This window comes from Kitasatospora sp. NA04385, assembly GCF_013364235.1.
Classification (GTDB): Bacteria; Actinomycetota; Actinomycetes; order Streptomycetales; family Streptomycetaceae; genus Kitasatospora.
Genome location: NZ_CP054919.1, coordinates 1494534 through 1609876, shown reverse-complemented (window position 1 = coordinate 1609876; position 115343 = coordinate 1494534). Strand labels below are relative to the sequence as shown.

Annotated in this window: 97 protein-coding genes, 2 rRNA genes and 1 pseudogene (2 of these 100 cut by a window edge); 50 read left to right on the top strand and 50 right to left on the bottom strand. The window is 75.0% G+C overall.

The window, feature by feature from the left end; translation table 11 throughout:
* On the bottom strand, window positions 1-2732 hold the 5' portion of the coding sequence (locus HUT16_RS39130; RefSeq protein ID WP_176186486.1) for a glycosyltransferase. It extends 235 nt beyond the left edge of the window; 2732 of the gene's 2967 nt are visible here — the first part of the coding sequence; it begins with the start codon at window positions 2730-2732; its stop codon lies off the left edge, out of view.
* Between the two features lie 306 nt (window positions 2733-3038).
* A complete protein-coding gene (locus HUT16_RS06920; RefSeq protein ID WP_254897673.1) occupies window positions 3039-4157 on the bottom strand; it encodes a glycosyltransferase family 4 protein in 1119 nt (372 codons plus the stop codon).
* 355 nt (window positions 4158-4512) lie between these two features.
* Between HUT16_RS06920 and HUT16_RS06915 the strand changes: the two genes are divergently transcribed.
* Window positions 4513-5574, top strand: coding sequence for a glycosyltransferase (locus HUT16_RS06915; protein WP_176186482.1), 1062 nt, complete (start codon window positions 4513-4515; stop codon window positions 5572-5574).
* Here HUT16_RS06915 and cutA read toward each other — a convergent pair.
* Window positions 5571-5900, bottom strand: coding sequence for a divalent-cation tolerance protein CutA (gene cutA / locus HUT16_RS06910; protein WP_176186480.1), 330 nt, complete (start codon window positions 5898-5900; stop codon window positions 5571-5573). The two genes, HUT16_RS06915 and cutA, sit on opposite strands and share 4 nt — an antisense overlap.
* A 226-nt stretch (window positions 5901-6126) precedes the next feature.
* On the opposite strand from cutA, the gene HUT16_RS06905 reads away from it, so the two are divergent.
* The 5 genes from HUT16_RS06905 (at window position 6127) to HUT16_RS06885 (ending at window position 11516) form a co-directional block, all read left to right on the top strand.
* Complete coding sequence (locus HUT16_RS06905; protein WP_176186478.1) at window positions 6127-6837, top strand: hypothetical protein; 711 nt, start codon at window positions 6127-6129, stop codon at window positions 6835-6837.
* 230 nt (window positions 6838-7067) lie between these two features.
* On the top strand, window positions 7068-7835 hold the full coding sequence (locus tag HUT16_RS06900; RefSeq protein ID WP_176186476.1) for a thiol:disulfide interchange protein DsbA/DsbL: 768 nt from the start codon (window positions 7068-7070) through the stop codon (window positions 7833-7835).
* Window positions 7836-8225: 390 nt separating this feature from the next.
* Window positions 8226-9125: an ABC transporter permease gene (locus HUT16_RS06895; RefSeq protein WP_176186474.1), complete on the top strand. Its 900-nt coding sequence runs from the start codon at window positions 8226-8228 to the stop codon at window positions 9123-9125.
* Window positions 9115-10314, top strand: a complete 1200-nt coding sequence (locus HUT16_RS06890; RefSeq protein WP_176186472.1) for a polysaccharide ABC transporter ATP-binding protein — start codon at window positions 9115-9117, stop codon at window positions 10312-10314. Before HUT16_RS06895 ends, HUT16_RS06890 begins: the two co-directional genes overlap by 11 nt.
* 2 nt (window positions 10315-10316) lie before the next feature.
* The gene (locus HUT16_RS06885) at window positions 10317-11516 is read left to right on the top strand and encodes a glycosyltransferase (RefSeq protein WP_176186470.1); all 1200 of its coding nucleotides are present in this window, start codon (window positions 10317-10319) and stop codon (window positions 11514-11516) included.
* Between the two features lie 7 nt (window positions 11517-11523).
* On the opposite strand, the gene HUT16_RS06880 is transcribed toward HUT16_RS06885, so the two are convergent.
* Together HUT16_RS06880 and HUT16_RS06875 are read right to left on the bottom strand one after the other, a co-directional pair.
* On the bottom strand, window positions 11524-12279 hold the full coding sequence (locus HUT16_RS06880; protein ID WP_176186468.1) for a cyclopropane-fatty-acyl-phospholipid synthase family protein: 756 nt from the start codon (window positions 12277-12279) through the stop codon (window positions 11524-11526).
* Between the two features lie 29 nt (window positions 12280-12308).
* A complete protein-coding gene (locus HUT16_RS06875; protein ID WP_176192526.1) occupies window positions 12309-13493 on the bottom strand; it encodes a glycosyltransferase in 1185 nt (394 codons plus the stop codon).
* Between the two features lie 204 nt (window positions 13494-13697).
* Here HUT16_RS06875 and HUT16_RS06870 point away from each other — a divergent pair, with 204 nt between their 5' ends.
* Window positions 13698-15083 (top strand): ParB/Srx family N-terminal domain-containing protein, encoded by a 1386-nt coding sequence (locus HUT16_RS06870; RefSeq protein WP_254897672.1) that lies wholly within the window; start codon window positions 13698-13700, stop codon window positions 15081-15083.
* Window positions 15084-15149: 66 nt separating this feature from the next.
* Here HUT16_RS06870 and HUT16_RS06865 read toward each other — a convergent pair whose 3' ends face one another.
* Complete coding sequence (locus HUT16_RS06865) at window positions 15150-15911, bottom strand: glutamate racemase (protein ID WP_176186464.1); 762 nt, start codon at window positions 15909-15911, stop codon at window positions 15150-15152.
* Window positions 15912-16308: 397 nt separating this feature from the next.
* Between HUT16_RS06865 and HUT16_RS06860 the strand changes: the two genes are divergently transcribed.
* On the top strand, window positions 16309-17532 hold the full coding sequence (locus HUT16_RS06860; protein ID WP_176186462.1) for an MFS transporter: 1224 nt from the start codon (window positions 16309-16311) through the stop codon (window positions 17530-17532).
* A 63-nt stretch (window positions 17533-17595) separates the two neighbouring features.
* Here the strand turns inward: HUT16_RS06860 and HUT16_RS06855 are convergent, their stop codons facing one another.
* Complete coding sequence (locus tag HUT16_RS06855; protein ID WP_176186460.1) at window positions 17596-18600, bottom strand: polysaccharide deacetylase family protein; 1005 nt, start codon at window positions 18598-18600, stop codon at window positions 17596-17598.
* 353 nt (window positions 18601-18953) lie between these two features.
* Here HUT16_RS06855 and HUT16_RS06850 point away from each other — a divergent pair, with 353 nt between their 5' ends.
* From HUT16_RS06850 to HUT16_RS06825, 6 genes are all read left to right on the top strand, one after another.
* Complete coding sequence (locus HUT16_RS06850) at window positions 18954-19214, top strand: hypothetical protein (protein ID WP_176186458.1); 261 nt, start codon at window positions 18954-18956, stop codon at window positions 19212-19214.
* A 242-nt stretch (window positions 19215-19456) separates the two neighbouring features.
* Entirely contained in the window at window positions 19457-20284 is an 828-nt protein-coding gene (locus HUT16_RS06845) for a polysaccharide deacetylase family protein (RefSeq protein WP_176186456.1), read from the top strand.
* Window positions 20277-21464 carry a glycosyltransferase gene (locus HUT16_RS06840; protein ID WP_176186454.1) on the top strand — a complete coding sequence of 396 codons (1188 nt, stop codon included), beginning with the start codon at window positions 20277-20279 and terminating at the stop codon, window positions 21462-21464. Before HUT16_RS06845 ends, HUT16_RS06840 begins: the two co-directional genes overlap by 8 nt.
* A 92-nt stretch (window positions 21465-21556) precedes the next feature.
* The gene (locus HUT16_RS06835; protein ID WP_176186452.1) at window positions 21557-22231 is read left to right on the top strand and encodes a sugar transferase; all 675 of its coding nucleotides are present in this window, start codon (window positions 21557-21559) and stop codon (window positions 22229-22231) included.
* A 127-nt stretch (window positions 22232-22358) separates the two neighbouring features.
* Complete coding sequence (locus HUT16_RS06830) at window positions 22359-22958, top strand: NeuD/PglB/VioB family sugar acetyltransferase (RefSeq protein WP_176186450.1); 600 nt, start codon at window positions 22359-22361, stop codon at window positions 22956-22958.
* 54 nt (window positions 22959-23012) lie between these two features.
* On the top strand, window positions 23013-23492 hold the full coding sequence (locus tag HUT16_RS06825; protein WP_176186442.1) for an NUDIX domain-containing protein: 480 nt from the start codon (window positions 23013-23015) through the stop codon (window positions 23490-23492).
* 40 nt (window positions 23493-23532) lie between these two features.
* Here the strand turns inward: HUT16_RS06825 and HUT16_RS06820 are convergent, their stop codons facing one another.
* Together HUT16_RS06820 and HUT16_RS06815 are read right to left on the bottom strand one after the other, a co-directional pair.
* The gene (locus HUT16_RS06820; RefSeq protein ID WP_176186440.1) at window positions 23533-24462 is read right to left on the bottom strand and encodes an NAD-dependent epimerase/dehydratase family protein; all 930 of its coding nucleotides are present in this window, start codon (window positions 24460-24462) and stop codon (window positions 23533-23535) included.
* 161 nt (window positions 24463-24623) lie between these two features.
* Window positions 24624-25166 carry a PTS-dependent dihydroxyacetone kinase phosphotransferase subunit DhaM gene (locus HUT16_RS06815; RefSeq protein ID WP_176186438.1) on the bottom strand — a complete coding sequence of 181 codons (543 nt, stop codon included), beginning with the start codon at window positions 25164-25166 and terminating at the stop codon, window positions 24624-24626.
* Window positions 25167-25421: 255 nt separating this feature from the next.
* Between HUT16_RS06815 and HUT16_RS06810 the strand changes: the two genes are divergently transcribed.
* The 4 genes from HUT16_RS06810 (at window position 25422) to HUT16_RS06800 (ending at window position 28275) form a co-directional block, all read left to right on the top strand.
* Window positions 25422-25679: a DUF397 domain-containing protein gene (locus HUT16_RS06810; protein ID WP_176186436.1), complete on the top strand. Its 258-nt coding sequence runs from the start codon at window positions 25422-25424 to the stop codon at window positions 25677-25679.
* A gap of 823 nt (window positions 25680-26502) precedes the next feature.
* Entirely contained in the window at window positions 26503-26997 is a 495-nt protein-coding gene (locus HUT16_RS06805) for a hypothetical protein (RefSeq protein ID WP_033220617.1), read from the top strand.
* A 5-nt stretch (window positions 26998-27002) separates the two neighbouring features.
* Window positions 27003-27083 (top strand): putative leader peptide, encoded by an 81-nt coding sequence (locus tag HUT16_RS39680; RefSeq protein WP_341869173.1) that lies wholly within the window; start codon window positions 27003-27005, stop codon window positions 27081-27083.
* A gap of 55 nt (window positions 27084-27138) precedes the next feature.
* Complete coding sequence (locus HUT16_RS06800) at window positions 27139-28275, top strand: acyl-CoA dehydrogenase family protein (RefSeq protein ID WP_176186434.1); 1137 nt, start codon at window positions 27139-27141, stop codon at window positions 28273-28275.
* 32 nt (window positions 28276-28307) lie between these two features.
* Here the strand turns inward: HUT16_RS06800 and HUT16_RS06795 are convergent, their stop codons facing one another.
* Window positions 28308-29468 carry an aminoglycoside phosphotransferase family protein gene (locus tag HUT16_RS06795; RefSeq protein WP_254897671.1) on the bottom strand — a complete coding sequence of 387 codons (1161 nt, stop codon included), beginning with the start codon at window positions 29466-29468 and terminating at the stop codon, window positions 28308-28310.
* Between the two features lie 442 nt (window positions 29469-29910).
* On the opposite strand from HUT16_RS06795, the gene HUT16_RS06790 reads away from it, so the two are divergent.
* From HUT16_RS06790 to HUT16_RS06775, 4 genes and pseudogenes are all read left to right on the top strand, one after another.
* The gene (locus HUT16_RS06790) at window positions 29911-31395 is read left to right on the top strand and encodes a hypothetical protein (protein ID WP_176186432.1); all 1485 of its coding nucleotides are present in this window, start codon (window positions 29911-29913) and stop codon (window positions 31393-31395) included.
* A gap of 267 nt (window positions 31396-31662) precedes the next feature.
* Window positions 31663-33089 (top strand): annotated as a pseudogene (locus HUT16_RS06785) (HEAT repeat domain-containing protein).
* 10 nt (window positions 33090-33099) lie between these two features.
* The gene (locus tag HUT16_RS06780) at window positions 33100-33858 is read left to right on the top strand and encodes a DUF1775 domain-containing protein (RefSeq protein WP_176186430.1); all 759 of its coding nucleotides are present in this window, start codon (window positions 33100-33102) and stop codon (window positions 33856-33858) included.
* Between the two features lie 32 nt (window positions 33859-33890).
* Window positions 33891-34391 (top strand): YfbM family protein, encoded by a 501-nt coding sequence (locus HUT16_RS06775; RefSeq protein ID WP_176186428.1) that lies wholly within the window; start codon window positions 33891-33893, stop codon window positions 34389-34391.
* Here HUT16_RS06775 and HUT16_RS06770 read toward each other — a convergent pair.
* Entirely contained in the window at window positions 34342-35769 is a 1428-nt protein-coding gene (locus tag HUT16_RS06770) for an MFS transporter (RefSeq protein WP_176186426.1), read from the bottom strand. The genes HUT16_RS06775 and HUT16_RS06770 overlap by 50 nt on opposite strands.
* 81 nt (window positions 35770-35850) lie before the next feature.
* Between HUT16_RS06770 and HUT16_RS06765 the strand changes: the two genes are divergently transcribed.
* Window positions 35851-36882: a helix-turn-helix transcriptional regulator gene (locus HUT16_RS06765; RefSeq protein WP_176186424.1), complete on the top strand. Its 1032-nt coding sequence runs from the start codon at window positions 35851-35853 to the stop codon at window positions 36880-36882.
* A gap of 15 nt (window positions 36883-36897) precedes the next feature.
* On the opposite strand, the gene HUT16_RS06760 is transcribed toward HUT16_RS06765, so the two are convergent.
* From HUT16_RS06760 to HUT16_RS06750, 3 genes are all read right to left on the bottom strand, one after another.
* A complete protein-coding gene (locus HUT16_RS06760) occupies window positions 36898-37347 on the bottom strand; it encodes a VOC family protein (protein ID WP_176186422.1) in 450 nt (149 codons plus the stop codon).
* 139 nt (window positions 37348-37486) lie between these two features.
* On the bottom strand, window positions 37487-38329 hold the full coding sequence (locus HUT16_RS06755) for an undecaprenyl-diphosphate phosphatase (protein ID WP_217712162.1): 843 nt from the start codon (window positions 38327-38329) through the stop codon (window positions 37487-37489).
* Between the two features lie 232 nt (window positions 38330-38561).
* Complete coding sequence (locus HUT16_RS06750) at window positions 38562-39134, bottom strand: GNAT family N-acetyltransferase (protein ID WP_176186418.1); 573 nt, start codon at window positions 39132-39134, stop codon at window positions 38562-38564.
* A gap of 224 nt (window positions 39135-39358) precedes the next feature.
* On the opposite strand from HUT16_RS06750, the gene HUT16_RS06745 reads away from it, so the two are divergent.
* Entirely contained in the window at window positions 39359-40195 is an 837-nt protein-coding gene (locus HUT16_RS06745; protein WP_176186416.1) for an EamA family transporter, read from the top strand.
* 18 nt (window positions 40196-40213) lie between these two features.
* Window positions 40214-40885 carry a B3/4 domain-containing protein gene (locus tag HUT16_RS06740; RefSeq protein ID WP_176186414.1) on the top strand — a complete coding sequence of 224 codons (672 nt, stop codon included), beginning with the start codon at window positions 40214-40216 and terminating at the stop codon, window positions 40883-40885.
* Between the two features lie 4 nt (window positions 40886-40889).
* Here HUT16_RS06740 and HUT16_RS06735 read toward each other — a convergent pair whose 3' ends face one another.
* From HUT16_RS06735 to HUT16_RS06725, 3 genes are all read right to left on the bottom strand, one after another.
* Window positions 40890-41930, bottom strand: a complete 1041-nt coding sequence (locus tag HUT16_RS06735; protein WP_176186412.1) for a DNA gyrase subunit B — start codon at window positions 41928-41930, stop codon at window positions 40890-40892.
* 280 nt (window positions 41931-42210) lie between these two features.
* Entirely contained in the window at window positions 42211-42975 is a 765-nt protein-coding gene (locus HUT16_RS06730; protein WP_176186410.1) for a LamB/YcsF family protein, read from the bottom strand.
* A gap of 306 nt (window positions 42976-43281) precedes the next feature.
* Complete coding sequence (locus tag HUT16_RS06725; RefSeq protein WP_176186408.1) at window positions 43282-43743, bottom strand: MarR family winged helix-turn-helix transcriptional regulator; 462 nt, start codon at window positions 43741-43743, stop codon at window positions 43282-43284.
* 111 nt (window positions 43744-43854) lie between these two features.
* Between HUT16_RS06725 and HUT16_RS06720 the strand changes: the two genes are divergently transcribed.
* The 5 genes from HUT16_RS06720 (at window position 43855) to HUT16_RS06700 (ending at window position 48313) form a co-directional block, all read left to right on the top strand.
* Window positions 43855-45315 (top strand): MFS transporter, encoded by a 1461-nt coding sequence (locus HUT16_RS06720; protein WP_176186406.1) that lies wholly within the window; start codon window positions 43855-43857, stop codon window positions 45313-45315.
* A 284-nt stretch (window positions 45316-45599) separates the two neighbouring features.
* Complete coding sequence (locus tag HUT16_RS06715) at window positions 45600-46664, top strand: DUF2804 domain-containing protein (RefSeq protein ID WP_176186404.1); 1065 nt, start codon at window positions 45600-45602, stop codon at window positions 46662-46664.
* Window positions 46661-47125 (top strand): hypothetical protein, encoded by a 465-nt coding sequence (locus tag HUT16_RS06710; RefSeq protein ID WP_254897670.1) that lies wholly within the window; start codon window positions 46661-46663, stop codon window positions 47123-47125. The genes HUT16_RS06715 and HUT16_RS06710 overlap by 4 nt, the downstream gene beginning before the upstream one ends.
* The gene (locus tag HUT16_RS06705) at window positions 47122-47856 is read left to right on the top strand and encodes a hypothetical protein (RefSeq protein WP_176186402.1); all 735 of its coding nucleotides are present in this window, start codon (window positions 47122-47124) and stop codon (window positions 47854-47856) included. The genes HUT16_RS06710 and HUT16_RS06705 overlap by 4 nt, the downstream gene beginning before the upstream one ends.
* 10 nt (window positions 47857-47866) lie before the next feature.
* Window positions 47867-48313 (top strand): SUKH-4 family immunity protein, encoded by a 447-nt coding sequence (locus HUT16_RS06700; protein ID WP_176186400.1) that lies wholly within the window; start codon window positions 47867-47869, stop codon window positions 48311-48313.
* Window positions 48314-48331: 18 nt separating this feature from the next.
* On the opposite strand, the gene HUT16_RS06695 is transcribed toward HUT16_RS06700, so the two are convergent.
* The 4 genes from HUT16_RS06695 to HUT16_RS06685 form a co-directional block, all read right to left on the bottom strand.
* On the bottom strand, window positions 48332-48931 hold the full coding sequence (locus tag HUT16_RS06695) for a hypothetical protein (protein ID WP_176186398.1): 600 nt from the start codon (window positions 48929-48931) through the stop codon (window positions 48332-48334).
* A 243-nt stretch (window positions 48932-49174) separates the two neighbouring features.
* Window positions 49175-49300, bottom strand: a complete 126-nt coding sequence (locus HUT16_RS39125) for a hypothetical protein (RefSeq protein ID WP_303392065.1) — start codon at window positions 49298-49300, stop codon at window positions 49175-49177.
* 188 nt (window positions 49301-49488) lie between these two features.
* A complete protein-coding gene (locus HUT16_RS06690; RefSeq protein WP_176186396.1) occupies window positions 49489-50043 on the bottom strand; it encodes a GNAT family N-acetyltransferase in 555 nt (184 codons plus the stop codon).
* An 11-nt stretch (window positions 50044-50054) separates the two neighbouring features.
* Window positions 50055-51299: a hypothetical protein gene (locus HUT16_RS06685; protein ID WP_254897669.1), complete on the bottom strand. Its 1245-nt coding sequence runs from the start codon at window positions 51297-51299 to the stop codon at window positions 50055-50057.
* Window positions 51300-51658: 359 nt separating this feature from the next.
* Between HUT16_RS06685 and HUT16_RS06680 the strand changes: the two genes are divergently transcribed.
* The 9 genes from HUT16_RS06680 (at window position 51659) to HUT16_RS06640 (ending at window position 65878) form a co-directional block, all read left to right on the top strand.
* Window positions 51659-52963: an aspartate aminotransferase family protein gene (locus HUT16_RS06680; protein ID WP_176186392.1), complete on the top strand. Its 1305-nt coding sequence runs from the start codon at window positions 51659-51661 to the stop codon at window positions 52961-52963.
* Between the two features lie 46 nt (window positions 52964-53009).
* Complete coding sequence (locus HUT16_RS06675; RefSeq protein WP_176186390.1) at window positions 53010-54251, top strand: hypothetical protein; 1242 nt, start codon at window positions 53010-53012, stop codon at window positions 54249-54251.
* A complete protein-coding gene (locus HUT16_RS06670; RefSeq protein ID WP_176186388.1) occupies window positions 54245-54712 on the top strand; it encodes a GNAT family N-acetyltransferase in 468 nt (155 codons plus the stop codon). The genes HUT16_RS06675 and HUT16_RS06670 overlap by 7 nt, the downstream gene beginning before the upstream one ends.
* Before the next feature lie 103 nt (window positions 54713-54815).
* Window positions 54816-56135 (top strand): UDP-glucose/GDP-mannose dehydrogenase family protein, encoded by a 1320-nt coding sequence (locus HUT16_RS06665; protein ID WP_176186386.1) that lies wholly within the window; start codon window positions 54816-54818, stop codon window positions 56133-56135.
* A 198-nt stretch (window positions 56136-56333) separates the two neighbouring features.
* The gene (locus tag HUT16_RS06660) at window positions 56334-56861 is read left to right on the top strand and encodes an NUDIX domain-containing protein (RefSeq protein ID WP_176186384.1); all 528 of its coding nucleotides are present in this window, start codon (window positions 56334-56336) and stop codon (window positions 56859-56861) included.
* 404 nt (window positions 56862-57265) lie between these two features.
* Window positions 57266-58192 carry a CPBP family glutamic-type intramembrane protease gene (locus HUT16_RS06655; RefSeq protein ID WP_176186382.1) on the top strand — a complete coding sequence of 309 codons (927 nt, stop codon included), beginning with the start codon at window positions 57266-57268 and terminating at the stop codon, window positions 58190-58192.
* Window positions 58193-58728: 536 nt separating this feature from the next.
* Window positions 58729-60288, top strand: a complete 1560-nt coding sequence (locus tag HUT16_RS06650) for a hypothetical protein (RefSeq protein ID WP_176186380.1) — start codon at window positions 58729-58731, stop codon at window positions 60286-60288.
* Window positions 60289-60391: 103 nt separating this feature from the next.
* On the top strand, window positions 60392-61273 hold the full coding sequence (locus tag HUT16_RS06645; protein ID WP_176186378.1) for a hypothetical protein: 882 nt from the start codon (window positions 60392-60394) through the stop codon (window positions 61271-61273).
* Window positions 61274-61330: 57 nt separating this feature from the next.
* On the top strand, window positions 61331-65878 hold the full coding sequence (locus HUT16_RS06640) for a hypothetical protein (RefSeq protein WP_176186376.1): 4548 nt from the start codon (window positions 61331-61333) through the stop codon (window positions 65876-65878).
* A 91-nt stretch (window positions 65879-65969) separates the two neighbouring features.
* Here HUT16_RS06640 and HUT16_RS06635 read toward each other — a convergent pair whose 3' ends face one another.
* The 3 genes from HUT16_RS06635 to HUT16_RS06625 form a co-directional block, all read right to left on the bottom strand.
* A complete protein-coding gene (locus HUT16_RS06635; protein WP_254898256.1) occupies window positions 65970-68774 on the bottom strand; it encodes an SGNH hydrolase domain-containing protein in 2805 nt (934 codons plus the stop codon).
* A 57-nt stretch (window positions 68775-68831) separates the two neighbouring features.
* Window positions 68832-70505, bottom strand: coding sequence for a glycosyltransferase family 2 protein (locus HUT16_RS06630; protein WP_176186372.1), 1674 nt, complete (start codon window positions 70503-70505; stop codon window positions 68832-68834).
* Window positions 70506-70826: 321 nt separating this feature from the next.
* Window positions 70827-71207, bottom strand: a complete 381-nt coding sequence (locus HUT16_RS06625; RefSeq protein WP_254897668.1) for a helix-turn-helix transcriptional regulator — start codon at window positions 71205-71207, stop codon at window positions 70827-70829.
* A gap of 106 nt (window positions 71208-71313) precedes the next feature.
* On the opposite strand from HUT16_RS06625, the gene HUT16_RS06620 reads away from it, so the two are divergent.
* Window positions 71314-72408, top strand: coding sequence for an NADH:flavin oxidoreductase/NADH oxidase (locus HUT16_RS06620; protein ID WP_176186368.1), 1095 nt, complete (start codon window positions 71314-71316; stop codon window positions 72406-72408).
* A 92-nt stretch (window positions 72409-72500) separates the two neighbouring features.
* Here HUT16_RS06620 and HUT16_RS06615 read toward each other — a convergent pair whose 3' ends face one another.
* Window positions 72501-72968, bottom strand: coding sequence for a PPOX class F420-dependent oxidoreductase (locus HUT16_RS06615; RefSeq protein ID WP_176186366.1), 468 nt, complete (start codon window positions 72966-72968; stop codon window positions 72501-72503).
* A 10-nt stretch (window positions 72969-72978) separates the two neighbouring features.
* Complete coding sequence (locus HUT16_RS06610; RefSeq protein ID WP_176186364.1) at window positions 72979-74184, bottom strand: MFS transporter; 1206 nt, start codon at window positions 74182-74184, stop codon at window positions 72979-72981.
* 55 nt (window positions 74185-74239) lie between these two features.
* On the opposite strand from HUT16_RS06610, the gene HUT16_RS06605 reads away from it, so the two are divergent.
* Entirely contained in the window at window positions 74240-75019 is a 780-nt protein-coding gene (locus HUT16_RS06605; protein WP_254897667.1) for a helix-turn-helix transcriptional regulator, read from the top strand.
* A 7-nt stretch (window positions 75020-75026) separates the two neighbouring features.
* Here the strand turns inward: HUT16_RS06605 and HUT16_RS06600 are convergent, their stop codons facing one another.
* Both HUT16_RS06600 and HUT16_RS06595 read right to left on the bottom strand, forming a co-directional pair.
* Complete coding sequence (locus HUT16_RS06600) at window positions 75027-75323, bottom strand: hypothetical protein (RefSeq protein ID WP_176186362.1); 297 nt, start codon at window positions 75321-75323, stop codon at window positions 75027-75029.
* 256 nt (window positions 75324-75579) lie between these two features.
* Window positions 75580-76278, bottom strand: a complete 699-nt coding sequence (locus HUT16_RS06595; protein WP_176186360.1) for a FadR/GntR family transcriptional regulator — start codon at window positions 76276-76278, stop codon at window positions 75580-75582.
* Window positions 76279-76466: 188 nt separating this feature from the next.
* Here HUT16_RS06595 and HUT16_RS06590 point away from each other — a divergent pair, with 188 nt between their 5' ends.
* Window positions 76467-76991 carry a gluconokinase gene (locus HUT16_RS06590; protein WP_176186358.1) on the top strand — a complete coding sequence of 175 codons (525 nt, stop codon included), beginning with the start codon at window positions 76467-76469 and terminating at the stop codon, window positions 76989-76991.
* A gap of 103 nt (window positions 76992-77094) precedes the next feature.
* Window positions 77095-78519, top strand: a complete 1425-nt coding sequence (locus tag HUT16_RS06585) for a gluconate:H+ symporter (RefSeq protein ID WP_176186345.1) — start codon at window positions 77095-77097, stop codon at window positions 78517-78519.
* A 71-nt stretch (window positions 78520-78590) separates the two neighbouring features.
* On the opposite strand, the gene HUT16_RS06580 is transcribed toward HUT16_RS06585, so the two are convergent.
* From HUT16_RS06580 to HUT16_RS06555, 6 genes are all read right to left on the bottom strand, one after another.
* Window positions 78591-80195 (bottom strand): glycerol-3-phosphate dehydrogenase/oxidase, encoded by a 1605-nt coding sequence (locus tag HUT16_RS06580; RefSeq protein WP_176186343.1) that lies wholly within the window; start codon window positions 80193-80195, stop codon window positions 78591-78593.
* Between the two features lie 73 nt (window positions 80196-80268).
* Window positions 80269-81789, bottom strand: coding sequence for a glycerol kinase GlpK (gene glpK / locus HUT16_RS06575; RefSeq protein ID WP_176186341.1), 1521 nt, complete (start codon window positions 81787-81789; stop codon window positions 80269-80271).
* A 200-nt stretch (window positions 81790-81989) separates the two neighbouring features.
* On the bottom strand, window positions 81990-82757 hold the full coding sequence (locus HUT16_RS06570; protein WP_176186339.1) for an IclR family transcriptional regulator: 768 nt from the start codon (window positions 82755-82757) through the stop codon (window positions 81990-81992).
* 157 nt (window positions 82758-82914) lie between these two features.
* Window positions 82915-84096, bottom strand: a complete 1182-nt coding sequence (locus tag HUT16_RS06565) for a serpin family protein (RefSeq protein ID WP_176186337.1) — start codon at window positions 84094-84096, stop codon at window positions 82915-82917.
* Between the two features lie 430 nt (window positions 84097-84526).
* Window positions 84527-85483, bottom strand: a complete 957-nt coding sequence (mmuM, locus tag HUT16_RS06560; RefSeq protein WP_176186335.1) for a homocysteine S-methyltransferase — start codon at window positions 85481-85483, stop codon at window positions 84527-84529.
* Between the two features lie 137 nt (window positions 85484-85620).
* The gene (locus tag HUT16_RS06555) at window positions 85621-86115 is read right to left on the bottom strand and encodes a carboxymuconolactone decarboxylase family protein (protein ID WP_217712032.1); all 495 of its coding nucleotides are present in this window, start codon (window positions 86113-86115) and stop codon (window positions 85621-85623) included.
* Window positions 86116-86456: 341 nt separating this feature from the next.
* Between HUT16_RS06555 and HUT16_RS06550 the strand changes: the two genes are divergently transcribed.
* Window positions 86457-86996: an EF-hand domain-containing protein gene (locus tag HUT16_RS06550; RefSeq protein WP_176186333.1), complete on the top strand. Its 540-nt coding sequence runs from the start codon at window positions 86457-86459 to the stop codon at window positions 86994-86996.
* 115 nt (window positions 86997-87111) lie between these two features.
* Here the strand turns inward: HUT16_RS06550 and HUT16_RS06545 are convergent, their stop codons facing one another.
* The 6 genes from HUT16_RS06545 to HUT16_RS06520 all read right to left on the bottom strand — a co-directional run bounded on the left by HUT16_RS06545 (window position 87112) and on the right by HUT16_RS06520 (window position 93096).
* Complete coding sequence (locus HUT16_RS06545) at window positions 87112-87543, bottom strand: hypothetical protein (protein WP_176186331.1); 432 nt, start codon at window positions 87541-87543, stop codon at window positions 87112-87114.
* Window positions 87540-88505: a Gfo/Idh/MocA family protein gene (locus HUT16_RS06540; protein ID WP_176186329.1), complete on the bottom strand. Its 966-nt coding sequence runs from the start codon at window positions 88503-88505 to the stop codon at window positions 87540-87542. The genes HUT16_RS06545 and HUT16_RS06540 overlap by 4 nt, the downstream gene beginning before the upstream one ends.
* Window positions 88502-89653, bottom strand: coding sequence for an Ldh family oxidoreductase (locus HUT16_RS06535; RefSeq protein WP_176186327.1), 1152 nt, complete (start codon window positions 89651-89653; stop codon window positions 88502-88504). The genes HUT16_RS06540 and HUT16_RS06535 overlap by 4 nt, the downstream gene beginning before the upstream one ends.
* A 104-nt stretch (window positions 89654-89757) precedes the next feature.
* Window positions 89758-91062: a M20/M25/M40 family metallo-hydrolase gene (locus tag HUT16_RS06530; protein ID WP_217712031.1), complete on the bottom strand. Its 1305-nt coding sequence runs from the start codon at window positions 91060-91062 to the stop codon at window positions 89758-89760.
* A complete protein-coding gene (locus HUT16_RS06525) occupies window positions 91052-92062 on the bottom strand; it encodes a sugar phosphate isomerase/epimerase (protein ID WP_217712030.1) in 1011 nt (336 codons plus the stop codon). The genes HUT16_RS06530 and HUT16_RS06525 overlap by 11 nt, the downstream gene beginning before the upstream one ends.
* A complete protein-coding gene (locus HUT16_RS06520; RefSeq protein ID WP_176186325.1) occupies window positions 92059-93096 on the bottom strand; it encodes a Gfo/Idh/MocA family oxidoreductase in 1038 nt (345 codons plus the stop codon). Before HUT16_RS06520 ends, HUT16_RS06525 begins: the two co-directional genes overlap by 4 nt.
* 216 nt (window positions 93097-93312) lie before the next feature.
* Here HUT16_RS06520 and HUT16_RS06515 point away from each other — a divergent pair, with 216 nt between their 5' ends.
* On the top strand, window positions 93313-94482 hold the full coding sequence (locus HUT16_RS06515; RefSeq protein ID WP_176186323.1) for a DegT/DnrJ/EryC1/StrS aminotransferase family protein: 1170 nt from the start codon (window positions 93313-93315) through the stop codon (window positions 94480-94482).
* A 7-nt stretch (window positions 94483-94489) separates the two neighbouring features.
* The gene (locus HUT16_RS06510) at window positions 94490-95626 is read left to right on the top strand and encodes a DegT/DnrJ/EryC1/StrS aminotransferase family protein (RefSeq protein ID WP_176186321.1); all 1137 of its coding nucleotides are present in this window, start codon (window positions 94490-94492) and stop codon (window positions 95624-95626) included.
* Between the two features lie 58 nt (window positions 95627-95684).
* Here HUT16_RS06510 and HUT16_RS06505 read toward each other — a convergent pair whose 3' ends face one another.
* From HUT16_RS06505 to HUT16_RS06475, 7 genes are all read right to left on the bottom strand, one after another.
* A complete protein-coding gene (locus HUT16_RS06505; RefSeq protein ID WP_303392064.1) occupies window positions 95685-97334 on the bottom strand; it encodes a class I adenylate-forming enzyme family protein in 1650 nt (549 codons plus the stop codon).
* A gap of 55 nt (window positions 97335-97389) precedes the next feature.
* Window positions 97390-99147 carry a CoA transferase gene (locus HUT16_RS39120; protein WP_176186318.1) on the bottom strand — a complete coding sequence of 586 codons (1758 nt, stop codon included), beginning with the start codon at window positions 99145-99147 and terminating at the stop codon, window positions 97390-97392.
* A complete protein-coding gene (locus tag HUT16_RS06495) occupies window positions 99144-99944 on the bottom strand; it encodes a class I SAM-dependent methyltransferase (RefSeq protein WP_176186316.1) in 801 nt (266 codons plus the stop codon). Before HUT16_RS06495 ends, HUT16_RS39120 begins: the two co-directional genes overlap by 4 nt.
* Window positions 99944-101440: an NAD(P)/FAD-dependent oxidoreductase gene (locus HUT16_RS06490; RefSeq protein WP_217712028.1), complete on the bottom strand. Its 1497-nt coding sequence runs from the start codon at window positions 101438-101440 to the stop codon at window positions 99944-99946. The genes HUT16_RS06495 and HUT16_RS06490 overlap by 1 nt, the downstream gene beginning before the upstream one ends.
* A gap of 27 nt (window positions 101441-101467) precedes the next feature.
* Window positions 101468-103102: a class I adenylate-forming enzyme family protein gene (locus HUT16_RS06485; protein ID WP_176186312.1), complete on the bottom strand. Its 1635-nt coding sequence runs from the start codon at window positions 103100-103102 to the stop codon at window positions 101468-101470.
* Window positions 103099-104070: a UbiA family prenyltransferase gene (locus HUT16_RS06480; RefSeq protein ID WP_176186310.1), complete on the bottom strand. Its 972-nt coding sequence runs from the start codon at window positions 104068-104070 to the stop codon at window positions 103099-103101. The genes HUT16_RS06485 and HUT16_RS06480 overlap by 4 nt, the downstream gene beginning before the upstream one ends.
* A gap of 243 nt (window positions 104071-104313) precedes the next feature.
* Complete coding sequence (locus tag HUT16_RS06475) at window positions 104314-104625, bottom strand: hypothetical protein (protein WP_176186308.1); 312 nt, start codon at window positions 104623-104625, stop codon at window positions 104314-104316.
* A gap of 235 nt (window positions 104626-104860) precedes the next feature.
* Here HUT16_RS06475 and HUT16_RS06470 point away from each other — a divergent pair, with 235 nt between their 5' ends.
* On the top strand, window positions 104861-105412 hold the full coding sequence (locus tag HUT16_RS06470) for an NUDIX domain-containing protein (protein ID WP_176186306.1): 552 nt from the start codon (window positions 104861-104863) through the stop codon (window positions 105410-105412).
* Window positions 105413-105439: 27 nt separating this feature from the next.
* On the opposite strand, the gene HUT16_RS06465 is transcribed toward HUT16_RS06470, so the two are convergent.
* Window positions 105440-107017 carry an NAD(P)/FAD-dependent oxidoreductase gene (locus HUT16_RS06465; protein WP_176186304.1) on the bottom strand — a complete coding sequence of 526 codons (1578 nt, stop codon included), beginning with the start codon at window positions 107015-107017 and terminating at the stop codon, window positions 105440-105442.
* Window positions 107018-107173: 156 nt separating this feature from the next.
* Here HUT16_RS06465 and HUT16_RS06460 point away from each other — a divergent pair, with 156 nt between their 5' ends.
* Complete coding sequence (locus HUT16_RS06460; RefSeq protein WP_176186302.1) at window positions 107174-109222, top strand: acetoacetate--CoA ligase; 2049 nt, start codon at window positions 107174-107176, stop codon at window positions 109220-109222.
* A 96-nt stretch (window positions 109223-109318) separates the two neighbouring features.
* On the opposite strand, the gene ptsP is transcribed toward HUT16_RS06460, so the two are convergent.
* Both ptsP and HUT16_RS06450 read right to left on the bottom strand, forming a co-directional pair.
* Complete coding sequence (gene ptsP, locus HUT16_RS06455; protein WP_176186300.1) at window positions 109319-110989, bottom strand: phosphoenolpyruvate--protein phosphotransferase; 1671 nt, start codon at window positions 110987-110989, stop codon at window positions 109319-109321.
* Between the two features lie 39 nt (window positions 110990-111028).
* Window positions 111029-111478 (bottom strand): PTS glucose transporter subunit IIA, encoded by a 450-nt coding sequence (locus HUT16_RS06450; RefSeq protein ID WP_176186298.1) that lies wholly within the window; start codon window positions 111476-111478, stop codon window positions 111029-111031.
* Between the two features lie 669 nt (window positions 111479-112147).
* On the opposite strand from HUT16_RS06450, the gene HUT16_RS06445 reads away from it, so the two are divergent.
* Window positions 112148-113664, top strand: a 16S ribosomal RNA gene (locus HUT16_RS06445).
* Window positions 113665-113949: 285 nt separating this feature from the next.
* Window positions 113950-115343 (top strand): 23S ribosomal RNA (locus HUT16_RS06440) (it continues 1712 nt past the right edge of the window).
* The 16S and 23S rRNA genes sit together here, the layout of an rRNA operon.

Here is a 115343-nt window from a genome sequence, read left to right as displayed (position 1 = left end):
GGCAGGCCGGTGGTCATCGCCTCCATCAGCGCCACCGGCAGGCCCTCCTGCCGCGAGCTCAGACAGAACACGTCCCAGCCCGGCAGCAGCGCCGGCACGTCCGCGCGCATGCCCGCGAACAGCACGCCCCCGCCCGCCCGCGCCTTCAACTCGGCCTCCAGCGGCCCCGATCCGACCAGCACCAGCCGGGCGTCCGGCTGCCGCTCGCGCAGCAGCGCGAACGCCGCCAGCAGCGTCGCCTGGTCCTTCTTCGCCGTCAGGTTGCCGACCGTGCCGACCACCAGCGCGTCCGGCGGCAGCCCGAGCTCCGCCCGCGCCGCGCGCCGCGCCAGCCTGCGGGCGCCGCCCAGGTCGGGCCCGTGGTGCACCACGGTCAGCCACTCGCCCGCCCGGCGCCGCCCGACGCCCGCCGCCACCGCGTGCGACACCGCGATCACCGCGTCGTTGCGCCGGTACGTCAGCGCGTTCGCCCAGCGGGTCGGCAGCCGGTAGCGCTCCCACAGGTTGTGCTCGGTGTGCACCAGCCGGGTCCGCCGCCCGCCGGGCCGCAGCAGCCGCGCCGCCACCGCCGGCACCGGCATGTGGGTGTGCACCAGGTCGTAGCGGCGCTCCGCCAGCAGCGCCCGCAGCCGCAGCGGCCAGCGCCGCCCCGGCGCACCGCCCAGGCAGTGCACCGGCACGCCCGCCGCCGCCAGGTCCGGCACCAGCGCGTCCTTGTGCGGCAGCACGTACGCCACCTCGATGTCGTAGCGCGAACGGTCGGCGTGCCGCACGCAGTTGAGCAGCAGCTGCTCCGCCCCGCCCCGGCCCAGGCCCTTCGCCAGCCAGAGCACCCGGGCCCGCGACCCGCTCACCTGTCCTCGCCCAGCCGCAGCTGCATGGTGGTCTCCACCGGCTCCTCCGGCGGCAGCTCCACCGGACGCCGCCCCCAACTCGTCGTCCCGTCGTACCGGTCGCCGCCCTCGCCGCCCCCGTACGCCGGCTCGCCGCGCCGGCCGCCGTCCGCCCGCTGGTGCTCCACCCGGCGCGGCTCGGGCCGCCGGTGCTCGGGCCGCCGCGGCTCCGGACGGGCTGCTGCGCCGCACCGGCTCCGCGGCCGCCGGCCGCGGCAGCTCCGTCCGCTCCGGCGCCGGGCCCAGCGGCTGGCGCCCGCCCAGCCGCCCGGGCAGCCGCAGCGAGCGGTTGCGCCGCCCGGTGGCGACCTCCGCCCCCAGCAGCGCCACCCCCGCCACCGGCACCCCGGTGCGGGCCAGCAGCTCCGAGACCCGGTCCGCCTCCTCCGGGCGCACGTTGCCCGCCATCAGCGTCACCAGCACCGCGTCCGCGTGCTGCACCAGGTCGTACGCGTCGTTCGCGTTCAGCAGCGGCGAGGAGTCGATCAGCACCACGTCCGCGTGCCGCCGGGCCAGCGCCAGCACCTCCTCGGCGCGCAGCACCAGCGCCGCCGGGTACGCGGTGGTGTGGCCGCCGGTGATCATCGCCACGTTCGGCACCCGGGTCGGCCGGATCAGGTCCACCAGGTCGGTCAGCTGCTCGCCGGACAGCAGCTCCGCCATACCCGGGCCCTCGTCCATCCCGAAGTGCGAGGTCAGCTCCGGCTGCCGGAAGTCGCAGTCCAGCACCAGCACCTGACGGCCGGTCTCGCCCAGCGCCGCCGCCAGGTTCGCCACCGTGGTGGTCCGCCCGTCGCCCGAGCGCCCCGACATCACCAGCACCACCGGCGCCGGCTCCACCGCCCGCCGCACCCGCCGGTCGTCCGGGTCCAGCCCGCCCTGCCCGAACTGCGCGGACAGCGAGTCCGGGCCGGTCAGCAGCAGCGTCGAGCGCAGCGAACGGAACGCCTCGGTCGCCGGGTCCTCCGGACGGGCCGTCACCAGCGGCTCGCGCAGCCGGCGCAGGCGCCGCGACAGGCGCGGGATCTCGCCGATCACCGGCAGGTTGAACGCCTCCTCGGTGCCGTCCCGGGTCCGCAGCCGGGTGTCCATCCGGGACAGCATCAGCGCCGCCACCACGCCCAGCGCCAGGCCCAGCACCACCGCCAGCGCCAGCCGCACCCCGCGCGAGGGCGAGGAGAGCAGGCTGCCGCCCAGCTCCTTCGCGTCGATCGAACCCCACTGCTGGATCGCGTCGGTCTGGCTGTAGTTCTGCAGGTCCGCGATGGCGCCCAGGGTCTTGGTCAGCGCCGCCGTCGCCGTGGTCAGCTGCGGCTGCATCTTCGCCTGGTCGTTGGCGTTGGACCGGCTGAACGCCTTCTGCAGGTCGTCCAGCTGCGACTGCTGGGCGTCCGCCTGGGTGCGCAGCCGCTTGATCGACTCGTCGGCGCTCTTCTTCGACTCCTGCGCGTAACCGGTGATGGTCGCCTCGGCCAGCGCCTGCGCCAGCTCCGCGCAGGACGCCTGGGTCGGGCCGGTCGTGGTGAACAGCAGCATCTGGGTGGACTCCGCCGCCACCGTCCGGCGCGCGGTCAGCCCCGCCACGTCCGTCACGTGCAGCTTCTGGGCCGCCGCCGTGGTCACCGCGGAGCCCTGCGCGTACGACAGCACCTGGTCGGCCCGCACGGTGTCCGCCGCACCCGCCACCGGCGTGATCGCCACCTTGCACTGCCACTTGCCGTTGTCCACGGCGTTCCCGGCCGGCGTCAGCAGGAGGCCCACGACCAGCGCGGCCGCCGTACACGCGGCCAGCAGCCGCCAGTACCGCCGCAGAACGGTGAACAGATTTGCCGGTTCCACCGGTTGGTTCCCCTCGCCTCGTCACGGTGCACACGCGCCCCACGGCCGCACCCACCCCGGCGGGCGGCGCGCATCGGTCACGGCCGGGCCGCATGCGCCCCCCGGCTGCGGCAAGCAAACGAACGTCCAGAGGCCGCCCCTACGGCCCTCCCCTGCGCCCGATGCTTCCCGCCCCGGACCTGCGGCGCAAGCGCTTTGGCCATACTGACACCTGGGCCCGGTCGGATTCCGGACGCACGCAGGCGAACTGACGTGGAGTCATCAAGGGGCCGCCGGTCGGTTCGGCCACCGCCCGTCCCCGCGCCGTCAGGCCAGTGCGCGCCCGTAGAACCCGACCATCCGCGCCGAGACCTGCTCCAGCGTGTACCCGGCCAGGAAACGCGTCCGCGCCGCCTTCGCCCGCACCAGCGCCTCCCCGCGCTCCTCCAGCGCCCGCACCAGCGCCGCCGCCAGCTCCTCCGGCCGCTGCGGCGGCACCAGCAGCGCGCACTCCGCCGATCCCACCGTCTCGCGCAGCGCCGGCACGTCCGCGCACACCAGCGGCACCCCCACGCCCATCGCCTCCATCGCCGCGCTCCCCAACCCCTCCCAGCGCGAGGGCACCGCGAACACCTCGGCCGCCGCCATCAGGTCGAACACGTCGTCCCGCGGCCCCAGGAACCGCACGCCCCCCGTCGCCGCCGCCAACTCCTCCAGCCGCGCCGTCTCCGACCCCCGGCTCCCCGCCAGCAGCAGCACCGCGTCCGGCCGCGCCGCCCGCACCCGCGGCCACGCCGACACCAGCACGTCCAGCCCCTTCTGGTACTGCTGCCGGGCCGCCGCCAGCACCACCGGCACCTCCTCCGCCAACCCCAGCTCCGCCCGCACCCGGGCCCGCCGCTGCGGCGTCACCCCGCCCAGCAGCTGCGGGTCCCGGCCGCGCGGCACCACGTCGATCCGCCGCCGCGAGACCCGCAGCCGCGCCGCCATCACGTCCGCCACGTGCTCCGTCAGCGCGTGGAACCGGCGCACCCCCTGCGCCGTCACCGCGTCCACCGCCTGCGCCGCCCGCACCTTCCACGGGCTCAGCCCCCGCGCGTGCAGGTGCTCCGGCCCGTACGCCGAGTTCACCAGGCTCGACACCACCGGCACCCGCGCCCCCAGCGCGGCCGTCCGCCCCAGCACGTCCGACTCGTACAGCGTCGTGTGCACCAGGTCCGGCCGCAGCCGGCGGAACTCCGCCCGCAACGCCGCCACCCGCGCCCGCCGCGACCCGCGCAGCACCGGGTGCACCCCGGCGCCCGCCGCCCGCAACTCCTCCTGGAACCCGCCCGGCGACTCCTTCAGGAACGCCACGTGCAGGTCCACCCCCGAGCGGACCAGCAGCGGAGCCATCGCCACCAGCCCCTGCTCCGCCCCGCCGACCCGACTCACACTGTCGATCACGTAGACCACGCGCACCGTGCCAACCCCCCTCGCCCGGGCCACCCCCTGACCGCGCATCAGCATCCCAGCCCGACCCGCCCCGCGTCCCCTGAACCGGAGGAAACCCCCGCCTGGGGCTAGACGGGAACGGCGAAAGGCCCCGACAGGGGCTCGGGGAACGGCGAGCCCGGGTCTGCTGCCGGTGCACTGCCGTGGCGCGCATCGGCTTCGGGTTCCCTTAAAGACACGCAGCAGCACGAACCTCCGATGGGCTCCGACCACCAGCAGCACGGACCCGCCGTTCCCCGGGCCCCTGTATGTGCGCCTCCCGCCGTTCCCCCCGATCTCGCGTCCCGTCCCGGCTACTCTCTGGGCCATGGCCGACCCGCGGGTACTTCACGTCATCACCGACCCCAGGGCCCGCGGCGCGCAGCGCCTCGCCCGTGACCTGCACCGGGAGTTGCTGCGCCGCGGCCAGTCCTCCGAACTCGCCGCGCTGCACCCGCACCCCGACGCCGACCCCGGGGCGCCCGTCCCCGTGCTCGGCCCGTCCCGGCACCACCCCGCCACCCTGCGCGCCCTGCGCGCCGCCGCGGCCCGCGCCGACGTGGTGGTCGCGCACGGCTCCTCGACGCTCCAGGCCTGCGCACTGGGCCTGTTCGCCGCCCGCACCCCCTTCGTGTACGTCAACATCGGCGACCCCCGGCACTGGACGGCCGACCCGCTGCGCCGACTGCGGGTGGGCGCGTTCCTGCACCGCGCGGCCGCCGTCGCCGCGATCTCCCCGCACGCCGCGGACGTCCTGCGCACCCGCTTCCGGCTCCCCGCCCGCCGGCTGCGCACCCTCCCCAACGCCCGCCCCGCCGACCGCTTCCCGCCCGCCGCCGACCCCGCCGAGCGGGCCGCCGCCCGCGCCGGACTCGGCCTGCCCACCGCGGGCCCGCTGATCGCCTGGGTCGGCGCGCTCAGCCCGGAGAAGCGCCCCGACCTCGCGCTCGCCGCACACGCCCTGCTCCCCGCGGACACCCACCTCGCCCTGGCCGGCGAGGGCCCGCTGCGCGCCGCGCTCGCCCCGGGCCCGCGCACCCACCTGCTCGGCCCGCTGGCCGACCCCGCGCCGCTCTACCGGGCCGCCGACGTGCTGCTGCTGACCAGCGACTCCGAGGGCGTCCCGGGCGTGCTGATCGAGGCCGCCCTGGCCGGGCTCCCGGCGGTGGCCACCGACGTCGGCTGGGTCTCCGACGTGGTCCGCCCCGGCGAGGGCGGCCTGCTCGTCCCGCCCGGCGACCCCGCCGCCCTCGCCGACGCGCTGCGCACCCTGCTCGCCGCCGACCGCGCCCCGTACGCCGCCGCCGCCCGGGCCCACGCACTCGCCCACTTCGACCTCGACACCGTCACCACCGCCTGGCAGCACCTGCTGCGCGAGGTCGCCCGCTAGGGCCGGTCCGCCGTCTCGGCCTCGATCCAGTCCAGGTACGCGGCCGAGCCGGCGGCCACCGGCACGGCGACGACCTCCGGCGTGCCGTACGAGTGCCGCTCGACCAGGAACGCGGTCAGCCGTTCGGCCAGCGCGGCCCGGGTCTTGAGGTCGACCCGCCACTCCGCGCCGTCCCGCACCTCGCCGTCCCACCAGTACACCGACCGGACCGGGTACACCTGGGCGCAGGCCGCCAGCCGCTCGCGCACCGCCGCGGCGGCCAGCTCGCGGGCCCGGGCCTCGTCGTCGTGGGTGGTGGTCAGCACCAGGAACTCACGGTTCGTCATGGACCTCAGGCTAGGGCGCGACCGGCCGTGTCACGGCCGGATTCCGGCGGGTGTGCGAACCGTCCGGGTGCGGACCGGGGCCGACCCGCCGTCCGGGGCTCCCGTGTAACGGCGTCTGTCACAGCGCTGTACCGGACGTTCGGCGCCGCAACCGCCCGATAGCCGGACGCCGTGGTGATGCTTGCCGCCGACCGGCGGCCCACCGCACCGGACCACGGAGTACGAGATGAACGTCCGCAAGCCCGCAGCCCTCGTCGCCCTCGCCGCCTGCGCCGTCCTGGCCCTGACCGCCTGCGACCCCGAGGACGCCGGCTCCGCCGCGCCCGCCGCCACCACCGCCTCCGTCGCCGCCCCGCCCGCCACCGGCACCCCCGCCACCGGCGCGAGCACCCCCGCCGGCAAGGCCGCGACCGGCGGCGGCACCGGCGGCACGGTCGGCGCCGACGTGCCGATCTGCGGCAACTCCGAGAAGGAGAGCGACGTCAAGGCCGAGCTGACGCTCGACAGGAGCGCCAACCCGCGGATCAACGGCGTGATCAAGCTGACCAACACCAGCGGCCACGACTGCGTCGTCTACGGCGCCCCCGACCTGCGCATCAACCACGTGCCCACCGAGTTCATGAAGCTCAAGAGCGGCGTCCTGGGCGCGGGCAGCTTCGCCACCGACAAGGCCCACGGCACCGTGCTGCGCCCGGGCGTCCCGGTCTACCAGGCCGTCAGCTGGCTGGCCTCGCCGCCGGTCGCCCCCAACGCCACCTGCGCCACCGGCGACCTGCTGGAACTGGTGCGCAACGAGGGGGTGCTCGCGCTGACCATGGACGTCAAGGACGGCCGCTACTGCCCGGTCGCCGAGGAGGGCTCCGACCAGATCCAGATCAGTGTCCCGAAGGCCGGCGAGGCCGACGCCCGCGCCCAGTGGAAGCACGACGGCAAGTAGTCCGCCCCTTCCCCGACGCAGGTGGGCGCAGGAGCGGGGGCGCGCCCGTCCACCGGACCGACGGGAACCCCGTACGACCCCGAACCACCCGGCAGCGGAGCAGACGGGGCCTCGAACGCCCGACGAACGTTCGACCCGCACCGCCGCCGCACTGCTCCGATCCGGCGAATTCCGCCGACCGGAGCCCGATCACCTGGAACGCCGCACGCCCCGACTGCCAGTCTGCCGGGGTGAATCCGCTGCTCAGAACCACTGTCCTGCTCGCCGTCGCCGGGGGTCTGCTGACCGCCCCGGCCGCCGCCGAGGCCGCGTCCGGGTCCGTCCTGCCCCGACTGCCGCTCGGCCCGAACGGCCAGCAACTGCCCTCCCTCGGACACCAGTTCGGCGCCACCCGGCCGTCCGCGCCGACCCAGCAGCACGCGCCGACACCCGTCGCCGCCCCGCTGCAGCAGGCCGTGCCGCTCACGCCCGCGCCCGAGGCCCGGCGCGCCCACGAGGCCGTCGAGTTCTTCTGGTACGACTGCTCGCACTCCGCCCTGCTGGAGCAGCCGCTGACCCGCTGGGCCGCCAAGCACCAGGCGGACGTCACGCTGCGCCGCGTCCCCGCGGTCTGGCCCGGCAGCCCCGACGAGGCCGAACAGCGGGCCCACGCCCGGCTGTTCTACGCGCTGGACCGGATCGGCGAGGTCGACCGGCTGCAGGCCGCGGTGTTCCGCGCCGTCCGCGAGCAGCACACCGACCTGACCACCGAGCAGTCCGCCGCCGACTGGCTGGCCGGACAGGGCGTCGACGCGGCGAAGTTCCGGGCCGCCTACCGCTCCGCGGAGGTCGACCGGGCGGTGGAGGACGCGCCGAAGCTGTTCGCCCGGAACGAGATCACCGAGCTGCCCACCGTGGTCGTGGACGGCACCGGCCGGACGTCCCCCACCCGGGCCGGCGGCGTCGACGGCATGCCGTCCGCGCTCGACCAGCTGGTCGCCGAGCAGCCCGCCGGCTGACCGTCCCGCCGGCCGCCCGTCCCGTCGGCTGCCTGTCCCGCCGGCCGCCCGTCCCGCCGTCAACTCCCCGCCCGGACGGGTCGGTTCGGTCCGGAACCGTCCCGTACCGGGCTGAGCTGCCGCAATCTTCACCGAACCCGCCCCCGGCCCGCACACTCTGTGTCATTGTGGTCCGCGGGTCGGCCGGACAGCACCGGCGGCCCGGCCCCGACGGCAGCGGTGCGCCCGGTCCTCCGACGCGCCCCCGCGCCCGGGGCGGGCACCGGTCCGGCCGTGGGGAACGGCCGGGGCGCCGGCCGGGCCACCGGTCGGACGGAGACCGGTCGACGGCAGCAGGCAGACGGCACAGGTACCAGGGGCGACCACCGCCTCCGGGGAGGGCGGGAGTCCGTGGGGGGACAGCGCGCGCAGGTCATCGACGAGCCGCGGGGCCAGGCCGCCCCGCCGGGCGCCCCGGTCCCGGCCGGGCCGCCGCCCGAACTCGTCTTCAAACGCCGGCTGCGCCCGCTCCAGGTGGCCCGCGAACTGTGGGCCGCCCGGGAGTTGGTGCGCGCCCTGGCCGAGCGCGACCTGCGCGCCCGGTACAAGCAGGCGGTGCTCGGCTTCGCCTGGGCGGTGCTCACCCCGCTGGCGCTGTGCGCGATCTTCACCCTGGTGTTCCACCGGGCGGTCAAGATCGAGACGGGCGCCGTCCCGTACACGCTGTTCGCCTACCTCGGCCTGATCGTCTGGCAGTTCTTCTCCAACACGATGAACCAGGGCGCGCTCAGCCTGGCCAACAACCTGAGCCTGCTGAACAAGGTGTACTGCCCGCGCGAGGTGTTCCCGCTCGCCACCATGCTGGTCGCCACCGTCGACATGGTGATCGGCGTGGGCGTCCTCGGCCTGATGTTCCTGGTCTTCTGGACGGCCCCCGCCGCCACCTTCCTCTGGGTGCTGCCGCTGCTGGCGATCCAGTTCGCCTTCACCTACGGCATCGCGCTGATCCTCTCGGTCGCCGTGGTCTACCTGCGCGACGTCCGCCACCTGCTGCCGATCATCACCCAGATGGGCGTCTTCGCCACCCCCGTCGCCTACCCGCTGGCCAAGATCCCGCAGCGGCTCCAGGAGATCTACGTGGGCGTCAACCCGCTCGGCGCGGTCATCGAGGGCTACCGCAAGGCCCTGCTGTACGGCGAGGCGCCCGACGCCCGGATGACGCTGATCGCCGCGGCCAGCTCGCTGGTCTTCCTGGTCGGCGGGTACCTGGTCTTCAAGAAGCTGGAAACGGGGATCGCCGATGTCGCGTGACTACCCTCTGGGCACCATCCGCACCGAGCAGGTCTGGAAGCGCTTCCGCGCCGACCAGCAGCGGATGCTGCTGCGCGACCGGGTCGACCAGGTCGCCCGCCGCCTGCGCGGCGACCGCGGCGAGGACTGGCGCTGGGCGCTGCGCGACATCAACCTGCACATCGAACCCGGCGAGTCGGTCGGCCTGATCGGCTCCAACGGCTCCGGCAAGTCGACGCTGCTGAAGATGCTCACCCGGGTCATGTACCCGTACGCGGGCGTCATCGACGTGCGCGGCCGGATCGGCGCCCTGATCGAGATCCGGGCCGGCATCCACCCCGACCTGACCGGCCGGGAGAACATCTACCTGTTCGGCGCGCTGCTCGGCCTCAAGCGCCGCGAGGTCGCCGGACGCTTCGACGACATCGTCGAGTTCGCCCGCCTCGGCGGCGCGATCGACCGGCAGGTCAAGTTCTACTCCTCCGGCATGCAGATGCGCCTGGGCTTCGCGGTCGCCGCCTACCTGGAACCGCACGTCCTGCTGGTCGACGAGGTGCTCGCGGTCGGCGACGCCGTCTTCCAGCAGCGCTGCCTGGACCGGATGCGCGAGGTCGCCGAACAGGGCACCACCATCGTCTTCGTCTCGCACGACCTGCCCGCCGTGCAGTCCATCTGCCGCCGCGGCGTCTGGCTCGAACAGGGCACCGTCCGGGTCGACGCCGGGATCACGGACGCGCTGGCCGGCTACCGGGACTCCATCGAGGCGCAGTCCGAGGCGAGCGCCCGGGTCGGTGAGCCGCTGCAACTGCTCAAGTACGAGGTGCGCGGCGAGGACGGCGACGCCACCACCCTGCACACCGACGAGCCGGTCACCGTCGAGCTCACCCTCGGCGGCGACTACCGCGGCGACGCCACCCTGCACCTGGGCGTCAGCGAGGGCACCTCCAGCCCGATCTTCCAGATCAGCCACGAGATCCGGATGACCGGCGGCGACCACCGCGTCGCCTGCGTCATCCCCCGGCTGCCCCTGCCGCGCGGCCGCTACACCCTGTGGACGGGCGTCTACTCGATCGGCAAGACCGACGGCGGCACCCTGATGAGCTGGCACTCGGCCGGCCAGTTCGACGTCTTCGGCCCGATGCTCGACACCCCGCCGCGCGCCGTCGTGATGGCCGCGCCCGTCTTCGTCCCGCACCAGTGGGAGGACTGAGCATGCGTTCCGTCCGGGTCCTGGTCCACCTCAACAACCTCGCGCTCGGCGGTGCCCAGCTCAACGCCGTCGACATCGCCCGCACCCTGCGCGACCGCGGCCACGAACCGGTGCTGTTCGCCCAGGGCGTCGACGGCCCCGCCCCGCTGGTCGAACTCGCCGCCGAGCACGGCCTCGACCTCGTCGTCGCCGGTGACCCGGCCACGCCGCACGCCGTCATCCGGGCCCGGCTCGGCAAGCTCGCCGACGAGCACGGCTCCCAGGTCGTCCACGCCTGGGAGGTCCGGGCCGCCCGCAACGCCTACTTCGGCCCCGGCCGCCAGGGCCGCCTGCCGATCGTCACCACCTTCTACGGCATCCGGATGCTCCGCGGCATGCCCCGCTACCAGCCCCTGGTCCTCGGCCTGGGCGCCCTGATGCCGGACGGCCGGGCCTTCGGCCACCGCGACCTGCGGCTGATCGAACCCCCCGTCGACACCGACTCCGACGCGCCGGGCGCCGTCTCCGGCGCCGCCTTCCGCGCCGAGGTCGGCGCCGCCCCCGACCAGCTCCTGCTCTGCATCGTCACCCGCCTGGTCTCCGGCCTGGAGAAGGACGCCGGGGTCTCCCGCACCATCGCCGCCCTCCGCCTGCTCGACGACCCGAACCTGGTCCTCGCCGTGGTCGGCGGCGGCCCCAGCGAACGGCACCTGCGCGCCGAGGCCGCCGCCGTCAACGAGGAGCTCGGCCGCGAGGCGATCGTCCTCACCGGCCAGCGCCCCGACCCCCGCCCCGCCTACCAGGCCGCCGACCTCGTCCTCGGCATGGGCGGCTCCGCCCTGCGCGGCCTCGCCTTCGCCAAACCCGTCATCGTGCACGGCGCGAGCGGCTACACCGCGATCCACGAACCCGGCCCCCTGGTCGAACCGCACGCCTCCCGCTGCATGTACGGCCACGGCGACCACCCCGCCGACGCCAAGGCCCTCGCCGCCCAGATCCGCGCCCTCGCCGACGCCCCCGCCCGCCGCACCGAACTCGGCGCCTGGGGCCGCGACTGGGTCGTCGCCCGCTTCTCCCTCGACCACGTCTCCACCGCCTTCGAGGAGATCTACCGCGAACTCCTCCGCCGGCCCCCCGGCCGCACCGCCTGGCTCCGCGACCTGGAGCAGATGTCCCGCTACGAGTTCGTCAAGCCCACGGCCCGCCGCCTGCTCGGCCGCTGACCCGCCGTCACCCCGCCCCCGCTCGGCTCCCCGGCCGCAGGAGCAGCGTGACGAAGCCGAAGCAGTCGCGGTACGCGTCCAGCCACTCCCGGCGGTGTTCGGCCGCCGCGTGCAGCGCGGCCTCCCGGTCGGGGCCCGGGGGTTGGTCGAGCGCCCAGTCGGTGAGGGAGCCGGTCCAGGACCATTCGTAGGCGTCGAGTTCGGCGCGGGTGGAGGTGTGCCCGGCGACGGGGAGCCAGCCGGCGGCCTCGACGGCGGCGAGCGTGCCGGCCAGGCCGGTCAGGCCCTCGCCGAGCAACTCCCGTGCTCGGGCGGGTGGTTCGCGTTCCCAGTAGGACTCGCCGAGCAGCACCGCACCGCCCGGCGCGAGCAGCGGGCCGATCGCGGCCAGGGCCGGGCCGAGCCCGCCGAAGGCGTGCGTGGCGCCCACGCACAGGACGGCGTCGAAGGGCTCGGCGGTGCTGAACTCCCGCACGTCGCGGTGGTGCAGGCCGATCCGGCGGGCGACGCCGAGCCGCTGCGCGGTGTGCAGGGCGGTGCGCAGCGCGGCCGGGTCGGTGTCCACGCCGACCGCGCGCAGGGCGGGGTGCGCGGCCAGCGCCCTTACCAGCCAAGGGGCTTCGCCGCAGCCGAGGTCGAGCAGCCGGCCGTCCGACCGGCCGCGCAGCAGCCGCTCCAGCAGCTCCCGCACCGACTCGTCGGACAGCGGGGCCGCGACCGGGTGGTCGCGGTGCGCGATCCGTGAGATCTCGTGACGCTCCATCGTGGCATCCTGCCCGCCGCGCCGGCCGGCTATTCGGCGCGCTGCGGCTGCGGGTAGGTGCGGCCCTTCCAGGCGGCGCCGCGCCCGCGCCAGTGCTGGACGGCGGAGTCGACCGTCATCAGCAGGTAGAGCAGCGCGGTGAACGGCAGCAGCGGGGCGGCGGCGACGGGCTGCCCGTAGTAGCGGAGCATCGGCGCGTACGTCCCGGCCATCACCGCCCACCCGGCCAGGCCCGCCCCGGCGGTCCACCACGCCCCGGCGGCGGCCCCGGCGACGGCGGCCACCGGCGGCACCAGGTAGACCAGCGCCAGGCCCGCCACCGTCCCGGCCAGCAGCGGCGGCGAGTAGCGGAGCTGGGCGTAGGCGCTGCGCGAGACCATCCGCCACAGCGGGCCCAGGCCGGGGTAGGGGCGGACGGAGTCGACCAGGTCGGCGAGGCCGAGCCAGGTGCGGCCGCCGGTGCGCTTGACCGCACGGGCCAGTGACACGTCATCGATGACGGCGCCGCGGATCGCCGCCACCCCGCCCGCCCGCTCCAGCGCGCCGCGCCGCACCAGCGAGCAGCCGCCGGCCGCCGCGGCCGTCCGGGCCCGCGGGCGGTTGGACCGGCGGAAGGGGTACAGCTGCGCGAAGAAGTACACGAACGCCGGGACGACCAGCCGCTCCCAGCCGCTCGCCACCCGCAGCCGGGCCATCTGCGAGACCAGGTCGAGGCCGCCGCCCTCGCCCGCCGCGACCAGCGCCCGCAGCGAGCCCGGCCGGTGCGCGATGTCGGCGTCCGTCAGCAGCAGCCACTCGGCGTCGTCCCCGGCCTGCTCGACGCCGTGCCGCAGCGCCCACAGCTTGCCCGTCCAGCCCTCCGGCAGCGGCGGGGGAGTGGTCACCGCCAGCTCCAGCCCCCCGGTGCGCCGCGCGAGCTCCCGGGCCAGCGCACCGGTGCCGTCGGTGCTGTGGTCGTCGACCAGCACCACCCGGGCCCGGCCCGGGTACTCCTGGGCGAGCAGGCTCGGCAGCGACACCGGCAGCACCCCGGCCTCGTCCCGGGCCGGCACCAGCACCGCCACCGAGGGCCAGGACGCGGGCTCGCCGCCGCCCCGGGGCAGCCGCTGGTCGGTGCGCCAGAACCCGCCGTGGCACACCGCCAGCCACAGCCACGCCAGCAGCGACACCACCGAAACCCACCACAGGACCGTCACCCGGGCAGTCTGCCCGATCCCGGCCCGGCCGGCCCCGAGGCGCGACGGCGCCCCCGCCCGTGCCCGCCCCCGCCCGCGCCCGCCCGCCCCGCCCGCGCCCGGGCCCCGACAGTTCACCCGGCCGTCACCGGGGCGACGCCCGGCGGACGCGCGGGCAGCGGCCGGGGATGGCTGGATGGGCGCGGCGGAAATCCGCCGATCCGATCAGCAGGAGAACAGATGATGACCGGCACCGCGCCCGCCACCCCGTCGCGCCACCGCAGCCCGAGCCGCCGGGCCGCGCTCGCCGCCTCCTCCGCGCTCGCCCTCGCCCTCGGCACCCTGACCGTGCTCGCCGCCCCCGCCGGCGCCGCCCCCGCCGACCGGGCCGCGCTCGCCGCCCGGCCCGGCGACCTGCTGGACGTGACGCTCGACCAGCTGCACCCCACCCAGAACGCGGTGGGCTACGACGAGGTCTACTACAAGCTCGGCCGGTACGCCTCGGACAAGGACCAGCTGAACGGCTCCGCCAACAAGCGCTTCGACGACTGGTGCTCCACCAACGGCCAGGGCGCGGTCGCCGCCGCCCCCGCCGGTGCCACCCTCGCCGACCCGGCCAGCTTCACCTGCACCATCCCGGTCGGGCAGGAGACCGCGGCCAGCCGCGCCGAGATGAAGACCGTCGTGGTCGGCCCCGGCGGCGAGCTCTACCTGACGGACGGCCACCACACCCTCACCTCCTTCCTGGAGACCGCCGAGGGCGGGCCGAAGCTGCACATCCGGCTGATCGTCCAGGCGAACTGGAGCACGCTGTCGAAGGCGGCCTTCTGGCAGGCCATGCAGGAGCACAAGTGGGTGCGCCTGGTCGACGAGAACGCCAACGCCATCACCGTCGACCAGCTGCCGACCCGCCTCGGCCTGGCGGACTTCCACGACGACCCGTACCGCAGCCTGGTCTACTTCACCCGCGACATCGGCTACTCGGTGCCCGACGACGCCGCCGAGTTCCTGGAGTTCCAGTGGGGCGACTGGCTGCGTCGCCAGGGCGTCGGCCTGCCCGGCTCCTACGACCGCACCGACTTCGCCTCCTACCTCGGCGCGGTGCGCACCGCCTCGCAGGCGATGTCCGCCGCCCCCGGCGACACCGTGGTCTCCGAGGGCGCCACCGCCGACCAGCTCGGCCGGCTCAGCCCCTGGAACGCCGGGAAGAAGCCGACCGGCGGCGAGTTCGGCAAGCTGAGCGCCCCGATCACCGACGCCAAGCCGGGCAAGCTCGCCTACGCCCTCGACTTCCGCGCGAAGCTGCCCGCCGTCCCGGCCTGCACCACCACCGTGACCGGCGTCCACAACGGCCCGCTCACCGTCGCCACCGGTACCACCTGCCTGGTCAACGCCCGGCAGAACGGCCCGGTCGTGGTCCGGGCCGGGGCCGACCTGGTGGTGGCGGGCTCCGACGTGAACGGCCCGCTGCAGGCCGTCGGCGCCGGAACGGTGCGGATCTGCGGCGCCGACTGGACCGGCCCGCTCAGCATCGTCAACACCCGTGACCGCCTCACCCTCGCGGGCCCCGGCTGCACCCCGAACCGGTTCACCGGCCCGCAGCAGCTGGTCGGCAACCCGGTCGGCTGAGCCGACACCGACACCCCCGGGCCGCCCGCCGCGACCGAGCGCGGCGGCGGGCGGCCCGGCCCGGGGTCAGACCCGGGCGGCGGCCGCCAGCAGCGCGCCCTGCGGGTAGGCGAGCGCCTCGGCCGGCAGGACGGACGGGCGCCCCGAGTGCAGCACGGTCAGCGTGCCGCCGCCGGGGGGCGTGCCGGGGCCGAGGCGGCGCAGGGTCTGCGCGGCGATCGCGTCGGCCGAGCCGTGCAGCCGGACCGGGCCCGCCAGCGCGGCGGAGATCCGGTCGTCGATCAGCTCGTAGTGGGTGCAGCCCAGCACCACGTCGGTGGTCCCGGCGGGGGTGCGGGCGGCGGCCGAGGCGACGGCCGCGGCGATCGCGGCCTCGTCGGCCCGCTCCACGGCCTCGGCCAGCTCCGGACAGGCCACCTCGTGCACCCGCGCGGCCCCGCCGAACTCGGCGATCAGCCCGCGCTGGTAGGCGCTGCCGGTGGTCCGCGAGGTCGCCCAGATCGCCACCGTCCCGCCGGACGCGGCGGCCGGCTTGATCGCCGGCACCGTTCCGATCACCGGCAGGCCGGGCTCGAACTCCGCCCGCAGGTGCGCCAGCGCGTGCACCGTCGCGGTGTTGCAGGCCACGACCAGGGCCTCCGGCCCGTGCACCGCCGCGGCCCGGGCGCACGCCAGCGCGTGCGCGGTGATGTCCTCGGGCGTGCGGGGCCCCCACGGCATGCCGTCCGGGTCACAGGAGACGACCAGGTCCGCGTCGGGCCGGGCCCGACGGATCGCGGCGGCGGCGGCGAGCAGTCCGATTCCGGAGTCCACGAGGGCGATCTTCACGAGCACCGACTCTACCTCGAAGCCCCCGACAGCCGACGGGACAGCACCCCCCCAGGGGCTCGGTAAGGACGGCGGGAGGCGAAACCAGGGGCTCGGGGAACGGCGAGGCCCGGTCTGCTGCCGGTGCACTGCCGGAGCGCGCATCTGCTTCTGGTTCCGTCAAGGACACGCAGCAGCACGGACACACCGATGGGCTCCGGCCGTCAGCAGCACGGACCCGCCGTTCCCCGGGCCCCTGATGGTGCCTCCCGCCGTTCTTACCAGGCCCCTGGTTTCGCCTCCCGCCGTTCTTACCGGGCCCCCGGCGGCGCCCTCCTGCTCCGTTTGAATGACGGTATGACCGCGCCCCGCGCGTGTCCCGGGCCGGGAGCGGCCTGCCCGCAGAGGCTTGGGTCTCATGGGACAGCTGACAGCATCGAACGAGCGGGCGCCGGGCGACGACCGGGTGTCGGGCACGGCCTACACCAACCTGGTGGTCGCCACCATCGGCTTCGCGCTGACCTTCTGGGCGTGGAACCTGATCGCCCCGTTGGCCGGCGAGTTCAACAAGACCCTGCACATGACGTCGTTCGCCCAGTCCTTCCTGGTCGCCGTCCCGGTGATCGTCGGCTCGCTGGGCCGCGTCCCGGTCGGCGCGCTGACCGACCGCTTCGGGGCCCGGCTGATGTTCCCGCTGATGTCGGCGCTGACCATCGTCCCGGTGCTGCTGCTGATCCCGGCCCGCGACTCGTACGGGGCGCTGCTGGCGGTCGGGTTCTTCCTCGGGCTCGGCGGCACCACCTTCGCGATCGGCGTGCCGCTGGTGAACTCCTGGTTCCCGGCGAGCAAGCGCGGCCTGGGCGTCGGCGTGTTCGGCATGGGCATGGGCGGCGTCGCGCTGTCCGGCTACTTCACCCCCCGGCTGTGGAAGCACGGCCACGATCTGCCGTTCCTGGTGATGGCCGTCGCGCTGGCCGCCTACACCGTGGTCTCCTTCCTGCTGCTGCGCGACCGCCCCGACCGGGTGGTCCCGACCGCCTCGCTGGCCTCCCGGCTCGGCGAGGCCGGGCGGCTGCGGGTGACCTGGGAGCTGTCCGCGCTCTACGCGATCGGCTTCGGCGGCATCGTCGCGTTCGGCGTCTACCTGCCCACGTACCTGAAGACCTGGTACGAGCTGTCCGCGACCGACGCCGGGACCAAGGCCGCCGGGTTCGCCCTGGTCACGGTGATCTTCCGGCCGTTCGGCGGCTGGCTCTCGGACCGCGTCCACCCCGCCGTGGTGACCTGCTGGGCCCTGGCGGTCACCGCGCTGTTCGCCATCGTGCAGGCCTTCGACCCGGACCTCAGCCCGGTCGGCACCATCGCCTTCATGGTGATGGCGGCCGGCCTCGGCACCACCAGCGGCGCCGTGTTCGCCCTGGTCGCCCAAGTCACCCCGGTCGCCCAGGTCGGCTCGGTGACCGGCATCGTCGGCGCGATCGGCGGCCTCGGCGGGTTCGTCCCGCCGCTGGTGATGGGCGCCATCTACAGCGCCAAGGGCAGCTACTCGATCGGCTTCATGCTGCTCTCCGACCTCGCCCTGGCGGGCGCCGTCTACGCCATCGGCCGGATGCGCGGCATCCGCCCCACCGCCACCACCTGACCGCCCCCCCGCACGGACGAGGCCCGCACCCCCGGAGCAGCAGGGGTGCGGGCCTCGGGCACGTCAGGACTGCGCGCCCAGCAGCCGCTGCACCGCCGGCTCCAGGCCGGACAGGATGGTGTCGAAGCGGCGCGTCGAGGTGGTCGAGTCGACCTGCAGGCGGCTGATCCGCAGCGGGTGCGCGGGCAGCCGGGGCCCCAGCCGGTGGTCGGACAGGAAGCCCAGCCGGTAGCCGAGCCGGCGCAGCACCGCGTCCGCCCGCTCGTCGAAACCGCCGTCCGGGTAGGCGAACGCCGTCGGGGCCTCGCCCAGCCAGCCGGTCAGCGCCCGGTGCGCACCGGCGATCTCCGCGTGCACCGTCGCCTCGTCGCAGCGCCGCAGGGAGGGGTGCCCCAGGGTGTGGTTGCCCACCGCGACGTCGGCCTCCCGCAGCACGTGCAGGTCCTCCGGGCGCAGCTGCTCCTGGGCCGGCGGACGGCGGTGCGCGGAGACCCGCAGCTCGGCGAGGCTGCGCCGGCGGTCCGGGTCCGGCATCGCCTTGAGCAGCGCCAGCACCCGGTCCGGCCGGGCGCCGCCGGGCAGCATCCGGGCCCGGCCGCCGTGCCGGGCCAGGAACGCCGCCTCGTGCCACCAGAACGGCTTCTCGGTGCCGACCAGCTCCGCGATCACGAACGCGGCCGCCGGGATCCGCCGGGCCACCAGCTCCGGCAGGGCGTGCCGCAGCACCGTGCGGTCCGGGTCGTCGAAGGTCACCAGCACCGAGCGCGGCGGCAGCGGCCGCCCCTCGGCGAGCGAGCGCTCGACGTCCTGCACCGACACCGGGGTGGCCAGCCGCCGCAGCCGGTCCAGCTGGGCGCCGAACGAGGCCGGATCGGTGATCCCGTGGTACGCCAGCACGGCCAGGCGCTGGGCGGCGCGGGCCCGGAACAGCGGCTGGGCGGGGCTGAAGCGCAGCCAGCTGCTCCGGTCCCGCCCGCGCTCCCCGGACCGGACCGGGGCGGCGGCGGAGGACGGCACGGCGGGCTGGGGCGGAGCGCAGACGGCAGCGGCGGTGGTGGCGTACGACACGGTTCCCCCCTCGGTCGCCGGCAAGCGGCGTGGCGGTACCGTCGGCAGGCGGAGCCCGGCCTCCGACCCCGGGCGCGGCGGCTCCGCACCCGAGTGATCTAGCCCGCGGCGGACACTCCCTGGCCCGCACGTCGGACGGCTCCTGGATCGCTCAATGTAGTGGAGACCCACGACGTCCCGGGATGGTTGTACGCCGGACGGCGAGATTTCGCGGGAGGTCCGGAAACGGCCCGGAAGGGCCCGCGAGCGCGTGCGGACGGGGCGGCCCGGGCGGGCCGGGGGCACCGGGCGGGCCCGGTGCGAGGGCCGGAGGACCGTGGCCCGCCCGCCCGCACCGGGTTACCGTGGAAGGCATGGCAGACACCCGAAGTGACCGCGCCGCTACCCGCTGGTCTGCGCTGTTCGGCGGCTGTGCGCTGCGCCGCCACCAGCCGCTGCTGGCCCTGCTCGCCGTGGCGTGCGTGGGCATGGGCATCGCGGTGGCGCTCCTGGTCCCGCAGAGCGACGGCCCGGCCTGGGTGATGGCGGTGGCCGGCTGCCTGGCCGCCGGGGTGCTGCTGCTGGTCCGGATCGGCGTCGCCCTGCTCCGCCCCGGCGGCGGTGCCACCCCCTGAGCCGCCGCCGTCCCCTTCGAGCCGTCGGCTCCCGCGAGGGGCGGCCCCGAGCCGCCGACCGGAAACGCCCTCCAATGGGACAGGACCGGTCGGACCGGCTTATTTTCGGCCTACCTACGCACTTCTTTCACGTTTCGGGGGCACCAGCCCCACACTTCCCCCTACTGTGATGCGCATCGCCCGCGGCAGCCGCGGGCCGGGGGAGTCACAGGTCCGGTGCGGGGGCACCGCGAGGGGGATCGATGGCGAGCAGCGCCGCCCAGGCCGGGGGCATCCGGTCGAAGGTCAAACAGCAGCTGGCCCGCGCGGCCGGACGGACGCCCGGCGAAGGCGCCACCGTGCTCATCTACCACCGGGTCGGCGGCGGAACCGCCGACGAGCTCGACCTCGCCACCGCCGACTTCACCGCCCAGGTGGACCTGCTCGCCGAACTGCCGCCCGGCCGGGTGGTCCCGCTGGACACCGCCACCGACCGCCTGGAAGCCGGCCTGCGCACCCCCAGCACCGTCCTCACCTTCGACGACGGCTTCGCCGACACCTACGAGACGGCCTGGCCGCTGCTCAAGGAGCGCGCCCTGCCGTTCACCGTCTACCTGGCCAGCGGCCTGGTCGGCCGCCCGATGCGCTGGGAGGGCTCCACCGCCAAGGGCGCCCCCGCCACCGGCCTCAGCTGGGAGCAACTGCGCGAGATGACCGCCTCCGGGCTGTGCACCGTCGCCAACCACACCCGCAGCCACGCCCGCCCCGAACTGCTCACCACCACCGAACTCGACGCCTGCGGCGACGACGTCGAGGAGCACCTCGGCACCCGCCCCGCGCACTTCGCCTACACCTGGGGCCGTCCCGTCCCGCACATGGACGCCGCGCTGCGCGCCAGGTTCCGCACCTCCGCCACCGGCCAGGTCGGCCGGAACCTGCCCGGCTACGACCCGGTCCGCCTCCACCGCGTCCCGGTCCGCCGGACCGACCCGATCGACTTCTTCCGGGCCAAGCTGTACGGCCGGCTCGTCCCGGAACGCGCCTACGCCCGGATCGTCGCCACCGCCAAGGCGGTGGGCGCCGGTGCCTGAGCAGCTCCCCCTCCGCCTGCGCGGCGAGGGCGGCCGCCCGCTGAAGGTCGCCCACCTCACCACCGTCGACATGTCGCTGCACCTGCTGCTCGCCACCGAACTCACCGTCGACGTCGAGCACGGCCTGCGCACCTACGGCCTCAGCGCACCCGGCCCCCACCTGGAACGGATCGAGCAACTCGGCGTCCGGCACCGGCCGCTGCCCTCGCTCACCCGCGCCTGGCAGCCGCGCGCCGACCTCGCCGCCGCCCGCGAACTGCTCGCCGCGCTGCGCGAGATCCGCCCCGACGTGCTGCACACCCACAACCCGAAGACCGGCGTCCTGGGCCGCGTCCTGGGCCGGCTCGCCCGCGTCCCCGTGGTCGTCAACACCTGCCACGGCCTGTGGGCACAGGCCCACGACCCGCTCGCCAAACGGCTCGCCGTGCTCGGCGCCGAGGCACTGGCCGCCCGCTTCTCGCACGCCGAGCTCTACCAGAACGCCGAGGACCGCGCCACGCTCGCCCGCTGGGGCGTCCCGGCGAAACGTTCCCGCGTGGTCGGCAACGGCGTCGACCTCGACCGCTTCCCCGCCCCCGGCCCGCAGCGGGACGCCCTGCGCGCCCGGCTGCGCACCGAACTCGGCCTCGCCGAGGACGAACTGCTGGTCGGCGGGGTCGGCCGCCGGGTCGCCGAGAAGGGCATCCGCGAGTACGCCGAAGCCGCCCGCGCCCTGGCCGGCAAGGCCCGCTTCGTGTGGATCGGCCCCGACGACCCCGACAAGCCCGACGCCCTGCGCGCCGCCGAAGCCGGCCTGGAGTTCCTCGGCGCCCGCGACGACATGCCCGCCGTGTACGCCGCGCTCGACGTCTTCGTCCTCCCCTCCTACCGGGAGGGCTTCTCCCGCTCCGGCATGGAGGCCGCCGCCAGCGGCCTGCCCCTGCTGCTCAGCGACATCCGCGGCTGCCGCGAGATCGGCACCCACGACCAGCACCTGCTGCTCGCCCCGGCGGCCGACGCCGCCGCCCTGACCACCGCGCTCGACCGGCTCCTCACCGAGCCCGAGCTGCGGATACGCCTGGGCGCGGCGGCCCGCCGCCGCGCCCTCGACCAGTTCGACCAGCGCGCGGTCGCCCGGGTCTCGCTGGAGACCTACGCCGCCGTCGCCCGCAGCCGCGGGCTGCGCTGGAACACCGACTGACCGCGTCCGCGACCCGGACCGCACCACCCGCGCGCCGAGCAGCCCGAAGCGCGCCCACAACACCACAACGCACCAACCCAGTTGGGGGAGAAATGAAGCGAGGGGGGGACCTCGCGGTCACCGCGCTGGCCGGGATCATCGCCGTCCCGCTCGGCCTGCTGATCGCCCTCCTGATCCGTGCCACCATGGGCGGACCGGTGATCTTCCGACAGACCCGCTCCGGCCGGCACGGCCAGGAGTTCCGCATCCTCAAGTTCCGCACCATGCGCGACAAGCACTACGAGGACGAGCCCGACGCCCCGCGCATCACCCGCCTCGGCGCGCTGCTGCGCAAGACCAGCCTGGACGAACTCCCGCAGCTGTGGAACGTCGTCCGCGGCGACATGGGCGTCATCGGCCCGCGCCCCACCCTGCCCGAGCAGGTCGCCCACTACTCCGACCGCCAGCGCGGCCGCCTCGCCCTGCGCCCCGGCCTCACCGGCTGGGCCCAGGTTCGCGGCCGCAACTCCATCACCTGGCCCGAACGCATCGAACTCGACCTCTGGTACATCGAGCACCACAGCCTGGCACTCGACCTGCGCATCCTCGCCCTCACCGCGAAGACGCTGCTGCGCCCCACCGGCATCACCGCCGCCGGCGGCGTCAACCCCGGCTTCCCGATCCCCGCCGAGGCACCCGCCCCGGCCGCACCCCGGATCGTGCTGCCCCGACAGGCCACCGCGGCCGCGCCCCGGCTGGCCCGGGAGGAACTGCGCGGCCAGGCCTGACCCGACCCGGCCGGGCGACCGCGGACGACCGCGGCCGCCCGGCCGACTACTTTTTCCCTGACGGACCTGACGGACCTGACGGACCTGACGGACCACCGGAACCAGCACGCAGGACGGAGAACGGCGCATGGTGTGGATCGCGGGCGCGGGCGGCGTCGGCCGGGAGGCGCTGGACGTGGCGCTCGCCGCCGGCACCGAGGTCGCCGGGTTCCTGGACGACCGGCTCGCCGGGGGAGAGGTGCGCGGCCTGCCCGTCCGCAAGCCCGCCGAACTGCCGCCCGGCGCACCGTACCTGATCGGCATCGCCGACCCGGCCGTGCGGGCCCGGCTGGCGGCGCTGCTGGACGCGGCGGGCGGGCACCCCGTCACCCTGGTCCACCCCCGGGCGATCATCGCCCCCAAGACCGAACTCGCCCCCGGCTGCCTGGTGATGGGCGGCGCGCACGTCTCCAGCAGCGTCCGGCTCGGCCCGCACAGCCAGGTGCACTACAACGCCACCGTCGGCCACGACAGCCGGCTCGGCGCCCGCGTCACCGTCTACCCCGGCGCGAACGTCTCCGGCGCCGTCCACCTGGACGACGACAGCACGGTCGGCTCCGGCGCCGTGGTCCTCCAGGGCCGCACCGTCGGCCGCGCCGCGTTCGTCGGCGCCGCCGCCACCGTCACCCGCGACGTCCCGCCCGCCACCACCGTCATCGGCACCCCCGCCCGCCCGATGCCGCACTGACCCGCCCGGCCCCGGCAGCCCGCCCCGCCGCGCGCAGCGCATAGGCTCCGGGGCATGGGAATTCCTGCGTTTCTGGCGGAACTGCGCGCAGTGGTCGGCCACCGGCCGCTGTGGCTGTCCGGGGTGTCGGCGGTGGTGGTGGACGACGACGGGCGGGTGCTGCTCGGGCGGCGGGCCGACAACGGGAGGTGGGCGCTGATCAGCGGCATCATCGATCCGGGGGAGCAGCCCGCCGACACCGTGGTGCGCGAGTGCCTGGAGGAGACCGGCGTGCGGGTGCGGCCCGAGCAGCTGGTCGCGGTCGACGTCTCGCCGGTGATCGAGTACCCGAACGGCGACCGCAGCCAGTACTTGGACCTGGTCTTCCGCTGCCGCCCGCTGTCCGGCGAGGCCCGGGTCAACGACGACGAGTCCCTGGAGGTCGGCTGGTTCCACCCGGACGCGCTGCCCGAGCTGGACGCCCGCGCGCGGGACGGCATCGCCCGCGCCCTGGCCGGGAAGGACACGGCGCACTTCGAACTGACGGAGCGCTAGCCGACCGGGGGCGCGCGCCCGGCGCGCGCCCGACCGGAGGTCAGAGCGTCCGGAACCAGTCCGCGGTGCGCCGCAGGCCCTCCTCCAGCGGGACGGGCACCACGTCCGGGAACAGCTCGCGCAGCCGCGCGTTGTCGGCCTGCGAGTCCCGCACGTCCCCCGGCCGCGGGTCGACGTGCTCGGCGGCGACCGGGCCGCCCAGCACCCCGCCCATCAGGTCGACCAGCTCCAGCAGCGAGGTGCGCGTCCCGAAGGCCAGGTTCACCGGGTCCGCCGAGACCACCCGGCGCAGCACCGCCTCGGCCAGCACCTGGGTGACCGTGCCGACGTAGGTGAAGTCGCGGCTCTGCAGCCCGTCCCCGTGCACCGTCACCGGCCGGCCCGCCAGCGCCGCGTCCAGGAACGCCGGGACCACCGCCGCGTACGCGTGCCCGGCGGCCTGCAGCGGCCCGAAGACGTTGAAGAAGCGCAGCGGCAGCACGCCCAGGCCGTAGCAGTGGTGGTACGCGCCGAGGTAGGACTCGGCGGCCAGCTTGGAGACCGCGTACGGGCTCATCGGCATCGGGCGCATCGACTCGCGCTTGGGCAGCTCCCGGTTGGCGCCGTACACCGAGGACGAGGACGCCGCCGCGACGTACAGGCCGCCCGCCCGGCGGGCCGCCTCCAGCACCTCCAGGGTGCCGGTGGCGTTGACCCGGTGGCTGGCCAGCGGGGCGGCGATCGAGCGCGGCACGGACGGCAGCGCCGCCAGGTGCACCACCGCGTCGGCGCCGGTGAACGCCGCGTCCAGCAGGGCCGGGTCGAGGATGCTGCCCTCGAAGAAGGCGACGTCGACGTCGGCCAGGTTGGCCTTGCTGCCGGTGGACAGGTCGTCCACCACCCGGACCTCCGTCACCTCCCGGCGGGAGGTCAACTCCCTGGCCAGATTGGCCCCGATGAACCCCGCCCCGCCGGTGACCACCACACGCATCGACGCGCACCACCCCTCGCTCGGGCCCGGGGACTCCCCCCACCGGGCCGGTGCGGCCGACTCTAGCGGCGCACCGGGGCCCGGCGTGCCGGAAACCCGCACGGTCGCGCCCGAACCGATCCGTTCGGACACCCCCGGCCGGTGGACGGCGCGGCGGCCGGTCAGCGCTTCGGCCGGCGCGCGGTCTCCTCCGCCGCGTCCAGCACCGCCGCCAGGTCGCCGCCCGCGGTCGCGGTCGCCACCGCGGCCACCGCGCCCTCCACGAACGGGGCGTCGGCGAACCGGGTCGGGAACGGCAGGCCGTGCTCCTCGGCCGCGGCCAGCACGGTCAGCACCGTGCGCACCGGGCCGTCCAGGTCGCACAGCACCGCCACCCCATGGCCCTGGTCGACCCGGCGGGCCGCCGCCGCGACCAGCACCGCGCTGCTGCCCGGCCCGTCCGCGAGCGAGCCGCCGGTCGCCACCACCGGAGCCGGATCGTCCGCCTCCGCCAGGGCCAGCGCCACCGTCCGCACCGCGTCCGCCAGTTCCTGGCTCTGCGACACCAGCACCAGGCCCACCCGCCCGTGCCCGGCCGGACGGGAGGGGCGCGGCACGGACGGCACGGGCGCGGTCACGGTGCCCGTCGCGGCGCCCACCGGCGGCGCCGAGGGCGCGGTGGTGATCGGGATGACGTCGGCGCGGCTGCCGTCCCGCTGGTCCATCGGCTGCTCCCGGGTGCGTGGCTGACTGCTCGTCGCCCCATCCTCGCCCGTCCGCGGCCCGGAACGGCCCTCCTTAGCACAGGTGTCGCCGCCGGACGGCCGGATCGGACCAGTCCCGCCCCGTCCGCGGGCCTCCGGGGCGGAACGGCCGGACCGGGCGGCTCCGGCTGGCTAGGCTGGGCACCGGCCGACCACCGAGGACGGCATCGACCATCGAGGACGGCTCCGGCAGGAGTCGAGCGGGAGGACGTGCGGATGACGCCGGCAGAGGCAGCCCAGGCGGCGAACGAGCGGCGCAAGATCGAGCTGGACGTGAGCGGCGCCGAGTGGCAGCACGCCCCCGGCGACGAGCAGGGCGTGCAGATCGCCTTCGTCGACGGGTACATCGCGATGCGCAACGGCGCGGAGCCCGACGGCCCGTCGCTGATCTTCACCCCCGCCGAGTGGCGGGCCTTCGTCCTGGGCGCCCGGGACGGCGAGTTCGACCTGCAGAACCAGCCGCCGCAGCAGTAGCCGGGCGGCTCGGAAGCGGCGGAACCGGCCAACCTCTGGCCGGTTCGGGCCGCGCCGGCCCGAACCGCGGTCACTGTGCCGGCCCGGCCCGGACCAGGAGTTCCCCGACCGGGCGGCCGGGGCCGGAGCCCGCGCGCAGGTGACGAGTGGGCATACGCCGAGGTTACAAAAGAGTTCTGATGGGCCGAATCTTGTTGACTGGTCGACAAGCCTGCCAGCACAGTAAGAGCAGGCAGACGCCGTGCCTACCGCCCCCACGCGGTATAGGCACGGCGCCCGCTTCTGCTGCCCGTCAACGGCGCCGATGACGGGCTCTCCCCATCCCCGTGCCGCACAGGGGTGCGGCAGCCGTCGCAGCGGGAGTGACCCGTCCGGGAAGAGCGACTCCCCGGGTGGGCCGGAGCCCGGATTCCGCACGCCCCCACGCGGCGGTGATCCGGGCAAGGTTCGCGAACGCGACGGCAAAGGGCCCCGCGAACCTGGCTCTGGGTGTTATGTGGATGTAGGTGCTGCCGATCCTCACGGCGCCTCGACAGCCCGGAGCCGGCCGGAATCACCCGCAGGCTCCAGGAACAGTCTAAGGACCATTGAATCAGCAAATGGTGCTCGGAGTTCACACGACCGCGTGCGCAGTGAGGGAATGCGCGCAAGGCACGCTGCGACAAGCCGCCCCCTGTGGATCTCGCCCCGGAGCGGCCGTCGTGCTGAACCGAACGTAGCCCGGACGGTTGCTCAGAGTCAACATTGGTCCCTGAGCGTAGATCTCGGCCTGATCGCGGACCCGCTCACCGGGCGCCGCCCACCGGGCACGTACGATGGGCCCATGTCATTTCTCCGCCGTCGCTCCGGACAGCCCGCCGGCCCGGACTTCGACGTACTGGCCATGGATCCGGGCGACTGGCCCGGCGACTTCGGTGCCATGATCCTGGCTGGTCAGGACGGTTCCTGCCAAGGCATTTTCCTGCAGTACGACCTGCTCGGCGGCCGCGGCCCGGCCATGCTGATCGGGAACGTCCCGCAGGAGTCGCCCGCCCGCGAGAGCGAGGACGGCGTGCCCCTGGAGGCCCGCCAGCTGCTCGCCTCGCTGGAGAACGAGGAACAGGTCGACTTCGTCTCGGCCGAGGACTTCCCGGTCATGCTCGGCGACGACCTGCTGATCGTCCGCAAGGTCAAGGTCACCGAGGAGCGGCTCTACTGCTCGCAGTTCGGCCGCAGCGACGGCGTCCAGGTCACCATCGCCTCCTGGGACCGGCCGATTTCGGACGATCTCTACCAGCTCCTGAAGCCGCTTCCGGCGGAGATGTTCCAGCAGGGCTGACGAGGATGCCCCGGCCGCTGCTGCTGACCCGACGCCTGCACGTGGACCTCCGGCGCACCGCCGGCGCGGCCTGTCCGGCCTCCTGACACCCCAGTCACGGACGCCCGACCACCCACGCCGCCCGGCCCGGAGGCCCCCGCCATGACCCGCACCGCAGCGCAGCCGACCGTCCCCGCCCCCGTCGCAGCCGACCCCGCCGACGGCGCCGTCGAGCGCGCCCTCGCCCGGCTGCCCCGGGTGACCGACCTGCTGGCGGCCCGGGCCGCCGAACACGACCGCGACGGCACCTTCCCCTACCAGGGCGTCGAGACCGTCCACGAGGCCGGACTGCTCACCCTCACCGTCGGCCGCCGGCACGGCGGACCGGGCGCCGGGCTCGCCGACACCGTCCGGGTGCTGGCCCGGCTCGGCCGCGGCGACGCCTCCGTCGCCCTGCTCACCGCGCACACCCTGCTGCACCACGCCGAACAGGCCCGCACCGCGCCCTGGCCCGCCGCGCTCTACCGGCGGCTGCTCACCGAGTCCCGCCGCGGCCCCGCCCTGGTCGGCACCCTGCGCGCCCCGGCCGGGCGGCCGCCCGCCGTCACCGCCCACTGGCACGGCGACGCCTGGCGGCTCAGCGGCCGCGCCCCCCACTGCCCCGGCGCCGAAGCGCTCGCCTGGCTGGTCGTCGAGGCCCGCACCGCGGAGAACCAGCCGCGCACCGGGCTGTTCCTGGTCCGCGCCGACAGCCCCGGCCTGGAGATCGACCCCGCCGCCGACCAGCTCGGCCTGCGCGCCGCCGCCGGCCACGACGTCCTGCTGGAGGACGCCCGGATCGGCACCGACGCCGTGCTGCTGCCCCGGGGCGCCACGACCGCCCCGGACCCGGTCGCCGCGGCCTGGCACCAACTCGCGCTCACCGCCGTCCTGCTGGGCACCGCCAGGGCCGCGCTCGACTGGTCCGCCGGGCGGCTGCGCGACACCGCCGCCGCCCACCGCCGCCCGCTCGGCGAACTCGCCGCCGCGCTCACCGGCGCCGAGGAACTCGTGCACGGCCTCGCCGCCCGCACCGACGCCGACCCGGCCGCCGCCACCCGGGCCCCCGCCGTCCAGTTGCTCGCCGCCCGCACCGCGGGCGACACCGTGCAGCGGGCCCTCACCCTCGCCGGCAGCGCCGGGCTCGACCGCCGCCACCCGCTGGAGCGCCACCTGCGCGACACCCTCAGCCTGCGGACCCAACTGCCCGCCGAGGACACCGTGCTGGACGCCCTCGGCGAGGCCCTGCTGGGTGGCTGAAACCCGACGGTCGCCGGTCGGCGACCGCGGAGTCAGCGGGTGCCGACCGCCGCGCGGACCGCGCGGCGGGCCAGCGCCGCGTCGTCGTACAGCCGGCGGATCATGATCCGCTGCTCCTCGCCCGCGCCCGGGACGTCGTGCAGCCGCAGCTCCCGCATCAGCACCAGCACCAGGTTCACCAGGAACGCGTCCCGGGCCAGCGTGCCGCCGGACTGGGCGAGCTGGCTGATCTGGCGCCGCGCCGCGGTGTCCCCGGACAGCACGCTCCACAGCACCGCCAGGTCGTAGCCCGGCAGGTACCAGCCGGCCTGCTCCCAGTCCAGCAGGACCGGGCCGGACGGGGCCAGCAGCACGTTGCCCAGCAGCGCGTCGCCGTGGTTGAGCTGCCACGGCACCGAGGACAGGCCGTGCAGCAGGCCGCGCAGGTCGCCCGCGTCCCGGTCGGTCAGCAGGCCCAGCGAGTGGAACCGGGCGATCTCGGTCTGGTAGTCCATCGGCTTGCCGAACACGTCGGTCGGCGGGCGCCACAGGTTCAGCGTGCGCACCGCGCCCAGCACCGCGCGCACCTCGCCCGGCGTCGGCGCGTTCACCGGGTGCCGCTCGCGGGCCGCCGGACGGCCCGGCACCCGCTCCAGCACCAGCACGCAGCGGTCGTGGTCGGCGGCCACCAGCCGGGGCAGCCGCACCGGCGGACGGTGCCGCACGAACGCCCGGTACACCGCCACCTCGTGGTGGAAGCGCTCCACCAGCTGCTCCGCCCGCTCCCCGCGCAGCGCCCCCGGCGCCAGGCACTTCGCCACCACCGGGGCCCGGCCGATGGTGCCCGCGATCAGGATGTGCCGGCTGCCCTCGCGCAGCACCTGCCGCGGCAGGAACGCCGGACATATCCGCGCGACGTTGGCGAGCACCGCCCGCACCGCCGGGGTCTGCAGCGCGGCCGGGTCCACCCGGTCCACGAACGCCTCCGGGGCCCGGCCCGCGGCCGGCCGGCCCAGCCGCCCGGCCTGGTCGGTCAGCGGGCGGGTCACCAGGGTGGTGCGCCCGCGCGGGTCGCGCAGCTCGGTGCCGCGCGGTGCGGGCCGGCCCGCACCGGCGGTCGGGGGGCGCAGGGGGGAGCGTGACGGGCGTACGGTCGCGCCGTCCACCCCGGTCGGGGACGACGAGCGGGTACCGGTGCTGGCTGTGGAGTACATGGGCTGGTGAGGGTCCTTCCTTGACCGGCGGCACAGCGGAAAGCGGCGCAGCGGTGAGCTGCGGGGGCCCGGGTCCACGGGGGCCGGGCCGCCGGGTGGGGCGGGGGCGCCGGGCACGGCCTGCGGTGCGCCGGAACCGCCCGCACCCTGGGGAGTGCGTCCGTCCCGTACCCACCGCGCCCTGCCCGGCGCCCCCGCGCCACCCGGTCGCGCCACCCCCCGGAACGCCGCTCCCGGACGGCCTCCTGACGTACCGTCGGAACCAGGTCCGGGCCGGTCGGGGGCCGTTCCGGTGCGAAGCCGGGGTGGCGCATACCTACCTGACACCCGAACGGCACTGGCACACCACGTAGCGCACCCTGGCGAACCCTGGCGAATGGTCGCCTGGCAAGTGACAGAGCCATTAGGGTCGGTGACCAGCCGAGGATCCTGGGGGCTTCAGTTGAGCAAGGGGCCGAACACCAGACTGGCCGACCACTTCGCCCTGACCGGATGGTCCAAGGGCGAGCTGGCCCGGCTGGTCAACCGGCGGGGTGCCGCGCTGGGCGAGCAGCAGCTGTCCACCGACACCTCCCGGGTCCGGCGCTGGATCGAGCAGGGCGAGATCCCGCGCGACCCGGTGCCGAGGGTGCTGGCCGCCGTGTTCACGGAGCGGCTCGGCCGTGTCGTCACCACCGAGGACCTTGGTCTCGAACGACACCGGCCCACCAGGTCCGGCAGCAGCGCAGCACCGCCGAAGGAGCCCTGGGCACCGGATCGGACGGCCGCGGTCCTCACCGAGTTCACGGGAATGGACCTCATGCTGAACAGACGCGGACTGGTCGGCGCCTCGGCCGCCCTCGCGGCGGGCGCGGTCATCGCCGACAACCTGCACGACTGGCTCACCGGCGGGGCCGTCGCCGAGGCGGCCGGCCGCCCCGGCCCCCGCCACGTCGTCGCCCAGGGCGGGCCGCGCCCCGTCCTCGACGTCTACGAACCCGGGCCGGTCGGCGACGAGGAGGTCGCCGCCCTGGAACGCGCCGTCGAGGTGTTCCGGGCCTGGGACGCCTCGCGCGGCGGCGGGCTCCAGCGCAAGGCCGTGGTCGGCCAGCTGAACGAGGTCGGCGGCCTGCTCACCCACGGCCACCCGGCCGCGCTGGAGCGCCGGCTGTGGACGGTCGCCGCCAACCTGGCGGTGCTGGCCGGCTGGATGTCCCACGACGTGGGACTCGAACCCACCGCGCAGCGCTACTTCGTCATCGCCGCGCAGTCCGCCCGGGAGGCCGGCGACCGCCCCCGGGCCGGCGAGGCGATCTCCCGCGCGGCCCGCCAGATGCTCCACCTCGGCCGGGCCGACGACGCGCTCGAACTCATGCAGCTCGCCAACGCCAGCGCCGGCCCGCAGGCCGGCACCCAGCCGCGCACCCGGGCCATGCTGCACACCGTCGAAGCCTGGGCGCAGGCTTCGCTCGGCCGCTCCGAGGCCACCCGCCGGGTGCTCGGCGAGGCCGAGGAGCTCTTCGTCCAGGAGGCCGCCGAACCCGCCCCCAGCTGGATGCAGCTGTTCAACGAGGCCGAGCTGCACGGCATGCAGGCCCTGGTCTACCGCACCCTGGCCGAGCACGACCCCGGCGCCGTCCCGCTCGCCGTCCGGCACGCCCAGGCCGCGATCCGGCTGCGCCAGGAGACCGGCCGGGAACGCTCCGCGCTGCTCGACCGGATCACCCTGGCCTCCATCCACTGGATCTCCGGCGAGCCCGACGAGGCCCAGGTGCAGGCCAAACTCGCCCTGGCCTCGATCAACGACACCTCCTCCAAGCGCACCTGGGACCGGCTGCGCGAGATGTACCGGCTCTCCACCCGCTACCGGGGGCTGCCCGCGGTGGCCGAGCTCCGCGAGCAGATCCACGCCGCCCTGCCCGCCCCCAGGAGCCCCCGGACGGTCTGAGGGGACATCGGCCCGCGGCCCTTTCCCGGCGGCGGGCCGATCCGATTCGTGCCCGAACCCACCTGTCGTTGCGGAAGGGGTCGATCCGGTACGCACGGGCCCGGCCCGGTACCGTCACGCTGCGGAAATCCGTTGCCCTGTGTGCAGATCGCTCACCCAGGCGGTAACCTTCGGTGATTCCGGCGCCCGGGCGCCTGAGCTGTGCCAACCGACCCCGGCGACGGAAATCCCGTTGCCACGACGACCGCCGCAACGGATGCTGACCTCATGTTCGAGCCAGTGATAGCGCCCAGCGCCAGCCTCCTCGGCCTCCTCCAGAGGGGCCGCGGAGACGGGCAGCTGCATGCGTTGGCCGCAGACCGCGACGAGGCGATCGCCGCCGTCGAGACCTGCGTCACCAACGACCCCCGCGCCGACTGGCAGGTCGAGAACCGCTCCTTGTACTACGCGCGGCTCTACATGGAGCTCGAAGCCCCCCTCACCGGCATCGAGCTCCACCTGCACTCGCCCGAGGACAGCCTCGACACCGACGAGGCCCGCACCGGCCTCGCCCTCGCCGTACTGGGCCACCTCGCCGGCTACGGCCGCCGCGACGCCCTCGACCTGCTGCGCGCCTACACCACCACCGGAACCAACTGGGCCTGGGCCCTCGACGAGCTCGCCCTGCGCGACACCGACGAGGCCCTGCTCGCCCTCGCCCCCGCCGTCCTCGACCGCTTCCCGGCCGACCCGGAGGGCGACGCCGAACTGCGCGAAGCCGTCCGCGCCGCCTACGAGCCGCGGGTGTGGCGGCTGTGGGCCGCCCACCACCCGCGGGTCGCCGCGGCCGCCGAGCAGTCCCCGTTCGACCTGTGGCAGCGCCAGCTGGCCCGCCCCGGCGTCACCCCCGGCTGGTCCACCGCCGACGTGCTGGCCTGGGCCGACCAGGGCGACAGCGGCGCACCCGACGCGCTGGCCCGCCGCCCCGCCGCGGCCGCCCGCTGCCTCACCGCCGTCGTCCGCCCGAGGACGCGCCGCTGCTGCACGACGCCGCCGGGTACGGTCCGCCCGGCGCCCGCTGCGCCGCGCTCCGGCACCTCGTCGAACAGCGCGACCCGGCCGCCGCCGGGCTGATCGAGGCCGCCGCCGCCGACCTGGACCACCGGGTGGTCCGCGCCTCGCTGGAGCTGCTCGGCCGGATGCGAGGTCCCGAGGCGCTCGCGCACGCCCGCCGCTGGGCCGACCCGGCGACCGGCGGCGCGGACAGCGCCCTCGCCCAGGCCGCCGTCCGCCTGCTGGCGGACGCCGGCGAGCCCGCCGACGCCCCGCTGGTCGTCGCCGGGCTGCACCAGTGGATCTCGCTGAACGGCGTCACCGGCGCCGCCCTCGGCAGCCTGGTCGACGGCGTCGGCCGGCTGCACGCCGCCGCCGCCGTCCCCGCCCTGCGGCACGTCTACGGCGAGGCCGCCTCCTCCGAGCTGCGCGGCCGCGCCGCCCAGGCGCTCGCCGTCACCGATCCCAACTTCGGGGCCGGTCCGGCCGTCGAGTGCCTGTGGGACTGCGAGGAGTCCACCCGCGAGCTGGCCGCCACCCACGTCACCACCACCGGCGACGTCCGGGTCCTCGAACGGCTGCGCAGACTCGCCGCCGACCCGGCCGAGGAGGCCGAGGTGCACGCCGCCGTGCGCGGCCGCCTGACCGCGCGGGACCGGTAGGGTGCCTGCCATGCAGCGCTCACGAGTGTCCAGCCGGTTCGCCGTACCCGCCGCCCTCGCCCTGGGCCTGCTGCTCGGCGCGGCCGGCACCGCCGCCGCGCACGTCGAGGTCGAGTCGCCGAGCGCGCAGGCGCTCGCGGTCGACGCCGAGGTGGCCTTCTCCGCCGAGGGCGAGTCCTCCACGGCGGGCATCGCCGACGTCAAGGTCGTGCTGCCCACCGGGCTGGCCCCCGCCGACGTCACCCTGGTCAAGGCCCCCGACGGCTGGACGCTCACCCCCACCGCCGACGGCTACGCGGTGGCCGGCCCGGCCCTCGCGCCCGGCGCGGCCGCCGACTGGACGGTCAAGGTCCGGCAGCTGCCCGACGCCGCCTCGCTGGTCTTCAAGACCCTGGTCGACTACTCCGACGGCCACACCGACCGCTGGATCGAGCTCCCGCAGGGCGACACCAAGCCGGAGCACCCCGCCCCGACGCTGGCCCTGCGCCCGGCCGCCCCCGGCGCGACCCCGCTGGCGGCGGCGGGCGCGTCGGCCTCGGCTTCCGCCTCCACCTCCGCCTCCGCCTCCGCTTCGGCTTCCGTGTCGGCTTCGGCGTCCGCTCCCGCCGCCCCGACCGCCGTGCCCACCGTCGCCGTCGCCGACGCGCCGAAGGACGGCGAGGACGGCACCGGCACCACCGCCGTCGTGCTCGGCAGCATCGCGGGCGTCGCCGTGCTGGCCGCGCTGATCGTCCTGGCGCTGCGCCGCCGGAAGTCGCCCTCCGCCTGATCCGTCGGTGGCGGCTGCCAGGATGACGGCCCGTGAGCATCATCGGCAGTTACCTGCGACTGGCCCCCGCCGAACTCGTCCGGGCCCGTGAAGAGCCCGGCTGGGCCAGGGAGTTCAAGGCCGAGCAGGCCGCGCTGGAACGCGGGCGCGGCCCCGCCGAGCTGCGCTTCCACGACACCGGCAAGGCCTGGGCGGGCCTGGCCCACCTGTACGCCCGGCACGGCCTCCCGACCGAGGTGGTCCACGGCGGCGACGTCCTGCCCGGGGACGAGGACTGGGGCTACGGCCCGCCGTTCCTGCTGCCCCCGGACCGGGTGGCGGACGCCGCGCGGCAGCTGGCCGCCGTGCCCTTCGACGTCCTGGCCGACGGCCTCACCCCCGCCGACCTGGCCGCCGCCGAGGTCTACCCGACCGGCCTGTGGTCCCGGGACGCGTCCGCCCTCGACCACCTCGCCGCCCACCACGCGGACCTGCTGCGCTACCTCACCCGCACCGCCCGCTACCGGCACGGCCTGCTGCTCTGGTACTCGTGACCGGGCTCGGGCCGGGCGCGGGGGCCGGGGCGCCGCCGTGCGGCAGGCGGCGGACGGCGGGGGAGAGCAGCGGGAGCAGGGTGAGCGCGCCCTGGGCGAGGGCGGCGGCGGTGGCGACGGCGGGGGCGCCGAGGCGGGTGGTGAGCGGGCTGCAGGCGAGCTGGCCGAGCGGGATGGCCAGGTAGGAGAGCACGTCGGCGTTGGCGGAGACCCGGGAGAGGACGCCGCCGGGCAGGTGTTCCTGGAGCGAGGTGTCCCAGGCGGTGGCGGACAGCGCCAGGCCGAGGCCGGAGCCGAGGGCGGCGGCGAGCAGCCAGGGTGCGGGGGCGTGCCGACCCAGGGCGAGCAGCGGGAACGGGAGCAGCAGACCGGCGAGTTGGCCGGTGGCGAGCAGGCGTCGCGGGGCCAGCCGGTAGGCGGCGGTGCTCGCCAGCAGCAGTCCGGCGCCGCGGGCGGAGAGCAGGGCGCCCCACAGGGCGGGCCCGGCCAGTTGCGGGCCGAGGATCTGCCAGGGGCCGACCAGCAGCAGGTTGGTGGCGCAGCAGGACCAGGTGGTCCACCAGACCCAGCGGGTGCGGCGGAACACCGTCCAGCCCTCGCGCAGTTCGCGGCGCAGGCCGGAAGGGGCGGCGGCCCGGGCGGTGGTGGCGGCCCGGGCGGTGGTGGCGGTAGTGGTGGTGGAGGTGGCGTCGGTCGTGGAGGTGGCGGCTCGGACGGTGACGGTGGCTCGGTCGGTGGCGGTAGTGGAGGTGGAGGTGGCGCCGGTCGTGGAGGTGGCGGCCCGGGCGGTGACGGTGGCCCGGCCGGTCGGGAGGCGGGCGAGCAGGTACGCGGCGGGCAGGTAGCCGAGCGCGTCCAGGGCGACCGCCCAGCCGGGCCCGGCCCCGGCGACCAGCAGGCCGGCCAGCGGCGGGCCGAGCAGCTTGCTGCCGTTCGCGGCCATCTCCAACAGGGCGTTGGCGGGGCGCAGTTGCCCGTTCGGGACGAGTTCGGGCAGCACCCCGCGCAGGGCGGGCGAGGTGAACGCGGTGAGCGCCCCGTTCAGGAACTCCAGGGCGGCGAACGGGCCGAGCGCGTAGTGGCCGGTGAGCAGCAGGGCGGCGGCCGCGCCCTGGCTGAGGCCCGCGCCGAGGTGGGTGACGACCAGGACGGTGCGCCGGGGCAGCCGGTCGGCGACCGCGCCGCCGAGCACCATCAGGCCGAGCAGCGGGAGCATCCGGGTGGCGAGCACGGCGCCGAGGTCGGCGGCCCGGCCGCCCGCCGCGTCCAGGACGGCGAAGGCCAGCGCGACCGGGGCCATGGCACTGCCGAGCAGGGAGACCGCGCGGCCGAGCAGGAAGCGGCGGAAGGCGCGGTGGTGAAGGAGTGGTGGAAGCACCCGCAGAGTGTGGGAGCCGGCGGGCCGGGGCCTCTATCGTTTCGGGATCCACCGAAAGGTGCCTGAGGGGAGGGCGTCGCCGTGGTCGTGCTGCGGTTGGACTCGCTGGCGCTGTCGCGTTCCAGGTTCGCGCTGTCGCCGTTCGCCGAGACGCTGGCGGCGGCCGTCCAGTTGGCCCGTCCGCACGCCGACCCGTGGGCCGCGCCCTGGTGGGAGCGGCACCGTCCGGCGTTCCTGGCCCGGCTGGCGGGGGACGGGTACGCGCGGGGGCTGGTGGAGCTGGTCGCGGCGACCAAGTACCTGCCGGACCACCTGACGCTGCCGCCGGGCGGCGGGATGGAGACCGGCCTGGAGTCCGAACTCGCCGAGGTGGCGCGGGTGCCGGACGAGGTGGCGGTGGCCGGGCTGCGCGCCGCGCAGGCGCACGCCTGGGCGGGGCAGCGGCTCGACTGGCTCACCGGCCGCGACCACGGCGCCCGGGCGGCCGAGCTGTTCCGCGCGCTCTGGGACGCGCACCTGGCCGCGGACTGGCCGGCCCGGCGGGCCGCCCTGCGGCGCGACGTCACCCACCGGGCCGGGCTGCTGGCCGCGCACGGCTGGCCGCGCGCCCTGCACCTGATGAACCGGACCAGCGCCTGGGTCGGGGCGGACGCGATCCGGTTCAGCGACCGGCCCGGGCGCGACCGGGTGGTGGGGCCGGACGGGATGCTGTTCGTCCCGGTCACCGCGCAGCGCAGCTCCTGGCTGTGCGAGGCGCCGGGCCGCCCGTTCGCGATGGTGTACCCGGCGCGCGGGACGGGGGAGGGCGGGGCGGACGGCGGCAACCGGGCCGGGGACGGCCGGGCGCTGGCCCGGCTGCTCGGCGGCGGGCGGGCGCAGATCCTGCGGAACCTGGACACGCCCGCCACCACCAGCGAACTGGCCCTGCTGCTGGACCAGTCGGTGGGCACGGTCGGCGGCCACCTGGCGATCCTGCGCGACACCGGCCTGGTCGACCGGACCAGGCTGGGGCGCCGGGTGCTCTACCACCGCACGGCGCTCGGCGACCGGCTGGTGGCGGGACCGGGACCGGGACCGGGGCCGGGGCCGGGACCGCGACCGGGAGCGGGTTGAGGGGGGTTCTTCGGCTCAGGCGACGCAGAACTCGTTGCCCTCGGGGTCGCGCATCACCCACCAGTGGCCGGCCGGCCCCTGGTCCTGCTCCTCGACGCGGGTGGCCCCGAGCTTCTCCAACCGCTCGACCACGGCGGCGAGTTCACCGTCGGAGTGGATGTCGACGTGCAGCCGGTTCTTGCCCTGCTTGGGCTCGGGGACGTGCTGGAACAGGATGCGGCGGCCCTTGCCGATGCCGCTGACCGGGTCGTACGGGTCCTCGGGGTGGCGGACGGCCGAGTAGCCGCGGAACAGCTTGCGGCCGTCCCGGTCGAGCACGGCCGCGGCGGGGAGGCGGCCGTCGGCGAGCAGCGTGTCGATCAGGGCGGTCGGGTCCTCGACCTCGTAGCCGAGGGCGGCGGCCCAGAACTCGGCGAGCGCGGGGGCGTCGGCGCTGTCCACGACCAGTTTCCAAGTGAGCGTCATGGCACCGGATTTAATCGCACGTCAGATCGAGTGGCAACGATCTCCGGCGCCGCTGGTGTGTCGCCGCGGCCGGTCGCCCCGCGCTCCGGCTCGACCCGGACCGCCGCCCCGTCCCCGTCGGGACGGCGGTCGGGGCGGGTCAGTGCGCGGCGCCCGCGTTCGGGTCGAGGGTGCCGGCGGTGACCAGGGCGATGATGGTGATGCCGAGCAGGATTCGGTAGATCACGAACGGCGTGAAGCTGTTGTGCGAGATGTACTTCAGGAACCAGGCGATGGCGGCGTAGCCGACCGCGAAGGCGATCAGGGTGGCCAGGATGGTCGGCCCCCAGGCGGGGGCCGGGCCGTCGCCGATCTTGAGGAGTTCGAGGCCGCCGGAGGCGAGGACGGCGGGGATGGCGAGCAGGAAGGAGTAGCGGGCGGCGGCCTCCCGGCTGTAGCCGAGGAACAGGCCGGCGCTGATGGTGCCGCCGGAGCGGGAGACGCCCGGGATCAGGGCCAGTGACTGGGCGGCGCCGTAGATCAGCGCGTGCTTGAAGTTCAGCGACTCGATGCCGCGGGCGTTGCGGACGGCGCGGGAGCGGTCGGCGACGGCCAGGATCACGCCGAACAGGATCAGTGTGGTGCCGATCAGCCGCAGGTCGCGCAGGGTGGTCTCGATGGTGTCCTGGAACAGCTTGCCGAGGATGCCGATGGGCAGCGTGCCGATGATCACGTACCAGCCGAGCTTCGCGTTCTGGTCGCGCCGCCACTCCGCGCGGAACAGGGAGAGCGTCCAGGCCCTGATGATCGCGCCGATGTCCTTGCGGAAGTAGATCAGCACCGCGGACTCGGTGCCCAGCTGGGTCACCGCGGTGAAGGCCGCGCCCGGGTCGTCCCAGCCGGCCAGGGCGGAGAAGACCCGCAGGTGGGCGCTGGAGGAGACCGGCAGGAACTCGGTCAGGCCCTGCACCAGGCCGAGCACGGCCGCGTGGAACCAGTCGATCACCGGGCACCCGCCGCGGAGGTCTCTCGGGGGCTCAGCATGGCGGTTTCCTGTTCGCTCGTGGGGTGGTCCGGCGGCCGGGGGCACGGTCCGGTGCGGGCAGATGATAGGGGGTCCGGATGTACTGAAGATCGCAAAGGGTCATCACCTGACAAACCGGACCATTCGCCCCGGCGGGCATCCGGACGCGGACCGCCCCGGGCGCCGGGGCGGGGCCCGCCCCTGGTGGGCGTCAGGGCGTGGCGGCGGCCCACTCGGCCCAGGTCAGCGCGTAGACCACGTCGCCGTGCTCGCTGCCCGGGATCGGGTCCGGCCAGTCGGCGAAGAACGTCCGCACGTGGCGCAGGCCGGCCCGCTCCAGGACGCGGCGGGAGGCGGTGTTCACCGCCATCGTGGTGGCCGCCACCCGCTCGGCCCGCAGCTCCTCGAACGCGGCGCGGACCAGCGCGGCCGCCGCCTCGGTGGCGTACCCCCGGCCCCGGGCGGCGGGCAGCAGGCGGTAGCCCAGCTCCAGGCCGTCCGTCCCGTCCAGGCCGACGGAGGCGGGCGGGTGCAGCGCCGCCCAGCCCAGGAAGCGGCCGTCCGCCTCCAGCGCCCAGCAGCCCAGGCCGTCCGGCAGGTCGGCGTACTCGCGCAGCAGGCCCGGCAGCAGCTCGTCGGCGACCCGCCCGGGCGGGACGGGGCGGCCGTCGTCGATGTACCGCATCACCTCCGGGTCGCCGCACAGGGCGGTGACGGCGGGCAGGTCGGCGGGGGTGAGGCGGCGCAGGGCGAGCCGGTCGGTGCGCAGGCGGAGAGTGTTCACCGGGCGAGCAGAGCACCGCGGGCGGTAGCACGGCAAACGGTTTCCGGGGCGGGGACGCGGTCGGCGTCCTCCGCGGTCGGCGTCCTCCGGGGTGCGGCGGGCGCCTTCCCGGTCGGGCCGGGGCCCTGCGGGAGCGGAATGCGGGCGGCGATCATTCTGTTGGTCTGTTGCGTTCACTCTGTTGTACCGTTCGGACCGTTCCGCCTCACCTCCCGGGAAGTGCCATGCTCGCTCTGCTGCTCGCCCTCGGCAGCTCCCTCGCCTACGGCTGCGCCGACTTCTTCGGCGGCCTCGGCGCCCGCCGTGCGCACGTGCTGCGCACCGTGCTGGTCGCCGCGCCCGCCAGCCTGGCCGTCGAGCTGCTGCTCTGGCCGCTGCTCGGCGCCCGGTTCGAGGCCGGGGCGGTCGGCTGGGGCGCGGCCTCCGGGGCGGCCTCGGCGGCGGCCTTCGCGCTGCTGTACCGGACGCTGGCGATCGGCCCGATGAACGTGCTCTCGCCGGTGACGGCGCTGGTCTCGGCGGCGCTGCCGGTCCTGGTCGGCCTGCTGCAGGGCGAACGGCTGGGCACCGCCGGGCTGGTGGGCCTGCCGCTGGCGCTGGCCGCGGTGGTCCTGGTCAGCGCCGGGTCGTCCGGCGGCCGGGCCCGGGTGGGCCGTCCGGCGCTGCTGCTGGCGCTGGGCGCGGGCAGCGCGATCGCCGTCCAGCTGGTCTGCCTGCACCAGGCCCCGTCCGGCAGCGGCGTCGCCCCGCTGATCGTCGGCCGGGCCGTCACCTCCGCGCTCACCCTGACCGCCGCCGCCCTGTGGCGCCGCCGGCTCGGCCCCGAGCGCCCCGCGTACGCCCTGGCGGGTGCCGCCGGGGCGCTCGACTCGCTGGCCGGCGTGCTGTTCCTGCTCGCCGCCCGCAGCGGCGACCTGGCGGTGGTCGCGGTGATCACCGCGCTCTACCCGGCCGGCACCGTGCTGCTGGCCCGCGCCGTCCTGTCCGAACGCATCCACCGCGGCCAGGTGGCCGGCCTCGGCGCGGCCGCCCTCGCGGTCGGCCTGCTGGCCCTGGCCTGACCCCTCCGGAGACTCCCCGTGCCCCTTCCGCACCTGCACCCCGACGTCGCCGCGGCCTTCCCCGCCGCCCGGATCGCCGTCCTCACCGCCAGCGGCGTCCGCGCCGACCGGCCCTGGCCCGCCACCGAGGCCGCGCTCGCCCGGCTGGAGGCCCGCGCCGCCGCAGGCGAGTGGCGCCCCGCCGACGAGCACGACCCGCGGATCGCCGCCTGGCACACCGCGTACCGCGCCTTCGGCAGCAACCCGCGCCGCGTCCGCCCCAGCGCGGACGCGCTCGGCCGCCGCCTCGCCAAGCAGGGCGCGCTGCCCCGGATCAACCCCGCCGTCGACTCCTACAACGCCGTCTCCGTCCGGCACGCCCGCCCCGCCGGGGCGTTCGACCTGGCGGCGGTCGACGGCGCCGTCGAGATCCGGTTCGCCGACGGCACCGAGGAGTTCACCCCGCTCGGCGAACCCGGCACCGTCCAGCACCCCGGGCCCGGCGAGGTGGTCTACGCCGACGCGGCGGGCGTCCTCACCCGCCACTGGAACCACCGCGACGCCCACCGCACCCGGGTCACCGAACGGGCGACCGACGTGCTGTTCGTGCTGGAAACCATGGACGGCGCGGAACTCACCGCCCCCGCCGAGGAGTTGCGCGCCCTGCTGGCACCGCACAGCGAGCAGGTCACCGTGCGGTACCTGGGCTGAGACGTCAGCCGCCCGCCAACTCGGCGGCGCGCTGCGGGTGTTCGGCGAGCCAGGTTTCCACCGCGTGCTGGACGGCCTCGGCGGTGCAGGCGTGGACGGGGTGGTTGCCGAGCATCTCGCGGGCGCAGCCCTCGTAGTTGGGGTCGTCGAGCTTGACCGAGACGACCGCCGTGAGTTCGGTGAACAGGGTGCGCAGGGCGTGCCTGCCGAGGTGGGGGAGCAGGGCGGCCCGCAGGCCGGACCGGAAGCCGGTGAGGTGGGTGCCGTCGCTGGTGCGGCGGCTGTTGGCGTAGCAGTGGATGCCGCCGCGGCCGGTCCAGGAGAGGGCGAGGTCGAGGGTGCCGCCCATCCGTTCGTCGGTGGTGTGGAGGGTGAGGGTGTCGGTGGGGTCGCCGCCGAGGTGGGTGGTGTAGTCGAGCGGGCCGGCGGGGTGGTGGAAGCGGTCGGTGCGCGGCGGGGTGGTGCGTTCGTCGGTGAGGGTGAAGTCGAACTCGCGGTTGAGGAAGGCGAGTTCGCGCAGGTGATCGGCCAGGGTCGGATGGTCGAAAACGACGGTCTCGAAGATCTCCGGGTCGGGGTGGAGGGTGATCGCGGTGCCGGTGCGGTCGGTGGCGCCGGCCTCGGTGGGCGGGGTGAGCTGCTCGCCGCAGGCGTAGGCGTGGCGGACGATCACGCCGTCGCGGTGCTCCTCCACGGTCAGCCGGGCGGAGAGCGCGCTGACGGTGAAGAGGCCGGCGGCGAAGCGGGAGAGGTGGACCCGGGGCCCGGCTTCGCGCGGGGGCGTCCAGAAGCGGGTCAGCTGTTCCGGCAGGCTGTCGTCCGGACGGCCGTCGTGGCTGACGCGGGCGCCGCCGTCGGCGGTCAGCGTGACGTCGATCCGGCCCGCCCGGCCCAGCAGGACGGCCTCCGCCGCCGGTTCCAGCGCCTCGTACAGCAGTTGGTGCAGGCCGTGTTCGCCGGCCGAGCCGATGTACATCCCGGGCCGTTTCCGGATGGCGGCCGACCCCTCCAGCACCTGGATGTGCGCAGCGTTGTATTCGGTCATCACGTGTCCCCTCCGACGTGGTCCGCAGTGCTGCCAACCCTAGGGGAAAATCAGGAAAACACCAGGTCAGAGGCTATGTGGCGAGGGGCTGTGCGGCCCGCGGCGGGGGGTTGCGCGACGGGGTGACCGCCACGCACCGGGAGGTGGGGGCCGGGGGCGCGGCGGGGCGGCGGAGGGCCGGGAAGGGGCCTTTCCGGGCGGCCGGAGCAGCGGGAATTCCGGGAATTTTCCGGGGGTGGGGCGGGGTGCGCGGCAGGGGCGTGACGGGGCGTCGAGAGGCTCAGGTGAACGCCTCGACGCGGACGCCCGCGGAGGCCAGCGCGCCCCGGACCCGCCAGGCGAGTTGGGCGGCGCCGGGGGTGTCGCCGTGCACGCACAGCGAGCGGGCCCGGACGGTGATCACCTCGCCGCCGGCGGCGGTCACGACGGCGTCCCGGGCGATGCCGACGGCGCGCGCGATGACCTTCTCGGGGTCGTGCACGACGGCGTCCGGCTCGCGGCGCGGGACGAGGGTGCCGGCCCGGGTGTAGGCGCGGTCGGCGAACGCCTCGGTGACCACGGGCAGTCCGACGCCCTCGGCGACCGCCAGCAGCCGGGAACCGGGCAGGCCGAGCAGCGGCAGCGGCCCGTCGCAGACCGCGCCGGCCCGCAGCACGCCCGAAACCACCGCCTCGGCCTGCTCGTTGTCGTCCACCACCCGGTTGTAGAGGGCGCCGTGCGGCTTGACGTAGGAGACCCGGGAGCCGGCCGCGCGGGCGAACACCTGGAGCGCGCCGATCTGGTAGGCGATCTCGTCGGCCAGCTCGTCCGGCGGGACGTCCATCGCGCGGCGGCCGAACCCGGCCAGGTCGCGGTAGGAGACCTGGGCGCCGATCCGCACCCCGCGCTCGGCGGCCAGCGAGCAGACCCGGCGCATCGTGGACGGGTCACCGGCGTGGAAGCCGCAGGCGACGTTGGCGCTGGTGACCACGGAGAGCAGCGCCTCGTCGTCGGTCAGGCTCCAGCGTCCGAAGCCCTCGCCGAGGTCCGCATTGAGATCGATCACCGCGTCGGCCACTTCTTCCTCGTCCGCCCTTCCGCGCGCGGGCCGGTCCGGGCCCGGGGTCCGCTCCTGGGGGTGATCGTAGGGCCTGATCGTTTCGGCCGGTGCGGCGGTGGCCGCCCGGGCGACAGGTTTTACCCGTCAGGTCGCGGACCGGCGGTACGAGGGCCACCCGCTCGGCGCAACGCCCGCCGGGGGAGCGGCGGGCGGCGGGGGTTGACGGGCCGTCCGGGCGGCCGGGCCCCCGCGCGGGGGCGGGCCGGGCAGGGGCGGGCCGGGCAGGGTCGGGCGGGGGCGGGCCGAGCCGGGTCAGCCGCGCGGCCAGGGGCGGCCCTGGATCCGTTCGATGTCGCGGTTGAAGCGTTCCAGCACCTCGGCGAACTCGGCCAGGTCCTCGGACGTCCAGTCGGTGACCACCCGGGACAGGCCCTCGACCGACCAGTCGCGGTCCTGCCGCAGCCGGCGCAGGCCCTCCTCGGTGATCCGCAGCTTGCGGGCGACTCCGCCGTCCGGGTCCGGGATGCGGTCGACCAGGCCGGCCCGCAGCATCGCGGCGGTCTGCCGGTTGACGGTGGAGGTGTCCAGCCCGAAGGCCTCGGCCAGCTGGCCGATGGTCAGCGGGCCCTCGGTCTCGATCCGGCTGAGCAGGGTGTACGCGCTGCGCTCCAAGGCGTCGGGGCCGCCGTTGGTACGGGCGGTGGCGAGCACCTGGTGACGGGCGAGCAGCATCATTTCCCGTTCGATCAGGGCGAGTTCCTTGTCGCGCCGCATGCTCCTCCGTCCCTTGCGTCACTTTTCGGCAGCATATCCCGCGAGGGTGCCATATGTATGGTACACATTGTGTGCATCATGCATATCTAGTCGAAGAGATGGAAGTACCCCATGAGTCAGGCACGCACCGGCCCCATCGTCGGAGTGCTCGCCGGCGCGGGCATCGTGGTCTCGCTGATGCAGACCCTGGTCGTCCCGCTGATCCCGGACCTGCCGAACCTGCTCCACACCACGGCCGCCAACGCGTCCTGGGCGATCACCGCCACCCTGCTGGCCGGTGCCGTCGCCACCCCGGTGCTCGGCCGACTCGGCGACATGTACGGCAAGCGCCGCATCCTGCTCGCCAGCCTCACCATGCTCGTCATCGGCTCGCTGGTCTGCGGCCTCAGCAGCTCGCTCGCCCCGATGGTGATCGGCCGCGCCCTCCAGGGCGTCGGCGCCGGTGTCATCCCGCTCGGCATCAGCATCATGCGCGACGAACTGCCGCCGCAGAAGCTCGGCTCCTCGATGGCGCTGATGAGCTCCTCGCTCGGCATCGGCGGCGCGTTCGGCCTGCCGCTGTCCGCCGTCATCGCCCAGAACGCCAGCTGGCACGCGCTGTTCTGGATCTCCGCCGCGCTCGGTGCGGTGGTCGCCGCCGCCGTGTTCCTCCTCGTTCCCGAGTCCCCGGTCCGCTCCGGCGGCCGCTTCGACGTCGTCGGCGCGATCGGGCTCACCATCGGACTGGTCGCCCTGCTGCTCACCATCTCCAAGGGCAGCGACTGGGGCTGGGGCTCCGGCACCACCCTGGGCATGCTGGCCGTCGCCGTCGTGGTCCTCCCGGTCTGGGGCTGGTGGGAGCTGCGCACCGAGCAGCCGCTGGTCGACCTGCGCACCAGCGCCCGCCGCCAGGTGCTGATGACCAACCTGGCCTCCGTGGTGATCGGCTTCGCGATGTACGCGATGAGCCTGGTCTCCCCGCAGTTGCTCCAGCTGCCCACCGCCACCGGCTACGGCCTCGGCCAGTCGATGGTCGCCGCCGGCCTGTGGATGGCCCCCGCCGGCCTGGTCATGATGCTGCTCTCGCCGGTCTCCGCCAAGCTCTCCAAGGCCAAGGGGCCCAAGGTCTCGCTGCTGGTCGGCGCCGTCATCATCACCGGCGGCTACCTCTCCGCGCTCGCCCTGATGGGCCACGCCTGGGGCGTGCTGGTCTTCTCCTGCCTGATCAGCGGCGGCATCGCGTTCGCCTACGCGGCCATGCCCGCGCTGATCATGGGCGCGGTCCCGGTCTCCGAGACCGCCGCCGCCAACGGCCTCAACACCCTGATGCGCTCCATCGGCACCTCCAGCTCCTCCGCCGTCATCGGCGTGGTGCTGGCCCACATGACCACCGACTTCGGCGGCCACGCGCTGCCCTCGGAGAGCGGCTTCCGCACCGCCTTCATGATCGGCGCGGGCGCCGCCGTGGCGGCCGCCCTGGTCACCCTCGCCATCCCGGGCGTCCGCCGCGCGGTCGCCGGGGCCGCGGGCCGGAACGGCTCGCAGGGCGGCGCCGCGCAGGGCGCCGTCACCGAGGGCGCTGCCGCGAAGTAGCCCGCTCCGCGCAGTGGCCCGCTCCGCGCAGTGGCTCCTCCCGGCCCGTGCTCGCCCCCGTTCTGCTTCCGGCGGGCCGTTCGTCCCTGCGGGGAGGAACGGCCCGCCGTGCTTTCCGGAGCGGTTCGTCTACGCGTAGACGAACGGCGGGCGGCGTTCCGCGGGGGAGGGTTCGTCTACGCGTAGACGAACCGCCGACGGGGTTCCGCGACGGAGGGTTCATCTACGCGTAGACGAACCGCCGACCGTGGCTTTCCCGCTGGTCGCGGCAGTAGGGTGCGCGGATGGCGACCCACGAGCGAGAGATCACCGCCCCCGCCGACCTGTGCCGTCCCGACGGGCGGCTGGACCGCGACGCCGTCGGCTGGTCGCGGACCCCGCTGCACCGCGGCAACCTGCGCGGCTGGGGGCGCACCAAGCGCTGGGAGTACTGGTGCGTCACCACGCCCACCCACCTGCTCGCGCTCACCGTCAGCGACCTGGACTTCCTCACCCTCGACAGCGCGTACTTCCTCTCCTGGGACGAGCACGGCGTCCTGGAGGAGCACGAGCGCACCGCGCTCGCCCCCGGCCTCCCGACCCGGCGCACCGCCTTCCCCGAGGGCATCGCCGGTTCCGGCGGCCCGCACGGCGCCGACCTCACCGTCGGCCCGGAGCGGCCCGGCCGCCGCCGGGTCCGGATCTCGATCAGCCACGAACCCGGCGGCACCCGGCTGCGTGCCCGCGCCCTGACCGCCGACCTGCGCCCGCTGGAGGCCGACCTGCTGGTCGCGCTGCCCGACGGCCACGAGACCCTGTCGGTGGTCGTCCCCTGGAACGTCAAGCGCTTCCAGTACACCTCCAAGCACACCGCCCGCCCGGCCACCGGCACCGTCCGGCTCGGCGACCGCACGTACGACTTCGGGGACGACGCCTGGGGCGTGCTCGACCACGGCCGGGGACGCTGGCCGCGCTCGCTCGGCTGGAACTGGGGCGCCGCGTCCGGCCGCACCGGCGGGCACACGGTGGGCCTCCAGTTCGGCGGCCAGTGGACCGTCGGCACCGGAAGCACCGAGAACGCGCTGTGCGTGGACGGCCGCCTCACCAAGATCGGCACCGAGCTGGACTGGCGCTACGACCTCGCCGCCCCGCTCGCCCCCTGGCGGATCACCACCCCCGGCAGCGACCTGGTCGACCTCACCTTCACCCCCTTCCACGACCGCCGCACCCGCACCGAGGCCGGCCTGATCGCCAACCGCACCGACCAGTGCTTCGGCCGCTACTCCGGCACCGTCCGCACCGACGACGGCCTGCGGGTCGCGGTGGACGGGCTGCTGGGCTGGGCCGAGGACGTCCGGATGCGCTGGTGACCGCGCCCGCCACGCCCGCCGTGCCCGTCCCGCCCCCCACGTGCCCCGTGCACGGCCCCGGCCCCGACCTCACCGCCCTGGTCGGCCGCCAGCTGACCGGCGTGGTCGCGTCCTGGTACTCCTACGAGGGCGAGCGCGCCGCCGACCCCGTGGTGGTCTGGCTGCGCGACGACCGCGGCGGCTGCACCTTCGTCGCCACCGGCAGCGACTGGTGCCTGATCGTCGCCGACGAGCAGCCGCACGCCGACGTCGACCTGGGCGAGTGGGGCCGCCTCGACGTCCGCGACGCCCCCGACGGAACCCCCTTCGCCCCGCACCTCGGCCACCCCGTCCTGGCCGTCCGCCAGGAACACGCCCCGCACACCGGCCGCACCGCCCTCGAACTCGACTTCCCGGGCGGCACCGTCCGCTGCGAGTCCTGGGACGGCGACCTCCGCCTGACGGCGACCGGAGACCCGTGACGACCGAACTCCCGCACCACCGCGCCCTGCTGGCGGCCGTGGACTGGCCTTCGCTGGAGGTCCCGCACCCGACGGAGCGACTGGACGCGGCGCTGCTGGCCCGGATGACCGACCCCGACCCGGCCGAGCGGGCCCGGGCCGCCGAGGCGGTGTTCTCCCTGGTCGACCACCAGGAGACCGGCTACGGGGCGACCCCGTGGGTGGCCCGCTACGTGGCGGCGGCCCTGCGGCACCCGGACGTCCTCGCGGGGCCGCCGTCCTGCCGGGCCGGGCTGCTGCGGTGGATCGCGCGGACGGCGGACGACGCGGAGGAGGCCCGGACGGCGGCCGCGTTCTGGGGGACGGCGGAGGACGAGGAGCACCCGCCGCTGCGGGAGTTCCGGGCGCTGCGGCCCGAACTGTTCGCCGCCGTCCGCCCGTTCCTCACCGACGGGCACCCCGACGTCCGAGCGGCCGCCCTGTTCGCCGCGCTCCCGCTGTCCGAGCACCCGGAGCTGGCCGGGCACCACCCCGAGCTGGTCGGCCACGCCGAGAGCTTCCTCGCCGCCTCCACCGACCGCTACCGCCGCGGCCGGGTCCTCGGCGCCCTGCGCCGCCGGGGCCGGGACACCGCCGCGCTGGAGACCGCCGAGGACCGGGCGGCCCGGGAGGAGCACCTCCGTCGGCTGGCCGACTTCAGGGCCAGGGGGTACGGCGTGCCCTCGCTCCGACCTGTCCGTCGGCGGCGGTAGCGTCCCCCGCATGGACGACACCGAGCTGGACGCGTTGACCCTCGCCTGTGCCGGCGTGCTGCCCTACCCCGGGCGGTGGCAGGAGGCGCCGTACGAGGAGCGGGAGGTGGACGGGGAGCGGTACTGCCTGATCGCCGTCGACGCCGGGGTGAGCGCGATCGGGGTGCGGGCCGACGGCGGGCCGGTGGTGGTGCTGCCGGAGGAGGAGGGGGAGCCGGGTCTGCTGAACTCCGGGCCGGGGCAGTTGCTCGCCTTCCTGGAGCTGTACCGGGCGGCCGCGGCGGAGGCCGAGCGGTACGAGGCGGGCGAGGAGCTGGACGAGGCGCTGGCGGCGGCGGAGGCGCTGACGGACGCGCTGCTGGCCCGGTTCGCGGCGGTGGACCCGGCGGCGGTGGCGGACGAGAACGCGTACTGGTGCATCGCCGCCGAGGAGCTGGGCTACGCGATGGACAGCTGAACCCCCGCGGCGGGGTGCTCAGGGGCAGGGCACGGTGCGGGCGAAGTCGTGGTGGGCGGTGACGGCCTGCTGCCACTCCAGGGTGCGGATCAGGCGGTGGACGATCAGCAGCGGGACGATGCCGACCACGCCGAAGGACATGTCGACGCACTGCCAGAACAGGGGTATGCCGCGCAGCGGGCCGCAGACCAGGGCGAGCGGGATGACGCCGCCGCAGGCGAGCATCGCCCAGCGGACCACCCAGACGTTGCGGACCGGGTCGCGCAGCGGGCCCCAGAAGGCGGCGGCGATCACCAGGTGGGCGAAGGCGAGCCAGTCGGTGCCGTAGGCGAGGAAGGGGTGGCTGCCGTAGCCGTCGGCGACGCCGTCGCGGACGCGGTGGACCCAGGCGTCCAGGGCCGGGAGCGCGGTGTCCAGGCCGGTGGCGTCGAGCAGGCGGGCCAGCAGGGAGGTCTCGGTCTGCAGCGGGAAGGCGGTGAGGCCGCTGAGGGCCAGGCAGACGATGAACAGCCACAGCCAGCGCCTGATCCGGCGGCGGACGAGGGCGGTGTCGGTGGCGGGTGCGGAATCCGGTCCGGCGGTGGTGGAACCGGCCGGGACGACTGCGGTGTCGGACATGGAGGGACCCCCTCATGACGCGGGTGCCGGAGACGGCACACGGTGTCGCGGGAAGGACTCTAGACCTGAATTTGAACGCGTTCAACATGCGGGGACAGGCCTCCCTCTAGGTTCCGGATCTTGATGTCAGACGGCACTGTCCGGAGCTGCTGCCTGCAGATAGTCCGCGCGGCCTGTCGGGATTGCCGGTCCGCGTGGGTGTGTCGGATCCTTCGTTGCCATGTGACGGTCGGTGCCCGCGTGTCAGGGCTGCAGCAGCACCTCCTGCTCGTGCAGCGCGGTGCAGATGAGGCCAGGGAGGTCGTCGCCTTCGGTGACGGTCTGGAAGGGCTCCAGCGCGAAGGCGGAGAGCGTACGGGTCGCGGCCATCGGTTGCTCCGGTGGACGGTGGCCGGGCGGTCATCCAATTCGGCTTGGGCGGTGGCGAGTTGGCGGGCTCGTTGTCCGGGTTCGGCCGGTTGGGCGGTGGTGAGCCAGTGCCGGACGCGGTCGACAGTTCATGTCCGAGGACAGGCCCCGCAGAACGGGTGGGCCGCACACCCTTGTCCTGACCTGGATCAGAAGCCGGTCCGTAGCAGCAGAAGGTCGAGGGCTGGCCCGTCGGGTCCGGCTGCGTAGGGCCCGGCGTACCGGTAGCCGAGGTGGTCGTAGAGGCGGCGGGCGGGGCCTTGGCCGGGCATGGCGAGCAGGGACACCCACCGGGTGCTCAGCGCGGCGACGAGGGCGTTGTGGATGTCGGCACCGATACCCCGTCCTTGCCAGCCGGGGCGGACGGCGAGTTCGCAGATCCCGGCCAGCGAGTCGGTGTCGCGGGCCTCGGGGGTGATGGCCGGCAGGAGGTCTTCGCCGTACCAGTAGGTGGGGGTGCAGCGGAAGCCGTAGCCGTAGCCGACGACCTGGCCGGCGGCGTAGGCGGCGATGAGGGTGAACTCGTCGCGGCGGGCGTGGCCGGTGATCTGGCGGCGGAGCGTCTCGGGGGTGAAGCCGGCCTGGGCCACGTCGGCGTGGTCGGCGTGGGCTTCGGTCCAGATGTCGACGAGGGTGTCGAGCAGGGTCGCGGTGTCGCTGGCGCCGTAGCGCCGCAGGGCGAGGGGGGTGGCCGATTCGGTCAAGGCGGTGTCCTTCAGGCGGCGGGGACGGCGGTGCGGTAGGCGTCCAGGTACTCGGCGACGCAGGGAACGCCTCGGTGGGGGGTGAGCGTTCCGGCAACCGAGCGCAGGGAGCGCAGCAGCCGGGCGGAGCGGACGGCGGTCAGGTGCGCGAGGGCGCGGTGGCCGGCGTCGGTGGCGGCGTCGAGGTCGGGTCGGGGTCGGTGGGCGTGGTGCAGGGCGATATCGGCGGTGTAGAGGGACCGGTTGCGCGGGTGGCCGTCGCCGAAGAGCATCACGGTCTGCTCGGCGCCCGCCGCGGCGCGGTCGTGCTGGCCGAGGTCGGCGCGGCACAGCGACTCCAGCCCGGCCAGCTCGGCGGTGACGAAGAAGGCCAGCCAGGCGGGGTCGGCGTCCCGGGGCCCCTTCTCGTAGAGGCGGTACGCCCGCACGATCGCGGTCTCGGCCTGCGCGCGGTCGCCCTGCAGCGCCCAGCCGCGGGCCTCGCGCAGTGCCAGCAGCGCCAGCCAGCGAGGTGATCCGAGTCCCGCGGCCGCGCGCTGCGCGACCTGGGCGGTGCTGACGGCCTCGCGGGGGCGGCCGGTGGCGTGGGCCAGCAGGGACATGCACGCGAAGCTGTGCGCTTCGAGTCCCGGGTCGTCGGCTTGGCGGGCGCTGGTCAGGGCCTCGGTGTAGAGGGAGCGGGCGTCGGCGGCGCGGCCGGCATCCAACGCGAGCCAGCCGGCGGCGACGGACAGCATGCCGGTGGCGATGTGGAGTTGGCGGCCGAGGTGCTCGCTGTAGCGGCCGCGGGCGAGCCAGGTGTGCGCGGTGTGGAGCGCCGCGGTGGCCTGCTGGCCGAGGTCGGCGGACCCGTGGTCGCGGTCCTGGGCGTACAGGCGCTGCTCGGCGTCCAGCAGCGCCTGCAGATGCTCGGAGGTCAGGGCCGGGGCGGCCCCGTGTGCTGCCGGAGCGGCTGCGGCGAGCAGGGCCGCCCCGGTGCCGAGGACGAAGGTGCGGCGGATCAAGGGGGCGGCTCCTGCCTGGTGCTGAGCGTCGGCCACCGGTCGTTTGGGTCTTGCCCGGTGCGCCGGGTTCTTGAAGCCGAGCTCGACCGCGGTCCGGCCGGTCACCTTGTGCAGCAGGCGCCGGTACTTGGCGTGGGGCCACGCGGTGGCGCCGTCCTCCCAGGTGGCCAGGGTGCGGACCACCAGGTCGACCGGCTCCTCGAACTCGATCGACTTGCGGACCAGGAACTCCACCGCCTCGGCCCGGCTCATGCCCCACTCGACTTCCCGGACCCGGCGCAGTGCTTCGTTCGGTGCCCCCACGCGATCGCCCCCGACGCAGTAGCTCTTCTTCTGGCAGAAGGTAGCGAAGCAGACACGCAACGCGACAGTGTCGGAGGTGCGGAAATTCGGATGACGGAGCCGTCCTTCATCGAAATTTCCGCCGTTCTGACATCGCGTCAGCACTCCCCGAGGCGCTTTCCTGGCCACACCCCGGCCGCCGCCGGACCGTCGCCGGACCCCAGCGGCCGGTCTGACGCCCGCGGCCCTGCCGGGCCGGCACGAACATCACCTCGGCCGCGGACGGCTGCCCTGCACCCGCCCGCGCCCCCTCGGGAGAGGACACCTTCATGAAGTCGTACCCCGCCCGCCTGCCCGACCGCAGGCGGCTGCTGACGTCCACCCGGCCCCTGCCGGACTTCGAGGTCGTCGGATCGGACGGCCCGTGGCTGCTGCGCGCCGACGGCACCCGGATCTTCGACGGCTCCAGCGGCCTGCTGTGCGCCAACGTCGGGCAGAGCAGCCCCAAGGTCCTCGCCCGCATCGAGGAGCAGTTCACCAAGTACACCTTCGGCGGCGCGGCCGTCGTCCAGCCGCACCTGCAGTTGGAGCTGACGGAGCGCCTGTGCCGGGCCGTCGGCCGCCCCGACGACTCCGTCGCGCTGGTCACCTGCGGCACGCTCGGCGTCGAGGTCGCCGTCGGCCTGGCCCGCAGCATCGCCCGCGCCCGCGGCGGCAAGACCCGAGGCGACGTCCTGACCTGCGACCTGAGCTATCACGGGATGAGCGCCTACACCCTCGCCCTGGCCGGCAACCACGCCCGCCGCCCCCGGCCCGAGGACGCGCTGGGCCTCGGCCCGGCCTTCCCCGCCCCCTACCCGCCGACCCACCTGCACACCGAAGGCCGGGCCTGCACCGCCGACTGCGCGGAGGAGGTCGCGAAGGCGATCGACGCCCGCGGCGCGCGCAACGTCGCCGCCGTCCTGCTGGAGCCGGTCAACGGCACCACCGGCGGCGCCCACGTCCCCCCGGATGGCTACCTGCGCCGCGTACAGGAGATCTGCCGCGCCCGGGACGTCCTGGTGATCCACGACGAGGTCCTCACCGGGCTGTGGCGCACCGGCCCCGTGCTGGCCGGCCGGCGCTGGGACGGCGTCGAGCCGGACCTCGTGATCCTGTCCAAGGGGCTGGGCGCCGGATACACCCCGGTCGCGGCAGTGCTGGTGGCACCCGAACTCGCGCCGCTGCTGCGCCACCAGGACGCGGACCCGCTGCCCGCGATGGGCACGATGGCCGCCCACCCGCTCATGGCCGCCGCCTGCCTGGGCGTCCTGGACGAGCTGGAGGCCCTCGACCACGACGCGCTGCGCGCCCGCGGCGATCGGCTCGGCCAGGCCCTGCGCTGCCTGGCCGGCCTGCCCGGCGTGCGGGAGGTGCGCGGCGTGGGCCACCTGTACGGCGTGGAGCTCACCCCGGGCCTGCTGTGGCCCCTGCTCCAGCAGACCGAGCAGCGCGGGGTGTTCCTCTACCCGTTCACCGGGGCGGGCGAGCCGCGCTCCGAGGGGCTGGTCGTCGCCCCGCCGCTGACCTCCACCGACGAGCACCTGGAATTCCTCACCGCGGCGCTCGCCGACGCGGTGCACGCCCTGAACTGACACCCCGGCCGGGCGCGCCCCGGCCGCATCCTCCGAGGAGAGCACCGTGCTGCTGCCCCACCCCGTACTCGACTCCCTGACCCCCGAGCAGTCCGCCGCCTGGCACCAGTACTTCGCGCCGGAGCCGGGCGGACGCCGCCCCTCCGTCGAGGAGGGCATCTGGCGGCGCACCCAGGACCCGCGCAACGCCGAGCAGTCCGGCTGGAGCGAGGACGAGAGCGGCCGGCGCCGCGTCGTCCACTACCGCCTCCACTACGACCTCGACCAGACCCAGCCGATGGACCGCCTGGTGATGGCCGAGCTGTACCTGGCCGTCTCCTGGCTCGCCCCGGCCGCCGAGGTCGCCGCCCACCGCCGCGACCTGGAGCGGTGGCTGGCCGAGGGCCGCTGGCGGGCGGGCGACGACACCGACCCGCGCTGGCGCCGCGGCGACCTGTACGCCGCCATCACCGAGCACGACGTCCACCCGCAGGACGAGCGGGCCGGACGCGACACCCCGGCCGGCTTCCGCTCGATCGACGTCACCGTCGAATCCGTCGACTACACCCTGCCCCGGGCCTCCCGGAACCTGCCCTGGGACGTGCTGGCCGGCGGGATGCGCGTCAAGGAGCAGCGCGGCGCCCCGCAGTACGCCGCCGACCTGTCCGGGCTGCTGGAGCACCTGCCGTTCGTGGTGGAGGCCGGCTGCGGGACCAGCATCGAGGCCGGCGTGCAGCCGCTGCACTGGCTGCACGAGGTCTACCGGGTCACCGAACGGCGCGGCAACGACCTCACCCAGGGCTACCGCTTCACCATGGCCCCCGCCCAGGACACCCTGATCCAGGAGCTGCTGACCGGCACCGAGCGCAAGGTCGACGACATGGTGGCGATGTTCCGCGCCCTGTTCCAGGCCGAGCCGACCGGCGCGCACCGCACCCTCAAGGCGCTCTACGACGCCGGCCACGCCGTCGGGCCCGTCGCCACCCACAACTTCGACCGGCTCTTCGCCCGCACCGGGATCCCCGAGGCGTTCATGCGCCGCTACGACCAGCGCACCCCGCACATGCACTACCCGGCCGGCGCCCGCGCCCTGCTGGTGATCGGCCTGCACGCCGACCGGCGCGAGGTCCAGGCCCGCGCCCGCAAGCTCGGCCTGAAGGTCTTCTACCTGGACACCGAGGGCGTCACCGAGAACGGCGTCCACAAGGAGTACCTGATCGAGGGCGCCCGCGAGGGCGACGTCATCGTGCGCTGCGAGGCGATCCCCGCCCTGCGGCGCCTGGCCGAACTCCTGGACGTCAAGTGCTGAGCGCCCGGCGGGCGAGGGCCGCCGACGCCGCCGAGCTCGCCCGCCTGGGCGCCGCCCTCGTCCAGGCGCCGGGGCAGTGGACCACCCGCCTCGACGCCTTCCATCGCGACCACGCCGACAGCGACGACCACCCCGCGTTCGTCATCGGCGGCCCCGACCGGCTCATCGCGTGCGCGGCCGCCACCATCACCCGCTCCGTCCCCGGCCCCGACCACCTCGGCCTCTACGCCCACATCCACACCGTCTACACCGCGCCCGACTTCCGGCGCCGCGGCTGCGCCCGCACCGCCGTGCAGGCCCTGCTGGACTTCCTCACCGCGCAGGGCTGCGGCCTGATCACCCTCAACGCCACCGACGACGGAGCGCCGCTCTACCGCGCTCTCGGCTTCATGCCCAACGGGCGGGCGATGCGCCTTATCCAGGCCCGCCCCACCCCCTGGAACCGGCCCCGCCAGCCGTGAACAAGTGATCGAACTCTCTTGTGCCACAAGAGAGTTGAATCCGCGATACCGTCGGGTGGTGCGCCGGGGACGGCGCGCCACCCGACCGGACAAGGACCCCTTCATGCGCGTTTCCGTGATCGGCTGCGGTCACCTCGGCATCCCGCACGCGGCGGCGATGGCCGAACTCGGCCACGAGGTCATCGGCGTGGACGTCGACCAGGCCAAGGTCGAACGCCTCAACGCCGGCCAGTGCCCGATCTACGAGGACGGCCTGCCGGAACTGCTGGCCCGCCACACCGCCAGCGGCCGCCTGCGCTTCACCACCGACATCACCGAAGCCGCCGCGTTCGCCGACCTGCACTTCGTGGGCGTCGGCACCCCGATCGACGCCGACGGCCGCTCCTACGACACCGCCCAGGTCTTCGGCGCGATCCGCCAGCTCGCCCCGCACCTGGTGCGGCCCTGCACCATCGTCGGGAAGTCCACCGTCACCGTGGGCACCACCGCCAAGGTCACCGAACTCGCCCAGCGCCTCGCCCCGGCCGGGGAGGCGGTCGAGGTCGTCTGGAACCCGGAGTTCCTGCGCGAGGGCCACGCGGTGGAGGACACCCTGCGCCCCGACCGCCTCATCGCCGGAGTCTGGAACACCGAGGGCGAGAAGGCCATCCGCGCCGTCTACGCCCAGATCATCGACACCGGCGTGCCCCTGTTCGTCTGCGACCCGCCCACCGCCGAACTCGCCAAGGGCGCCGCCAACACCTTCCTCGGCCTCAAGATCAGCTTCATCAATGCCGTCGCCGACATGTGCGACGCTGCGGGCGCCGACGTCTCCAAGATCGTGGACATCCTCGGCATCGACCCCCGCATCGGCGCGGCCGGCATGCGCCCCGGCATCGGCTACGGCGGCGGCTGCCTCCCCAAGGACGTCCGCGCCTTCACCGCATCCGCCCGCACCCTCGGCGCCGACCGGGCCGCCGACCTGCTGCTCGCCGCCGAGCGCATCAACGAGGACCGCGCCGCCACCGCGATGGCCCTCATCACCCGCGCTCTCGGCCGCCCGCTCAAGGGCGCCAAGGTCACCGTGCTCGGCGCCGCCTTCAAGCCCGGCACCAACGACGTCCGCGAATCCCCGGCCCTCGCCCTCGCCCAGGCCCTGGAGAGCGCCGGAGCCGCCGTCACCGTCCACGACCCGCAGGCCATCCCCACCGCCGTGCAGCGCAACCCCGAACTCGACTACGCCGACGACCTGCCCGCCGCCCTCAGCGGCGCCGACGCCGTCGTCCTGGCCACCGAGTGGCCCCAGTACCGGCAGGCCAACCCGCAGGACCTCGTCGGCCACCCCGCCACCGCGCTGCTCGTCGACTGCCGCACCACCGTGGACCCCGACCTCTGGCGCGCGGCGGGCTGGACCGTCCACCAGCTCGGCCGCCCCGGCAAGTAACGGCCGGCCGCAGTACGACAACGGGGCGCCGGAAGCCGCCGGCAGGTGGCTTCCGGCGCCCCGCCGTGTTCCCGGCGGCGCGGCCGCCAGCGGCCCCACTCTGCAGTTGCACCCCGAGCCGGAGCACTGCCGATACCGTGGGCCTCCCAGGCGCACGAGACCTCGCCGCCCGTGCGCAGGCCGGACGAGGGAGACGCAATGGCCTGGCTGCCGCCCGCCGAGTACGTGAAAACCGTCGAGAACGCCACCGTATTCGGCTGCTTCTACTTCACCGACACCGTCGGCCGCCACCTCGCGATGCGCTCCCGCCCCGACTCCGACTTCTGGGGCTGGCCCGGCGGCAACGTGGAAAAGGGCGAAGAGCCCCTGGAAACCGCCGTCCGCGAGTGCCTGGAGGAAACCGGCATCGACCTGCAGGTGGCGAACCCGGGCCTCGTACAGCAGCCCCGGCTGCTGGCCGTCATGTTCAGCGGCCCCGGCGTCGCATGGCCGCTGGCCAAGATCGGATTCGTCTTCGACGGAGGTGAGCTGACGGACCAGCAGCTCGACAGCATCGTCCTGGACCCCGAGGAGCACACCGAGTGGAGAGTGCTCCCGATCGCCGAGTGGGCCGACCTGATGAGCCCGCAGGAGCACAGCCGCCTCGTACAGGTCGACTCCGCCCGCCGGACCGGCACGGCGGCCTACCTGCCCTTCGACGGAAGCCGTTCATCTGGACGCCGGTGATGATTACCACCGGTCCGTAGACAGGGTTGCCGATTCGGGCGCAGGTCGACGGCTGCGGGACGGCCGGCGAAGGTTCGTTGGGGAGCGACTGCGTATTGCAACCCGCGTTGCGAAGCCGTACGGTGGCACCCCACCCGGCCTCCCCGTCCCTGCCGGCCACCCGGTCCGGCTCGGCCCCGAGCGCGACGTCTCCGCCTGGCGCACCGTCTAGGACTGGCTGCCGTACCTGCAACCCCTGCAGGTGCCCTGGTTCGACTCGATCACCACTACCCACCGGCCCGGCACCGCCCGCATCTTCTCCGACGGCGAACCGATGACCTGACACGGCCCTCCTGCGGCCATCGCCGTTGCAGGCTGCCGAACCTGGCGCCCCACCCGACGGCGCGCCGCACGAAAGGGCGGACATGCCGATCGCCCGACGCCTGCTCGCGGCCCTGCCCGTACGGACACCTCTGCCGCCGCCCCGCGCCCGGGGAACCGCCCGCGGCATCGTCTGGATCTACGCCCTCCCGTTCGCGATCCTCTACATGCTCCTCACCATCGTCTCGGCCTGGCCGGGCGCGCAGCGGGCCGCCGCCGGTGCCACCACGGCCGCCGCCACCGCGTCCGAACCCGCGGTGCTGCGGGAAGCAGCCCTGTGGCTGCTGCTGTCGGTACCGGTGTGGCTCCTGCTGGGCATGGCCGAGCGCGCCCCCTCCGTCGGGCTGCGGCGTATGGCGCCCCGTCAACTGGCTGCCGCGTCCTGCGCGGTGTTCTGCCTGGCCGAGGCCCCGATGTTCCTGCTGGGCACGGCCTTCGAGTTCGTCCGCGCGCACTCCCCGGCGGTGGCCGCCCACTCCGGCAGCAACGCGGGCAGCACCCTGCTGGGCAGCATCTCCGCCTCCGCGGCGGCCGGAGTGAGCGAGGAGATCGTCGTCATGGTCCTGCCCGCTCTGGCCGTCTGGCGCTTCGCACCGCGAGCCACCGGCACCCGGCAGCGCCGCCTGGGCACCGCCGCGCTGCTCCTCGTGCTGGTGGCGGCGCGGCTGTCGTACCACTTGGAGTACGGCCTGGCGATCGTCTCGCTGGTCCTCTGGTCGGCCGTGAGCGTGCTGCTGTACCTGCGCTCTCGGGCAATCCTCCCCATCATGATCGCTCACGCGGTCTACGACATAGCGCTCATCCCGGTCAACCGGGTCGGCGCCCAGCACGGCCTCGCGGCGGCGACCGCGGTGTTCGCGGTGCCGGCCGCCTTGGTGCTGGCGGGGGCGCTGCTGACCGGCAGAGCGCCTCGCCAAGTCGCCGTCGACGCCCCGGTCGGCGAGCATCCCGCCGGGGCCGTGGAGCGCTAGCCGTTCCTGGAACCGAAGACCGTCCCGGCACCCGGCCGCAATGCCATTGATCGTCACACTGGCGGTCAACGCGGCGCTGACGCTGCCGGACAGCGCGGCGCTGCGGGCGCTGGTGGTCGTGGTGGCGACGTCTGGAGCTGCTGTCTGCAGGTAGTCCGGGTGGCCTGTCGGGATTGCCGGTCCGCGGGGGTGTGTCGGATCCTTCGTTGCCATGTGGCGGTCGGTGCCTGCGTGTCAGGGCTGCTGCCGTGTCTCGAAGGCCAACCGGAGGCTTTCCGGGCTGGTGCCGAGGGCGTGTGCTGCGGCGGCCAGCAGTCTGCTCGGGCTCCACACTGCTGGTCCGCAGGCCCACCCCGCCGCCAACCCGGTGATGACCACCCGGACGGGTGGCGACTCTGACCTGCCGATCCGCTCAGCATGTCGAATCCGACTTCTTGGCGACATCGCGGCGCGGACTTCGACAACGAGACGCGGACCCTGCACTCCCGAAAGGGGCTTTTCGGACCTGTCAGGGGAAAGCCCTAATCTTGTCCCCCGTGACCGCCATCGCAGACCAGCCCACCCGGCCCGCCCCCGGCCCGGCCGCCGACGAGGGACTCGCCCGCCGGCTCAAGGCGCTGGCGTGCACCGCCCCGCTGCACGACCTGGACAGCCGCAAGGTCAACCTGGCCGGCGAGTACGCCTCGTACACCATGGCCGAGGTCGGCCTCGCCGCGATCGACCTGGTCACGCTCAACATGGACTTCGACACCGGCGCCGACCGGGACCTCGTGCTGGCCCGGCTGCTGCCCCGGATCGCCGCCCAGAACCCCGGCCGGGCCGGTGCCGAGCACGAGCGGGTCGCCCGCTGGGTGCTGGAGTCGCTGATCAACGTCGGCAGCGTCGACCGCGGCTTCCGCGCCGTCTACGGCACCTTCGGCCCGGACGGCGAGTACACCCGCCGCGACTACGACTTCAAGCTGATCGAGGAGGTCCCCGGCCAGGACGGCGGGGTCTACCTGCGCACCACCGACGAGGCCGTCAACGTGCTGGTCGGCGCCCTCGACACCGACGTGACCTCGGCCCAGATCGCCGCCGAGGTCAAGCTGGAGGTGCTGATCCGCCGCGGCCGCCTCGCCGACGCCCAGCTCGCCGCCGAGCAGGCCCGCTACCGCACCGTCCAGTACGCCGAGACGCTGCGCCGCGCCCTGGAGGCCACCCGGCGCAACGTCCGCGCGGTCGACTGGATGGAGACCGTCCCCGACCTGATCGACGAGGCGCTCGACCACATCGCCGACCGCTACCGGCACGAGAACGCGATCCTCACCAACATCCGCAAGGCCCGCGACGAGAGCATCGACGCCGAGCACAAGCGCCGCGCCGCCGAACTCGTCGACATCGTCAAGGACTGCATCCGCCGCCACACCCAGTTGCAGACCCGCCTGCTGGAGGCCGGCCCGCTGTTCCGCGCCGAACAGGACCGGCAGGCCTTCGCCGCGCCCGCCGCGCGCAGCGGCATCGACCTGTACGGCCAGCTGCTCGCCCCCGTGCTCACCCTGCCGCTCGGCGACGCCACCCGGCCCACCGACGCGTTCTTCGCCCGCGCCACCGGCCTGCGCACTCCCGTCTCGGTCCGGGTCGCCGACCTGGTCGACCTGCTGCTCACCCCGCCGGTCGAACGCGAGCACCTCGGCGCCGAGCTCCCCGAACCCGACCTGGTCGCCACCCCCGACGACAGCCGGTTCTCCGAGGCCCAGCTCGAAGCCGCCCTCGACCTGCTCGACCTGCCCGCCGACGCCCCCCGCCGGCTCTCCGGCCTGCTCGCCGACGCCCGCCGCCGGGCCCGCGACCTCGACGAGGAGGAGGACCGGGACGGCGACGAACTCGCCTACCTGGTCGCCCTGCTCGCCGTGCACGCGGCCAGCCCGCCGGTCGGCACCGCCTACCGGCAGGGTGAGGAGCGGCTGCTGTTCGCCGTCGACGACGGCACCCGGCTGGACGACCCGGGCTTCGGCGGCGCCGACCTGATCGTCGGCAGCGCCCTGCTGGACGCCGCGGGCATGGCCGCCGACCGCAAGGACGCCAAGAGCGCCAGGGACGCCGGGGGCGCCGGGTGACCCGCGACCACCGAGACCACCGCGACGAGCACGACCACCGCGGCAAGCACGACGAGCACGACGAGCACGACGAGCACGACCACCGCACCGAAGGAGCCCTCGGATGACCACCACCAGCGAGGCGTGGACACCGCCCGAGGGCGAACCGGCCCCCGCCGCCCCCGCGCCGATCAGCCCGGCGGACGTCGCCGAGGCCGCCCGGCTGGTCTCCTTCGGCCTCCAGGCCAAGCTGCTGCCCGCCCGGGACGCCGAGTACGGCGAACTGGTCCGCCGCTACCGGGAGGACCCGCCGTTCGGCCGGCTCGCCGACGCCGTCGCCACCGGCATGGGCCTGGTCGTGCTGGAGGTCTCCGCCCGGGCCGGGATGGCCGTCGCCGCCGCCGAGGACTCGGTGTTCGCCGTCCGGATGGGCGACTACTCGCGACGCGCCGCCGCCGAGTCCACCGACCGCTTCCTGCACGGCCTGGCCCACCTCGCGGTCGCCGCGCTCGCCTTCCCCCGCCCCGAGGACCTCGCCGACGACGGCTACCTCGGCCGGGTCACCGTCAACGGCGTGGACGCCTTCGTCCGGCAGGCCTGCCGCCGCCTGGAGGAGCGCGCCGAGGCCGAGGGCGCCAACACCGACCCGGCCAGCGACGCCCCCGGCCTGGAAGCCGCCTGGCGGGTCTGGGCCCGCCGCTCCGCGACCGGCGCCACCAAGGACGCCCGCCGGCTGGCCGGCTCCACCACCGGCATCGTCTCCAAGGCGGTGTCCTTCCTGGTCGACTCCGGCTTCCTGCAGAAGACCTCCGACGACTCCGGCGGCACCTACCGCACCACCGCCCGCTACCAGTTGCAGGTCCGCGACCTGGCCGGCGGCGCCGCGATGGCCGAACTCCTCGACCTGGGCGTCGTCCCGGTCAGCGACGGCACCCCCACCCTGGCCCCGCCCGACGAGAGCGACGAGCTGGTGGCCGACGCCGGCCTGCCGTTCCACGCCCTCTGACCCGTCCCAAGAAGCTCCGCCACCGCAGCTGCAACCGCTCCAGGAGAACCACCGCACATGTACGAGCTGAACCGGGTCCGCCTGTACTCGATCGGACCGGCGGGCGCCCGCTACGCCGACACGGTGCTCGACCTGCGCGGAGTCGGCGAGCCGGTGCCCGAGCCGCAGCCGCAGCAGATCGGCCTGTTCGGCGAGGAGCCCGAGGGCCCGCAGCGCCGCCCCGCGCCCGCCGGCGTGCTGTTCCTGGAGAACGGCGGCGGCAAGTCCGTCCTGCTCAAGCTGATCTTCTCGGTGATGCTGCCCGGCCACCGCAACACCCTGGGCGGCGCCTCCTCCGGCGTGCTGCGCAAGTTCCTGCTCGCCGACGACTGCGGCCACGTCGCCCTGGAGTGGCAGCACACCGTCACCGGCGAACTCATCGTGGTCGGCAAGGTCAGCGAGTGGCGCGGCCGCCAGGTCTCCTCCGACCCGCGCAAGTTCGCCGAACTCTGGTACTCCTTCCGCCCCGGCCCCGGCCTCACCCTGGACGGCCTGCCGGTCGCCGAGCGGCCCGCCCTCACCGGCGACCAGCAGGCCCGCGGCCGCCGCCGCACCATGAAGGGCTTCCGCGACGCGCTCACCGAGGCCGCCAAGGCGCAGCCGCACCTCGACGTCACCTTCGAGGAGATCCACGACCGCTGGATCGAGCACCTCGGCGCCCTCGGCCTCGACCCCGAACTCTTCCGCTACCAGCGCGAGATGAACGCCGACGAGGGCGAGGCGGCCGGCCTGTTCGCGGTCCGGGGCGACGCCGACTTCACCGACCTGCTGCTGCGCGCCGTCACCGACACCCGGGACACCGACGGCCTCGCCGACCTGGTCCACGGCTTCGCCGCCAAGCTCGGCCGCCGCGCCGAACTCACCGCCGAACGCGACTTCACCGCCGGCTCGGTCGACCTGTTGCAGCGCATCGTCGACGCCACCGCCGCCCGCGAGACCGTCCGCGAGGGCCACCGGGCCGCCGAGCGGCGCACCCGCAAGCTGGCGCTGTCGCTCGCCGCCCGCTCCGCCGTCGAACGCGACCGCGTCCACGACCTGGCCGTCGAGGTCGCCGCCGCCGCGGGCGCCGTCACCGCCGCCGAGACCGACCGCACCCGGCACTCGCTGATCGTCTCCGAGCTCACCTACCGGCACGCCACCCTCGGCCTGGAGGCGGCCACCGCCGGAGCTGCCCGGCTGCGCCGCGAACTCACCGACGCCCGCGCCCAGTCCGCCGCCTGGCAGGCCGCCGAGGCCGTCCTGCGGCACCGCGCCGCCGCCGACCGGGCCGGCCGGGTCGCCGCCGCCATCCGCGAGGCCGAACTCGACGCCGCCCCCGCCCTCGCCGCCCGCGACCGCGCCGCCGGCGCCCTCGCCCGCGCCCTGGAGACCGCCGCCGCGCACGCCGAGACCCGCGCCGACCAGGAGGAACTGCGGGCCGGCGAACTCCAGGAGGACGGCGCCACCGCCCAGGCCGAGGCCACCGCCGCCGCCACCGCCGCCCAGAAGGCCCGCTCCGAGGCCGAGCACCTGCGCCAGCGCCTCACCGAGGTCGAGCAGGAGACCGCCGCCGCCGTCGAGGCCGGCTGGATCGACGACTCCGGCGCCGAACCCGACCCGGCCCGCGCCGCCCTGCACGCCGCCGACGCCGGGGCCGCCGCCACCGAGGCCCTGGAGCGGGCCCGCACCGCCGCCGAGCACGGCGCCGTCCGGGTCCGCGAAGCTGCCGCCGCCGAGGCCCGGGCCGAACTCGCCGCCGCCCGCGCCGCCGACGCCCGCACCGCCGCCGACCGCGCCCTGGCCGCCGAACAGCGCACCGCCGCGCAGCTCGCCGCCGAACCCCGGCTCGCCGAACTGCTCTCCCTGACGCCCTACCAGGACGGCGCCGAGGAGACCGAGGGCTTCCTCACCCCCCGCGGCCTCGACGCCTGCGCCGAGGACCTGCGCGAACTGCTCGACCAGTCCGTGGCCACCGCCGAGCGCACCCTGTTCGACCTGCGCACCGCCGCCGCCGACGACTCCCGCATCCTCGCCGCCCTCGGCGACGGCGGCCTGCTGCCGCCCGGCCCCGACGTCCTCGCCACCGTCGAGCACCTCGGCGAACAGGGCATCCCCGCCCTGCCCGGCTGGCGCTACCTCGCCCAGTCCGTCGACCCCGCCGACCACGACGCCATCCTCGCCGCCCGCCCCGAACTCGTCGACGGCGTCGTCGTCACCGACCCCGCCTCGCTGGAGCGGGCCCGCGAGGCGCTGGCCGCCGCCGCCCTGCTGCCGCGCTCCACCGTCGCCGTCGGCACCGCCGCCGCGCTGATCGCCCCGATCGAGGGCGAGCCCGCGTACTTCCTGGTGCCGCCCAACCCGGCCATGCACAACGAGACCGCCGCCGACGACGAGCGCCGCGAACTGCGCGCCCGCGCCACCGCCCGCGAGGAGCACATCCGCGAACTCGCCGCCCGCCTCGGCGGCGACCGCGCCCTCGCCGCCCGGCTCGCCTCCTGGCACGCCAGCTGCCCGCCCGGCACCCTCGCCGAACTCGCCGAGAGCGCCGCCGCGGCCGCCCTGCGCGCCGAGACCACCGCCGCCGAACTCGCCACCCTGCGCGCCGACCACGCCGACGCCGACACCGAGCACCAGGCCGCCGCCGCCCGCCACGAGGAGTGCCGGGAGGCCGCCCAGCGCGCCCGCCGCCGCGCCGACGCCCTCGAAGGGCTCGCCTTCCGGCTGCGCGAACGCGCCAACTGGACCCGCCGCCTGCGCGAACTCGCCGACGACGCCGTCGAGTGCGAACGCCGCCAGGCCCAGTGCGCCGAACGCGCCCGCACCTGCGACGAGGATCGCCGGGCCGCCCAGCGCGCCGCCGACGACGCCCGCCGCACCGCCCGCACCCTGCGCGGCGAACGCGCCGAGATCGCCGCCGTCGGCGCCGCCCCCGAGCCGGAGCAGCTCGCCCCCGCCTCGCTGCCCGCCCTGCGCGAGGCCTACCGGGCCGCCGCCCAGCTCTACGAGAAGGTCGGCGTCGGCGCCGACCTGCGCGCCGAACAGGCCCGCGCCGAGAGCGACGAGACCGCCGCCGCCGCCGAACTCCAGCGCCTCAGCAACAAGGTCAAGGCCCGCGCCGAGGAGCTCCTCGCCAGCCCCGACGGCGCCGACGGCCCCGCCCGGCAGGCCGCCGCCGCCCGCGCCGAGGAACTCGTCGCCCTCATCGAGGCCCGCGCCGACGCCGCCTCCGAGGAGGTCGGCCGACTGCGCGGCGACGCCGAACGCTCCGCCCCGGCGAACGGCGAGGCGCACACCGAACTGCCCGAGGACCTGCTCCCCGCCGACCCCGAGCACGCCCAGGCCCTGCTGCGCACCGCCACCGCGCTGCTCGCCGAGCGCCGCGAACGCGTCGACCTCGCCCGCACCGAGCACGCCGACCTCCAGCGGACGCTGGACCAGGCGCAGGCCGCCGCCGGGGACTTCGAGGAACTCGCCGGACAGCTTCGCGACGCGCTGCGCGACAACGGCGAGGAGACCGATCCCGAAGCCGACGCCTACCTCGGCTCGCTGGCCGCCGCCCGGGCCGCCGTCACCGACACCCGGCGCGCCATGCGCACCGCCGCCACCGAGCTCACCGGCGCCGAACTCGCCGTCCGGGACGCCGCCGACGCCCTCGTCCGGCACGCCAACGCCGCCCGCTACGAGGCCGTCCGCACCCCCGCCCGGCAGCAGATCCGCGAGCTGCCCGCCGCCGCGCTGCCCGACCACGCCGCCGCCTGGGCCGCCGCGTTCGCGCCCCGGCTGCGCGTCCTCACCGACGAACTCGCCCAGCTGGAACGCAACCGCTCCTCCATCGTCGACCGCCTGCGCGGCCTGGTCGAGACCTCGCTCGGCACCCTGCGCGCCGCCCAGCGGCTCTCCCGGCTCCCCGAGGGCCTCGGCGAGTGGTCGGGCCAGGAGTTCCTCCGGATCCGCTTCGAGGACCCGGACCACGCCGTCCTGGTCGAGCGGCTCGGCGAGGTCATCGACGAGGCCACCCGCTCCGCCGTCAAGAAGAACTCCGACCTGCGCCGCGACGGCATGTCGCTGCTGCTGCGCGGCGTCGCCGCCGCGATCGGCCCCAAGGGCGTCTCGGTCGAGATCCTCAAGCCGGACGCAGTGCTGCGCGCCGAGCGCGTCTCGGTCGGCCAGATGTCGGACGTCTTCTCCGGCGGCCAGCTGCTCACCGCCGCCATCGCCCTGTACTGCACGATGGCCGCGCTGCGCGCCAACGACCGCGGCCAGTCCCAGCTGCGGCACGCCGGCACGCTGTTCCTCGACAACCCGATCGGCCGCGCCAACGCGACCTACCTGCTGGAGCTCCAGCGCGCCGTCGCCGACGCGCTCGGCGTCCAGCTCATCTACACCACCGGCCTGTTCGACACCACCGCGCTGGCCGAGTTCCCGCTGGTCATCCGGCTGCGCAACGACGCCGACCTGCGGGCCGGCCTGAAGTACATCTCGGTGGAGGAGCACCTGCGCCCCGGCCTCCCGGCCCCGCAGGACCCGGACGGGCCGGCCGTCCACGGCGAGATCACCGCGACGCGGATGTTCCGCAAGCCGGAGTAGGCGCAACGCGAGGACCGCGGCACGGTGCAACCGGCGCACTGTGCCGCGGTCCTGCGGGTGGCGCGCGGCGGGCCGCGCGGTCCCGCCGGTCCTACTGCCGTGTGGAGACGGTGACCGAGGCGACCTTCATCGGGTGGCCCGGTTCCGTCGCCGCCGTGGGCGAACTGCCGTACGCGGCCGGGAGGTTGCCGCCGACGGCGACGTTCAGGATCAGGAAGATCCCGTGGTGGACGGCCTGGTCCCAGGCGGCCGGGTCGACCTGGTCGGCGGTCACCTGGAAGTACTCCCGGCCGTCCCGCAGCCAGCGGACCCGTTCCGGGCTGGCCGAGCGGTCGATCTCGACGGCGTAGGTGTGGAAGGCGCCCCAGCAGTCCGCGCACGGCTGTTCGCCGGAGCCCAGGCCGTTCGGCTCCTGGCACGGCCCGCCGGGGGTGGTGCCGCAGTGCAGGGTGCCGAACACGCCGCGGGCGCCGACGGATTCCAGGACGTCCAGCTCGCCGACGCCGGGCCAGCCGGTGTAGCCGTCGCGGAGCTTGCCGCCGAGCGCCCAGAACGCGGGCCAGTAGCCGGCCGCGGCCGGGCCGTGCACGTCGGGCAGCGCCACCTCGGCCTCCACCCGCAGGACCCCGCCCGCCGGGGCGGCCAGGTCGGCCCGCCGGGACTCGATCCGCCCGGAGGACCAGCGGCCGGCCGCGTCCCGGGTGGGCGTGATCTCCAGCGCGCCCCTGCCGTCCAGGCGGACGTTCGCGGCGGAGTCGGTCATGGTCTCCACCTCGCCGGTGCCCCACTGCGGGGCCGGGCAGCCGGGGTAGCAGGTGCCCAGGTCGTACTGCCAGGTCGCGGCGTCCGGCCGGCTGCCGGCCGGGCCGTCGAACTCGTCGTGCAGCAGGGTGGTCCAGCCGGTGCCGAACACGCCCTGCTCGGTGAGGAGCCGGTCGAGCCGCGGGGTGAGGACCACGGCCGCGGCGTTGGTCAGGTGCGAGTCGTCGCGGTACAGCAGCACGTGCTCCAGGACGGCCGGGCAGCTGCGCCCGCTCGCCGGGCAGAGCACCGAGTTGACCTCGACGGTCTTGACGCCGGGGAGCCTCCCGGCGGCGATCTCCTCGGCCAGCGGGTCGGCGTACAGGCCCTCGGCGCGCGGGAAGTCGCAGGCGGAGGTGGTGTCCGGGTGCCCGGAGACGCAGGCCGGGACGTCCCGGCCGGGGTTCGGGGTGTCCTGCAGGTAGACGATCGGGACGCCCAGCTCCCGCAGCGGGGCGAGGGTCTGCTGCCAGCCGTCCAGCAGCGCGGCCCGGTCGGCGGTGTAGCGGTTGAGCGTGGAGACCACGATCAGCTTGGGCTTCGGCCCGTCCTTCAGCCTGGTCAGGGCGTTCGCCCGCCAGGTGTCGCACTCGTGGTAGGTGCGGCCCAACTGCGGGTTGGTGACCGTGATCCCGGGCAGCGGGCAGCCCTGCTTGACCAGCTCCTCGACGGACAGGTGGTGCTGGGCGGCGATGCCGAGCAGCGCGGAGAACCACTGGCCGGCGTGCGAGTCGCCGAGCAGCACGATCCGGTCGTCGCCGGTGCCGAAGCGGCACGGCGGGCTGGTGGTGTCGGCCGGGTCCACCTCGCAGGCGCCGTCCGGCGGGAAGTCCTGCCGGGCCTGGACGGGGTTGGGCACGGTCGGCGCGTGCGGGGGCGGCGCGGCGGCCAGCAGGCTGCTGCCGGTGCGGGCGCCCGGCGGCAGGCCGGACGGGTCCGGCGGCGTGGCCGGGCCCAGGTTGCGGATGGTGCCGGAGCCGACGACCAGCGCCAGCAGCACCGGGAAGACCACCGCGGTCAGGCCCAGCGACAGCCCGCGGCGCGGGATCTCGCCCAGCACCCGGCTGCGGCGCAGCGGCTGCTCCAGCCAGTGCAGCGCGGCGTACGCGGGCAGCGCGGCGGCGGCGGTGAGGGCGGCCTTGACGCCCCAGTGCAGGGTGCCCCAGTGCGCCTCGGCGAGGACCAGCACCGGCCAGTGCCACAGGTACAGGTTGTAGGAGAGTCGGCCGATCGCGCGCGGCGCGCCGAGCGACAGCGCCCGGCCGACCAGGTGGGTGCCGCCGGTGCCGGCCAGGATGATCGCGGCGGTGGCGGCGGTCGGCAGCAGCGCGGCGTACCCGGGGTAGGGGGTGTGCCCGTCGAACAGCAGCACCGCGGCGAGCACCCCGGCCAGGCCGCCCAGGCCCAGCAACTCCCTTACCAGCCTCGGTACTTCACGGATCGGCAGCAGGGCGACGACGGCGCCGGCGGCGAACTGCCAGGCCCGGGTCGGGGTGGAGAGGTAGGCGCCGGCGCTCCAGTGCAGGGAGAGCCAGAAGGAGCCGGCGCCGAGCAGCAGGGTCAGGCCGAGCAGGGTGCGGCGGCGCCAGGCCCAGCGGGCGGCGAGGGCCAGCAGCGGGGCCCACAGCAGGTAGAACTGCTCCTCGACGGCGAGCGACCAGAAGTGCAGCAGTGCGCTGGGGTCGCGGCCGGCCGCCAGGTAGTCGGTCTGCTCGGCGACGAAGCGCCAGTTGGCGACGGACAGCGCGGAGGCCAGGACGTCGCGCTCCAGGTCGGCGCGGCGCAGCGGAGCGGTGAGCAGGGCGCCGACGACGGCGACGGCGGCCAGCACGACGGCGGCCGAGGGCAGCAGCCGGCGGGCCCGGCGGGAGTAGAACTCGGCCAGCCGGACGCGTCCGTGCTGCGCGGTCTCGGTGCGCAGCAGGCCGGTGATCAGGTAGCCGGAGACGACGAAGAAGACGTCGACGCCGACGAAGCCGCCCGCGAAGCCGGGCACGGCGGCGTGGAAGGCGAGCACGGCGAGGACGGCGACGGCCCGCAGGCCCTCGATGTCGGGTCGGAACTTCGGCCGCTCGACCGGTGCTCGGTTCAGCACGACGGTGAGCGGGGCGGTACTCGGGGCGGTACTGGTGGACACGGGAGCGTGGACCTTTCAGCCCAGCCAGGGCAGCATCGGGGCCGCCCAGCCGGAGGCGAGCAGGGCGACCAGGGCGAGCGTGCTGGTGACGGCGAGGGCCTCGGGCCAGCGCCGCGGACGCATCGCCGGGCGGGCCCCGGGATCGGCGGACTCTGCGGATTCGGTGGCGCGCGGCCGGAGTTCGGCGTACAGGTCGCGGATCAGCGGCACCCCGAGGTGCAGCTGCACGGCCAGGTACAGGGCCAGGCCCCAGGTGGTGTGCCAGCCGTGCAGCCAGGTCGCTCCGGCCACGCCGATGCCGGTGGCGGCCAGCGTGCCGGCCGTCCACACCAGGGAGACCAGCAGCACCTTGCGGGCCATGCCGCCGGAGCGGCCGGGCTTGGCGACGCCGGTGGGCACCCAGGCGGCGCTGCGGCCGCGGACGGTGTGCCAGTAGGCGGTGGCGGCGGCGAAGCTCATCAGCACGTTGGCGCGCAGCACTTCGGAGCGCCAGCGGGTGCGGCTGACCCGGGGCAGCAGCACGTGCCACAGCCAGAGCAGCGAGAGCATCGGCAGCACGTACCAGGCGCGGACCTCGCCGGGGAAGGCGAACAGCATGACCAGCGGCGGCAGCGGGGCGGTGAGCACGTTCACGGCGGCGGCCAGGTAGCCGACGATGCCCTCGTCGAAGCAGCGGCGCATCCGCCAGGTCATCGCCTTGCGGGTGGCCCGGTCGCCGATCAGGTGCAGGTTGCCCATCGTCCAGCGGTACTGCTGGTTGACGAAGCTGGTGGTGGAGTCCGGCGAGGTGCCCTTGGCGACCAGCACCGGCACGTACCGGGTGGTGTAGCCCCGCTGGTGCAGGGCGAGGCCGGTGTACATGTCCTCGCTGTGGTCGAGCCGGGCGAAGCCGCCCGCGGCGTCGATCGCGGCGCGCCGGTAGACGGCGTTGGAGCCGCAGCAGATGGCGGCGTCGGAGGCGTCCCGGCTGGGCTGCACCCAGCGGAAGAACCACTCCTGGGCGGAGCCGGCGGCGCGCTGCACCCAGCCCATCGAGGCGTCGGTGTCGAAGCACTGCGGGCTCTGCACGATGCCGACCTTCGGGTCGCCGAAGTACGGCAGCAGGTGCCGCAGCAGGTCGGCGCGCGGTGCGAAGTCGGCGTCCAGGATGGCGATGAACTCGCCGTCGCCGAGGGTCAGCGCGTGGTTGAGGTTGCCGGCCTTCTTGAACTCGCCGCGGTTCGGGCGGACCACGTAGTGGTAGCCGAACCGGTCCGCCAGCGCGGCGACTTCGGGCCGGTCGGCGTCGTCGAGCACCCAGACGTCCAGGCGTCCGGCGTACTCGCTGCGGGCGACCGCGCGGTAGGCGTTCTCCAGGATGTCGAGCGGTTCGCCGCAGGTCGGCAGGTACAGGTCGACGGACGGCGGGGCGGCCGGCTGCCAGGCGGCGACCAGCAGTTCGTGGCCGGCCCGGGTGAAGCGGCGGCGGCGCAGTCCGTTCAGGCAGGTCAGGGCGAGGGCGACGGCGTTGACGCCGAGGACGGCGAGGAACGGCCACAGGGCCGGGGTGCGCAGCGAGAAGCTGAGCATGGTGCCGGCGCTGACCGTGAAGGCGAGCGCGGACAGCAGTGGGACCCAGCGGCGCTGAGGCCCGAAATACCAATAGAGCTCCTGATCGGAAGGTGGTGACGGAAGGTGATTGGCAGTCATTGGGCCCCCCACGGCCAGACATTGACACCTGTCGTCGGTCAGATTACCTGATTGGTATAGACCAAATGACCACGGCGGATGAACGCCGGGACAACTCGGGTGAAGGGCGCGTGACCAGGCATGACCGTGTCAGGAAAGATCGTCCGTACGGGGCGCGCGGGGCTTCCGGGGCGAGTGACGTGCAGAGTGGCGCGATGGTTCCGGCCGCGGGGCGGCGGGTGTCCGCCGCTCCGGACGGCGTGATCGCGCCGGGGCGTGACGCCCCGTCAGGTGGCGCTCAGTGACGGAAGGGCAGTCGGAGCTGCCCTTCGGGGCAGCCGGTCACGCGTGCGCGGCGGTGGCGGCGTCGGCGGTGGCGGGCGCGGCGGTCGCGGTGGCGGCCAGGACCGCCTCCAGCAGGCCGGGGAAGCGGGCGGCCAGGTCGTCCGCGCGCAGGGCGTTCATCTTCGAGGTGCCGCGCCGGTGCTGGCGGATCAGCCCGGCCTCGCGCAGCACCCGGAAGTGGTGGGTCATCGTCGACTTGGTGACCGGCAGCTCGAAGGCCAGGCAGTTCAGCTCGTCGCCGCCCGCGCCCGCGAGCTCGGAGACGATCCGCAGCCGCATCGGGTCCGCCAGTGCGTGCAGCACGCACGCCAACTCCAGCTCCGCGGCCGGAGGTTCGGGGAGCAGGCCGGGGCAGTCCGGGTCGTGGTCGAGGGTCACGGGTTCATGGTACGACACCTCTCGTAGTTTGACAGTCCTCGTAGTACGGTGGGTATCGTACGAAGCGAAAGAAGCCGTGTCCGGACCACAGGAAGGACGGGCCGCCGTGAGCGCCCTGTTCGAGCCCATCACCCTCCGCTCGCTGACCATCCCCAACCGGATCTGGCTCAGCCCGATGTGCATGTACTCGGCCGCCCCCGAGGGCCCCGACACCGGCGTCGCCACCGACTTCCACCTCGCCCACCTCGGCGCCCGGGCCGCCGGCGGCGCCGGACTGGTGATGGTCGAGGCCACCGGCGTCCGTCCGGACGGCCGGATCTCCCCGTGGGACCTCGGCCTGTGGAACGACCGCCAGCAGGAGCAGTTGGCCCGGATCGCCGCGCTGATCACCCAGCACGGCGCGGTGCCCGCGATCCAGCTCGCCCACGCCGGCCGCAAGGCGTCCACCGGCCGGCCCGGCGACGGCGGCGGCCCGCTCCCGGTCGAGCGGGGCGGCTGGCAGGTCGTCGGCGCCTCCCCGGTCCCGTTCGGCGAGGGCTACCCCGTCCCCGCCGAGCTGACCGAGGACCAGATCGCCGAACTGGTCGAGGACTTCGCCGCCGCGGCCCGCCGCGCGCTGGCGGCCGGCTTCCAGGTGGTCGAGGTGCACGGCGCGCACGGCTACCTCACCCACCAGTTCCTCTCCCCGGTCTCCAACCGCCGCACCGACGGCTACGGCGGCGACTTCGCCGGGCGCAGCCGCTTCGCCCGCGAGGTCGCGGCCGCGGTCCGGGCCGTGTGGCCCGCCGAACTCCCGGTGTTCTTCCGGGTCTCGGCGACCGACTGGCTCCCCGAGGAGCCCAGCTGGACGGTCGAGGAGTCCGTCCTGCTGGCCAAGGAGCTCCAGGCCGTCGGCGTCGACCTGATCGACGTCTCCACCGGCGGCAACGTCCCGCACGCGCGGATCCCCGTCGAGCCCGGCTACCAGGTCCCGTTCGCCGAGACCGTCCGCCGCGAGTCCGGCCTCCCGGTCAACGCGGTCGGCCTGATCACCGACGCCGCCCAGGCCGAGGAGATCGTCGCCCAGGGCCGCGCCGACGCGGTCATGCTCGGCCGCGAACTCCTCCGCGACCCCTACTGGCCGCTGCACGCCGCCCGGGAGCTCGACGTCCCCCGCAACTGGCCCGCCCAGTACGGCTACGCGGTCGGCCAGCGCGGCTGATCCCGCGCCCCCCTCCCGCGGCTGATCCCGCGCCCCTCCCGCGGCCGGTCCTCGACGGCCGGGGGAGGGGCGGGGAGGGGCGGGGCGGCGGGCTACCGCTCGGCCAGCCGGGCCGGGAAGCCGCCGGTGGCGATCGGGCCCCAGCGGCGCGGGGTGATCCGGATCAGCGACTTGTCCTGGCGGCGCATCGCCTCCCGGTACTCGTCCCAGTCCGGGTGCTCGCCCGCGATGGTGCGGAAGTACTCCACCAGCGGCTCCAGCGCCTCCGGCATGTCCAGCACCTCGGCCTCGCCGTCGACCTGCACCCAGGGGCCGTCCCACTCGTCGGAGAGCACCACCACGCTCACCGCGGTGTCCCGCTTGGCGTTGCGGGTCTTCGCCCGCTCCGGGTAGGTGGAGATCACGATCCGGCCGGAGTCGTCCACCCCGCAGGTCAGCGGGGAGGCCTGCGGGCTCCCGTCGGCGCGGCGGGTGATCAGCAGGGCGCGGTGGCGGGGGCGGACGAACTCCAGCAGCTCGGCCAGTCCCACCCGGTTGTTGGTGGCGATCGAAGGGCTCATGCCGTCCAGCCTAGGAGGCGGCGGCGCTCCCGGCCGGTTCGAGCTCCGGGGCCGCGCCGTCCTCGTCCTTCCAGCGGCCCGGCTCGACCATGAACGCGCCCAGCGCGACGCCCAGCAGCGGGATCGCGGGCAGCAGCCACATCACCCCCTGCGGGCCGTGCCGTTGGGCGATCAGGCCGAACAGCGGCGCGATCAGGCCGCCGACGCTGACGGCCAGCCCCAGGGTGACCCCGGCCGCGGTGCCCGGACGGTTGGGCAGGTAGTCCTGGCCGAGCTTGACCAGCACGGCGAACGGCAGGTTCAGCGCGGCGCCCGCCAGCACGGCGAACAGCAGCGGCGCCCACGCGCCGGGCGTCACCCGCAGCAGCACCAGCAGCGGCACGGTCAGCGCGGTGCCCCACTGCGCGGTGCGCACCATGCCGATCCGGTCGGCCAGCCGCCCGCCGCCCAGGGTGCCCGCGACGCCGCCGAGCAGGAAGCAGGTCAGCGCCGCCCCGGCCAGCAGGTGCGAGGCGTGCAGCTGCCGCAGCCAGTACAGCTCGATGAAGGTGCTGACGCCGAAGAACACCACCGAGCGGACGATCTCCACCCCGGTCAGCACCAGGAACGGCCGCCAGCGGTCCTTCCCGGCCCGCTTCGCCCCGCCGAGCGCGTGCGGGTACGTCCGGTGCCGGGCCCGGAACAGCACCGCCGCCATCACCAGGGCCGGCAGCACGAACACCGCGGTCGCCCGCACGCCCCACGCCGACAGCAGCGGGGTGGCCAGCACCGGCGCCAGGAAGAATCCGACGCTGCCGCCCGCCGCGAAGACGCTCATCGCGCTGGTGGAGTCGCCCGCCGCCTCCCGGGCCGCCCGCCCCGCCGCCGGGTGGAAGGCCGCCACCCCGAGGCCGGAGAGCAGCACCAGCAGCCACACCAGCGCGTACCCGTCGGCCAGCCCGCTCAGCCCCGCGCCCAGCCCGGCCAGCGCGAGCCCCGCCGCCGACAGCCAGGGCAGCGGCCGCCGGTCCACCAGCAGGCCGACCAGCGGCTGCGGGATCGCGCTGCCCAGCGTCGCCGCCAGCGTCAACCCGCCCGCCGCCACGTACCCGTAGCCGCGCTCCAGCACGAAGTACGGGACCACCGCGGGGATCAGGCCCTGGTAGAGGTCGTCCACGGCGTGCGCCGCGCCCCACATCCGCATCCGGTGCCACACACCGGCCGTCTCGCTCGTCATGCGGACCAGCCTGGCGGCCGCGGCCGGGTGCGGGCTTCCGGTACTCTGCCAACCTGTGTCGCCAACCCGCCAATCGCCCGAGGACGGCCCGCCGTCGGCCCCCCGCCACCAGAAGGAGACCGGCCCGAGCCGGCTTCCGCTGGCCCACCGGGAGCGGATCGACTGGCACTGGCACGACGTCGACCAGCTGATCACCCCGGGCCTGGGCGTGCTGGAGGTGAGCACCCCGCAGGGGCGCTGGGTCGTCCCGCCGCACCGCGCGGTGTGGCTGCCCGCCGGTGTTCCGCACGCCCAACAGGCGCACGGCCCGAGCGAGTTGCGCTGCCTGGTCTACCCGGCCGGCACCGACCCGCTGCGGCTCGCCGCGCCCGCGGTGCTAGCCGTCACCCCGCTGCTGCGCGAGATCATCGCCCACCTGACCGGCCCCGACGCCCCCACCGGACGCCCCGCCCGAACCCTCGAACGGGCCGCTCTGGACCAGCTCGCGCACGCCCCCGAACTGCCGATCGGCCTGCCGCGGCCCGCCGACCCCCGGCTGCGCGACCTGGCCGCGCTGCTCGCCGCCGACCCGGCCGACGACCGCTCGCTGGCCGAGCTCGGCCGCGCCGTCGGCGCCGCCGAACGCACCCTGAGCCGGCTGTTCCGGGCCGAACTCGGCCTCGGCTTCCCGCAGTGGCGCACCCAACTGCGGCTCCAGCACGCCCTGGTGCTGCTGGCCGGCGGCCGCTCGGTCACCGCCACCGCCGCCGCCTGCGGCTTCCGCTCGCCGAGCGCGTTCATCGAGGCGTTCCGGCACGCCTTCGGCACCACCCCCGGCCGCTACCAGCAGGACTGACCCGTCGTCAGCGGTGCCGGGCGCCGCCGCGCTCGCGCGAACCCTCCAACGGGCCGGTCGAGTTGGGGGCACGGCGGCGGGAGGCGGCGACCTGCCGGGAGACCGCCACGTCGATCAGGCACCAGGCGAGCGCGAAGACGCCCAGCGCCATCAGCGCCAACGCCGGTGTCAGCAGGGCGGTGTGGGCCCAGGAGGCGAACAGCGCCACCACGAAGGTGAACACCGTGAAGGCGAACGCCAGGCCCGCCCGGACGGCGGCCGCCCGCACCTCGTCCGGCAGTCGACCGCGCCGACGAACGGCCATCGCCAACCCCCTGTCGGTCACGCGCCCCGGTCGGGCGCACCAGGACCAGCCCTGCCCCGTCCGGGAGGAGCCATGCCACCGGCCGGGCCGATCCAGTCGACCGTGGGCGTGTCGCGCCGGTGCCTCCCCGAGCCCCCGTCAGGATCGTAACCGGGGCCGCAAGGGCGCCCTCCCGGCCGTTCCGGGCCCGGGAGTTCGGCTCGGCAGCGGCAGCGGCAGTGACGGTGGCGACAGCAGCGGCGGCGGGCCGGGGCGTTCAGTCCGGCAGGGTGGCGTCGAGCTCCTCCAGCGCGCCGACCACGATGGTCCGCATCGCCCGCTCCGCCAGCTCCGGGTCGCCCGTGCAGATCGCCTGGGCGACGTCCCGGTGCAGCTGCACCGCGTACTCGCGCGGGCGGTGCGGCATCAGCCGGTGCTCGGTGCGCCCGGTGAGGACGGCGCCCACGGTGTCCTTCAGGTGCGCGAACATCTCGTTGCCGGAGGCCCGCAGCACCGCCGCGTGGAAGGCGATGTCGTGCGCGAGGAAGGCCTCCAGGTCCGCCGCCCGGGCGGTGACCGTCAACTCGACGGCCAGCGCGCTCAGCTCGCGCCGGTCGTCGTCGTCCGCGCAGCGCGCCGCCAGCGCCGCCGCGGCGGGCTCCACCGCGACCCGCAGCGAGCCCAGCGAGCGCAGCTGCGCGGAGCGGTCCGCCCCGGCCAGCCGCCAGCGGATCACCAGCGGGTCGAACACGTCCCAGTCGGCCTTCGGGCGGACGGTGATGCCGACCCGGCGGCGCGGCTCGACCATCCGCATCGACTCCAGGATGCGCACCGCCTCCCGGACCACCGTGCGGGACACCCCGTGCCGCTGCTCCAGCTCCTCGGCGCGCAGCACCGTGCCCTCCGGCAGCTCGCCGGAGGCGATGGCGGGACCGAGGTCGGCGAGCAGGCGGCCGGGCAGGCCCTGGATCTCCATCCGGCCAGCTTAATCGGCGCGATCCCGGGGAAGGCGGCGCCCGTCCCGCCGCCCCACCGCCCCGCGCCCACCCCCTCCCGCCCGCTCGAACACCAAAAAGTATGACGATTAGGTTTCGGTCGCTTGAATAAGTCATACCTTTGCGCCAAGGTTGCCCACGCAAGCAGGCAAGGACAGGAGCACCACCCATGGCTCTCAGTGCCGAGAACCAGCAGCCGCCCGTCGTCGTGGTGATGGGCGTCTCCGGAGTCGGGAAGACCACCGTCGCCCGACTGCTCGCCGACCGCCTCGGCCTCCCGTACGCCGAGGCCGACGACTTCCACCCCGCCGCCAACATCGCCAAGATGAGCGCCGGCACCCCGCTCGACGACCGGGACCGCCTGCCCTGGCTGCGCGCCCTCGGCGGCTGGCTGGGCGAGCGGGCCGCGGCCGGCAGCGGGGGAGTGGTCACCTGCTCCGCGCTCAAGCGCCACTACCGCGACGTGCTGCGCACCGCCTGCCCCGACGCGTTCTTCCTGCACCTGTCCGGCAGCCACGACCTGGTCGGTGACCGGATCGCGCACCGCACCGGCCACTTCATGCCGCCCTCGCTGCTGGACTCCCAGTACGCCGCGCTCGAACCGCTCCAACCGGACGAGCACGGCACCGTGCTGGACGTCGACGCCGACCCCGACACGCTCGTCGCCCGCGCCGTCGCCGCCCTGGCCCGCTGAGGCACCCGACCCCCGCGCCGACCCCCGCGCCGCACCCCACGTCGCACCCCACGTCACACCCCGTCCACCGCCCGCCCGATCGCCGGACGGTGACGGCCCGTCAATGGAGACCCCCGTGACCCCCACCCTGCTGGCCGCCGACGCACCGGTGCTGCCGCACACCGCGAGCAACGGCCAACTGCTGCTCGCCGTGCTGCTCAGCATCGGCGCGATCGTGCTGCTGATCACCCGGCTCAAGCTGCACCCGTTCCTGGCCCTCACGCTCGGTTCCGGGCTGCTCGCCGCCGTCGCCGGGGCGCCCTTCGACAAGCTGCTGACCAGCTTCTCCACCGGCTTCGGCGCCACCGTCGCCTCGGTCGGCCTGCTGATCGGCCTGGGCGCGATGCTCGGCAAGCTGCTCGCCGACTCCGGCGGCGCCAACACCATCGCCGACACCGTGCTGGCCCGCACCGGCCCCAAGCTGCTGCCCTGGGCGATGGCGCTGATCGCCGCCGTGCTCGGCCTGCCGCTGTTCTTCGAGGTCGGCGTGGTGCTGCTGGTCCCGATCGTGCTGCTGGTGGCCCGGCGCGGCAACGCCCCGCTGATCGGCATCGGCATCCCCGCGCTGGCCGGCCTCTCGGTGCTGCACGGCCTCGTCCCGCCGCACCCCGGCCCGCTGGTCGCCGTCGACGCCCTGCACGCCGACCTCGGCGTCACCCTGGCGCTCGGCCTGCTGATCGCCGTCCCCACCCTGATCGTGGCCGGCCCGCTGTTCGGCCGGCTCGCCCAGCGCTGGGTCGGCCCGCTCGAACTGCCCGCGGAGACCGCCCCGGCGGAGAGCGCCGCGACGGAGAGCGCCGCGGCGGAGAAGCCCGGGCGGACCCCGAAGTTCGCCGCCGTGCTGGCCACCATCCTGCTGCCGGTGGCGCTGATGCTCGGCAAGGCGCTCACCGACGTGCTGGTCGACGACCCGAAGGCCACCGTGCAGCGGGTCTTCGACTTCATCGGCTCCCCGCTGATCGCGCTGCTCGCCGCGACCCTGCTCGGCATGCTCACCCTGGGCCGGGCGGCCGGCTTCGACAAGGGCCGGATCTCCGAGACGGTCGGCTCGGCGCTCGGCCCGATCGCCGGCATCGTGTTCATCGTCGGTGCGGGCGGCGGCTTCAAGCAGACCCTGATCGACGTCGGCGTCGGCCAGGCCGTCAGCGAGTGGTCCGGCAAGTGGCACGTCTCCGCGCTGCTGCTCGGCTGGCTGATCGCGGTGCTGATCCGGCTGGCCACCGGCTCGGCCACGGTCGCCACCATCACCGCCGCGGGCATCGTCGGCCCGCTGGCCGCCGGGATGTCCACCAGCCACGCCGCGCTGCTGGTGCTGGCGATCGGCGCCGGCTCGCTGTTCCTGTCGCACGTCAACGACGCCGGGTTCTGGCTGGTCAAGGAGTACTTCGGGATGAGCGTGGGCCAGACGCTGAAGTCCTGGTCGGTGATGGAGACCATCATCTCGGTGGTCGCCATCGCGCTGATCCTGCCGCTCAGCCTGATCGTCTGACCACCGGCAGCCCCCCCGAGCCGCGACGCCCTCCGGACCTCCCGCTTCTCCCGGAGGGCGTCGCCCTGCGCTCAGCCCCTCAGCAGCTCCGCGGTGCGCTTGCGCACCTCCTCGCCGTCCAGCCCGCGCACCGTCAGCGTGGTGCGCCGCCGCAGCACGTCGTCCACCGTGTACGCCCACTCCTGCTCGGCCGCGTACACCACCTGCGCCCACACGTCCGGGCCGTCCGGGTGGATCCGCTCGCCCAGCTCCGGGCGTTCGGCGATCAGGCGGGCGATGTCGAAGGACAGCGTGCCGTAGTGGGTGGCCAGGTTCCGGGCCACCAGCGGGTCCATCCGGCTGCCCGGTTCGAGGTCGGTCAGCAGCCGGCGGGCCACCGCCTGCGGGGCGCCGATGCCCGGCAGCGGCACCGTCGGCGGGATCGGCGAGACGTCCTCGGCCAGGCCCACCCCCGGGGCGTGCTTGAGCTTCTCCAGCACCACCCGGCCGATGTGCCGGTACGTCGTCCACTTGCCGCCCGCCACCGACAGCATCCCGGCCCGGCCCTCGGTCACCACCGTCTCCCGCTTCGCCGCCGCGGTCTCCCCCGGCCCGCCCGGCAGCACCCGCAGGCCCGCGAAGGCGTACGTGATGTCCTCGCGGCGCAGGTGCTCGCCGCGCACCGCGTGCCCGGCCTCGGACAGGATCTGCTCGACGTCCGCGTCGGTGGCCCGCACCTCCAGCGGGTCGCCGGTGTACTCCTCGTCGGTCGTGCCGAGCAGGACGTGGTCCTCCCACGGGATGGCGAACGACACCCGGTAGTGGTCGATCGGGATGGTCAGCGCCGCCCGCCACGGCGCCTGCCGGCGCAGCACCACGTGCGCGCCCTTGGACAGCCGGATCGACGGCGCCGCGCCCGCGTGCTCCATCCGCCGCAGGTGGTCCACCCACGGGCCGGTCGCGTTCAGCACCAGCCGGGCGTCCACCCCGAACCCGGTGCCGTCCAGGGTGTCGCGCACCTCCGCGCCGGTGACCCGGCCGCGGGTGAAGCGCAGCCCCGTCACCTCGGCGTGGTTGAGCACCACCGCGCCCGCGTCCACCGCCGCCCGCACCGTCATCACGGCCATCCGGGCGTCGTTCATCTGGTGGTCGCCGTACACCGCGACCCGGCGCAGCCCCTCGGTCCGCAGCCCCGGCACGGCGCGCGCCGCCACCGCGGGGGAGACCACCCGGCCCAGGCCGTCGCGGAACGCCGACAGCGCCGAGTACAGGAACACGCCCGCGCCGAGCTTCGGCGCCGAGTGCGGCCCGCCCTCGTACACCGGCACGAAGAAGGTCAGCGGGTTGACCAGGTGCGGGGCCACGTCGGTGGCCAGCGCCCGGCGCTCGCGGTGGTTCTCCGCGACCAGCCGCACCGCGCCGGTCTGCAGGTAGCGCAGCCCGCCGTGGACCAGCTTCGACGAGGCCGAGGAGGTCGCGTTGGCGAAGTCCCCGGCGTCCACCATGGCCACCTTCAGCCCGGCCTGGGCGGCGGTCCACGCGGTGGCGGTGCCCAGGATGCCGCCGCCGATCACCAGCAGGTCGTAGCGGGCCCGGCCGAGCAGCTCGCGGGTGGCGGCGCGGGGGACGAGGCGGCCGGTGGGGCGCTCGGCGCCCAGGGTCGGGACGGTCGCCGCGGGGTGCGGGGTGGTTGCCATGGTGTGTGGTGGGCGGCCCGGTGTGCGGCCGGTCCGCTGCTCCTTCCGATCGGTGGGTCCTGCCGGGCCGGGCTCAGCGCTCCGGCTGCTCGTCCTGGTCGATCCAGCCCATGGTGCGCTCCACGGCCTTCAACCAGTTGCGGTGCTCGCGCTCGCGCGTGTCGGCGGCCATCTTCGGCGTCCACTCGGCGGCCCGGTGCCAGTTGGCCCGCAGCGTCCGCTGGTCGTCCCAGAAGCCGACCGCCAGGCCCGCCGCGTAGGCCGCGCCCAGCGCGGTGGTCTCGGCGACGTACGGGCGCTCGACCGGCACGTCCAGCACGTCCGCGATGCACTGCATCAGCAGGTTGTTGGAGGTCATCCCGCCGTCGACCTTCAGCGCGGTCAGCGTGACGCCGGAGTCCTTCTGCATCGCGTCCACCACCTCGCGGGTCTGCCAGGCCGTCGCCTCCAGCACCGCCCGCGCCAGGTGCCCCTTGGTGACGTACCTGGTCAGCCCGGTGATCACGCCGCGCGCGTCGGAGCGCCAGTACGGGGCGAACAGACCGGAGAACGCGGGTACCACGTACGCGCCGCCGTTGTCCTCGACGGTGCCCGCCAGGGTCTCGATCTCCGCCGCCGTCGAGATGATCCCGAGCTGGTCGCGCAGCCACTGCACCAGCGAGCCGGTCACCGCGATCGACCCCTCCAGCGCGTACACCGGCGGCTGCTCGCCGATCCGGAAGCCGACCGTGGTGAGCAGCCCGTGGTACGAGTGGACGATCCTCCCGCCGGTGTTCAGTAGCAGGAAGGTGCCGGTGCCGTAGGTCGACTTGGCCTCGCCCTCGGCGAAGCAGGTCTGGCCGAACAGCGCCGCCTGCTGGTCGCCGAGCGCCGCCGCGACCGGCACGCCCGCCAGGTCGCCGACCGCCTCGCCGTACACCTCGGCGGAGGAGCGGATCTCCGGCAGCATCGCCAGCGGGACGCCGATCGACTCGGCGATCCGCTCGTCCCACTCCAGGGTGTGCAGGTTCATCAGCAGGGTGCGGGAGGCGTTGGTGACGTCGGTGACGTGCCGGCCGCCGTCCACCCCGCCGGTCAGGTTCCAGATCAGCCAGCTGTCCATCGTCCCGAACAGCACGTCCCCGGCCTCGGCGCGCTCGCGCAGCCCCTCGACGTGGTCCAGCAGCCAGCGGATCTTCGGCCCGGCGAAGTAGCTGGCCAGCGGCAGGCCGGTCTCCCGGCGGAACCGGTCCTGCCCGACGTTGCGGCCCAGCTCGCGGCAGAGCGCCTCGGTGCGGGTGTCCTGCCAGACGATCGCGTTGTGCACCGGCACGCCGGTGTGCCGGTCCCACAGCACCGTGGTCTCGCGCTGGTTGGTGATGCCCACCGCCCGGACGTCCGCCGCGGTCAGCCCGGCCCGCTCCAGCGCGCCGCGCACCACCGACCGCACCCTGGTCCAGATCTCCGCCGCGTCGTGCTCCACCCAGCCGGGCTGCGGGAAGAGCTGCGCGTGCTCCTGCTGCTCGACGGCGACGATCCGGCCGTCCGCGTCGAACAGGATGCACCGGCTGGACGTGGTGCCCTGGTCGATCGCGGCGATGTGGCTGGCAGTCATGCGGTTCCTCGGCTCGTGGGCGGCGACGGGACGGGGGGTGACCATTCGTCAGTCCCCGTGCGCGCGGGTCCGGCAAACCAGTCGGGCGGGCGGTCCGCCGGGGTGATCCAGACGCCGTTCGACAATGTCGAACGGACTTCGGAAGCCAACCGCAGCCGGACGCCCCCCGTCAAGGCGGTGTGACGCACTCCCCCCGGGATTCAGAACCGGTGCGCGCCCAAGTCCCGGGAGATCGCCCGGGCCGCCGTCCGCACCGAGGCCACCAGCGCCGGGCGCACCGCGCCGTCCGGGCCGCACACCGTCTCCACCGCGCCCGACACGCACACCGCGCCCACCGGGTTGCGCCGCCGGTCCTGGATCAGCGCCGCCACCGAGGCCACCCCCTCCCAGGTCTCCTCCACCGCGTCCGCCCAGCCGCGCTCGCGCACCAGCGCGCACTGCGCGTCCAGCTCCGCCGGCTCCGTCACCGTCCGGGCCGTGAACGCCTCCCACGGGCCGTCGCCCAGCTCGCCGCGCGCCACCGGGTCGTACGCCAGCAGCACCTTGCCCAGCGCGGTCGCGTGCAGCGGCTGCATCGAACCGACCTCCAGCACCTGCCGCGAGTCGTCCGGCCGGAACACGTGGTGCACCACCAGCACCCCCCGCTGGTGCAGCACCCCCAGGTACACCGTCTCCCCGGCCGCCCGGGCCAGGTCGTCCGCCCACACCAGCGCCCGGGCCCGCAGCTCGTGCACGTCCAGGTAGCTCTGGCCCAGCCGCAGCAGCTCCGCGCCCAGCTGGTACTTGCCGCTCTCCGGGTCCTGCTCGACGAAGCCCTCCTGCTGGAGCGTGCGCAGGATGCCGTGCGCGGTGCCCTTCGCCAGCCCCAGCCCCGTCGCCACCTCCGACAGGCCGAGCCGCCGCTCCCCGCCCGCCAGCAGGCGCAGGATCGCGGCCGCCCGCGACAGCGACTGGATCGCACCGGGCACCCGTCCACCTCCACTGAACACCGGCCGGCACTGCCGACCACCATGCCGAGAACGGGGCGACGCGCCCTCGAAGACCGTACTACCCGGCCGCGCCCGGCCGCTGCCCTCCCCGCTGCTGCCCTCCCCGGTGCGCCGCGCGCCGTCCCGGTGCCGGGCGTCAGGCGTCCGCGGGCTCCGCCACCCAGCCCGTGACCAGGACCAGGCCGGTCGGCCGGTGCACCGCCAGGAAGGCGAACGGGCGGTCGAAGCGGGCCGTCGCCCGGCGCGAGCGGAACCGGAGCAGGGGGCCCGCCGCCATGCCCCGGGTCACCGCCACCGCGGTGACCGCGCCCGCCTCGAAGCCCTTCGCGGAGAACTCCGCCACCGCGCTCTGCCCGGCCCCGCCGACCTTCAGCGGGGTGCTCCGGCTGATCCCCGGGAAGTGGCTGCCCGGCCCGGCGGCCGTGCCCAGGCCGAACACCCCGGCGCTCGCCAGCAGGTCGTGCTCCGCCCGGACCCGGAAGGGCACCGTCTGCAGCGTGCCGGAGTTCCGCGGCGCCGACGACCGCACCGACTCCAGCACCAGCCCCGGCCACGTCCGCCCGTCCGGCAGCTCCGCCACCGGCGTCCGCCGGGCCGCGCCCGACAGCAGCTCGAACCCGGCCGCCACCACCGCGCCCGGCCCGGCCGCCTCCGCGCCGAGCACCAGGTGCACGTCCACCTCGCCGTCGCCCACCACCCGGACCTCGGTCACCGGGCCCGCCGAAGTCCCCGCCACCGCGATCCGCCCGTACAGCTCGGGGCCGGACACCGTGAGCCGGGTGAACGGCCGCCGGGCCCACGGCCCTTCGTCGGTCATCGAGCGGGACGCCTGGAAGGGCTTCTCCCACCTGGTGCGCACCGTCAGCGCCGAGGCCAGCACCAGCAGCGCCCCGGCGGTCTCCACCGGCATCCGCTCGATCAGGCCGCCGGTCCGCTCCCGCGCCCAGGCGTCCAGCGCCGCGCGGTCCTCCGCCTCGTCGCCGGTCAACCTCCCCCACAGCGGGGCGTCCAGCCGCTCCAGCCAGCCGGGCTCCACCACGATCCCGTCCGCCGTCCACAGCCCGAGCGCCGCCGCGCAGCCCGGCACCTCCCGCACCCGGGCCAGCACCTCCCGGGCCAGCGAAGGCGCCCGCTCGGCCGGGACGCCCAGCGCCCCGGCCAGCTCCGCCCGGGCCGGACCGTCCGCGCCCGCCGCCAGCGCGGCCAGCAGCGGCCACACCCCCAGCGCCGTCCACACCTGCCCGGCGGCGAAGTCCAACTCCCGCCCCCAGCGCGCCCCCAGGGCGTTCACCCGCTCGACCGCGTCCGCACCCGCCATGACCCGCTCCCTCCCGGTCCGTCGTCCCCGCCATCAGTACCAGACCGGCCGGGCGACCCGCGGCTGAGCCATCCGCCTGCCGGACGGCCCGCGCGCTCGCTCGCCGCCGAGCTGCCCGCCTGTCCGCCGTCGAGCCGTCTGCCGCCCGCGGCTGGGTCGTCCGCCTGTTGGACGGCCCGCGTGCCCGCCGTCGAGCTGCCCGTCGTCGAGCTGCCCGTCGTCGAGCTGCCCGCCACCCGCGGCTGGGTCGTTCGCCTGCCAGCCTGCCCGCCGTCCGTCCGTCTGCCGTCGAGCTGCCCATCGCCCGCGGCCAAGCCGCCCGCCGGTCCGCCGCCGAGTCGTCCGCCTGTCCGCTGCCCGACTGCCCGCCGCCGAGCTGCCCGCCTGTCCGCCGCCGAGCTGCCCGCCTGTCCGCCGCCGAGCCGTCCGCCTATTCGTTGACGGTGGCTGCTGTCGCCGTCGCCGCCAGCTCCGCGATCGCGGCCGGGCCGACCCGGCAGCAGCCGCCGATCAGCCGGGCCCCGGCGGTCACCCAGTCCGCCGCCAGGCCGGGGTCGAACGCTGCCGCGCCGGTCCAGTCCCGGGCCGTCGCGTCCCAGCCCTCCCCGCTGTTCGGGTACGCCACCGCGGGCAGGCCGGTCACCTCCGCCGCCAGCGCCACCGCCGCCCCCACCTCCTGCGGTGCGCAGCAGTTGACGCCCACCGCCACCACCTCCGGCACCTCGGACACCAGCGCGAACACCTCCGACAGCGGCTCCCCGCCCCGGGTCAGCCCGTCCGCCGCGCCGAACGAGAACCACACCGGCACCCCCAACCCCCGTACGCAGTCCGCCAGTACGGCCGCCTCCAGCAGGTCGGGCACGGTCTCCACCGCCAGCACGTCCGGCCCGGCCGCCGCCAGCACCTCCAGCCGGGGGCGGTGGAACTCCGCCAACTCCGCGGCCGACAGGCCGTAGTGGCCCCGGTACTCCGAGCCGTCCGCCAGCACCGCCCCGTACGGGCCCACCGACGCCGCCACCCAGCGCGGACGGCCGTCGCCCAGCTCCGCCGACACCTCCTCGGCCGCCAGCCGGGCCACCTCCACGCTCAGCGCCAGCAGCCGGTCCGCCTTCGCCCCGTCCACCCCGCGGGTGGCGAAACCGGCGCGGCTGGCCTGGTAGCTCGCCGTGGTCGCCACCCGGGCGCCCGCCTCGAAGTACGCCCGGTGCGCCGCCACCAGCTGCCGGGGCTCGTCCAGCAGCAGCCGGGCCGACCACAGCGCGTCCGACAAATCGCAGCCCTGTGCCGCCAGTTGGTTCGACAGCCCACCGTCCAGCAGCACCGGCCCGGCCGCCATCGCCGCGAGCAGCGCCGCACCGGAGGGGGAGACGCCGAAGTCAGTCACCATCCCTCCAGCCTGCACCCGCCACCGGCTCCCGGCGAACCGGCCCGCACACCGACCCCGTACGCCAGCCCCGTACGCCAGCCCCGTACACCGGCCCCGTGCACCGGCCCCGTACGCCGGCCCACGCACGGGCTGTCCGTTCAGAGCGTCTCGGCCGCGACCCGGCGCGAGGTGACGGCGATCCGGTTGTAGGTGTTCACCACGGTCGCCGCCCAGGCCACGAACGCCGCCTCCGACGCGGACAGCGCCCCCTGCGCGGCCCGCCGGGCCCGGGTGCCCTCCGCCCGGTCGGTGAGCCGGGTGACCGCCTCGGCCAGCGCGAGCGCGGCGCGCTCCCGGGGGGTGAACAGCTCGGACTCCCGCCACACCACCAACTGGGCCAGCCGCTCGTCCTGTTCGCCCGCCTTCCGGGCGGACTCCGTGTGCAGGCCCACGCAGTACACGCAGCCGTTCAGCTGCGAGCAGCGCAGCCGCACCAGTTCCAGCAGCAGCGGCTCCAGCCCGGCCGCCGTCGCGGCCTCCTCCACCGCCCCGTGCAGGGCGTGCACGGCGGCGAACGCCTGCGGGCCCAGCTCGATCATCGGCAGCGGCGGCAGCGGGGGGAGGGTGGCGGGCGGTGAGAGCGTCTCGGTCATCCTCCGAGCGTAGGCGCGGGCCGGGCTCCGGGCGGGGACGGAACCGCCCGGGTCACCCACTCGGGAGGCCGCTGTCGAAACAGTTGACGATGTCCCCAAATCGTGGCACGGCAACGGCGGTTCAAGGCCCGTCGAGCCGACGGGACGTCAACGAACCGAGAAAGTCACCCGGTTGGCGGCACGTACACGACCCGTCGCTCTGCGTGCCGGTACTGTGACGTTCCGTCGCCGCATCGATGGTGTGACGATTCAGCGAAAGCACCCCCACCGGGCGTCATCCGCCGGCCCTGTCCCTGGGACGGTCGCCGCCCGCACCGGACCCACACTGGAGAAACTCCACCATGACCACTTCCGTGCAGCTCGACCGTGCCCAGAAGCGCTTCGACCTCTGGGACGTGAACGGCGACGGCAAGATCGACCGCGCCGACTGGGACGCCGAGGCCCAGCGCATCCTGCAGGCCTTCGGCGAGGCCCCCGGCACCCCGGCCGCCCGCCAGCTGACCGACGCCTACCTCGGCATGTGGGGCTTCTTCGCCGACAAGGCGGGCATCGACGAGGAGACCGGCGCGCTCACCCCCGAGCAGTTCAACCACATCGCCGAGGAGCACGTCCTGGAGAACGGCGGCGCCGGCTTCGGCCGCGTCGTCAGGCCGACCATCCAGGCCATCGTCGAGCTGGTCGACGTGGACGGCGACGGCCAGGTCAACCCGGCCGAGTTCAAGTCCTGGCTGGACGCGATCGGCGTCCAGGACGTCAACCCGCTGGAGGCCTTCGCCCAGATCGACGCCAACGGCGACGGCCAGCTGTCCGTCGAGGAGCTGGTCCAGGCCGTGCGCGCCTACCACCTGGGCGACATCGACGTGCCGCTGCTCGGCCGCTGACGGCAGCCGGCGCCCGAAGGGCCCGGAACGGGGAGGGCGCCCCCCGTTCCGGGCCCTCGTCGTCGCCCGTTGCCCCGCCGCGCCCGTTGCTCCGCCGTTTCCCCGGCGGGGCGGCTCAGTCCCCGGCCGGGACGAACCGCACGGGCAGCTCCGGCCGCAGGTCCAGCTTCTCCCCGGTCAGCAGGTGGTCGGCCGCGATCAGCACGTTGTAGTGGTTCGGGAAGTGGCAGGCGTCGAAGCCCAGCACCGTGCCGACCCGGTGCTCGCCGACGAACACCCGGTCGCCCCGGTCCAGCACCCCCGCCACCGCGATCTCCGCGAAGCCCAGGAACCCGACCCGGTCGATCCGCGCCCCCGGCGCGGTGTCCCGCTGGTCGGTGGTCACCAACTCGTGCACCTCGCCCGCCCGGACGCACCGGCTGGCGAACGGCTCCAGGCTCATCCCGCGCTCGGTCCGGCTGTGCAGCAGCACCTTCACCAGCGTGCCGGTGACCGTCCGCTTCGGCCCGTCCTCCCGCACCCCGTCCGTCCCCGCGTCCCCGCTCATCCGCGCACCCCCGTCCGGGCCGCCGCCTCGGCGCGGTACGCCGCCTCGACCACCCGCAGCGCGTCCACCCCGTCCGGGCCGCGCTCCGACGGGCCGCCCGGGCCGTCCGGGTCGGCCGGGCCCGCCCCGCGCAGTAGCCCGGCGAACTCGCCGACGATGCCCTCGTACTCGTGCCAGAGCGACTGCTTGAAGCCCGCGTGCCCGGCCAGCAGGTCCGCCCGCAGCACCGTGCCGTCCGCCAACTCCACCGTCACGTCCTTCCGTTCGCCCGGGTACGACCAGTCCAGCTCGATCCGGCCGCGCACCCCGTCCGGGCCCGCCAGCTCCAGCACCGCGGACCGGTCCACCCCGGTGCCGTCGCGCACCACCTCGGCGCCGAGCAGCGCCATCGGGCCCGCCAGCAGCCGCAGCAGGTCGTACGCGTTCGGGCCGTTGTCGGCGACGCAGCCGCCGCCGCACCGCTCCGGGTCCAGGTACCAGCGGTCCCGGCCGACGTGCTCCTCGATCAGCTCGAAGTAGCGCGCCGTCACCGACCGCACGGGGGAGGGGTGCCGGGCGAGCGCCGCGCACAGCTCCCGCACCGCCGCGTTGTACCGCCGGTGGAACGCGGTGAACAGCGGCACCCGCCGCTCGGCCGCCAGCGCCGCCAACTCCGCGCCCTCGGCGGCCCGCAGCGCCAGCGGCTTCTCCACGCACACCGGCAGGCCCGCCCGCAGCGCGTCCCGGCCGACCGCCAGGTGCAGGTCGTTCGGGACGGTCACCACCACGGCGTCCAGCCCGCCCGCCGCCAGCATCTCCCGGTGGTCGGCGAAAGCGGGCACCCGGCCGCCGAACGGCTCCAGCACGGCGGCGTCCCGGTCGCACACCGCCGCCAGCCGCACCCCCGGCACCCGCTCCAGCGCGGCCAGGTAGAACCGCGAGATCACCCCGAGCCCGACCACCCCGAACCGCAGCCCGCTCACCGCCCGCCCTCCGCCCCGGCGACCGCCGCGCCGACCGGACGGACGCCCGACTCCGCCGCGATGCCCGCCAGTTCGGCCAGCAGCGGAGCGGCCAGCGGCACCCCGTCCCGGCGCGCCTCGGCGGTGCGCCGGGCCTCGTGCCAGCCCGGGTACGCCACCGGGCCCGAACTCCCGTCCGCCGGAGGGCAGTCCAGCACCGTGCCGAACAGGGTCCGGGCGTCCAGCGCCACCTGGTCGGCGTCCCGGAGCGTGGCCGGGGCGATGGCCAGCGCGAACACGCCGATGTCGTCGTCCCGGCCGGACGGCCGCCCGTCACCGTCCAGCGCCTCCGGCTCCGGGCCCAGGCCCGCGCCCGGCAGCAGCGCGGCCAGCACCTCCACCATCAGCCCGAGGCCGAAGCCCTTGAACTCGCCGCCCGCACCGGCCCCCAGCCACAGCAGGTGCGCCTCGCCCCGGTCGAACGCGCCCGGGTCCGTCACCGGCCGCCCGTCCGGTCCGGCCAGCCACCCCGGGGGGATCGACCGGCCCGCCCGCTCCGCCGCCCGCACCCGGCCGGTCGGCACCGCCGTGGTGCTCATGTCCAGGACGTACGGGGGCAGTTCACCCGCCGGGGCGGCCACGCTCCACGGGTTGGTGCCCAGCAGCGCCACCGCACCGCCCGGCGGCCGGGCGATCCGCTGCCGACCGCAGTTCGACGCCAGCAGCCCGATCATCCCGCGCCCGGTGACCCGCGCCGCGTGGTGGCCCGCGCAGCCGAAGTGGGTGGCCCGGCGCACCGACACCAGCCCGATCCCGTACCGCTCGGCCCGCTCCGCCGCCAGCTCCATCGCCGCCCCGGCCTGCCACAGCCCGAGCGCCCCGGCCGCGTCCACCAGCACCGCGGCCCCCCGGTCGGCCAGCACCACCGGCTCCGCCAGCGGATCGGCCCGGCCCTCCGCCAGCAGCGGCAGGTAGAGCCGGCCCAGGTTGGCCAGCCCGTGCGAGTCCATCCCGGCGGCGTCGCCGTAGCACAGCGCCTCCGCCGCCTCCCGGGCCCGCTCGGGCGGCAGCCGGTGCGCGGCGAACACCTCGGTGGTGAAACGGATCAGGTCGGCGTACGGGACGCGGACGGTGCCGGTGGCACTGGGCGCGGACGCCACGGTGGTCACGGGGAACAGCCTCCAGTCGGGCTCATCGGGACAGCGCGGTTGAGGGACCACGCGGTTGAGGGTCAACGGGGTTCATGGCCAACGAGGTTCAGGACCAACGGAGTTCAGGACCGGCGGGCGAAGGCCACCAGCAGCCGGGCCACCGCCGCGGCGAAGGCGTCGAGCTGGGCCTTCTCGGCGAACTCGCCCGCCGCGTGGGCCCGGTTGGCGCCGAGCCCGCCCGGGCCGAGCACCACGGTGAACGCGTCGTCCGGCAGTCCGGCCGCCCAGATCGCGTCGCAGGTGAACGCGGGCTCCGCGTCCGGCGTCCGGGCGATCCCGGCCCGCCGGGTGAGCAGTTCCTCCAGCTCCGGGTGCCGGTTGTCCAGGGCGGGCAGGCCGCGCTTGAGCCAGTCCAGCCGGGTGATCCGGGCGCAGTCGGCGGCCGTCCGGGCGAACTCCGGCAGCCCGGCGAACGCCGCGCGGAACGCCTCCAGCCCGGAGCGGACCGCCGCCTCCACCGCGGCCTGCGCCCGGCGGCCCGAACCGGCGTCCCGGTAGGGCAGGTTGAGCAGCAGCTCGCCGCTCCCGTAGACCCGGTTGTGCAGCGGGCCGGTGCGCGTCCCGGCCACGCAGAACGGGTCGCGCGGGCCGGGCGCGCGGCCCAGTTCGCGGGCCAGGTGCTGGGCGAGGAAGCCGAGCAGTACCGTCGCGTTGTGGCCCGCGCCCGGGCAGTCGTCGATCGCGTCCTCGCCGCGCACCCGCAGCCGGGCGGTGGCGGCGGCCGTCGCCCGGGGCAGGTAGCGCAGGCCGGTCGGCTCGCAGAACACGTTCAACGCGCCCGTGTACCCGGCCTCGACCAGCGGACGGGTGCCGAACACGCCCATCGCGCCGCCCTCCTCGCCGGACACCGCCTGCACCAGCACCGCGACCTCCCGCCCCACCCGGGGCTCCGCCGCCACCGCCGTCCGCACCCCGGCGAGCAGCGCCACCGCCGGGCCCTTGGCGTCGATCGCGCCCCGCCCGGTGAACCGCCGCCCGTCGAAGGCCACCGGTTCCGGGCCGGCCACGGTGTCCAGGTGCACGTTGAACATCACGGTCGCCGCCCGCGGCAGCTCCGGCCCCAGCCGCAGCACCAGGCTGGGCTGGCAGGCCAGGAACCCCGGCTCCCGGTCCACCGCCCGCCGGACGGTCAACGGTACGTCCGGACGGTCGAGTTCGGCCGGGTCGGGCGCGCCCCGGTACACCTCCACCAGCCCGATCCGGCCCCCCGCCCGGGCGTACACCTCCAGGGCCTCGGCCAGCAGCGGCAGCGGCGCACCCGGCCCGGTCTCCAACGGGCCGGCGGTGGGCAGCCGCAGCAGATCGAGCAGCAACTCCCGCTCTTCGGCGGAGAGTTCCGCCTCCACCGGGACGGTCTCAGTGAGCACCGGAGGTCACCTCCGCCGCCCGGTCCGGCTGCCGGGGCACCGGCGCCTCCCACGCCAGGCCGCCCGGAACGAGCCGCCAGCCGGGGGAGTGCGGCAGCACCTCGCGCTCGACCAGGGCGGTCAACGCCCTCCCGGCAGCGACGAATCCGCTCTCGGTGCGGCCGTCCGCCGCCAGGCCCTCGTGCGGCCGGGTGGCCAGGTGCGGCTCCAGCGACCAACTGCCGCGCCAGCCGCGCGCGGTCAACAGCCGCAGGGACTCAGCGAGTCGGGCCGCACCCTCGCCCGGCAGCACGTACCGGGTGTGCTCGCCGCCGCCGACCGCGTCCTTGATGTGCACGTGGTCGACGTGCGCGAAGCTCCGGCGCAGCAGTTCGAACCCGTCGTAGCCGTACGCGATGCCGTTGCCGGTGTCGTGCAGCAGCCGCAGCCCGGAGTTGTCCACCGAGGCCATCAGGTCGAGCGTGTTCTCGATCGAACTCCCGCCCCAGCCCGCGCAGTTCTCGTGCAGCGCGACCTGGTTGCCGCGCTGCGCGCCGATCGCGAAGTAGCGCATCCGCTCCACGGCCAGCCGGCGCCACTCGGCCTCCGGCAGGCCGGTGCCGTTGGGGTAGGACATGATCCGGATCCGGTTGGTGCCGAGCAGTTCGGCGCGGGAGGAGAGCCGGCCGAGCTCGATGTCGTCCGCCCGGAGGTCGCCGGTGATGTCGGAGGCCCAGTTGCCGACCCGGGACGCGAGGCCGGAGACCCGGATCCCGTGCCGTTTCAATGTGGTGGCGACGGCCTTGACCTGCGGGTGGGTGAGCTCGGCCACCCAGACGCCGTCCACGGTGCGCAACTCCAGCTCGTTCCAGCCGAGTTGCTCCAGCGCGTCGATCTGTCCGGCCAGGTCGGGGGCGGCCTCGTCGCCGATCCCGCCGAACCGGATCGCGGGCCGCCGGGCCACCGGTGTGCGGTTCGCCCGTCGGCGCCGGGGCCGGCCGCCCTTGCGCAGGGCGCTCACCGGGCCGCCGCCGTCCGCCGCGCGCCGCCGGGCACCGGCCGGGCCGCGATCGCCTTGGCCCGGTCGAGCAGCCGCACCACCTGGGCGTTGACCGCCAGGTCCGGGTGCGGCCCGCGCCGGTCGCCGTCCGCCGCGTAGTAGCGGTAGGTGTGCTCCAGGAATCCGCCCAGCGCGTCGTCGTGCAGCAGCTCGGTGCTCTCGCCGTCCCGGTCGATGACGGTCAGCCGGGCGTACGCGTCGGCCTCGCTGCCGGGGAAGTGCCCGATCAGGGTGCCGTGCGCCAGCTCCAGGGTGACCCGGCGCTCGCGCACCGGCGAGGTGAGGTCGGAGCGGATGCGGGTCCACACCCCGCTGTCGTGCTGGAGGTTGAGCCAGGCGGTGCCGAGCCGGGGCAGCACCCGGCCGCCCACCACCATGTCGGTGCCGCCCGCGCCGGTCACCCGGCCCGGACCGGCCAGCGCCAGGCACAGCCCCAGCGAGTGCGGCAGTTCGACGTCGAACGCGGTCGGGTGCCCGTCCCCGGCCAGCGAGCGGGAGAAGCGCGGCTTGCGCTGGACGACGTGGACGGTGCGCAGCGGCCCGTACGCGTCCCGGGCGAGCAGCGTGCGCAGCCGGTCGGTCAGCCGGCTGCCCAGCCACTGGGCGACCACCGCCAGGTCCAGCCCGTACCGGTCGCGCAGCGCGAGCAGTTCGTCCAGGCCGCGGCTGTCGGCGGCCACCGGCTTCTCCAGCAGCACCCGCCGGTAGCCGAGCCGTCCGAGCGCCTCCAGCGCGGCGGCCCGCTCGGTGGGCGGGGTGCACAGGTGGACGACGGTGCGGGCCGGGTCGAGCAGCCGGGGCGCCTCGGCCAGCGTGGTCGGGCGCAGGTCGGCGGCGGGGGCGGGGCCGCGGTGCGGGTCGACGGCGAGCACCGGTGCCGCCGCGAACAGGTGCGCGGTGCCGGGCGCCCCGCGCAGCCGGCGCAGCACCGGGAGGTGGAGGCCGCTGCCGGCCCGTCCCATTCCGACGAGTAAGGTCCCGAGTCCGTTCGACATGGCGAGAACGTCATTCCTTCCGCGTCCCGGTATTGCTTCGCCCGGTATTCAAGCAGTACTTCGGCAGCGATCCGATCGGCCGTCAAATCCCTTACCCACCAGGCCATTCGAAGGAGTGAAACGGCGCCTCCCGCCAGGTCGGCCGGGTTCGGGGGGCATAGATTCGCAGGCAGGGCTGATCCGCCCGCCTAATCCATACAATCCGATGAGAGTTTCATGGGTGCCACTACCTCTCCGGGCGTTCCCTTCTTCACCCAGGCCGAGACCTTCGAATCCCTCTGGCCCACCACCCGGCGCCACCTCGACGAACTGATGGACCGCGGCAAGTACTCGCACGGCCCCAAGGTCGAGGAGTTCGAGACCGCCCTCGCCGCCTGGACCGGCGCCCGGCACGCGATCGGCGTCAACAGCGGCACCGACGCCCTGGTCCTGCTGCTGCGCGCCGCCGGACTGCGCCCCGGCGACGAGGTCGTCGTCCCCGCCTACACCTTCGTCGCCTCCGCCACCTCGGTGGTGCTGGCCGGCGGCCGCCCGGTCTTCGCCGACATCGACCCGGTCACGTACGCCCTCGACCCGGCGAGCGTCGAAGCCGTCCGCACCGACCGCACCCGGATGGTCATGCCCGTCCACCTGTTCCACCAACTCGCCGACCTGCGCGCCCTACTGGACGTCGCCGACCGGCACGGCCTGACCGTCGTCGAGGACAGCGCCGAGGCCTTCGGCATGCGCTGGGACGGCGTCCACGCCGGCCTGCACGGCGCGGGCGGCGTGCTCTCCTTCTTCCCCACCAAGACCCTCGGCGCGCTCGGCGACGCCGGCGCCGTCCTCACCGACGACCCCGCCCTCGCCGAAGCCGTCGCCGCGATGCGCCACCACGGCCGCGCCGGACGCACCCTCGACGACTTCCCCACCATCAACCGCCCCACCGAACTCCTCGGCACCAACAGCAAGATGGACGACGTCCAGGCCGCCTTCCTGCTCGCCAGACTCGGCCGCGCCGACCGGGACATCGCCCGCCGCGCCCACCTCGCCGCCGCCTACACCGAACGCCTCACCGGCACCCCCGGGCTCACCCTGCCCACCGTCGTCCCCCGGGCCGCCGCCACGAACCCGGTCTGGTACGTCTACCTGATCGAGTCCGACCACCGCGACGAACTCGCCGCCCACCTCGACCGGCACGGCATCCAGACCGAGACCTACTACCCGACGCCGCTGCACCTCCAGCCCTGCTTCGCCGGACTCGGCCACCGCCCCGGCGAGTTCCCGCGCGCCGAAGCCGCCTGCGCCCGCGCCCTCGCGCTGCCGCTCTACCCCGACCTCGCCGACCACGACCTGGACCTGGTCAGCGACCTGGTCCGCGACTTCCAGCACGGAAAGCAGCGGTGACCCGCCGATGACCACGACGACCACCGCCACCACGATCCCGTTCTTCCCGCCCGACCTGTTCGAGGACGACCGCGACCTGCTCCTCGACGTCGTCCGGGAAGTCGGCACCGACCCCGCCCAGCGCTTCATCCTCGGCGAACGCACCGCCCGCTTCGAGGAGTTGCTGCGCACCGACCTCGGCGCCGGGGACGTCGTCGCCTGCGGCAGCGGCACCACCGCGCTCACCCTGATCCTGCGCGCCATGGGCGTCACCGCGGGCGACGAGGTGATCGTGCCCGCCTTCGGCTGCGCCCCGCTCGCCAACACCGTCCTCGGTGTCGGCGCCACCCCGGTCTTCGCCGACGTCGACCCGCACACCCTGGTCATCGACCCCGACGCTGCCGAGGCCCTGGTCACCCCCCGCACCAAGGCGCTGATGCCCGCCCACGTGTTCTCGGTGATGGCCGACATGCCGCGCCTGCGCGCCCTCGCCACCCGGCACGGCCTGCGCCTGATCGAGGACTCCGCGGTCGCCCAGGGCGCCGTGCTGGACGGCCGCCCGGCCGGTACCTGGGGCGACGCCGGGGTGTTCTCCTTCGTCCAGGTGAAGTCCTTCGGCGGCCCCGGCGAAGGCGGCGTCGTGGTCACCTCCGACCCCGAACTCGCCCGCACCGTACGGATGCTGCGCAACCACGGCCAGGACGGCGTGCACCGCTTCCGGCACCACCTGATCGGCCTGAACAGCCGCTTCGACGAGATCCTCGCCGCCTTCCAACTGCGCCGCCACCCCGGCCTGGCCGCCCGGCTGGCCCGCCGCGCCGAGATCGCCGCCCACTACACCGAGCGCTTCGCCCCGCTCGCCGCGCACGGCGTCCTGGCGCCCCCGCCCGGCACCGACGGCCGCTGCTACTACGTCTACACGCTGCTCGCCGAACGCCGTGACGACCTCAAGCGGCACCTCGCCGCCCACGGCGTCGACAGCCACGTCTACTACCCGCAGCCCCTGCCCCACCAGCCCGCCTTCGCCCCCGCCGCCGCCCCCGGCGGCCACTGGCCGCACGCCGAACGCGCCGCCCGCCAGTGCCTGTCCCTCCCGGTCTACCCGCACCTGACGGACGCCCAGGTCGAGCGGATCACCGAGGCCGTCCTCGCCTTCCCCCGCTGAGCACACCGCTGAGCACACCGGTGGGCGCCCCGCGGGGCGCCCACCGGCCGGGACGGCCTCAGCCCGCCGCCCCCACCACCTCGCCCGCCGCCACGGCCCCGCCGGAGCGCCCGGCCGCCGCCGCCAGTTCCGCGAGCACCCGCCGGTCCGGCTTCCCCGACCCGCCCACCGGCAGCCGCTCCAGCAGCAGCAGCCGCTCCGGCAGCTTGTACCGCTCCAGGCCGCACGCCTGCGCCAGGAACAGCGTCAGTCCGTCCAGCGTCAGCCCGGCCCCGCGCGGCACCGCGCACACGCACATCCGCTCGCCGAGGTCCTGGTCCGGCACCGGCACGCACACCGCCTCCAGCACCTCCGGATGCCCCTCCAGCAGCCGCTCCACCTCCGCCGTGGAGATCGACACCCCGCCGCGGTTCACGGTCTGCCTGGTCCGCGCCAGCACCCGCAGCGAACCGTCCGCCTCCAGCACCCCCCGGTCGCCGGAGCGCACCCAGCCCCCGTCCACCCGCAGCGCGGCGTCCGCCGCCGGGTCCCCGACGTGGCACAGCGGCGTCATCGGCCCCAGCGCCTGCAACTCGCCCGGCACCCCCGCCGGCACCGGCCGCCCGTCCGGCCCGCACACCCGGAACTCCGCGACCTGCGGGTCGGGCAGGCCCACCCGCAGCACGTCACCGTCCGGATCCACCCACCGCGCGTGGCAGTTCAGCCCGTCACTGGCCCCGTACACGTTCACCACCGGGCAGCCGAACCGCCGCAGCGCCGCCGCCAGCACCGCCGGGGAGAGCGCCGCCGCACTCGACACCACCGCCTGCAACGAGGACAGGTCCTCGCCCGGCACCGGCCGCACCTCCGCCATCCGGCGCAGCATGGTCGGCACCGCCGCCAGGTGCGTCGGCCGCCACCGCCCCACCGCGGCCACCGCCGCCGCCGGATCGAACCGCTCCCCGAGCGGCGGCAGCAGCACCGCCGCCCCGCACCGCACCAGCGCCACCACCGCCAGCGACCCGTACGCCGTCGCCGGGTGCACCAGCAGCAGCACCCGGGCCGGCCCGCCGTCCACCGTCTCCAGCACCCGCTCCACGTAGCGCCCGCGGCCGCCCGCCAGCGCGTCGTGCGAGTACGCGACCAGCTTCGGCGCGGCCTCCGAACCCGACGACACCAGGACGCGGGCGGGTGCCCCCGGGTCCACCGCGGTCGGCACCCACTCGGCCCGTTCCGGCCACGGCGTCCCGTCCAGCACCACCACCTCGTGCAGGTCCGGCAGTTCCGGCCGCAGGCCGTCCACCAGCGCCTTCCACTCCGGCACGGTCACCACCGCGTCCACCCGCGCCGTCCCCCACAGCGCCAGCAGGTCCCGCCGCCCGTGCCCCGGCGTGCACGGCAGCACCACCGCCCCCAGCGCCGCCACCGCCAGGTCCACCGCCGGAGCCCACCGGTCCGCGGGCACCTTCACGCCCACCACCGACCCCGGCCGCACCCCGCGCGCGGCCAGCCCCGCCGCCAACCCCCGTACCAGCCGCCCCAGTTCCGCGTACGAGAGCTCACCGTCCCCGTCCACCACGGCCACCCGCCGCCCGTCCGCCGCGACCCGCTCCGCGAACAGCTCGTACAGCCCCCGGCCGGGACACCAGCCCCGGGCCACCCACTCCGCCCGCAACCCCCGGTCCACCCGGTCGGGGAACTCCACCCCGGCCACCGAAACCCACGTCACAGCCACCACTCCCGTCCACCGATCCGCCGAACAACCGAACAACCCCCCGGCCCGCTCACGCCCCGAACCCCCACGGCGCCCGGACGAACGCGCAGCCGTCCGGGCCGAACTCCAGCGCCGCCGCCAGCCGCGGGTCGCGCACCAGGACGCCCAGGTCCGTGCACACCTCCACCCCGCCGCCCGGCGTTCCCGCCCCGCCCGCCGCCCCGCACAGCAGCCGGGCCGCCGACAGCAGCGAGGACTCCACCCGCTGCGCCCGCCCGGTCCGCTCCCGGGCCTCCAGCGCGGCCACCGTCCCCGCCGCGCAGACCAGGCCGCCCAGCACGTCGCAGACGGTCAGCAGGGTGGGGCGCGGCGGCATCCCCGCCGGGGCCAGCAGCGCGGCCAGCCCGGAGTGCGCCTGCACCGGGTAGTCGGTGCTCAACCCCGGCCCGCCGCCGCTGGCCTGGGCGTACACCAGCCCCGGGCGCAGCGCGGCGACCGTCCCGGCGTCCAGGCCGAGCCCGGCCACCTTCGCGGGCGCCAGGCTGTGCAGCAGCACGTCCGCCCCGCCCAGCAGCTCCCGCACGGCGGAGCGCCCCGCCGCGCTCCGCAGGTCCGCCTCCAGCACCCCCTTGCCCCGGTTGAGCGCCGCGAACCGCGCCGACACCGCTGCCCCGCCGCCCGCTGCCCCGCCGCCCGCTGTCCCGCCGCCCGCTGTCCCGTCGCCCGCCGCCCGCGCCCGCCGTCGTTCCGCCCGCCGCCCGCCGTCGGCCGCCACCATCGGCGGCACGCCGCGCAGCGGGTCCCCGCCGGGCGGCTCGACCCGCAGCACGGTGGCCCCGAGCAGCGCCAGCACCCGCCCCGCCAGCGGACCCTGGACCCGCCGGGCGATCTCCACCACCGTCACACCGCTCAACGGCCCGCCCGCGAAGCCGAGCCCGCCCCGCCCGCCGGAACGCCCCGGCGCACCGGTCCGAACGCCACCTGCCGGAACGCCCGCCGGAACGCCCCCCGCCCGAACGTCACGCCCGCCCCCCGGCGCACCCGCCCGCAGCAGCCACGGCATCCCGCCCAGCACGGTCGGCCGCCGCGCCGCCACGGTGAGCCCGACCCCGCACTCCGCCGCGACCCGCGCCAGCCGCCGGTACCCGAACGTCCGTGCCGCCGCGGCCAGTTCCTCCGGCAGCGGGCAGGCCGCCGTTCCGTACCGGGCCTGGAACGGCAGCCAGCCACGGCCCACTACCCGCCGCTCGACGCCCAGCCGGGACCAGAACCGCAGCCAGCCGTCCGCCTCCAGCGCCTCCAGTTCGAACCACACCCCGTCCGCCGACACGAACGGCGGCCCGCCCGCCCCGTCCGGCTCCGCGCACCCCTGCTCCGGCGCGGACGCCGCCGCCAGGTACTGCGACAGCCCGAGCAGCGCGGCCTGCGCCACCGACACGCCCACCTCGCGGTAGGCCGCGCCCAGCCGCCGGGCCCGCAGCGCGGCCAGCACCCCGGTGGCGGCCAGCACCCCGGCCGCCACCGAGGCGAAGTCCACCCGCAGCGGCGTCGGCTCCCCGTACCGCCGCCCGTGCACGTGCATCACCCCGCAGGCCGCCTGAACGTCCGCCTCGCTGTCGAGCGCGAGGTCCAGCGGCCCGGCCCAGCCGATCCGGCACGCCAACCCGCCCGCCACCTCCAGCGGTTCGTCCCCGCCGCCGTCCCCGTCGCCGTCCCCGCGGACGCCTTCGCCGCCGTCCGCGCCGACGCCCACCCCGGAGGCCCGCAGCAGCCCCGCCGCGACCTCCCGGGCCACCCGGGGCCCGGTCCCGAGCACCGTCGCCGTCACGGCCGCCGCCCGCGCACCGCGTACACCACGTTCGAGCAGGCCCGGAACCGCGGATCGGCGAACAGGGCGCGCAGCTCGGCGAGTTCGTCCTCGGTCAGGCCCTCCCGGAGCAGCGCCTCCCGCAGGTGCCGGGTGTTGTGCGCCTGCATCTCCAGCTGCGGCGTCCCGGGCGCCAGCGTGCCGACCCGGACCTCCGCCTCCACCCCGGTGAACCCGGCCCGCACCAGCGCCCCGGCGCACTCCCGCCCCCAGCCCTGGTGCGAGCCGCGGGCCCGGAAGGCCCGCAACTTCGCCTGCTGGTACCGCCGGTAGAGCTCCCCGGCCCGCCGGTCCGGGACGGTGAGCACCGGCGCGTACTCGGCGTCGAACTCCAGCAGGTGCAGCACCCCGCCGGGCCGCAGCGCGGCGAACAGCCGCGCCAGCACCGCCTCCCGCTCCGGCAGGTGGGAGAGCACCAGCCGGACGTGCACCAGGTCGAAGGCGCCCTCCGGCAGTTCGTCCCGCACCACGTCGTGCCGCAGCACCGTCAGCCCGGGCCGCTCCGGCACCGGCAGCGGCACCAGGTCGGTCGCCAGCACCGAGCCGCCGGGCGCCACCCGGTCGGCCAGCCAGAGCGCGATGCTCCCGGCCCCGGTGCCCACGTCCAGGCAGCGCATCCCGGGCCGGACCCCGCCCGCCCGCAGCGCGCCGGTGCTGATCGGGTCCAGCCAGGCCGCCAGACAGCGGTGCTGCCCGGCCGCGTGCGCGCTCCCGTTGTCGAACAGGTACGACCCCGGCGCCCCGACCGCGCCCGCCATCAGCCCCGCCCCGCCGTGCCCGAAGCCGCCGCCGACGCCGCGCCCGACGCCGATGCCGCGCCCGACGCCGATGCCGTGCCCGACGCCGCGCCCGGCACCGGCACCGACACCGAGGTGGCCGACGAGACCCCCGCCGCGTGCGCCAGCACCCGCCGGGCCGCCAGCTTCCCGGCCCGCACCGCCCCCTCGCTGCTCGGCCGCAGCATCACCCAGTCCCCGGCGTACTCGACCGCCCGGGTCGGCCGCTCCAGGAACGCGGCCCGCTCCCGGACGGCCGCCGGCGCGCCCTGCGGCAGCCCGAGCGGGAAGCGGTGCACCAGCGTGCGGACGGTCGCCGCCCGCAGGCCGGGCAGGAAGCGCTCGGCCTCCGCGCAGAGCGTCTCCACCACCCGTCCGTCCGGCTCGCCCAGCAGCCCGGGGGAGGCCCACGGCGAGGCGAACACGCTGACCAGCCCCTTGCCCGCCGGTGCCCGCCCGTCCGCCTTCAGGTGGTCGAGGATCAGCCCGGTGCACACCCGGCTCTCGCTCTCCGGCACCGACAGCGCGTAGCTCGACGCCCCGGTCGGGCCGGGCAGCGGCCGGTCCAGCAGGCAGGCGACCTTGAGCATCGGCGTGTACGTGCTGGCCGCCAGGTACGGCCGCTCCCCGTCCGGCAGGTCGTCCCCGCGCAGCTCCAGGGCCAGCGGCGCGGGCACCGCCAGCACCGCCTGCCGGGCCCGCACCCGTGCCCCGTCCGCGAACTCCAGCCGCACGCCGCCCGCCTCCTCCCGGACGGCGGTGACCCGGCGGCCGAGCTCGACCGGCAGCCGTCCGGCGAGCCGGCGGGCCAGGGTGTCCATCCCGTCCCGGTAGGTCATCCAGCGCGCCCCGGCCCCGCCGACCGACAGCAGGGCGGCCATCATCGGGGCGACGGCCGAGCCGTCCGGCCGCCAGCCGAAGCAGTGGGCGGACAGCGGCTGGAGCATCGCGGCGAGCAGTTCCTCCCGCCCGGCCGAACCGGCGCAGAACTCGCTCAGCGTGGCGTCCCCGCTGGGCGCGGTCTCCGGCCGGTCCGGGTCGAACCCGCGCCAGGCGGTGGCCAGTTCGGCGGTGAGGCGGAGCCAGGCCCAGCGGCCCCGCCAGGACAGCCCGGCCCCGGTCAGCAGCCCCTTCGGGTGCCCGAGGCGGGCGTGCGCCCGCCCGTGCCGCCACAGCGCGAAGCCGGGCCCGATCACCGGCACCTCGGACTCCGGCAGGCCCACCGCCCGGATCAGCTCCCAGGTGGCCTCGTACCCGGCGCCGGCGATGGTCTCCGCGCCCTCGTCGAGCAGCCACCCGTCCACCCGGTCGGAGGCCATCCGCCCGCCGACCCGGTCCGCGCCCTCGTAGACCCGCACCGTCCGCCCGGCCGCGGTCAGGTGGTGCGCGGCGGACAGCCCCGCGATCCCGGCCCCGACCACCGCGACATCGACCTCGGCCCCGTCGCCGACCTCGTCCACACCCAGCTCCCCGCTCACGTCAGTCCGCCTCCACCGCACCGGAGTTCACGTCCACAGTCCGGTCCCGATCGGGGTGCTCCCGGCCAGCACCCGGGCGCGCAGCTCGTGCCGCCGCACCTTCCCGGTGGCGGTCCGCGGCACCTCGTCCCAGCCGACCACCAGCGGCTCGGCCAGCGGCGGCAGGTCGTGCACCGCGGCCCGCCAGCGCGCCGGGTCGAGCCCGCCGCCGGAGGTGACCAGCACCGGCTGCGGGCGGCCGTCGGCGACCGACAGCAGCACCGCCTCCTCGACGTCCGGCAGCCGCTCGTGCAGCACGTCCTCGATCTCGACGCAGCTCATCCCGGGCACCATGTCGACCTCGCGGTCCAGCACGAAGACCCGGCCGTCGCGGGTGCGGCTGCCGAGGTCGCCGGTGTTGAACCAGCCGCCGTCGAGCTTGCGCCCCCAGCGCTCCGGCTCGTCCAGGTAGCCCAGGCACAGCGCTCCGGTGCGGGCGTACAGCATCCCGGTCCGGCCGGGCCGCACCGTGCGCCCGGGCCGGCCGGGGTCGGCGACCTTCACCCGCACCCAGCCGGGCACCGGGCGCCCCAGGTCGCGGGTGGTCGGGTGCCGCCCGCCGGCCGCGGCCAGCGCCCCGCGGGTCAGGAACCGGAAGCTCAGCGGCCCGGTCTCGCTCTGCCCCCACCCCTGCATCCACAGCGGGCGCCGCCGCCGGGTGGCGTCCAGGAACGCCCGCACGGTCGGCGGGTGCATCGCGTCGAAGGTCGAGATGAACAGCCGCACGTCCCGGAACGGGTTGGCCCCCGGGGCCGAGCCCGCCAGCGGCTGCCAGCGCACGTAGCTGGACGGCAGCGCCTCCAGGACGGTCGGCGGGTGGCTGCGCAGCAGCGCGGCGGCCGTCGACGGGTCGGAGTCGGGCAGCAGCGCGACGGTCCTCGGCGCCCGCCAGAACGCGCTGACCGTCCAGGTCAGGGCCCGCCCGTGGGCGAAGGAGATGGCGCTCGCCACGGTGTCCTCGCGGCGCACCGACAGCACCGGCCAGGGCCGCGCCTCGAACGCGGACAGCCGCCGGATCAGCGTCCGGGTGGAGTGCACCACCAGCTTGGGGACGCCGGTGGTGCCGGAGGTGTGGATCACCGCCAGCGGCTCGTCCTCCCCGCGGCCGCGCACCGCGGGCACCGGCCCGCCGCGCAGCTCGTCCACCGGCAGCGCGCCCTCGCACGGCCCGTCCAGGCACACCGTCCGGCGCGCGAGCGCGGTCGGCTCGACCCCGGCGGCCCGCGCCCCGCCCAGCACGTCCCGCTGGGTGACCAGCATGTCCGGCCGCAGCCGCCGCAGCAGCGAGCCCAGGGCGTCCGGCGGCACCCGGTCCGACAGCAGCGCCGGCACCGCCCCGATCCGGGCCGCCGCGCAGGCCAGCAGCACGTAGTCCCAGTGGTTGCGCTTGACCACCGCCACCGAGGACCCGGGCCCCGCCCCGGCGGCCACCAGCCAGGCCGCGGTCTCCCGCACCAGCTCGGCCAGAGCGGCGGTGTCGTACGCGGTGCCCCGCTCCGGCGCCAGGTCCAGCGGGCGGCCCAGCCGGACGTCCACCGACGGGCGCTGCTCGGCCAGCGTCTCGAACAGCGGCCCCAGGTCGAGCGGCAGCCGCCGGACCAGCGTCCCCGCCCCGCCGGTCACAGCGCACCGCCGAACACCACGAGCGCCAGGTCCACGCCCACCAGCAGCGCGCAGCACACCCGGTGCAGCCGGATGCCCAACCGGCGGGCGAGCAGGATCTCGCCGCGGACGAACCCGAGCACCCACTGCCTGGCCCGCAGCGCGACCACCGGCGCCATCACCAGCGGGAACCACCAGGGGGCGAACCCGGTCACCGCCGAGCCCACCAGCAGCACCGCCTCCAGCGCCGAACACCCGGCCACGAACGCCGCGTTGCCGCGCGGCGGGAGCAGCACCGCGGCGGTCTTCCGGCCCACCGCCCGGTCGCCGGCGATGTCGTTGGTGTTGGAGTACACGCCGAACAGCAGCGGGCCCAGCCCGAACACCAGCGCCTGCACCACCGCGAAGCCGTCCGCCCGGCCGGTCAGCAGCCCGTACAGCGGCAGCACGAAGAACCAGCCGAGGGCGGCGAGGAAGAGCTCCTGGAAGCCGTTGTAGCTGATCCGCAGCCACCAGGTGTACTGGAAGCCGAACACCGCCAGCGCCGCCGTCCCGGCCACCGCCCACCCGGGCCGGGCCGGGGCCGCCGCGACGGCCGCCGCCCAGCACAGCACGCACGCCGCGACGGCCGCCCAGCCGAACCTGATCGCCTGGCGCTCCGTCAGGGTGCCCGCCACCAGCGGCTTGCGGGCCAGCCGCCGGGCCGGCGCGTCCGGCCCGTAGTTCACCGCGTCGCTGCCGTCCCGGTAGCCGGTGACGTCGTCGAAGGTGCACATGGCCGCGCTCATCGCGACCTCGCCGCCCAGGAACAGCACCAGCACCGCCAGGCCCGTCCCGGCCCCGGCCCCCGCCCCGGAGGCCAGCGCCAGCGCGGCCGCCAGCGGGACGCTCAGGTAGTAGTCCCAGATGTCGAGCTTGGCCAGCCTGGCGTACGCCCGCCAGGGGACCGGGGCCGCCTCGGGGGCAGCGGGAAGTACGAGGTGCTCCACGGGAAACGCAGTCCTCTCGACGGCGGCCGAGGCCCGGGACGCGACTGCCGCGGGGGGCCGGAGACAACGGGCCGACCGCACTGACGGTGCGCCAATTCGCCACGGCGGGCGAGGAGTCGGCGGTCGCCATCATGGCATAGCGCGACCTTTCGGGCGCATTCCTGTGATCAGTGGAAAAGCGGGCGATCGGCTGTTTCGCCGACCGCCCGTGCGATCATCCGACCGCATTTCCGGCGGCGCCCGCTAGGCCGAGAAACTCCCCGCCCCGCCCGGCACGTGCGTCCCGTAACCGGGCTGCACCACCACCGACGGGCCCAGGCAGAACGGGTTCCCGTAGACCCGCACCGGACCGTCCGTCCGGTTGGTCAACACGTGCGCCACCGTGGGGAGTTGCTGACAACCCGCCGGATCGTGGTAGACGTCCAGCGGCTGCGCCTCGGTCGAGAACACCACCACGTCGCCGCTCGCCGCGCGCGGCGCCGCGGGGGCCGGGGCCGCCAGTCCGAGCACCGAACCCGCCGCCACCAGGGAAACCAGAATCGCTCGCACAGCCATCCTTCACGCCATTCGACTCCCGCGTCCGTCACGGGCCGCCCCCATCGCTATCGTGCGCACACGGCTGAACTCCAATCCCGCCCGCCGAATTCACCCGCCCGGCCGTGCGCCGTCGTGACGGCCGCACCCCGCCGCACCTCGCCGCACCCCGCGGCCGCCCGCCCCGCCACCGGTCCCGCCACCGGTCCCGGCGACTCCCGCCCACCCGCCACCCGCCCGGACTACCATCGCCCCCATGACGACCCAGCCGTCCGCCCGCCCCGCCCCCTTCGGCCCGCACACCCACTGCCACTGGTGCGGAGCGCCCTACCCGGACGGCACCCGGAACTGGCCCCGCACCTGCCCCGGCTGCGGCGAGATCAGCTACCGCAACCCGCTCCCGGTCACCGTCGCGCTGCTCCCGGTCCACCACCCCGACGGCGACACCCGGCTGACCGTCATCCGCCGCACCATCGAACCCGGCTACGGCCTGCTCGCCCTGCCCGGCGGCTACGTCGACTACGGCGAGAGCTGGCAGCAGGCCGCCGTCCGCGAACTGCGCGAGGAGACCGGCATCCCGGCCGACCCCGCCGACGCCCGGCTGGTCGCCACCGACTCCGACACCCGCGGCGGCTTCCTCTGCCTGTTCGCGCTCTTCCCGGCCCGCGACCTGGCCGACCTGCCGCCCTCCGTCCCCACCGACGAGACCGAGGGCTGGCAACTCGCCACCGCCGACACCCCGCTCGCCTTCCCCTTCCACACCCGGGTCGCCGGCGCCTGGTTCGACGGCGAGTACCTGCACCTCTGAGCACGGGGGGGGGCGGGCCCCGGCGGATCAGCGCCCCAGCACCGCCATCGCCGCGTTGTGCCCCGGAATCCCGCTCACCCCGCCCCCGCGCACCGCCCCGGCCCCGCACACCAGCACCCGCGGGTGCCCGGTCCCCACCCCCCACCGCCCCGCGTCCCCGTCCCCGTCCCCGTCCCCGTCGGCGAACGGGAACGCCAGCTCCCGGTGGAAGATGTTCCCGCCCGGCAACCGCAGGTCCGCCTCCAGGTCCAGCGGCCCGCGCACCTCCAGGCACGGCCGCCCCTCCCCGTCCACCGCCAGGCAGTCCGCCAACGGCTCCGCCAGCACCCCGTCCAACGCCGCCAGCACCCCCGCCAGCGCCGCCTCCCGCACCCCCGCCGGGTCCCCGGCGAACAGTCGCGCCGGCACCTGCAACCCGAACAGCGTCAGCGTCTGCGCCCCCGCCGACACCCCCGGCCCCAGGATCGACCGGTCCGCCAGCGAGTGGCAGTAGATCTCCGACGGCGCGGGGGAGGGCAGCCGCCCCGCCGCCGCCTCCCGGTACGCCCCCTCCAACTCCCGGTACGACTCCGCGACGTGGAACGTCCCCCCGAACGCGTCCCGCACGTCCACCGCCCCGTCCCGCAGCCGCGGCAGCCGGCGCAGCAGCATGTTCACCTTCAGCTGCGCCCCCTCCGGCCGCTCCCCGCCACCGCCCGACCCGCCCAGCAGCCGCGCCAGCTCCACCGGCGCCGCGTTGCACAGCACCCGGTGCGCCCCCACCCGCCGCTGCACCCCGTCCGCGTCCAGGTACCCGACCTCGGCCGGCCCCGCCGCACCCCCCGGGTCCACCGCCACCACCTCGCACCCCGTCCGCAGCTCGGCCCCGCCCGCCAGCGCCGCCTCCGCCAGCGCCCCGGTCACCGCCCCCATCCCGCCCACCGGCACGTCCCAGTCACCCGTCCCGCCGCCCACCACGTGGTAGAGGAAGCACCGGTTCTGCCGCAGCGAAGGGTCGTGCGCGTGCGAGAACGTCCCGATCAGCGCGTCCGTCAGCACCACCCCCCGCACCACGTCGTCCGCGAACCGCCGCTCCAGCGCCTCGCCCAGCGGCCGCTCGAACAACTCCGCCCACGCCACCGGATCGTCCACCCGCGCCCGCAGCTCCGCCCACGACGGCAGCGGCTCCGTCAACGACGGGAACACCCGCTCCGCCACCCGCCCGGTCATCCCGTAGAACTCCCGCCACGCCGCGAACTCCCGTTCCCCGCCCGTCAGTTCACGGAACGACTCGGCCGTCCGCCGCTCGTCCCCGCCGTCCACCAGCAGCCCCCCGACCCGCCCGTCCCGCTCCCACGGCGTGTACGAGGAGATCCGCCGCCGCCGCAGCTCCACCCGCACCCCCAGGTCCGCCAGGATCCGCCGCGGCAACAGGCTCACCAGGTACGAGTACCGCGACAGCCGCGCGTCCACCCCCGCGAACGCCCGCTCCGACACCGCCGCCCCGCCCACGTGCCCCAGCCGCTCCAGCACCAGCACCCGCAGCCCGGCCCGCCCCAGGTACCCGGCCGCCACCAGCCCGTTGTGCCCGCCGCCCACGATCACCACGTCATAAGCCACCGTCATCCCGCCGGTCTACCACCTCCCGCCCGACCCCACCAGTACGCGCGCCCGCCCACCCTGGACCCCCGGACGATCACGTGGCATGGTCAGCACCGTCAGCACCCCACGGACGGCCCGCCACGAGCCCAGCCGTCCCCACCACGGCCTGGAGACCACCACGTGAGCACCCCTCCGACCCCCCAGGACCAGCAGCACCCGCACCCCGAGCCGCTCTGGCGCCCCGACCCCGCCCGGGCCGCCGCCAGCCGCCTGGTCGACTTCCAGCGCTGGGCCGCCGAACACCACGGCGCCCCCGCCGCCCCGCTCGCACCGGTCACCACCGACGCCGAGGCCGCCACCCGCTACGCCGACCTGCACCGCTGGTCCACCGAGGACCTCACCCGCTTCTGGACGGCCGTCACCGAGTACTTCGACGTCCGCTTCCACACCCCGCCCACCGCCGTCCTCGCCGAACCCGCCACCATGCCCGGCGCGCAGTGGTTCCCCGGCGCCACCCTCAACTACGCCGAACACGCCCTGCGCGCCGCCGAGGACCCGGCCAACGCCGACCGCCCCGCCGTCCTCCACCTGGACGAGCGCAGCACCGGGCCGACCGCCACCACCTGGTCCGAGCTCCGCCGCCAGGTCGGCTCCCTCGCCGCCGCCCTGCGCGCGAACGGCGTCCGCCCCGGCGACCGGGTCAGCGCCTACCTGCCCAACATCCCGCAGGCCGCCGTCGCCCTCCTCGCCACCGCCGCCGTCGGCGCCACCTGGACCAGCTGCGCCCCCGACTTCGGCGCCCGCAGCGTCCTCGACCGCCTCCAGCAGATCGAGCCCACCGTCCTGTTCGCCGTCGACGGCTACCACTACGGCGGCAAGGACCACGACCGCACCGGGGTCGTCGCCGAACTCCGCCGCGAACTCCCCACCCTGAACACCGTCATCCACGTCCCCCTGCTCGGCACCCCCGCCCCCGCGGGCACCCTCCGGTACGACGACCTGGTCGCGGACGACACCGAACCCGTCTTCGAGCCCGTCCCCTTCGACCACCCGCTCTGGGTCCTCTACTCCTCCGGCACCACCGGCCTCCCCAAGGCCATCGTGCAGAGCCAGGGCGGCATCCTGGTCGAACACCTCAAGCAGGCCGCCCTCCACCTCGACCTCGGCCCCGACGACCGGTTCCTCTGGTACACCTCCACCGGCTGGATGATGTGGAACTTCCTGCTGGCCGGCCTGCTCACCGGCAGCACGATCGTCACCTACGACGGCAGCCCCGGACACCCCGACACCGGCGCCCTCTGGTCGGTCGCCGCCCGCACCCGCGCCACCGTCCTCGGCACCTCCGCCGCCTACGTCATCGCCAGCCGCAAGGCCGACCTGCACCCCGGCCGCGACCTCGACCTCTCCGCCGTCCGCTGCCTCGGCACCACCGGCTCCCCGCTCCCGCCCGACGGCTTCCAGTGGATCTACGACGAGGTCGGCTCCGACCTCTGGCTCGCCTCCGTCAGCGGCGGCACCGACGTCTGCTCCTGCTTCGTCGGCGGCGTCCCCACCCTCCCCGTCCACCTCGGCGAGATCCAGGCCCCCTGCCTCGGCGCCGCCGTCGAGTCCTGGGACACCGACGGCCGGCCGCACACCGACACCGTCGGCGAACTCGTCGTCACCAAGCCCCTGCCGTCCATGCCCACCGGCTTCTGGAACGACCCCGACGGCCACCGCTACCACGACAGCTACTTCGACACCTACCCCGGCACCTGGCGCCACGGCGACTGGATCACCGCCACCTCCCGCGGCACCGTCGTCATCCACGGCCGCTCCGACTCCACCCTCAACCGCCAGGGCGTCCGGATGGGCTCCGCCGACATCTACGAGGTCGTCGAACGCCTCCCCGAGATCGCCGAGTCCCTGGTCATCGGCCTCGAAGAACCCGACGGCGGCTACTGGATGCCGCTGTTCGTCGTCCTCGCCCCCGGCGCCGAACTCGACGAGGACCTCACCGCCCGCATCCGCACCTCGCTGCGCACCGAACTCTCCCCGCGGCACGTCCCCGACGAGGTGATCACCGTCGCCGGCCTCCCGCACACCCTCACCGGCAAGCGCCTCGAAGTCCCGGTCAAGCGCCTGCTCGGCGGCACCCCCCTCACCCGGGCGGTCAACCCCGGCTCCGTCGACAACCTCGACCACCTGCGCTTCTTCGAGCAGCTCGCCACCACCCGCAAGCAGCCCTGACCCCGGCCCCGAAAAGGCCCCGAGGGGTCCCGCTGCCGCCCCCCACGGCGACAGCGAGACCCCTCGGGAGATCTCGACCCCTCCCGACCGCCCCTCCTACCGGCCGGACAGCACCCGCTCCGCCGCCGCCCGCGCCTCCTCGGCCGTGTCCGCCGCCCGCGCCGCCTCCGCCGCCCGCTGGCACTGCGCCAACGTCGCCCGCCCCAGCGCCGACCGCACGTACGGGATCGACGCCGCACCCATCGACAGGCTGGTCACCCCGAGCCCCGTCAGCACGCACGCCAGCACCGGGTCCGCCGCCGCCTCCCCGCACACCCCGCAGCTCTTCCCGGCCGCCTTCGCCGCCCCCGCCGCCGCCGCGATCAGATCCAGCAGCGCCGGCTGCCACGGATCCTGCAACCGCGCCAACGACCCCACCTGCCGGTCCGCCGCGAACGCGTACTGCGCCAGGTCGTTCGTCCCCAGCGACAGGAACTCCACCTCCCGCAGGATCGCCCCTGCCCGCAGCGCCGCCGACGGGATCTCCACCATCGCCCCGTACTTCGCGTCCAACCCCACCTCCCGGCAGGCCGCCGCGAACGCCCGCGCGTCCACCCCGTCCGCCACCATCGGCGCCATCACCTCCAGGCGCACCGTCAACCCCTCCGCCGCCCGGGCCAGCGCCCGCAACTGCGACCGCAGCACCTCCGGGTGCTCCAGCAGCGTCCGCAGCCCGCGCACCCCCAGCGCCGGATTCGGCTCGTCCCCCGGCGTCAGGAACTCCAACGGCTTGTCCGCCCCCGCGTCCAGCACCCGCACCACCACCCGGGCCCCCGGGAACGCCTCCAGCACCTTCCGGTACGCCTCGACCTGCTTGTCCTCGCCCGGCGCCTTCGCCGAATCGTCCAGGAACAGGAACTCCGTCCGGAACAGCCCGACGCCCTCCGCCCCGTTCTCCAACGCCGCCGGCACGTCCGCCGGACCGCCCACGTTCGCCAGCAACGGCACCATGAACCCGTCCGACGTCCGCCCCGGCCCGGTCGAAGCCGCCAACGCCGCCCGCCGCTCCGCCGCCTGCCGGCGCAACTCCTCCTGCCGCTCCGCCGCCGGCTCCACCAGCACCTCGCCCGACGACCCGTCGACCGCCACCACCACCCCCTCCGCCAACTCCGTCGCCCCCGCCAGCGCCACCACCGCCGGCACCCCCATCGCCCGGGCCAGGATCGCGCTGTGCGACGTCGGCCCGCCCTCCTCGGTCACGAACCCCAGCACCAGCGACGGGTCCAGCAGCGCCGTGTCCGCCGGCGCCAGGTCCCGCGCCAGCAGCACGTACGGCTCGTCGCTGTCCGGCACCCCCGGCATCGGCACCCCCAGCAGCCGCGCCACGATCCGGTTCCGCACGTCGTCCAGGTCCGCCACCCGCCCCGCCAGGTACTCACCCGCCGCCGCCAGCAGCTCCCGGTACGCCGCGAACGCGTCGTACACCCCGCGCTCCGCGCTGCTCCCCGACTCGATCCGCCGGTTCACGTCCGCCAGCAGCTCCGGGTCCTGCGCCATCAGCGCCTGCGCCTCCAGCACCGCCTGCGCCTCACCACCGGCCAGGTTCCCGCGCGCGGTCAGGTCCGCCGCCACCGCGTCCACCGCGGCCTGCGCCCGGGCCTGCTCCCGCGGCACCTCCTCGGCCGACACCTGGGCCACCGGCGGCTCCAGCACCGCCGTCCCCATGTGCCGCACCTGCCCGATGGCGACCCCGTGGCTGACCCCCACGCCCCGCAGCGTCCGCTCCATGGTCCGAAACCCCTTCGCCGTCAGTCGCCGTCAGTTCCGTCAGTTCCAGATGAACAGCTCGCCGCCGGCCGTGACCTCACCGGACTCCGCCACCCCGCTCAACTGCTCCGCCGACGCCTCCAGCGCCACGATCGGCGAGATCGGCGACTTCCCCGCGGCCTCCACCGCCGCCGGGTTCCACTTGATCACCGGCTGCCCCCGCTTCACCCGGTCCCCCTTGTGCACCAGCAGCTCGAACCCCTCCCCGTTGAGCTGCACGGTGTCGATCCCCAGGTGCGTCAGCACCCCGTGCCCGTTCTCGTCCATTACCACGAACGCGTGCGGGTGCATCGACACCACCTGCCCGTCCACCGGAGCCACCGCGTCGATCGGCTCCCGCAACGGATCGATCGCCGTCCCCGGCCCGACCATGGCTCCGGCGAACACCGGGTCGGGAACGTTGGCGAGGCCGACAGCGCGGCCGGCGAGCGGCGACGTGACAGTGGTCATGGTGGAGCCTCCCAGGTACGGAGTACATCGCGTGCGGCCGCGGGGCAGCGGCCCATTGATCGACTGACCCCAAATTACGTCAACTTCGGACATTTCATGCGATAGCACCCACGGGTCGCCCGAGTGAAGATCCCTGCCCGCCCGAACCGCACCGCACACGAACCGACCGCCCCGTACCCTCTCCGTCGCCCCCGCCACCCTCAAGTGGTCTAGTCCTCTTGGTCGACCCGCCGCACTTTACGGCATCCGAGTGACCCCCCATCCGCCCCACCCGCCCGCCCCGCGCGGGCCCAACCGGGTGACTCCGCCCCGCCCCGATTAGGCGCTCGGCCGCTGACCCGCTATGGTTGCTCGAGTCGCCGCGCAACGGCGGTAAACAGAGCAAGTCAGGCGAGTAAAGCTCCGGTCAACACCGAGTAAACGGTCTGGTAAGCTCGAAACGCGAAAGAACGAAGCGCCCGGAGGGTCCCCAGGAATGCGGCTCGAAGGAAGTGTCCGTTCCTTGAGAACTCAACAGCGTGCCAAAAGTCAACGCCAGATATGTTGACATCCCCGGCCTCGACATCTTGTCGGGGTTGGAGATTCCTTTATGAAGTATCACTAGCGAGGACGCAGTGCGCGGGGCCGCCTTATTCCGGTGGTTGCCGTGCCGCTCTTTCGTGAGAGGCATTCACGGAGAGTTTGATCCTGGCTCAGGACGAACGCTGGCGGCGTGCTTAACACATGCAAGTCGAACGGTGAAGCCCTTCGGGGTGGATCAGTGGCGAACGGGTGAGTAACACGTGGGGAATCTGCCCTGAACTCTGGGACAAGCCTTGGAAACGAGGTCTAATACCGGATACGACCGTCTCCCGCATGGGGGTCGGTGGAAAGCTCCGGCGGTTCAGGATGATCCCGCGGCCTATCAGCTTGTTGGTGGGGTAATGGCCTACCAAGGCGACGACGGGTAGCCGGCCTGAGAGGGCGACCGGCCACACTGGGACTGAGACACGGCCCAGACTCCTACGGGAGGCAGCAGTGGGGAATATTGCACAATGGGCGAAAGCCTGATGCAGCGACGCCGCGTGAGGGATGACGGCCTTCGGGTTGTAAACCTCTTTCAGCAGGGAAGAAGCGCAAGTGACGGTACCTGCAGAAGAAGCACCGGCTAACTACGTGCCAGCAGCCGCGGTAATACGTAGGGTGCGAGCGTTGTCCGGAATTATTGGGCGTAAAGAGCTCGTAGGCGGCCTGTCGCGTCGGATGTGAAAGCCCGGGGCTTAACCCCGGGTCTGCATTCGATACGGGCAGGCTAGAGTGTGGTAGGGGAGATCGGAATTCCTGGTGTAGCGGTGAAATGCGCAGATATCAGGAGGAACACCGGTGGCGAAGGCGGATCTCTGGGCCATTACTGACGCTGAGGAGCGAAAGCGTGGGGAGCGAACAGGATTAGATACCCTGGTAGTCCACGCCGTAAACGTTGGGAACTAGGTGTTGGCGACATTCCACGTCGTCGGTGCCGCAGCTAACGCATTAAGTTCCCCGCCTGGGGAGTACGGCCGCAAGGCTAAAACTCAAAGGAATTGACGGGGGCCCGCACAAGCAGCGGAGCATGTGGCTTAATTCGACGCAACGCGAAGAACCTTACCAAGGCTTGACATACGCCGGAAACGTCTAGAGATAGGCGCCCCCTTGTGGTCGGTGTACAGGTGGTGCATGGTTGTCGTCAGCTCGTGTCGTGAGATGTTGGGTTAAGTCCCGCAACGAGCGCAACCCTTGTTCTGTGTTGCCAGCGAGTAATGTCGGGGACTCACAGGAGACTGCCGGGGTCAACTCGGAGGAAGGTGGGGACGACGTCAAATCATCATGCCCCTTATGTCTTGGGCTGCACACGTGCTACAATGGCCGGTACAAAGGGCTGCGATGCCGTGAGGCGGAGCGAATCCCAAAAAGCCGGTCTCAGTTCGGATTGGGGTCTGCAACTCGACCCCATGAAGTTGGAGTTGCTAGTAATCGCAGATCAGCATGCTGCGGTGAATACGTTCCCGGGCCTTGTACACACCGCCCGTCACGTCACGAAAGTCGGTAACACCCGAAGCCGGTGGCCTAACCCGCAAGGGGAGGAGCCGTCGAAGGTGGGACCAGCGATTGGGACGAAGTCGTAACAAGGTAGCCGTACCGGAAGGTGCGGCTGGATCACCTCCTTTCTAAGGAGCACACGGCCGGATGCGAGCGAATGTCTCGCACGGTTGCTCATGGGTGGAACGTTGACTATTCGGCACAGGAAGCGAACAGGACGCCAGTACTGCCCCTCGGGGCGTGGACCGCGGATCTCTGGGAGTGACTGTGTCGGGCACGTTGTTGGGTCCTGAGGGAACGGCTTGCCGTTGTCTCTGGGATGCCGGCCTCATGCCGGGCGCCTCCTTGATGGGGTGTCGGGTTTGGGTGTCTGGTCGTTGTTTGAGAACTGCACAGTGGACGCGAGCATCTGTGGCCAAGTTTTTAAGGGCGCACGGTGGATGCCTTGGCACCAGGAACCGATGAAGGACGTGGGAGGCCGCGATAGGCCCCGGGGAGCTGTCAACCGAGCTTTGATCCGGGGGTGTCCGAATGGGGAAACCCGGCAGTCGTCATGGGCTGTCACCCATACCTGAACACATAGGGTATGTGGAGGGAACGCGGGGAAGTGAAACATCTCAGTACCCGCAGGAAGAGAAAACAACCGTGATTCCGGGAGTAGTGGCGAGCGAAACCGGATGAGGCCAAACCTTGAGCGTGTGAGACCCGGCAGGGGTTGCGCTCGAGGGGTTGTGGGAAAGTTCTTCAGTCGTCTGCCGGCGGCTGGGCGAGTCAGAAACCGTATGGGTAGTCGAAGGACATGCGAAAGGTCCGGCGTAGAGGGTAAGACCCCCGTAGACGAAATCTGTACGGCTCGCTTGAGCTTCTCCCAAGTAGCACGGGGCCCGAGAAATCCCGTGTGAATCTGGCGGGACCACCCGCTAAGCCTAAATATTCCCTGGTGACCGATAGCGGATAGTACCGTGAGGGAATGGTGAAAAGTACCGCGGGAGCGGAGTGAAATAGTACCTGAAACCGTGTGCCTACAAGCCGTGGGGGCAGCCTTCGGGCTGTGACTGCGTGCCTTTTGAAGAATGAGCCTGCGAGTTTGCGGTGTGTAGCGAGGTTAACCCGTGTGGGGTAGCCGTAGCGAAAGCGAGTCCGAATAGGGCGTTCGAGTTGCATGCCCAAGACCCGAAGCGGAGTGATCTAGCCATGGGCAGGTTGAAGCGGAGGTAAGACTTCGTGGAGGACCGAACCCACCAGGGTTGAAAACCTGGGGGATGACCTGTGGTTAGGGGTGAAAGGCCAATCAAACTCCGTGATAGCTGGTTCTCCCCGAAATGCATTTAGGTGCAGCGTCGTGTGTTTCTTGCCGGAGGTAGAGCACTGGATAGGCGATGGGCCTCACCGGGTTACTGACCTTAGCCAAACTCCGAATGCCGGTAAGTGAGAGCGCGGCAGTGAGACTGTGGGGGATAAGCTCCATGGTCGAGAGGGAAACAGCCCAGAACACCGACTAAGGTCCCTAAGCGTGTGCTAAGTGGGAAAGGATGTGGAGTCGCAGAGACAACCAGGAGGTTGGCTTAGAAGCAGCCACCCTTGAAAGAGTGCGTAATAGCTCACTGGTCAAGTGATTCCGCGCCGACAATGTAGCGGGGCTCAAGCACACCACCGAAGTCGTGTCATTGCAGCAATACTCCCAACGGAGGCTGTGATGGGTAGGGGAGCGTCGTGTGCCGGGTGAAGCAGCCGAGGAATCGAGTTGTGGACGGTTCACGAGTGAGAATGCAGGCATGAGTAGCGATACAAGAGTGGGAAACTCTTG

Coding starts and splice junctions, on each gene's coding strand:
- HUT16_RS06915 (WP_176186482.1), top strand. CDS start 4,513: ATGGCCGACCCGCGGGTACTTCACGTCATCACCGACCCCAGGGCCCGC.
- cutA (WP_176186480.1), bottom strand. CDS start 5,900: ATGACGAACCGTGAGTTCCTGGTGCTGACCACCACCCACGACGACGAG.
- HUT16_RS06905 (WP_176186478.1), top strand. CDS start 6,127: ATGAACGTCCGCAAGCCCGCAGCCCTCGTCGCCCTCGCCGCCTGCGCC.
- HUT16_RS06890 (WP_176186472.1), top strand. CDS start 9,115: ATGTCGCGTGACTACCCTCTGGGCACCATCCGCACCGAGCAGGTCTGG.
- HUT16_RS06885 (WP_176186470.1), top strand. CDS start 10,317: ATGCGTTCCGTCCGGGTCCTGGTCCACCTCAACAACCTCGCGCTCGGC.
- HUT16_RS06880 (WP_176186468.1), bottom strand. CDS start 12,279: ATGGAGCGTCACGAGATCTCACGGATCGCGCACCGCGACCACCCGGTC.
- HUT16_RS06870 (WP_254897672.1), top strand. CDS start 13,698: ATGACCGGCACCGCGCCCGCCACCCCGTCGCGCCACCGCAGCCCGAGC.
- HUT16_RS06860 (WP_176186462.1), top strand. CDS start 16,309: ATGGGACAGCTGACAGCATCGAACGAGCGGGCGCCGGGCGACGACCGG.
- HUT16_RS06850 (WP_176186458.1), top strand. CDS start 18,954: ATGGCAGACACCCGAAGTGACCGCGCCGCTACCCGCTGGTCTGCGCTG.
- HUT16_RS06845 (WP_176186456.1), top strand. CDS start 19,457: ATGGCGAGCAGCGCCGCCCAGGCCGGGGGCATCCGGTCGAAGGTCAAA.
- HUT16_RS06835 (WP_176186452.1), top strand. CDS start 21,557: ATGAAGCGAGGGGGGGACCTCGCGGTCACCGCGCTGGCCGGGATCATC.
- HUT16_RS06830 (WP_176186450.1), top strand. CDS start 22,359: ATGGTGTGGATCGCGGGCGCGGGCGGCGTCGGCCGGGAGGCGCTGGAC.
- HUT16_RS06825 (WP_176186442.1), top strand. CDS start 23,013: ATGGGAATTCCTGCGTTTCTGGCGGAACTGCGCGCAGTGGTCGGCCAC.
- HUT16_RS06820 (WP_176186440.1), bottom strand. CDS start 24,462: ATGCGTGTGGTGGTCACCGGCGGGGCGGGGTTCATCGGGGCCAATCTG.
- HUT16_RS06815 (WP_176186438.1), bottom strand. CDS start 25,166: ATGGACCAGCGGGACGGCAGCCGCGCCGACGTCATCCCGATCACCACC.
- HUT16_RS06810 (WP_176186436.1), top strand. CDS start 25,422: ATGACGCCGGCAGAGGCAGCCCAGGCGGCGAACGAGCGGCGCAAGATC.
- HUT16_RS06805 (WP_033220617.1), top strand. CDS start 26,503: ATGTCATTTCTCCGCCGTCGCTCCGGACAGCCCGCCGGCCCGGACTTC.
- HUT16_RS39680 (WP_341869173.1), top strand. CDS start 27,003: ATGCCCCGGCCGCTGCTGCTGACCCGACGCCTGCACGTGGACCTCCGG.
- HUT16_RS06800 (WP_176186434.1), top strand. CDS start 27,139: ATGACCCGCACCGCAGCGCAGCCGACCGTCCCCGCCCCCGTCGCAGCC.
- HUT16_RS06795 (WP_254897671.1), bottom strand. CDS start 29,468: ATGTACTCCACAGCCAGCACCGGTACCCGCTCGTCGTCCCCGACCGGG.
- HUT16_RS06780 (WP_176186430.1), top strand. CDS start 33,100: ATGCAGCGCTCACGAGTGTCCAGCCGGTTCGCCGTACCCGCCGCCCTC.
- HUT16_RS06760 (WP_176186422.1), bottom strand. CDS start 37,347: ATGACGCTCACTTGGAAACTGGTCGTGGACAGCGCCGACGCCCCCGCG.
- HUT16_RS06745 (WP_176186416.1), top strand. CDS start 39,359: ATGCTCGCTCTGCTGCTCGCCCTCGGCAGCTCCCTCGCCTACGGCTGC.
- HUT16_RS06735 (WP_176186412.1), bottom strand. CDS start 41,930: ATGACCGAATACAACGCTGCGCACATCCAGGTGCTGGAGGGGTCGGCC.
- HUT16_RS06725 (WP_176186408.1), bottom strand. CDS start 43,743: ATGCGGCGCGACAAGGAACTCGCCCTGATCGAACGGGAAATGATGCTG.
- HUT16_RS06720 (WP_176186406.1), top strand. CDS start 43,855: ATGAGTCAGGCACGCACCGGCCCCATCGTCGGAGTGCTCGCCGGCGCG.
- HUT16_RS06715 (WP_176186404.1), top strand. CDS start 45,600: ATGGCGACCCACGAGCGAGAGATCACCGCCCCCGCCGACCTGTGCCGT.
- HUT16_RS06700 (WP_176186400.1), top strand. CDS start 47,867: ATGGACGACACCGAGCTGGACGCGTTGACCCTCGCCTGTGCCGGCGTG.
- HUT16_RS06695 (WP_176186398.1), bottom strand. CDS start 48,931: ATGTCCGACACCGCAGTCGTCCCGGCCGGTTCCACCACCGCCGGACCG.
- HUT16_RS39125 (WP_303392065.1), bottom strand. CDS start 49,300: ATGGCCGCGACCCGTACGCTCTCCGCCTTCGCGCTGGAGCCCTTCCAG.
- HUT16_RS06685 (WP_254897669.1), bottom strand. CDS start 51,299: ATGAGCCGGGCCGAGGCGGTGGAGTTCCTGGTCCGCAAGTCGATCGAG.
- HUT16_RS06680 (WP_176186392.1), top strand. CDS start 51,659: ATGAAGTCGTACCCCGCCCGCCTGCCCGACCGCAGGCGGCTGCTGACG.
- HUT16_RS06665 (WP_176186386.1), top strand. CDS start 54,816: ATGCGCGTTTCCGTGATCGGCTGCGGTCACCTCGGCATCCCGCACGCG.
- HUT16_RS06660 (WP_176186384.1), top strand. CDS start 56,334: ATGGCCTGGCTGCCGCCCGCCGAGTACGTGAAAACCGTCGAGAACGCC.
- HUT16_RS06655 (WP_176186382.1), top strand. CDS start 57,266: ATGCCGATCGCCCGACGCCTGCTCGCGGCCCTGCCCGTACGGACACCT.
- HUT16_RS06645 (WP_176186378.1), top strand. CDS start 60,392: ATGACCACCACCAGCGAGGCGTGGACACCGCCCGAGGGCGAACCGGCC.
- HUT16_RS06640 (WP_176186376.1), top strand. CDS start 61,331: ATGTACGAGCTGAACCGGGTCCGCCTGTACTCGATCGGACCGGCGGGC.
- HUT16_RS06630 (WP_176186372.1), bottom strand. CDS start 70,505: ATGACTGCCAATCACCTTCCGTCACCACCTTCCGATCAGGAGCTCTAT.
- HUT16_RS06615 (WP_176186366.1), bottom strand. CDS start 72,968: ATGAGCCCTTCGATCGCCACCAACAACCGGGTGGGACTGGCCGAGCTG.
- HUT16_RS06610 (WP_176186364.1), bottom strand. CDS start 74,184: ATGACGAGCGAGACGGCCGGTGTGTGGCACCGGATGCGGATGTGGGGC.
- HUT16_RS06600 (WP_176186362.1), bottom strand. CDS start 75,323: ATGGCCGTTCGTCGGCGCGGTCGACTGCCGGACGAGGTGCGGGCGGCC.
- HUT16_RS06595 (WP_176186360.1), bottom strand. CDS start 76,278: ATGGAGATCCAGGGCCTGCCCGGCCGCCTGCTCGCCGACCTCGGTCCC.
- HUT16_RS06590 (WP_176186358.1), top strand. CDS start 76,467: ATGGCTCTCAGTGCCGAGAACCAGCAGCCGCCCGTCGTCGTGGTGATG.
- HUT16_RS06585 (WP_176186345.1), top strand. CDS start 77,095: ATGGAGACCCCCGTGACCCCCACCCTGCTGGCCGCCGACGCACCGGTG.
- HUT16_RS06580 (WP_176186343.1), bottom strand. CDS start 80,195: ATGGCAACCACCCCGCACCCCGCGGCGACCGTCCCGACCCTGGGCGCC.
- glpK (WP_176186341.1), bottom strand. CDS start 81,789: ATGACTGCCAGCCACATCGCCGCGATCGACCAGGGCACCACGTCCAGC.
- HUT16_RS06565 (WP_176186337.1), bottom strand. CDS start 84,096: ATGGCGGGTGCGGACGCGGTCGAGCGGGTGAACGCCCTGGGGGCGCGC.
- mmuM (WP_176186335.1), bottom strand. CDS start 85,483: ATGGTGACTGACTTCGGCGTCTCCCCCTCCGGTGCGGCGCTGCTCGCG.
- HUT16_RS06555 (WP_217712032.1), bottom strand. CDS start 86,115: ATGACCGAGACGCTCTCACCGCCCGCCACCCTCCCCCCGCTGCCGCCG.
- HUT16_RS06550 (WP_176186333.1), top strand. CDS start 86,457: ATGACCACTTCCGTGCAGCTCGACCGTGCCCAGAAGCGCTTCGACCTC.
- HUT16_RS06545 (WP_176186331.1), bottom strand. CDS start 87,543: ATGAGCGGGGACGCGGGGACGGACGGGGTGCGGGAGGACGGGCCGAAG.
- HUT16_RS06520 (WP_176186325.1), bottom strand. CDS start 93,096: ATGTCGAACGGACTCGGGACCTTACTCGTCGGAATGGGACGGGCCGGC.
- HUT16_RS06515 (WP_176186323.1), top strand. CDS start 93,313: ATGGGTGCCACTACCTCTCCGGGCGTTCCCTTCTTCACCCAGGCCGAG.
- HUT16_RS06510 (WP_176186321.1), top strand. CDS start 94,490: ATGACCACGACGACCACCGCCACCACGATCCCGTTCTTCCCGCCCGAC.
- HUT16_RS06495 (WP_176186316.1), bottom strand. CDS start 99,944: ATGGCGGGCGCGGTCGGGGCGCCGGGGTCGTACCTGTTCGACAACGGG.
- HUT16_RS06475 (WP_176186308.1), bottom strand. CDS start 104,625: ATGGCTGTGCGAGCGATTCTGGTTTCCCTGGTGGCGGCGGGTTCGGTG.
- HUT16_RS06470 (WP_176186306.1), top strand. CDS start 104,861: ATGACGACCCAGCCGTCCGCCCGCCCCGCCCCCTTCGGCCCGCACACC.
- HUT16_RS06465 (WP_176186304.1), bottom strand. CDS start 107,017: ATGACGGTGGCTTATGACGTGGTGATCGTGGGCGGCGGGCACAACGGG.
- ptsP (WP_176186300.1), bottom strand. CDS start 110,989: ATGGAGCGGACGCTGCGGGGCGTGGGGGTCAGCCACGGGGTCGCCATC.
- HUT16_RS06450 (WP_176186298.1), bottom strand. CDS start 111,478: ATGACCACTGTCACGTCGCCGCTCGCCGGCCGCGCTGTCGGCCTCGCC.